This is a genomic window from Chitinophaga niabensis (assembly GCF_900129465.1).
GTDB classification, from domain to species: Bacteria; Bacteroidota; Bacteroidia; order Chitinophagales; family Chitinophagaceae; genus Chitinophaga; species Chitinophaga niabensis.
On record NZ_FSRA01000002.1, the window covers coordinates 807,399 to 922,741 of the forward strand.

General features: G+C 45.8%; 104 protein-coding genes (2 of these 104 cut by a window edge). 62 read left to right on the plus strand and 42 right to left on the minus strand.

All coding sequences use genetic code 11. The features are described 5' to 3' along the window. The 3 genes from carB to BUR42_RS20220 form a co-directional block, all read right to left on the minus strand. Positions 1-251 carry the beginning of a carbamoyl-phosphate synthase large subunit gene (carB, locus tag BUR42_RS20210; RefSeq protein WP_074241418.1) on the minus strand. Its footprint begins 2,566 nt before the window's first position, so the window shows 251 of its 2,817 coding nt (coding positions 1-251); it begins with the start codon at positions 249-251; its stop codon lies beyond the left edge, outside the window. Between the two features lie 164 nt (positions 252-415). Continuing rightward, entirely contained in the window at positions 416-844 is a 429-nt protein-coding gene (locus BUR42_RS20215) for a hypothetical protein (RefSeq protein WP_074241420.1), read from the minus strand. 410 nt (positions 845-1,254) lie between these two features. After that, positions 1,255-1,821 carry a helix-turn-helix transcriptional regulator gene (locus tag BUR42_RS20220; RefSeq protein WP_074241422.1) on the minus strand — a complete coding sequence of 189 codons (567 nt, stop codon included), beginning with the start codon at positions 1,819-1,821 and terminating at the stop codon, positions 1,255-1,257. Positions 1,822-1,945: 124 nt separating this feature from the next. Here BUR42_RS20220 and BUR42_RS20225 point away from each other — a divergent pair, with 124 nt between their 5' ends. The 6 genes from BUR42_RS20225 to BUR42_RS20250 all read left to right on the plus strand — a co-directional run bounded on the left by BUR42_RS20225 (position 1,946) and on the right by BUR42_RS20250 (position 10,735). Then, complete coding sequence (locus BUR42_RS20225) at positions 1,946-2,188, plus strand: hypothetical protein (RefSeq protein WP_074241424.1); 243 nt, start codon at positions 1,946-1,948, stop codon at positions 2,186-2,188. Between the two features lie 83 nt (positions 2,189-2,271). Beyond that, on the plus strand, positions 2,272-2,538 hold the full coding sequence (locus BUR42_RS29605; RefSeq protein WP_143197529.1) for a hypothetical protein: 267 nt from the start codon (positions 2,272-2,274) through the stop codon (positions 2,536-2,538). A 98-nt stretch (positions 2,539-2,636) separates the two neighbouring features. Further along, entirely contained in the window at positions 2,637-4,982 is a 2,346-nt protein-coding gene (locus tag BUR42_RS20235; RefSeq protein WP_143197530.1) for a mechanosensitive ion channel family protein, read from the plus strand. A gap of 47 nt (positions 4,983-5,029) precedes the next feature. Then, positions 5,030-6,175: a tetratricopeptide repeat protein gene (locus BUR42_RS20240; RefSeq protein WP_074241430.1), complete on the plus strand. Its 1,146-nt coding sequence runs from the start codon at positions 5,030-5,032 to the stop codon at positions 6,173-6,175. Positions 6,176-6,395: 220 nt separating this feature from the next. Continuing rightward, positions 6,396-8,309, plus strand: coding sequence for an acetate--CoA ligase (acs, locus tag BUR42_RS20245; protein ID WP_074241431.1), 1,914 nt, complete (start codon positions 6,396-6,398; stop codon positions 8,307-8,309). A gap of 116 nt (positions 8,310-8,425) precedes the next feature. After that, on the plus strand, positions 8,426-10,735 hold the full coding sequence (locus BUR42_RS20250) for a TonB-dependent receptor (RefSeq protein WP_074241433.1): 2,310 nt from the start codon (positions 8,426-8,428) through the stop codon (positions 10,733-10,735). Here the strand turns inward: BUR42_RS20250 and BUR42_RS20255 are convergent. The 7 genes from BUR42_RS20255 to BUR42_RS29610 all read right to left on the minus strand — a co-directional run bounded on the left by BUR42_RS20255 (position 10,732) and on the right by BUR42_RS29610 (position 17,689). After that, a complete protein-coding gene (locus BUR42_RS20255; protein WP_084185729.1) occupies positions 10,732-11,286 on the minus strand; it encodes a L,D-transpeptidase family protein in 555 nt (184 codons plus the stop codon). The genes BUR42_RS20250 and BUR42_RS20255 overlap by 4 nt on opposite strands. Positions 11,287-11,397: 111 nt before the next feature. Next, the gene (locus BUR42_RS20260) at positions 11,398-14,334 is read right to left on the minus strand and encodes a M16 family metallopeptidase (protein WP_074241435.1); all 2,937 of its coding nucleotides are present in this window, start codon (positions 14,332-14,334) and stop codon (positions 11,398-11,400) included. A gap of 117 nt (positions 14,335-14,451) precedes the next feature. Then, entirely contained in the window at positions 14,452-14,778 is a 327-nt protein-coding gene (locus BUR42_RS20265) for a hypothetical protein (protein ID WP_143197531.1), read from the minus strand. 122 nt (positions 14,779-14,900) lie between these two features. Next, complete coding sequence (locus tag BUR42_RS20270; RefSeq protein WP_084185730.1) at positions 14,901-15,824, minus strand: outer membrane beta-barrel protein; 924 nt, start codon at positions 15,822-15,824, stop codon at positions 14,901-14,903. A gap of 25 nt (positions 15,825-15,849) precedes the next feature. Continuing rightward, positions 15,850-16,893 (minus strand): anti-sigma factor, encoded by a 1,044-nt coding sequence (locus tag BUR42_RS20275; protein WP_074241438.1) that lies wholly within the window; start codon positions 16,891-16,893, stop codon positions 15,850-15,852. A gap of 27 nt (positions 16,894-16,920) precedes the next feature. Beyond that, positions 16,921-17,406 carry an RNA polymerase sigma factor gene (locus tag BUR42_RS20280; protein WP_074241439.1) on the minus strand — a complete coding sequence of 162 codons (486 nt, stop codon included), beginning with the start codon at positions 17,404-17,406 and terminating at the stop codon, positions 16,921-16,923. A gap of 85 nt (positions 17,407-17,491) precedes the next feature. Continuing rightward, the gene (locus BUR42_RS29610) at positions 17,492-17,689 is read right to left on the minus strand and encodes a hypothetical protein (RefSeq protein WP_143197532.1); all 198 of its coding nucleotides are present in this window, start codon (positions 17,687-17,689) and stop codon (positions 17,492-17,494) included. Between the two features lie 161 nt (positions 17,690-17,850). Between BUR42_RS29610 and kbl the strand changes: the two genes are divergently transcribed. The 4 genes from kbl to BUR42_RS20305 all read left to right on the plus strand — a co-directional run bounded on the left by kbl (position 17,851) and on the right by BUR42_RS20305 (position 21,817). Next, positions 17,851-19,053, plus strand: coding sequence for a glycine C-acetyltransferase (gene kbl / locus BUR42_RS20290; protein WP_074241441.1), 1,203 nt, complete (start codon positions 17,851-17,853; stop codon positions 19,051-19,053). 92 nt (positions 19,054-19,145) lie between these two features. Further along, positions 19,146-19,922, plus strand: a complete 777-nt coding sequence (locus BUR42_RS20295) for a penicillin-binding transpeptidase domain-containing protein (protein WP_074241442.1) — start codon at positions 19,146-19,148, stop codon at positions 19,920-19,922. A 111-nt stretch (positions 19,923-20,033) separates the two neighbouring features. Next, positions 20,034-21,071: a VWA domain-containing protein gene (locus BUR42_RS20300; protein WP_074241443.1), complete on the plus strand. Its 1,038-nt coding sequence runs from the start codon at positions 20,034-20,036 to the stop codon at positions 21,069-21,071. Beyond that, entirely contained in the window at positions 21,068-21,817 is a 750-nt protein-coding gene (locus BUR42_RS20305; RefSeq protein WP_074241444.1) for a tetratricopeptide repeat protein, read from the plus strand. Before BUR42_RS20300 ends, BUR42_RS20305 begins: the two co-directional genes overlap by 4 nt. Before the next feature lie 208 nt (positions 21,818-22,025). On the opposite strand, the gene BUR42_RS20310 is transcribed toward BUR42_RS20305, so the two are convergent. Beyond that, positions 22,026-22,898, minus strand: coding sequence for a helix-turn-helix domain-containing protein (locus BUR42_RS20310; protein ID WP_159442316.1), 873 nt, complete (start codon positions 22,896-22,898; stop codon positions 22,026-22,028). Positions 22,899-23,101: 203 nt separating this feature from the next. On the opposite strand from BUR42_RS20310, the gene ispG reads away from it, so the two are divergent. Beyond that, positions 23,102-25,084 (plus strand): (E)-4-hydroxy-3-methylbut-2-enyl-diphosphate synthase, encoded by a 1,983-nt coding sequence (gene ispG, locus BUR42_RS20315; protein WP_074241446.1) that lies wholly within the window; start codon positions 23,102-23,104, stop codon positions 25,082-25,084. A gap of 246 nt (positions 25,085-25,330) precedes the next feature. Then, complete coding sequence (locus BUR42_RS20320) at positions 25,331-25,855, plus strand: hypothetical protein (RefSeq protein ID WP_074241447.1); 525 nt, start codon at positions 25,331-25,333, stop codon at positions 25,853-25,855. Between the two features lie 32 nt (positions 25,856-25,887). On the opposite strand, the gene metH is transcribed toward BUR42_RS20320, so the two are convergent. Together metH and BUR42_RS29885 are read right to left on the minus strand one after the other, a co-directional pair. Further along, complete coding sequence (gene metH, locus BUR42_RS20325) at positions 25,888-28,596, minus strand: methionine synthase (protein WP_200798347.1); 2,709 nt, start codon at positions 28,594-28,596, stop codon at positions 25,888-25,890. A gap of 30 nt (positions 28,597-28,626) precedes the next feature. Continuing rightward, entirely contained in the window at positions 28,627-29,640 is a 1,014-nt protein-coding gene (locus tag BUR42_RS29885) for a homocysteine S-methyltransferase family protein (protein ID WP_200798348.1), read from the minus strand. A 452-nt stretch (positions 29,641-30,092) separates the two neighbouring features. Here BUR42_RS29885 and BUR42_RS20330 point away from each other — a divergent pair, with 452 nt between their 5' ends. Beyond that, complete coding sequence (locus BUR42_RS20330) at positions 30,093-30,278, plus strand: hypothetical protein (RefSeq protein WP_074241448.1); 186 nt, start codon at positions 30,093-30,095, stop codon at positions 30,276-30,278. 91 nt (positions 30,279-30,369) lie between these two features. Here BUR42_RS20330 and BUR42_RS20335 read toward each other — a convergent pair whose 3' ends face one another. Both BUR42_RS20335 and radA read right to left on the minus strand, forming a co-directional pair. Next, positions 30,370-31,053, minus strand: a complete 684-nt coding sequence (locus tag BUR42_RS20335; RefSeq protein WP_074241449.1) for a ComF family protein — start codon at positions 31,051-31,053, stop codon at positions 30,370-30,372. Between the two features lie 44 nt (positions 31,054-31,097). Next, positions 31,098-32,465 (minus strand): DNA repair protein RadA, encoded by a 1,368-nt coding sequence (gene radA / locus BUR42_RS20340; RefSeq protein ID WP_074241450.1) that lies wholly within the window; start codon positions 32,463-32,465, stop codon positions 31,098-31,100. Positions 32,466-33,030: 565 nt separating this feature from the next. Between radA and BUR42_RS20345 the strand changes: the two genes are divergently transcribed. From BUR42_RS20345 to pyrH, 6 genes are all read left to right on the plus strand, one after another. Next, positions 33,031-33,729 (plus strand): zinc metallopeptidase, encoded by a 699-nt coding sequence (locus BUR42_RS20345; protein ID WP_234979768.1) that lies wholly within the window; start codon positions 33,031-33,033, stop codon positions 33,727-33,729. A 246-nt stretch (positions 33,730-33,975) separates the two neighbouring features. Next, positions 33,976-34,419: a 50S ribosomal protein L13 gene (rplM, locus tag BUR42_RS20350; RefSeq protein ID WP_074241451.1), complete on the plus strand. Its 444-nt coding sequence runs from the start codon at positions 33,976-33,978 to the stop codon at positions 34,417-34,419. 13 nt (positions 34,420-34,432) lie between these two features. Beyond that, positions 34,433-34,822 carry a 30S ribosomal protein S9 gene (rpsI, locus tag BUR42_RS20355; protein WP_074241452.1) on the plus strand — a complete coding sequence of 130 codons (390 nt, stop codon included), beginning with the start codon at positions 34,433-34,435 and terminating at the stop codon, positions 34,820-34,822. A gap of 45 nt (positions 34,823-34,867) precedes the next feature. Further along, entirely contained in the window at positions 34,868-35,896 is a 1,029-nt protein-coding gene (gene rpsB, locus BUR42_RS20360; RefSeq protein WP_074241453.1) for a 30S ribosomal protein S2, read from the plus strand. 136 nt (positions 35,897-36,032) lie between these two features. Next, positions 36,033-36,857 carry a translation elongation factor Ts gene (gene tsf / locus BUR42_RS20365; RefSeq protein ID WP_074241454.1) on the plus strand — a complete coding sequence of 275 codons (825 nt, stop codon included), beginning with the start codon at positions 36,033-36,035 and terminating at the stop codon, positions 36,855-36,857. Positions 36,858-36,988: 131 nt separating this feature from the next. After that, entirely contained in the window at positions 36,989-37,702 is a 714-nt protein-coding gene (gene pyrH, locus BUR42_RS20370) for a UMP kinase (RefSeq protein WP_074241455.1), read from the plus strand. Positions 37,703-38,206: 504 nt separating this feature from the next. Here the strand turns inward: pyrH and BUR42_RS20375 are convergent. The 3 genes from BUR42_RS20375 to BUR42_RS20385 form a co-directional block, all read right to left on the minus strand. After that, complete coding sequence (locus BUR42_RS20375) at positions 38,207-38,728, minus strand: hypothetical protein (RefSeq protein WP_074241456.1); 522 nt, start codon at positions 38,726-38,728, stop codon at positions 38,207-38,209. A 282-nt stretch (positions 38,729-39,010) separates the two neighbouring features. Then, entirely contained in the window at positions 39,011-39,190 is a 180-nt protein-coding gene (locus tag BUR42_RS20380) for a hypothetical protein (RefSeq protein WP_074241457.1), read from the minus strand. Between the two features lie 185 nt (positions 39,191-39,375). After that, positions 39,376-41,310: an ATP-binding protein gene (locus BUR42_RS20385; protein ID WP_074241458.1), complete on the minus strand. Its 1,935-nt coding sequence runs from the start codon at positions 41,308-41,310 to the stop codon at positions 39,376-39,378. A 352-nt stretch (positions 41,311-41,662) separates the two neighbouring features. Between BUR42_RS20385 and BUR42_RS20390 the strand changes: the two genes are divergently transcribed. From BUR42_RS20390 to BUR42_RS20415, 6 genes are all read left to right on the plus strand, one after another. Next, positions 41,663-41,944 carry a hypothetical protein gene (locus BUR42_RS20390; RefSeq protein WP_074241459.1) on the plus strand — a complete coding sequence of 94 codons (282 nt, stop codon included), beginning with the start codon at positions 41,663-41,665 and terminating at the stop codon, positions 41,942-41,944. A gap of 69 nt (positions 41,945-42,013) precedes the next feature. Continuing rightward, complete coding sequence (locus BUR42_RS20395; protein ID WP_074241460.1) at positions 42,014-42,289, plus strand: hypothetical protein; 276 nt, start codon at positions 42,014-42,016, stop codon at positions 42,287-42,289. A gap of 97 nt (positions 42,290-42,386) precedes the next feature. After that, positions 42,387-43,148 (plus strand): exodeoxyribonuclease III, encoded by a 762-nt coding sequence (locus BUR42_RS20400; RefSeq protein ID WP_074241461.1) that lies wholly within the window; start codon positions 42,387-42,389, stop codon positions 43,146-43,148. Between the two features lie 2 nt (positions 43,149-43,150). After that, entirely contained in the window at positions 43,151-43,453 is a 303-nt protein-coding gene (locus tag BUR42_RS20405) for a DUF4286 family protein (RefSeq protein WP_074241462.1), read from the plus strand. Positions 43,454-43,749: 296 nt separating this feature from the next. Then, on the plus strand, positions 43,750-44,019 hold the full coding sequence (locus BUR42_RS20410) for an HU family DNA-binding protein (protein ID WP_074241463.1): 270 nt from the start codon (positions 43,750-43,752) through the stop codon (positions 44,017-44,019). A gap of 130 nt (positions 44,020-44,149) precedes the next feature. Continuing rightward, on the plus strand, positions 44,150-44,266 hold the full coding sequence (locus tag BUR42_RS20415) for a 30S ribosomal protein THX (RefSeq protein ID WP_074241464.1): 117 nt from the start codon (positions 44,150-44,152) through the stop codon (positions 44,264-44,266). A gap of 44 nt (positions 44,267-44,310) precedes the next feature. Here BUR42_RS20415 and pdxH read toward each other — a convergent pair whose 3' ends face one another. Next, entirely contained in the window at positions 44,311-44,946 is a 636-nt protein-coding gene (pdxH, locus tag BUR42_RS20420; RefSeq protein ID WP_074241465.1) for a pyridoxamine 5'-phosphate oxidase, read from the minus strand. A 96-nt stretch (positions 44,947-45,042) separates the two neighbouring features. On the opposite strand from pdxH, the gene BUR42_RS20425 reads away from it, so the two are divergent. From BUR42_RS20425 to BUR42_RS20465, 9 genes are all read left to right on the plus strand, one after another. Further along, positions 45,043-46,161 (plus strand): DUF3298 and DUF4163 domain-containing protein, encoded by a 1,119-nt coding sequence (locus BUR42_RS20425; RefSeq protein ID WP_074241466.1) that lies wholly within the window; start codon positions 45,043-45,045, stop codon positions 46,159-46,161. Beyond that, a complete protein-coding gene (locus tag BUR42_RS20430) occupies positions 46,142-47,935 on the plus strand; it encodes a RecB family exonuclease (RefSeq protein WP_074241467.1) in 1,794 nt (597 codons plus the stop codon). The genes BUR42_RS20425 and BUR42_RS20430 overlap by 20 nt, the downstream gene beginning before the upstream one ends. Positions 47,936-47,969: 34 nt before the next feature. After that, complete coding sequence (locus BUR42_RS20435) at positions 47,970-49,415, plus strand: Ig-like domain-containing protein (RefSeq protein WP_074241468.1); 1,446 nt, start codon at positions 47,970-47,972, stop codon at positions 49,413-49,415. Positions 49,416-49,443: 28 nt separating this feature from the next. Continuing rightward, complete coding sequence (gene recR / locus BUR42_RS20440; RefSeq protein ID WP_074241469.1) at positions 49,444-50,067, plus strand: recombination mediator RecR; 624 nt, start codon at positions 49,444-49,446, stop codon at positions 50,065-50,067. A gap of 76 nt (positions 50,068-50,143) precedes the next feature. Then, positions 50,144-50,665, plus strand: coding sequence for a glutathione peroxidase (locus tag BUR42_RS20445; RefSeq protein ID WP_074241470.1), 522 nt, complete (start codon positions 50,144-50,146; stop codon positions 50,663-50,665). 6 nt (positions 50,666-50,671) lie between these two features. Further along, entirely contained in the window at positions 50,672-51,214 is a 543-nt protein-coding gene (locus BUR42_RS20450; protein WP_143197533.1) for a hypothetical protein, read from the plus strand. 20 nt (positions 51,215-51,234) lie between these two features. After that, positions 51,235-52,371 carry a DNA polymerase III subunit gene (locus BUR42_RS20455; RefSeq protein ID WP_074241472.1) on the plus strand — a complete coding sequence of 379 codons (1,137 nt, stop codon included), beginning with the start codon at positions 51,235-51,237 and terminating at the stop codon, positions 52,369-52,371. A gap of 127 nt (positions 52,372-52,498) precedes the next feature. Further along, the gene (gene ricT / locus BUR42_RS20460) at positions 52,499-54,163 is read left to right on the plus strand and encodes a regulatory iron-sulfur-containing complex subunit RicT (protein ID WP_084185732.1); all 1,665 of its coding nucleotides are present in this window, start codon (positions 52,499-52,501) and stop codon (positions 54,161-54,163) included. A gap of 65 nt (positions 54,164-54,228) precedes the next feature. Continuing rightward, positions 54,229-55,677: a rhomboid family intramembrane serine protease gene (locus BUR42_RS20465; protein WP_074241474.1), complete on the plus strand. Its 1,449-nt coding sequence runs from the start codon at positions 54,229-54,231 to the stop codon at positions 55,675-55,677. Between the two features lie 6 nt (positions 55,678-55,683). Here BUR42_RS20465 and BUR42_RS20470 read toward each other — a convergent pair whose 3' ends face one another. After that, a complete protein-coding gene (locus BUR42_RS20470) occupies positions 55,684-56,736 on the minus strand; it encodes a nucleoid-associated protein (RefSeq protein WP_074241475.1) in 1,053 nt (350 codons plus the stop codon). Positions 56,737-56,793: 57 nt separating this feature from the next. On the opposite strand from BUR42_RS20470, the gene BUR42_RS20475 reads away from it, so the two are divergent. After that, the gene (locus BUR42_RS20475) at positions 56,794-57,672 is read left to right on the plus strand and encodes an SMP-30/gluconolactonase/LRE family protein (RefSeq protein WP_084185733.1); all 879 of its coding nucleotides are present in this window, start codon (positions 56,794-56,796) and stop codon (positions 57,670-57,672) included. Positions 57,673-57,819: 147 nt separating this feature from the next. Here the strand turns inward: BUR42_RS20475 and fabG are convergent, their stop codons facing one another. The 3 genes from fabG to lptB are packed head-to-tail and all read right to left on the minus strand — an operon-like array spanning position 57,820 to position 60,917. Beyond that, positions 57,820-58,569: a 3-oxoacyl-[acyl-carrier-protein] reductase gene (gene fabG, locus BUR42_RS20480; RefSeq protein ID WP_074241476.1), complete on the minus strand. Its 750-nt coding sequence runs from the start codon at positions 58,567-58,569 to the stop codon at positions 57,820-57,822. 32 nt (positions 58,570-58,601) lie between these two features. Continuing rightward, positions 58,602-60,125 (minus strand): GH3 auxin-responsive promoter family protein, encoded by a 1,524-nt coding sequence (locus tag BUR42_RS20485; protein ID WP_074241477.1) that lies wholly within the window; start codon positions 60,123-60,125, stop codon positions 58,602-58,604. Between the two features lie 30 nt (positions 60,126-60,155). Then, complete coding sequence (gene lptB, locus BUR42_RS20490; RefSeq protein ID WP_074241478.1) at positions 60,156-60,917, minus strand: LPS export ABC transporter ATP-binding protein; 762 nt, start codon at positions 60,915-60,917, stop codon at positions 60,156-60,158. 147 nt (positions 60,918-61,064) lie between these two features. Between lptB and metF the strand changes: the two genes are divergently transcribed. Next, positions 61,065-62,018: a methylenetetrahydrofolate reductase [NAD(P)H] gene (gene metF / locus BUR42_RS20495; RefSeq protein ID WP_074241479.1), complete on the plus strand. Its 954-nt coding sequence runs from the start codon at positions 61,065-61,067 to the stop codon at positions 62,016-62,018. A gap of 202 nt (positions 62,019-62,220) precedes the next feature. On the opposite strand, the gene BUR42_RS20500 is transcribed toward metF, so the two are convergent. From BUR42_RS20500 to BUR42_RS20515, 4 genes are all read right to left on the minus strand, one after another. Then, complete coding sequence (locus tag BUR42_RS20500) at positions 62,221-62,934, minus strand: porin family protein (RefSeq protein ID WP_074241480.1); 714 nt, start codon at positions 62,932-62,934, stop codon at positions 62,221-62,223. A gap of 346 nt (positions 62,935-63,280) precedes the next feature. Continuing rightward, complete coding sequence (locus tag BUR42_RS20505; RefSeq protein WP_074241481.1) at positions 63,281-63,907, minus strand: porin family protein; 627 nt, start codon at positions 63,905-63,907, stop codon at positions 63,281-63,283. A gap of 74 nt (positions 63,908-63,981) precedes the next feature. Continuing rightward, the gene (locus BUR42_RS20510) at positions 63,982-64,689 is read right to left on the minus strand and encodes a porin family protein (RefSeq protein ID WP_074241482.1); all 708 of its coding nucleotides are present in this window, start codon (positions 64,687-64,689) and stop codon (positions 63,982-63,984) included. Between the two features lie 92 nt (positions 64,690-64,781). Then, positions 64,782-66,191, minus strand: coding sequence for a TlpA family protein disulfide reductase (locus tag BUR42_RS20515; RefSeq protein WP_074241483.1), 1,410 nt, complete (start codon positions 66,189-66,191; stop codon positions 64,782-64,784). Positions 66,192-66,255: 64 nt separating this feature from the next. On the opposite strand from BUR42_RS20515, the gene rlmD reads away from it, so the two are divergent. The 8 genes from rlmD to BUR42_RS20555 all read left to right on the plus strand — a co-directional run bounded on the left by rlmD (position 66,256) and on the right by BUR42_RS20555 (position 75,378). Next, a complete protein-coding gene (rlmD, locus tag BUR42_RS20520) occupies positions 66,256-67,665 on the plus strand; it encodes a 23S rRNA (uracil(1939)-C(5))-methyltransferase RlmD (RefSeq protein ID WP_074241484.1) in 1,410 nt (469 codons plus the stop codon). A 28-nt stretch (positions 67,666-67,693) separates the two neighbouring features. Then, positions 67,694-68,548, plus strand: a complete 855-nt coding sequence (locus BUR42_RS20525) for a rhomboid family intramembrane serine protease (protein WP_074241485.1) — start codon at positions 67,694-67,696, stop codon at positions 68,546-68,548. A gap of 37 nt (positions 68,549-68,585) precedes the next feature. Next, positions 68,586-69,530: a rhomboid family intramembrane serine protease gene (locus BUR42_RS20530; protein ID WP_143197534.1), complete on the plus strand. Its 945-nt coding sequence runs from the start codon at positions 68,586-68,588 to the stop codon at positions 69,528-69,530. Between the two features lie 414 nt (positions 69,531-69,944). Continuing rightward, a complete protein-coding gene (locus tag BUR42_RS20535) occupies positions 69,945-71,051 on the plus strand; it encodes an endonuclease/exonuclease/phosphatase family protein (RefSeq protein ID WP_143197535.1) in 1,107 nt (368 codons plus the stop codon). A gap of 50 nt (positions 71,052-71,101) precedes the next feature. Continuing rightward, entirely contained in the window at positions 71,102-72,214 is a 1,113-nt protein-coding gene (locus tag BUR42_RS20540; protein ID WP_074241488.1) for an endonuclease/exonuclease/phosphatase family protein, read from the plus strand. 75 nt (positions 72,215-72,289) lie between these two features. Next, a complete protein-coding gene (gene cysS, locus BUR42_RS20545; protein WP_074243116.1) occupies positions 72,290-73,786 on the plus strand; it encodes a cysteine--tRNA ligase in 1,497 nt (498 codons plus the stop codon). 11 nt (positions 73,787-73,797) lie between these two features. Next, positions 73,798-74,763, plus strand: a complete 966-nt coding sequence (locus BUR42_RS20550) for a M28 family peptidase (protein ID WP_074241489.1) — start codon at positions 73,798-73,800, stop codon at positions 74,761-74,763. A gap of 3 nt (positions 74,764-74,766) precedes the next feature. Beyond that, the gene (locus BUR42_RS20555; protein ID WP_074241490.1) at positions 74,767-75,378 is read left to right on the plus strand and encodes a DNA-3-methyladenine glycosylase family protein; all 612 of its coding nucleotides are present in this window, start codon (positions 74,767-74,769) and stop codon (positions 75,376-75,378) included. On the opposite strand, the gene BUR42_RS20560 is transcribed toward BUR42_RS20555, so the two are convergent. Further along, on the minus strand, positions 75,368-75,976 hold the full coding sequence (locus BUR42_RS20560; protein WP_143197536.1) for a hypothetical protein: 609 nt from the start codon (positions 75,974-75,976) through the stop codon (positions 75,368-75,370). The genes BUR42_RS20555 and BUR42_RS20560 overlap by 11 nt on opposite strands. Positions 75,977-76,564: 588 nt before the next feature. On the opposite strand from BUR42_RS20560, the gene BUR42_RS20565 reads away from it, so the two are divergent. Beyond that, positions 76,565-77,029 (plus strand): hypothetical protein, encoded by a 465-nt coding sequence (locus BUR42_RS20565; protein WP_074241492.1) that lies wholly within the window; start codon positions 76,565-76,567, stop codon positions 77,027-77,029. A gap of 61 nt (positions 77,030-77,090) precedes the next feature. Here the strand turns inward: BUR42_RS20565 and BUR42_RS20570 are convergent, their stop codons facing one another. Then, positions 77,091-80,084, minus strand: a complete 2,994-nt coding sequence (locus BUR42_RS20570; protein WP_234979770.1) for a serine hydrolase domain-containing protein — start codon at positions 80,082-80,084, stop codon at positions 77,091-77,093. A 389-nt stretch (positions 80,085-80,473) separates the two neighbouring features. Here BUR42_RS20570 and BUR42_RS20575 point away from each other — a divergent pair, with 389 nt between their 5' ends. The 4 genes from BUR42_RS20575 (at position 80,474) to BUR42_RS20590 (ending at position 83,996) form a co-directional block, all read left to right on the plus strand. Next, positions 80,474-81,061: an adenylate kinase gene (locus tag BUR42_RS20575; protein WP_074243117.1), complete on the plus strand. Its 588-nt coding sequence runs from the start codon at positions 80,474-80,476 to the stop codon at positions 81,059-81,061. Between the two features lie 122 nt (positions 81,062-81,183). Then, entirely contained in the window at positions 81,184-82,188 is a 1,005-nt protein-coding gene (obgE, locus tag BUR42_RS20580; RefSeq protein WP_074241494.1) for a GTPase ObgE, read from the plus strand. A gap of 263 nt (positions 82,189-82,451) precedes the next feature. Then, on the plus strand, positions 82,452-83,183 hold the full coding sequence (locus BUR42_RS20585) for a hypothetical protein (protein ID WP_074241495.1): 732 nt from the start codon (positions 82,452-82,454) through the stop codon (positions 83,181-83,183). 9 nt (positions 83,184-83,192) lie between these two features. After that, complete coding sequence (locus BUR42_RS20590; protein WP_074241496.1) at positions 83,193-83,996, plus strand: hypothetical protein; 804 nt, start codon at positions 83,193-83,195, stop codon at positions 83,994-83,996. Between the two features lie 204 nt (positions 83,997-84,200). Here BUR42_RS20590 and BUR42_RS20595 read toward each other — a convergent pair whose 3' ends face one another. Next, complete coding sequence (locus BUR42_RS20595; RefSeq protein ID WP_074241497.1) at positions 84,201-84,956, minus strand: ThuA domain-containing protein; 756 nt, start codon at positions 84,954-84,956, stop codon at positions 84,201-84,203. Positions 84,957-85,116: 160 nt separating this feature from the next. On the opposite strand from BUR42_RS20595, the gene BUR42_RS20600 reads away from it, so the two are divergent. After that, positions 85,117-85,899: a DUF72 domain-containing protein gene (locus BUR42_RS20600; protein WP_074241498.1), complete on the plus strand. Its 783-nt coding sequence runs from the start codon at positions 85,117-85,119 to the stop codon at positions 85,897-85,899. Between the two features lie 218 nt (positions 85,900-86,117). On the opposite strand, the gene recA is transcribed toward BUR42_RS20600, so the two are convergent. The 4 genes from recA to BUR42_RS20625 form a co-directional block, all read right to left on the minus strand. After that, positions 86,118-87,128, minus strand: coding sequence for a recombinase RecA (recA, locus tag BUR42_RS20610; RefSeq protein ID WP_074241500.1), 1,011 nt, complete (start codon positions 87,126-87,128; stop codon positions 86,118-86,120). Positions 87,129-87,333: 205 nt separating this feature from the next. Beyond that, positions 87,334-87,999 carry a hypothetical protein gene (locus BUR42_RS20615; RefSeq protein ID WP_074241501.1) on the minus strand — a complete coding sequence of 222 codons (666 nt, stop codon included), beginning with the start codon at positions 87,997-87,999 and terminating at the stop codon, positions 87,334-87,336. A 2-nt stretch (positions 88,000-88,001) separates the two neighbouring features. Next, complete coding sequence (rpoN, locus tag BUR42_RS20620; protein WP_074241502.1) at positions 88,002-89,489, minus strand: RNA polymerase factor sigma-54; 1,488 nt, start codon at positions 89,487-89,489, stop codon at positions 88,002-88,004. Positions 89,490-89,503: 14 nt separating this feature from the next. Continuing rightward, on the minus strand, positions 89,504-90,115 hold the full coding sequence (locus tag BUR42_RS20625) for a ribonuclease HII (RefSeq protein ID WP_074241503.1): 612 nt from the start codon (positions 90,113-90,115) through the stop codon (positions 89,504-89,506). Positions 90,116-90,239: 124 nt separating this feature from the next. Here BUR42_RS20625 and BUR42_RS20630 point away from each other — a divergent pair, with 124 nt between their 5' ends. Together BUR42_RS20630 and BUR42_RS20635 are read left to right on the plus strand one after the other, a co-directional pair. Then, positions 90,240-91,262 carry a COX15/CtaA family protein gene (locus BUR42_RS20630; RefSeq protein ID WP_074243118.1) on the plus strand — a complete coding sequence of 341 codons (1,023 nt, stop codon included), beginning with the start codon at positions 90,240-90,242 and terminating at the stop codon, positions 91,260-91,262. A gap of 110 nt (positions 91,263-91,372) precedes the next feature. Further along, positions 91,373-93,610 carry a patatin-like phospholipase family protein gene (locus tag BUR42_RS20635; protein WP_074241504.1) on the plus strand — a complete coding sequence of 746 codons (2,238 nt, stop codon included), beginning with the start codon at positions 91,373-91,375 and terminating at the stop codon, positions 93,608-93,610. Here the strand turns inward: BUR42_RS20635 and BUR42_RS20640 are convergent. Further along, complete coding sequence (locus tag BUR42_RS20640; RefSeq protein ID WP_234979772.1) at positions 93,593-94,537, minus strand: alpha/beta fold hydrolase; 945 nt, start codon at positions 94,535-94,537, stop codon at positions 93,593-93,595. The two genes, BUR42_RS20635 and BUR42_RS20640, sit on opposite strands and share 18 nt — an antisense overlap. Before the next feature lie 245 nt (positions 94,538-94,782). Between BUR42_RS20640 and typA the strand changes: the two genes are divergently transcribed. Further along, positions 94,783-96,597, plus strand: coding sequence for a translational GTPase TypA (gene typA, locus BUR42_RS20645; protein WP_074241506.1), 1,815 nt, complete (start codon positions 94,783-94,785; stop codon positions 96,595-96,597). Between the two features lie 72 nt (positions 96,598-96,669). On the opposite strand, the gene BUR42_RS20650 is transcribed toward typA, so the two are convergent. Then, positions 96,670-96,984: a YbaB/EbfC family nucleoid-associated protein gene (locus tag BUR42_RS20650; protein ID WP_074241507.1), complete on the minus strand. Its 315-nt coding sequence runs from the start codon at positions 96,982-96,984 to the stop codon at positions 96,670-96,672. 84 nt (positions 96,985-97,068) lie between these two features. Here BUR42_RS20650 and BUR42_RS20655 point away from each other — a divergent pair, with 84 nt between their 5' ends. From BUR42_RS20655 to BUR42_RS20675, 5 genes are read left to right on the plus strand one after another with little or no spacing between them, the layout of a single operon-like run. Continuing rightward, positions 97,069-98,307: an NAD(P)/FAD-dependent oxidoreductase gene (locus tag BUR42_RS20655; protein ID WP_074241508.1), complete on the plus strand. Its 1,239-nt coding sequence runs from the start codon at positions 97,069-97,071 to the stop codon at positions 98,305-98,307. An 11-nt stretch (positions 98,308-98,318) separates the two neighbouring features. Next, positions 98,319-99,410, plus strand: coding sequence for a DUF2891 domain-containing protein (locus tag BUR42_RS20660; protein ID WP_074241509.1), 1,092 nt, complete (start codon positions 98,319-98,321; stop codon positions 99,408-99,410). Positions 99,411-99,440: 30 nt separating this feature from the next. After that, positions 99,441-100,523, plus strand: a complete 1,083-nt coding sequence (locus tag BUR42_RS20665) for a DUF3857 domain-containing transglutaminase family protein (RefSeq protein ID WP_074241510.1) — start codon at positions 99,441-99,443, stop codon at positions 100,521-100,523. Further along, a complete protein-coding gene (locus BUR42_RS29615; RefSeq protein WP_143197537.1) occupies positions 100,463-100,864 on the plus strand; it encodes a hypothetical protein in 402 nt (133 codons plus the stop codon). The genes BUR42_RS20665 and BUR42_RS29615 overlap by 61 nt, the downstream gene beginning before the upstream one ends. Further along, a complete protein-coding gene (locus tag BUR42_RS20675; RefSeq protein WP_159442317.1) occupies positions 100,861-101,976 on the plus strand; it encodes a DUF2569 domain-containing protein in 1,116 nt (371 codons plus the stop codon). The genes BUR42_RS29615 and BUR42_RS20675 overlap by 4 nt, the downstream gene beginning before the upstream one ends. Positions 101,977-102,008: 32 nt before the next feature. On the opposite strand, the gene BUR42_RS20680 is transcribed toward BUR42_RS20675, so the two are convergent. The 5 genes from BUR42_RS20680 to BUR42_RS20700 form a co-directional block, all read right to left on the minus strand. Further along, on the minus strand, positions 102,009-102,332 hold the full coding sequence (locus BUR42_RS20680) for a Dabb family protein (RefSeq protein ID WP_074241513.1): 324 nt from the start codon (positions 102,330-102,332) through the stop codon (positions 102,009-102,011). Between the two features lie 6 nt (positions 102,333-102,338). Next, entirely contained in the window at positions 102,339-103,646 is a 1,308-nt protein-coding gene (locus BUR42_RS20685) for a metal-dependent hydrolase family protein (protein ID WP_074241514.1), read from the minus strand. Positions 103,647-103,657: 11 nt separating this feature from the next. After that, a complete protein-coding gene (locus BUR42_RS20690; RefSeq protein WP_074241515.1) occupies positions 103,658-104,845 on the minus strand; it encodes an FtsX-like permease family protein in 1,188 nt (395 codons plus the stop codon). Position 104,846: 1 nt separating this feature from the next. Then, the gene (locus tag BUR42_RS20695) at positions 104,847-105,497 is read right to left on the minus strand and encodes an ATP-binding cassette domain-containing protein (protein WP_074241516.1); all 651 of its coding nucleotides are present in this window, start codon (positions 105,495-105,497) and stop codon (positions 104,847-104,849) included. Between the two features lie 91 nt (positions 105,498-105,588). Continuing rightward, positions 105,589-107,322: a DUF4836 family protein gene (locus BUR42_RS20700; RefSeq protein WP_084185736.1), complete on the minus strand. Its 1,734-nt coding sequence runs from the start codon at positions 107,320-107,322 to the stop codon at positions 105,589-105,591. A gap of 169 nt (positions 107,323-107,491) precedes the next feature. On the opposite strand from BUR42_RS20700, the gene BUR42_RS20705 reads away from it, so the two are divergent. The 3 genes from BUR42_RS20705 to BUR42_RS20715 all read left to right on the plus strand — a co-directional run bounded on the left by BUR42_RS20705 (position 107,492) and on the right by BUR42_RS20715 (position 113,216). Next, a complete protein-coding gene (locus BUR42_RS20705) occupies positions 107,492-107,776 on the plus strand; it encodes a YciI family protein (RefSeq protein WP_074241518.1) in 285 nt (94 codons plus the stop codon). A 471-nt stretch (positions 107,777-108,247) separates the two neighbouring features. Continuing rightward, positions 108,248-111,487 (plus strand): SusC/RagA family TonB-linked outer membrane protein, encoded by a 3,240-nt coding sequence (locus BUR42_RS20710; protein WP_074241519.1) that lies wholly within the window; start codon positions 108,248-108,250, stop codon positions 111,485-111,487. A gap of 16 nt (positions 111,488-111,503) precedes the next feature. Further along, positions 111,504-113,216: a RagB/SusD family nutrient uptake outer membrane protein gene (locus tag BUR42_RS20715; RefSeq protein WP_074241520.1), complete on the plus strand. Its 1,713-nt coding sequence runs from the start codon at positions 111,504-111,506 to the stop codon at positions 113,214-113,216. 161 nt (positions 113,217-113,377) lie between these two features. Here the strand turns inward: BUR42_RS20715 and msrB are convergent, their stop codons facing one another. Then, a complete protein-coding gene (gene msrB, locus BUR42_RS20720; RefSeq protein ID WP_074241521.1) occupies positions 113,378-113,929 on the minus strand; it encodes a peptide-methionine (R)-S-oxide reductase MsrB in 552 nt (183 codons plus the stop codon). Positions 113,930-114,086: 157 nt separating this feature from the next. Here msrB and mutL point away from each other — a divergent pair, with 157 nt between their 5' ends. Continuing rightward, on the plus strand, positions 114,087-115,343 hold the 5' portion of the coding sequence (gene mutL / locus BUR42_RS20725; RefSeq protein ID WP_234979773.1) for a DNA mismatch repair endonuclease MutL. 603 nt of this gene lie beyond the right edge of the window; the window shows 1,257 of its 1,860 coding nt (coding positions 1-1,257); it begins with the start codon at positions 114,087-114,089; its stop codon lies off the right edge, out of view.

A 115,343-nucleotide genomic window follows, 5' to 3' on the forward strand; every position in this document is an offset into this window, starting at 1 on the left:
TCGATCTGGTTCTCTTCCAGGATCTGTTCAATACTTTCTACCGTCAGTGGCAACAGGTAAACCCTGTCTGCCATCATCGGGTCCGTCATAATAGTAGCCGGATTAGAGTTGATCAGGATCACTTTAATTCCTTCTTCCCGGATAGAACGGGCTGCCTGGGAGCCGGAATAGTCAAATTCACAGGCCTGACCAATAATAATAGGACCGGAGCCGATAATCAGAACAGATTTAATGGAGGTGTCTTTGGGCATCTTTTTTTATTAGCTATTGATAATGAAAAACCATGCGATCTTTTTAGCCCGCGAGCGAACAAAAAAATCGTGCAAAATTACGGGAATAATTGGTTTTTACGGAGATATTATTTGAAATGGATAGCTGAGATGCCCTATATTTTAATTTTATATACTAAATAATGCTATTGCGCCAACATGTAAACGTATACCAGCTTCCACTTTCCGTCTACTTTCTGGAATTCAAAATCTTCAATGGTAGCGGCATCGTCTGATACCATAGATTTATCGTCTTCGCTCAGCAACTTGCGGGCACGCAGCAGGTTGTATTTATTGGCGAACTCTTCTTTTGCAGGCAGTTCCAGGTAATCATTAAAGAAAGTGGCGAACTGGTCTTTATCGATCGTTTGAACAGCTGTATCCGTGAGGCTTTTCTTTACCACCAGGGGAAAGTCTATAAAACCGCTCACACCCTGGATATCTTTCTTTACGAGGGCGGTGTAGAATTTCTTCCAAAAAGCCTCAAACTCTTTGAGTTCAGGCGCTGAAGTACGCTGGGCTTTACCAACCAGCAGGAGAAGGCACATGGCCAGGGATAATAGACTGCTTTTCATAGTACAAGGGATAGCGTTACAAATATAGAAATGCTAATATATGTAATTATAATGAAAAAATCTGTATTTTTATCATAAAGATTGAAGGATCAGTCTTTTGAGACCTAACTATTTTGCAAATATTTCCGCATTCGAGTGCGCTTTCTTAAGCAGGGTAACTAATTTGCAACAGAATTACTACAAGATCATTATTGGAGTTCATATATACATGCATCCTTTCTATGTTAACAACAAATCCCCTAAAATTCCTGACCTATGTGAACCCTGGAGATGCTGTTGCGTAAATGCAATGGCATCTTTTTTTTGTGAAGGGGGTGAGAATGCCTGAACTCTTTTGGGTGAGTTCCTGCTGGTGTATGTAAGGTTTAGTATAACACTTTTGAGGTGAGGTCCTTTTTTTTCCGGCAAGTTTACTGCAACTCTTTAAGGCGGGCTATTTCCACGAGTGCTTTATTATAATCTTCCAGCAGTCTGTAATATTTATCTTTCCAGCTTTCTATTTCCGGGCCATCTGCACCATTTTCTTCCACATGATTACCACCCAGGAATTCCTTGGCACTGATCTCCAGCACCTGGCAGATCTTTTTCATCTGGTCCGGCGTGAACACAGATTTGTCCAGCAGGTTATATAAGGCGCGGCGGCTAAGCCCCATCCTGTCTGCCAGCTTTGTTTTATTCAGGCCCTTTTCTTCGATCAGCTCATCCAGCCTTTGACCCTGGTGAAAGTCTACAGCCGGTTGTGGTTGTGTTCTGCGTGGATGCGTCCAGTTATAAAATTCATCGAGGCTGATGCCGAGTAATGCACAAAACTCCAGTAAGGTGGCGCGTTTGATGGCCTCCTTACGGAAATAATAGTGGGCGATCTGGTTGGAAAACCCCGCCAGATCGGCAAACTCCAGGATCTTCATGCGTTTATCCCGAACGATCTGTTTCAGACGCGCGCCTTCATGAATAATATTTTTCGATACCGTTTCCACTGTAATTAAATTTTATTATTATTGTAATAATTGTCAATGGTTTGTATGATACTCATACTATCAATATAACATTTTTATTGACAAAATGAATGGATTTACCTCAAAATGATTAAACCAGCGTCATATGGAAACAAAGAAACTTTCATCCTTCAACCTCTTGTCGGATACGCACACTGCCTTAACCCGGCTCCCGAAATCCTTCCGGGAAAGCGTTTGCCACGAATGCGGTTGGAGCGAAGCTACTTTTTACCGGAAAGCCAGGGGCAAAAACACCTTCAGTAATGCGGAAAAGGAAAAGATCCTGGCAGTAACTGATGATCTGTTAAAGAGCGTCCTGGAGCAAAATGTCAGTTACAGGCAACGTTAGATGCACAATAGCGTACATCATCTCCACGGAATGAAACATTTTCATTGATGTTAACTTAATTAATCCCATTAAAAACCAAGATCATGCCGGAACCTAATCAGGAAATACGCTCCACCATTTCTCAATTCATTCAACGCTTGTACGAGGTCGGCGATAATGCTATTTCTCATGTAACCGTTACAATACATGGAGGTTTGCAGCACTTCTTTCCAGACAAGCGCATCACTCATTTTTCCGTTACCAAAATGGAAGGTGTCTCGGAGCTTTCTTACCAGGATATGGAACTGGAAGCCCCTATTCCCAATATGGTCACCATTATTGCAACGGAAAAAAAACCAAAGCAGATCTGAAACCATCATTTCGTTCCATAAAAAAAGCAAAAGGGCAGAACCGTTCTTTTGCTTTTTTGTTGATCATCATTGATGCAAATCGTTTAAATTCATGGAATATGAAATTCCTCCCGCTCTGCATACTGTTTACAATGGGGCTTTCGCTCTCCTTATCTGCACAACGCGGTGAAAGGGATACGATCATACCCGATGTAGTGGAACGGGTGGAAAGCATCACCCAGATGCTGAACCAGGTAAACAATACCCTGCGCAGGGGTTTTGACACTACGGAGATAGCGGACGAACTTCCCGCTTCTGAAAACCTGGTCAATGCCCTGAACAGCAGCAACCTGAACGATCACCGTTTAATGAATATCCGCAGCCTCTATGCCTTACAGGTGATCCTGCAGGAAATGGAGGAGGTGCATGCAAAATGGCAGAAGTCTTTATTCGCCTATAGCCGCACCATTACGGATATGAGCAACCAGATCAATAACATCCTGCATGATACCATGCTGGCGCAATTACCGAAAGACCCTTCCCTTCAGGTATTGTATACTTACCAGATCTCACGCTTAAACAAAAAATGGGAACAGGCAGATACCGCTAACCGCAATAGTCTCCAGCGGATCGGGTTATTACAGAACCGGGTGGCGTTGAACTATATCAGCATTACAGACATGCTGAATGAAGTGAACTTCCGGTTAAGGAGTGCAGAGCAGCATATCTGGCAGCGGGAAGGGAAAAATCTCTGGGATACACGGCAGGCAGATTATACCTCTCCCTTTTCCAATACTTTCGCTGTTTCCATGAAAGCAGATCAGCGGGTATTAAGCTATTATTTCCGGCACAACCAGGACATTCACAGCCTGAACACCGTGCTCTTTGTGCTGTTCCTTACCTGGCTGCTGAATAGTATCCGGCGCATCCGTAAACATCATCCTGATAAGAACGGCATCTTTTCCAATACCCGGTATGCCAGCCATAAGCCACTGCTCACGTCCCTTCTTTTCATCTTTACACTGGGGCCATTTTTTTACACCAACGCCCCGATGGTATTTATGGTATTGCTCTGGCTGATACAGGCCACCTGCGTTACCCTGATCATAAAAGATGAATCGCCCGTATGGCTGCGCTGGCAATGGTTCCTGTTGCTTTTCCTGTATACTGCCTATGCATTTTTCAATCTCATGATGCAATCTTCTTTTGAAGAAAGATGGGCACAGGCATTCCTGCAACTAGGCACATTGGCTGTGTGCTGGTGGTTCCTGCATATGAAAAGAAAAAGCCCGCTGGCTTTTCCCGCATACACATGGCTCATTGTATGGGTAACTATATTGATGACTACCGGTGCATTTATCTGCAACCTTACCGGCCGCGTGATGTTATCCAAGTTCCTGGGCATGAGCGCCATTTTCAGCCTTATCTCCGCACAGGCACTCGTTACACTGGTGCAATTACTCCTGGAAACATTTTACCTGCATGTGGAAGCCAGTAAGGCCAACAGCCGTTTTGCCGCATACCTTGATTTTAACCGCATGCAGCAGGGCTTACGCTCTACCTTATATATTATGGCAGGTATCGCATGGCTCGCCATCCTGATCAGGAACCTGAACATTCACAATATTATCAGAGACTACACACTTTCTTTCCTCGAAGCAGAAAGAAAGATCGGCAATACCTCCTTCACTTTCTCCAGCATCTTCATCTTCCTGGTAGTGATCTGGTTTGCTTACCTGATCAGTAAAGTGATGATCTTCCTGTTTGGCCACCAGGACCCTGGCGGCAGTGTAAAAAAACATCGCTGGAGCAGCGCTGTATTACTTTTGCGCTTAGGAGTACTTGCAGGAGGGGTTCTGCTGGCCTTTGCCGCTTCAGGTATTCCCATGGATAAATTAACGATCATCATCGGCGCACTCTCTGTTGGTATTGGCTTTGGCTTGCAGAACATTGTAAACAATCTCGTTTCCGGCGTGATCCTAGCTTTTGAAAAACCAGTGGAAATAGGCGATGTGATTGATATCGGTAATCAGCATGGCACCGTAAGGGAAATAGGGATCAGGGCCAGCAGGATCTCTACTGTAGATGGTTCACAGATCATCGTTCCTAACGGAGACCTCCTCTCCCAGCATATTACCAACTGGACGCTCACCAGCCAGCTGCGCAGGGTAGAACTCATTATCGGCGTGGCCTATGGCTCCGATCTTAAAAAAGCCGCCACCATCCTGAAAGAACTGCTGGAAAAACAGGAAGGTGTGCAAAGTACACCGGCACCACTTGTATTAGTTCATCAACTGAACGACAGCGCTATCGATTTCAGGATACTCTTCTGGGCAGACATCGGCTCCTGGGTGATCCTCAAAAGCTCCCTCCTCCTCGCTATTTATGATACCTTCGGGGAACAGGGCATCGAAATTCCTTTCCCGCAACAGGAGATCCACATCAAACATCCACCATCAAACTAAATTTTTCTTTATAAAACTAAATTGTTAGTTTTATAGAAATCTAAGTTATGATCCGTGCTATTTCTGCTATGCTATGCTTCCTGCTTTTTGCTGCCAGTGCTAAAGCCCAGGATAATATTGATAAGGCTTTGCTGATGGATTATTTCCAGGAGCAGCAATTCGACAAAGCAATTCAATATCTCGAAGGAACAGCGAAAGTACAACAGGCAAATGGCCTGGCTTTACTGGCCAGTGCCTATTACCAAAGCGGGCAACTGGCACAGGCGGAAAAAAATTACAAACTGGTGCTGGCACAAGATTCCAATCATATACCTGCACTCCAGGCCCTTGGAAATATTGCCCGGCAGCAAAAGCAACCGGCTAAGGCATTCATACATTTCGAAAAGCTGGTAGCACTACGCCCCACCAATGCCGGCTATTATAAACAACTTGGCCAGGTATGCGAAAACATTGCAGGTATGCAGGATTCTTCCTTTAAATATATGATGCAATCCTACCAGCTTAACCAAAAGGATGTTACCGTGATCTCTTCTTTATGTGCTGAATTCATTGCCCAAAAAGAATATGGAAAGGCAGACAGCATGCTTAAGTTATATATGCTCTTTGATAGCACGCAGGTGAACATCCTTGCCTACCTCACAAAAACATCTTATCTCCAGAAAGATTTCACTACTGCCACGATGTATGGAGAACGCTTATTAAGCATGGGTGCTGTTGATCCTATGGGTACTATCTACCTGGCCGTTTCCTATTACAACCTTAAAAAATACGACAGCTGTGCTTTGGTGTATGACAAGATGAAGGCACTCGCAGGCGCCTCTCCTGAAACTATTACCTATTATGCCGGTCTTGCTTACGCACGGATGAAGAACTATGAAAGAAGCAACCAACTGATCCAGGAATGTATTGATCAGGCCAAGTCTAAAAGTCTTGATAGCTACTACGCCACGCTGGCAGACAATTATGAGCAGATGCGGCAATTCAGGAAAGCCATTACTTATTACGACACTTCTTATTACCTGTTTAAAGATCCCATGCGGCAATATGGTATCGGCCGGATCTATGAACAGCATCTGCAGGATCCGCTGAATGCCAAAAAGCATTACAAACAATATGTGTTGCAAGCCAAACCGGAAAATAAAGAGGAAGAATCCATCCACACTTACGTGAAAGAACGCATCAAGAATCTATAACAGGAAGAATTCATCCAAACCTGCCTGAAAGAACGCATTCAGAATCTATAAGTAAAAACAAAGATACGTTGTACTGATCCCGGCCCTCACAGCCGGGATCAGTCTTTTTATTGAATTTATTTCAAGGTTATTCCTTCTTAATTTGACAATCTTCAATCATAAATCACTAAATTTAAGGCCCGTTAAAAAAACTGTTTAACTATAAATCCGATTGGGAATCATGTCGTACCCATACCAACTCAAGAATTTCGAAGATTATCAGCAAGCCTGGCAGCACAGTGTAACAGACCCGGAAGGATTTTGGGCCAACGTTGCCGATCATTTTTACTGGCGCCGTAAGTGGGACAATGTACTGGAATGGAACTTTAAACAACCCGATGTAAAATGGTTTTCCGGGGCAAAGCTCAACATTACGGAAAACTGCCTGGACAGGCATTTGGGTACCCTTGGCAATCAGCCTGCCATTATCTGGGAGCCCAATGATCCGGAAGAAAAACACCGTGTGCTCACTTATCGTGAACTGTTCAACAAGGTTTGCCAGTTTGCGAATGTGCTCAAAAATAACGGCGTGAAGAAAGGCGACCGTGTTTGTATCTACATGGGTATGATCCCCGAACTGGCCATTGCTGTATTAGCGTGTGCCCGTATCGGTGCTATCCATTCAGTGGTATTTGGAGGTTTCAGTGCACAATCTATTGCAGACCGTATCCAGGATGCACAGGCCAGCCTGGTGATCACCTGCGACGGAGCTTTCCGCGGCGGAAAGGATATTCCTTTGAAAGCTGTGATAGACGATGCTTTGATGGCCTGCCCTTCCGTTAAGAAAGTAATTGTTTGCACACGTACCCGCACACCGGTTAGTATGCTCAAGGGCAGAGACGTTTGGTGGGAAGATGAGATCAAACAAGTGGAAACCATGGGCAACCCGCCTGTGCCGGCTGAAGAAATGGATGCGGAAGATATGCTCTTTATCCTTTACACTTCCGGCTCTACGGGTAAACCTAAAGGTGTGGTACATACCTGCGCAGGTTACATGGTATATGCCAACTATACTTTTATCAATGCCTTCCAGTATAAACCCGGACAGGTATTTTTCTGTACAGCAGATATCGGCTGGATCACGGGCCACAGTTATATTCTTTATGGTCCTTTAAGCGCAGGCGCTACTACCCTGTTGTTTGAAGGCATCCCTACTTATCCTGATGCCGGACGCTTCTGGGACATTGTAGATAAATTCCGCGTGAATGTACTCTACACTGCTCCTACTGCTATCCGCAGCCTGATGGGTTTTGGCCTCGGCCCGGTGAACCACAAGGACCTCAGCTCACTCACTACATTAGGTACAGTAGGTGAACCTATCAATGAAGAAGCATGGCATTGGTATAAAGATCATATCGGTAAAGGAAAAGCGCCTATCACGGATACCTGGTGGCAAACAGAAACCGGTGGTATCATGATTGCCCCGCTGGCTGGCATTACACCTGAAAAACCAGGTTATGCCACACTTCCGCTGCCGGGCATTCAACCCATCCTGGTGGATGAGAACGGAAAAGAAATTGAAGGCAATGGTGTGAACGGCAATCTCTGCATCAAGTTCCCATGGCCCGGTATGATCCGCACCACCTATGGCGATCATGAACGTTGCCGCACCACTTACTTTGCTACTTACGATAATCTCTATTTCACCGGAGACGGTTGCCTCCGTGATGAAGATGGTTATTACCGTATCACAGGCCGTGTGGATGATGTACTCAATGTAAGCGGCCACCGTATTGGTACCGCAGAAGTGGAGAATGCCATCAACATGCACGCCGGTGTTGTGGAAAGTGCCGTAGTAGGCTATCCGCATGATATTAAAGGACAAGGTATCTATGCATATGTGATCACGGATAAACTGATAAAAGATCCTGAGCTCACAAAGAAAGATATCATGCAGACCGTTTCCCGGATCATTGGGCCTATTGCAAAACCGGATAAGATCCAGTTTGTAGCAGGCCTGCCTAAAACACGTTCCGGTAAGATCATGCGCCGTATCCTGCGCAAGATCGCAGAAGGGGAATTAGACAACCTTGGCGATACTTCCACACTGCTGGACCCGGCTGTTGTAGAAGAGATCAAAAGAGGAAAATTATAACTTACGCAGGGCGGTATCAGTGATACCGCCCTTTTCATTTGCATTTCGTCCTGCATTATTTACACATGATGTAAATAATTTCCTCCTCCCTTATTGCCATGCTTCCTTTGTAGTGTATGGCAATAAAACTCCTGTTCTGTTATTTGCTTTTTGCGGCTTCAGCTACTGCTCAATCCATTCATGGCGTAGTAAGGCATAACAATGAGCCGTTGATTGCGGCTACTGTTGTATTGATGCGTACGGACAGCAGCATTGTGAAAACGGTCAGTACCGGCAAAGGCGGCCAGTTTGCAATAGACGCGGTACCGCAGGGCCGTTATATTCTGAGCGCCCGTTTCCTTGGTTATCAGCCATACTTTACTTCCGTTGTATCTCCTTTCGCCCAATCTATACAGATATCCCTTCTTCCGCTTGCACAACAGTTACAGCGTGTAAGTGTGCAGGCCCAGCGGCCACCAGCTATTGAACAGAGGATAGACGGACTTGTGTATAACCCGCAAGGGGACCTGGTGGCCGCAGGGAGTAATGCACAGGACCTTTTGCAGCGCGTACCCTTTGTAACCATCAGCCAGGAAGGCGCTATCAGCATCCGCGGGAATAGCAGTGTGAAGGTATTCATCAATAACAAACCTGCTGAGTTCTATGCCAATAATGTGGCGGACCTGCTGAAATCATTATCTGCTGATGATATTGCGAAGGTAGAAGTGATCACACACCCTTCTGCCCGCTATGATGCAGAAGGCTCCGCTGGTGTATTAAACATCTGGTTAAAGAAAAACCGCCTGCGGGGCCTTACGGGAACCCTTAGCGCCAATGCAAACGACATTGATCAGAATTACAACCTGAAGTTCAATTACCGGATGGCAAAAGTATACAGCACGTTTGAAGTGTATCAGAACCTTTATAAGAGTTATAATTATGAGGAAACGGAGCGCGTTGGGTATAATGGTTTTACACTCCGGCAGTCCTCCCAAAACAGGCAGCATGGCCGTGGGAATTATTTCACTTTCAATGCAGGCTGGGAGCCGGATAGCACACAGGCATTGGACGTTTCCATGCGCCTGGGCATCTTTCCTGATTTCCGCGAAAGCCAGTTGCAGGCATCGCAGTTCCAGGAAAGTATTCCTGTAAGGGAATACGCCCGCCATACCAACAGAGATGGTTTGTACCGCAGCAGGGGCCTCACTTTTTCTTACAATAAACGCCTGGGAAGTAACCGGGAATTGTTTGTATTAGGTGGTTATTCCGCACGTAACAATGAAAGCGGGTACATTATGCAGGCGAACGCATATAAAGAAAAGAATGAGAACAAAGGGCGTAATTACGATGTTATGCTGCAATCAGATTATGTGCATCCTTTTTCTTCTATGCATAAAATTGAAACGGGGATCAAGTATTCAAAGAGAGAGATCAACACGGATTATGCACTCTTCAATTTTGATTCGCTCGCAGGATACGAAAAAGATCCACAGCGTTCATTACGCTATCATTTCATACAAAACGTGATGGCAGCTTACCTGAGCTATGATCTTACTGTGAAAGAATGGAAGTTCCGGTCAGGTATAAGATATGAATACACCTGGCTCAGTGCACAGGAACTTTCGTTGCCCCCATATCATATCATCGTTCCCAATATTATTATTTCACGGCGTTTCTTTTCCAAACATACTTTCAATCTCAGCTATTCTTACCGGATACAGCGGCCGGAGGCATATCACCTTTCTCCTTCCATGGATTACAGCGACTCGCTTAATATTACCACCGGCAATCCTGATCTTGTTCCTGAAAAGATCAACCGCTTTGAACTGGGTTATTCTACTGTGTTCTCCAATAATAGTTCTGTTAGTGTATCTGTTTATCATTCCTATGCCAATAACAGTATTCAAAGCATAAGGGTCATGAAAGGAAATGGTGTGATCTATAACAGTTACGCGAACATTGCCGGCAATAGTAAAACAGGTTTGTCCTTAAACAATACCCTGAATATCGGGAAACGTTTCAAACTGAATACAAATGCAGACCTGTATTATATAACGTTCCGCAGTGATACAATTATCACTCAGCGGCCCTATGCGCGGATTTCTTCCACAGCCACTTACCAGTTGCCTAAAGGTTTTGCCCTGGAAGGATCAATCTACTGGGAATCACGGTATCCCCTGGTGTATGGATATGTTACGGGCTGGAGGAATTATTTCCTGGGCATCAATAAGAAATTATGGGGAGAAAGAGCGGCTGTAAGCCTTCGTACACAAAGCCTTACCAGCCGTTATTTCCATGGCAAAGGAGAGTTTTTTGGCGATACTTATATAGAACGGTTCAAAAGGAATTTCCAGCGTCCTTTTCTTCGTATAGGCTTCACGTATAAATTCGGGAAAACATTTAATACGCGGCCTGAAAGAACAAGGAGAAGTATTGAAGGGCTTTAAGGTCTTATTACTACAGGGGTGCCTACTTTCACTACATCATATAACTCATTCACATCTCCATTTTTCAGGCTTACACAACCCAGCGTCCAGTTAATACGTTGTTCCACATAATTATCACGAATGCCGGATGCATACTCTACACCATGGATGCCAATACCGCCACCAATGTCCGCCCCTCTTTGAATGAGGCCCTGGGCCTGGCGTTGCAGGAATTTTTCGCGTGATTGAATGTTCGGGTAATCCAGCAACAGAAAGCGGCTCCAGCGATTATCGTAACGTTTGGAAAGGATGCGGAATGTTCCATCCGGTGTACGGCGATCGCCCTGTACATATTTATCCCTTGTATCTTCATTGCCGAATACCACTTTATAGATCTTGATCAAAGTAGCATCTTCATAAAGATACATGCGGTAATCACTTTTGTCTACGAGCAGAAACACTTTGTCTACATCTATCCGCGCGGGGTTGAGCCTAACGCTATAAAGGTCATTATTATTGTGCTCAAAGGCAAACAGGGGCAATAAGAAAAATAAAAAGCAATAACGCCACATTGTAGTTACAGGATTTCAGAATAGATTAACGGCGGGCAGAATGCGAATATTGTGTTAAAAAAATAGAGACGCAATATTTGCGTCTCTATTCATTCTCTTTATGAAACCGGATTAATATCCGAATATTTCTTCCAGCGTTACTTTCTGAACATCACCATACTTTTTCAGATCATCCAGCTTAATGCGTTTCTCAGAGGCCAGGATGCAGTAGGAGTAAGGTTTTCCTGCTATATTTTGATCATGCAGCTGTTTCACGTCATCAAAGCTCAGCTTGTCCACGCTTTCGTATACTGATTTGCGGATATCGGTATTCAGGCCCAGTTTCTGAGCACCCAGGTAGCTGAAGATAATACCGTCCTGCGTGATACGCTCCGTTTCAATATCCTTTTTCATACTGCTGCGGGCCGTTTCAAAAGACTTGTCTGCTTTAGGAATAGTGGTCAGCAATTCATTCATACCGGCAATCGCTTCGTTCACTTTATCTGCCTGGCTGCCTACATAAGCCAATACCGCATAACGGTCTGTTTTCTTGTTAGGTGCCGCATAGAAGGCATAAGTAGAGTAAGCCAGCGCTTTGGATTCGCGGATGGTTTGGAACACAATAGAACCCATACCTCCTCCGAAATAAGAGTTGAAGAGGTTCACTACGGCTGTATTGGCAGGATTAAACACATCGCCGTTACGCACCCAGTTCACTTCTGCCTGCACCATATCATAATCTGCAAACAATACTTTATTGCTGGCCTGTACAGTTTTCTCAAACTGTTTTGCCGGCATGTCTGCCTTAAATGCAGCAGGTTGCTGATGCAGTTTCTGAACAGCAGCAGTAGTTGTTGCCAGGTCGTTTGGACCGTAGTAAATGATGGTGTGTTTATAGCTCGGCAGTTCGTGCAGCAGTGTTGTCAGCTCCTCTGCTGTTAACGCATCCAGTTCTTCTTTGCTCAGCTGATTATTGAACGGATTTTTAGCCCCATATGTTGCGTAAGACCTCAAACCGCTCATGATCTGCCCTTTATTCAGTTTCATGTCTGAACGGGATTTCGCGATCCTGTTCTTGAAACCGGCCAGTGCTTTTTCATCCGGTTTGCAGTTAGTGATCAGGTGATCAAACAATTGCACGGCTTTGTCGAAGTTCTCCTGTAAACCAGTGATGGTAACGGTTGTTTCTTCTGCTCCGGCAGTAAGGTTGAAGGAACAGGCAATATTGTAGAACTGCTTGCTGATCTCTTCGGAGGAATATTTGTCCGTACCCAGGAATTGCAGGTATGATGCAGCTATCGGCAATTTTTTGTTGCTCCAGCTGCCCATGTTGAAACGGTAGTAAAGACGGAATAAACCGTTGTCTTTATTCTGCACATATAACAGGTCTGCATTGCCAACCTTTCCTTTCTGGATGTCTTTATCATAATCCAGCCAGAGCGGCTTCACAGGTGTTTCGGGAAGAGCGGCCACACTCTTCAGGAATTCAGACTGCGCATCGCGGTTCACTTCTACCGGCGTGATCGGTGGTTTCTCTACTTTTTCAATATTCTTGTCTTCTCCTTTACGTTTGTATAGCAGCACATAGCTGTCGCTCATGTATTTATTCGCAAAATCAACGATCTGTTTTTTAGTGACCTTGCCCATATCTTCTACATAAGAAACATCATACAGCCAGTTTTTGCCGGCATGTTTAATGTACCCGTCCATAAGGCTGTTAGCACGGTTGCCATTGCTTTCCAGGCCTTGTATCTCGTAGAGTTTGAAGTTATTTACGATAGCGGTGATGAGAGATTCATCAAATTCACCTTTCCGCAGGATGTCCAGCTGGCCGAGCAGCAGGTCTTTTACTTCATCCAGCGTTTGCCCTTCTTTGGCGCGGCCACTTAAAGAAAATACGGTATAGTCTTTCCAGGGCAGCGTACTTACACTGGCACCCAGTACTTTTTGTTGTTTGTTCAGGTTGAGGTCCATCAGACCAGCTTTACCGTTGGACAGGATCTGTGACAGAACGGTGAGCACAACTGCGGATTTAGTATCCAGCGCACCGGGCATACGATAAGCCAGGTTTACATTTTCCGCATCAGGGCCAAATACTTCCTTCACGATCGGTTTAGTGATCGGTGCTTCAGCAGGAGCTTTGTATTCCTTCACCGGTTTGGTTTTCATATAGCCGAACTGCTGATCGATACGTTTGATCACGTAATCAGGATCAAAGTCGCCCGCGAAAACGATCGCCATGTTATTAGGCACATAGTATTCATTGTAGAACTGGCGAATGGCCTTCAGGGAAGGGTTCTTCAGATGTTCTACCGTTCCGATGGTAGACTGCTGCCCGTAATTGTGGGTAGGGAATAAATTGAAGAGCATGGCCTCATACATTTTGCGGCCATCGTTATCCAGCCCACGGTTCTTTTCTTCATACACAGCTTCCAGCTCTGTATGGAAGATGCGGAAAACAGGATCACGGAAACGTTCTGCCTGCACTGCCAGGAATTTATCTACTGCGGTGGAAGGGATATCCTCCTCATATACAGTTTCCTCTACCCAGGTATGGGCATTGGTTCCCTGCGCGCCCATATTCGTCATCATCTTATCGTACTCATTGGCGATGGCGAATTTGGCGGCAGCGCCGGACATGCTGTCTATCTGTTTGTAGATGGCTTTGCGCTTTTCTACATCCGTGGTTTTGTTGTAAGTGTCGTACAGGCCCTCTACCTTATCGAGCAGGGGCTTTTCTTTAGCCCAGTCCAGGGAGCCGAACTTTGTAGTGCCCTTAAATAACAGGTGTTCAAGGTAGTGTGCAAGGCCGGTATGGTCTTTAGGATCGCTGTTACTACCTGCGCGTACACCAATGAGCGTTTGAATGCGGGGGTCTTTTTTGTTGACACTCAGAATAACGGTAAGGCCATTCTTTAAAGTGTAAAAGCGGGCCTGCATTGGGTCTCCGGTAATGTACCGGTAGGTATAGCCACCAGATGTGGCGTCTTTCCACTGGTGCTTTTCCTGGGCTGACATTTGCAGCGTTGCGGATAGCAGCAGCAATAAAATAAGGGAGGTTACTCTCATACAGTCGGTTTAAAAATTGATCACACCAAATATAAAAAATGCCAGAGGACATTCAACGGCCTGATCGTAATTTTTCTGCCCCCGAAAGGATGAGCGGAAGAATTTGGGGATGGGGTATTACCTTAAGATCATATTCCCTGCATAAACACGGCTGCTATGTACAGGCCCTGGAGTGGTCAGGTACAGGGTGTCTGTTTTTACATATAACACATGGTAATGGTTTGTTACGTATAGATTATGATCGCCGCGGTAAGACTGGAACAGGCTATCCGGGAGATATACCAATGATTCGGAGGCTTCAGGAACAGGAAGTTGTGCTTTGCTGCCAGGAATGGATGCAGCAATGTTTTCCACGGGTGTGGGGGTTTCCGGTAACCTTAGATTAGTGGCATGCATGAACACGATGAAAATCACTACAGCTACAAACGTCAGGATAGATCGCATACTTTTTTGGATTTGGTTGTGTACAGTTTTGATAGGATAAAGGAAATGAGGAGAATGTTACCCCTGCCTTTCAAAATTCATCCAGGTAATTAAATAGAATATGCTCGTTACTTTTTGCTCATTTAAAATCCATTGAACCGGAACCCTACAGAAAAGGGGTATTGTTCCAGCCCATAGTCATGTAAAGGCGTGAGGGCAAAGTTACTATATAGTTTAATAGGACCATATGCTAATTCACCTGTCAGGCCTAAACGCCATTTGTTCAGACTGAAATCGTCTGTGTGCCTCACTTTGCCTCTTTCTTCACTCACTTGTTTGGTGCGTGATTTGAGCAAATATCCGCCGGAAAAGCCCAGGCTCATTTCAAAAGAGCGGCCGGGACGGGCAGGATTAGAGTTAAAGTTTAGCATCACGGGGATGGTCAGGTACTGTGCAAACAGCTTGTTTTTGGAAAACCCTACTGAGTCACGGATGATAGTGGTCGGATAACCAGCTATATACGTGATATTCCGGGCAAACCGATAGTTATTCATTTCTACACCTAAAGCGTAGATAAGGTTCAATTTGTGTTTATGGATATTCAGGCGTTGCATCAACACCCAGATATTAAAATTGATTGATTTGCCTGTGATAAGTTTAAACTCCGAAGGTGTTAATGGCTGACTGGCGTTACGTGGCGCGAATTTATTGAGGGCGGCGCCGGAATAGTCATAGCTGCCGTCTGCGGCAGTAAGGTTGGGATAATATGGCTGTTGGTTCTGTGGGTAGAGAGACATTACCATGGCACCGGGATAATTGCTCCGGTCCCTGTAATTATTAAATCCCACATCGAATACCAGCCATTTGGTATGGAGGTTCTTTTTCAGTTTCTGACGGGCGTATCCTGTATCCTGGTAAGCTTTGAAAATGCTTTTTCCCCTGGCGTCTTTCCCCTTCACAATAACCAAACCCTTGATCTGTATGGTATCTATAGATTCATGCTGAGCAAAAGCGCTGCCCATTGCAAGGATCATTGTAAGAATGGTGAGTAAAAATTTTTGCTTCATATGACTGTGCCGTTTTACCGGTTCGTTATTTATTTCTCTTTTTGGCAAATAACCTCGCTACGTTGGTTACCTTGTCCAGCACTTTACTTTCCAGGCCGTTACCTGTAACGGACATGATCAGCTCGCCGGGCTCAGCAGCCGCCGGTGCAGGAGTTGCCAGGGGGGCGGATGTACCTACTTCTATGGAAGGGCGGTTCACTGCTACCTCATTACCGGGGATCTGTTTCAACTGTTTTGAGATATCCGCTGCAATTACTGCATTATTATTATCGTGTTGTTCGGTTGGAACGTTTGTAAGGTCTATTGTTTTGTTGGTGGCTGTGTTTGCTGCCAGCGCCGTATTTGCTGCCGGGGCAGTGTTTACAGCTACCTTAGCTGTTTTTGCAGTTACCCTGGTTGTGTTTGTAGCTGCCAGAATGGGTGCTTTTGCCGGAGTTGTTTCCGGCGTAGCCACTTGTGGAGCCGCTTTTGGTGTTTCTTTTGGCACAGCGGCCGTAATTGTTTCTACGGTTGCCGGCTGAGCTTTTTCTGTTTCAGTTTGATTAACGGCTATAACCCCTGTATCTGTTGAATCTGATAAGGTAAGGAAGAAGAATGCCCCGGCCATAACAGCAGCTGCTGCTCCCCACCAGTAAGCAGGGCGGATAACTGTGCGGTGGCTGGCTTTACGGTATAGTACTGATTTATTCTCAAAGCGAACTGCCGTATCTGCCTGCAATTTGGTAGCCTGCCATACTTTTAAGTCCTGCGCTACAGCTGGATGCCGGGAAACAAACTGTTCAAAAGCATCTTTTTCCTGCTGATTCAATTCCCCATCTATATAATTTAAGAGATGGCTTTGGTAATTCTGCAGGCTTATTTCCCTACCACGGTAAAGAGAGGCTTTGTTATCGAACACCATGGCTTCCGGCTGAAGGCGGGTGGACAATAAAATGTCCAGCTCTGCCCGGAACTGGGGGTACTTCTCCAGGAAGTTTTCCAGTGCCAGCACCTCTTCGGCCTGCAGTTCACCGTCTACATAACTGTAGAGGTAATCTTCGTAGTTTGATATGTTGATGTCTGTTGACATAAAATGCTGATTTTGAATACCTTTTACCTAAATCACGTTTTCCATCTTAACCAGGTATTCCTTCAGATGCGCCCTTGCGCGGTGCAGATAAACCTTTACCTGTGAAGGGTTTAAGTGCATAATCTCTCCTATCTCCTCGTAGCTGTATCCCTCATAATCTTTTAGCAGTATCAGGGAGCGTTGTACATCACTTAGCCGGTCCAGCGCTTTTTCTATGATACTACGGGCATTGTGTATCTTTTGTTCAGAAACCTTTGCTTCTTCTTTGAATTCCTCCACCAGCGTGATCCGCTTCACTTTCCGCACATGGTCTATCATATTATGGTACGCTACGGTAAACAAATAGCTCTTGGCCTTCTCAAAAGGCACATCAGTGCAATGTTTCCATAATATTTCAAACGCGTTCTGTACTACATCCCGTGCATCTTCCGTGTGCTCAAGATTTTTGACAATGAACCGGAAGAGGTTATCGCTATACAGATCTACGCATTTGTTGTACTCCTTTTCCGTCATCCGGCGCTATGGCTTTTGAGTGCAAATTTCCGACATTTTGTTTAAAGTGCTCCTTTCCGGAGCTCCGGAAAGCAAAAAAGCCCTTTTATAGCCAGCTCCATGACAATATTTCCACTATGTGCAGCCTTCTGATAACCTCCAGGGCAGAGTGGCCTTCGCCATTCTCCCAGGGGGTCCCTAAACCGGGTGAGAATACTGTAATAGCCACCATGGCCATTATCAGCAATCCAAAGCAGGTCAGGGGTATCCAACGGATCAGTGAGCGTACAGTACCTTTCGTCATATTTTACCGTCTATGATAATTGTATGACGCTGGGCGACTCGTAAATGTTACACATCGGTCAAACTTTTTATCATTGCGGAGATTCCCCCTTTTTACCGCTGAATTACTAGATACATTTAAACCCCTAACTTTGTTAGGTACAGCTAAAAACACTCGCTAACATGAACCAAAATTTCATCAAACGATTACAACAGGAGCTGGATGAAATACAAACCGCCGGCCTATTCAAGAACGAGCGGATCATTACTTCCGAGCAGGGCGCCGAAATTAAAGTGGGCGGCAAAACTGTTATTAACCTTTGCGCCAACAACTATCTTGGCCTCTCATCCCATCCCAAAGTAGTGTCTGCTGCCAAAAAAGCGATCGACACGCATGGTTACGGCATGAGCAGTGTACGTTTCATTTGCGGTACCCAGGATATTCACCGGGAATTGGAAGAAAAGATCTCCAAATTCCTGGGCACAGAGGATACAATCCTCTATGTAGCAGCCTTTGATGCAAACGGCGGGGTGTTTGAACCCCTGTTCTCGGAACAGGATGCTATCATTTCCGATGCTTTAAACCATGCTTCCATTATTGACGGCGTACGCCTCTGTAAAGCACAGCGGTTCCGCTATGAACACAATAACATGGCAGACCTGGAAGCAAAACTCCAGGAATCCCAGGGAGCACGCAGCCGTGTAATTGTTACGGATGGCTCTTTCAGCATGGACGGTACCATTGCACAATTGGACAAGATCTGCGACCTCGCTGATAAATATAATGCCATCGTTATGTCAGACGAAAGCCATTCCTCAGGTTTCCTGGGCAAAACAGGCCGCGGCACACATGAATATCGTGGCGTGATGGGCCGTGTGGATATTATTACAGGCACCCTGGGTAAAGCTTTGGGTGGAGCATCCGGAGGTTTCACCAGCGGCAGTAAAGAAATGGTAGACATGCTGCGTCAGCGCAGCCGGCCATATCTCTTCTCCAACTCCGTAGCCCCCAGTATTGTTGGCGCTTCCATTGCTGTATTGGATATGCTCAGCGAAACCACTGAACTGAGGGACAAACTGGAATTCAATACTAAATACTTCCGTGATAAAATGACGGCAGCAGGCTTTGACATCAAACCAGGCGATCACCCGATTGTTCCGGTAATGCTATATGATGCCAAGCTCAGTAAAGAGTTTGCCGACAAACTTTTACAGGAAGGTATTTACGTGATCGGGTTCTTCTATCCCGTTGTGCCCAAAGGCCAGGCCAGGATCCGTGTGCAGCTCAGTGCAGCTCACAGCCAGGAACATCTTGACAAGGCGATTGCCGCCTTTACCAAGATCGGACGGGAACTCGGCGTCATCAAAGAACCTGTAACCATATAATATTTTATTGAACAGAAAAGGCTCCGATCTGATCGGGGCCTTTTTTTATTCCTTTCATCGCTTACTTTTGCAGGACTTAAAAACAGAAACAGATGAAAACGTTCGGCCTGCTATTGCTTTCTGCTACCTTATGGCTCAGTGCCTGCTCCCCTAACAATGTGGAAGATGTCAAAAGCTGGGAGAAATATTTTACACAACATAAGCTGGAAGGCTGCTTTATGCTGTTCGACAATGGCCAGGGCACTTTCAAAGTCTATAATATAGATCGTGCCAAAGAACGATTCCTGCCTGCCTCCACTTTTAAGATCTTCAATTCCCTGGTAGGATTGCAAACCGGCGTGATCAGCGATACCAATATGGTAATACAACTGGATAGTGTTCACCTTACTATGGCAGAGGCTTTCAGAGCTTCTTCCGTTCCTTATTACCAGGAAGTTGCCCGCCGCATCGGAAAAGACACCATGCAGCACTGGCTGGATTCTGTACAATATGGTAATCGTAAGATCAGCCGCATAGATTCCTTCTGGCTGGATAATTCCCTGCAAATATCCCCTGACGAAGAGCTGGGCTTTGTAAAACAACTGTATTTCAATCAACTTCCCTTCCAGCAAAGGGTACAGGAACTGGTGAGTGCAGTGATGCTGCAGGAAGTAACCCCTAAATATAAACTGGCCTATAAAACCGGCTGGGGTATGTCAGGTGCCAAAAATATTGCCTGGATTGCCGGCTGGATCGAGGAAAACAAACACCCCTGCTTCTTTGTGCTGAACTTTGAAACAGAAGATAAGAGCCTGGATATCCGCAAAGTAAGGATGGAAATACTCCGCAACATCCTGAAGGAAGAAGGTTTCTTTGAAGGCAAAAAATAAACGCCCTGTTAAAAAACTCCTAAATCATTTTATAACATCCTTGTAATACGTTATAAAAAATTTATTTTTGACTACTTGCCCCGGCAATGACCGGGGTAAGTCATTTTAACCATGTTAAGATTTCAACATACTGAATACCTCTGGGCATTTGTACTCCTGATAGTACTGGTACTGGCCTTTGCCTGGGTTACCTGGTGGAAACGCAGGTCTGTACGTCGTTTAGGTGATCCCGTAATGGTGGAAAAGCTCTTTAGCGGCTACTCCCGTCGCCTGTTTACCGTCAAATTCCTGTTGCTTTTCATTGCTTTCTTCTTTGGTGTGATCGGCCTGGCCAACCTCCAGAAGGGAAGTCGTGTTGAAAAGATCACCCGTAAAGGCGTGGATGTGATCATTGCACTGGATGTGAGCAAGAGCATGCTGGCAACGGATGCCAAACCAGACAGGCTTACCCGCGCTAAACAGCTGGTGATCAAACTCATGGAGAAACTGGATAACGACCGCGTAGGGATTGTAGTGTTTGCCGGGAATGCATACCTGCAAATGCCGCTCACAATAGATTATTCTGCTGCACGCATGTACCTGGGTAGTATTTCCCCGGACCTCATTCCCAAACAGGGCACTGAAATAAACGAAGCCATCCGTGTAAGCGATGAAGCTTTCAATAAAAAAGAACGCAAACACAAAGCCCTCATTATTATTTCTGATGGGGAAGATCATAATGAAGGCGCCATTGCGGAAGCCAGGAAGGCATTGGAAAATGGCGTGGTGATCAATACCGTGGGTATTGGCTCCCCTACAGGTTCTCCCTTGCCAGACCCGGAAACCGGTGGAATTAAAAAAGATCGTGAAGGTAATACCGTGATCTCCAAACTAAACGAAGATGCGCTTAAGTCCCTTGCTGCTGAAGGAAAAGGGATGTACCTCCACATGATGAACAATACAGACGAAGTGGTGGATGCCCTGGCTACCAAAATAGACCGGATGGAGCAAAAAGAGTTTGGAGAAAATGTGTTCACCGATTATAACAGCTACTTTCAATATTTCCTGGGCATCAGCCTCATCCTGATCCTGCTGGAATTCTTTATACCGGAAGGCAAAAAGAAAAAAGCAGAAGAACTGCCCGGACTTAAAACTGCGCAAGCCAAATGAAACAGAACTTTTTTCATATAGCTGTTGCCGTGCTTTTATTCAGCACAGGGGCAACATTTGCTCAGGAAGGCACCAACAAACTGATCCGTAAAGGGAACGATCAATATAAAAAGCAACAATACGCCGATGCGGAAGCCAGTTATAAAAAGGCGCTGGAGAGAAATAATAAATCGGTTGAAGGGAACTACAATCTCGGCAACTCTTTATACGAACAGAAAAGGTTTGATGCTGCCCGCGCACAATATGCCAATACTTTAAAAGTAGGAGGAAAAAAAGAAGTGAAAGCAGATGCCAATTACAACATCGGCAACACTTTCATGGAAGATAAAAAGTGGGAGGAAAGCATCAAGAGTTATAAAAATGCCCTGAAGGCCAACCCGGCCGATGAACAGGCCCGTTATAACCTTGCTTACGCACAGGCCATGCTAAAAAAGCAACAACAGGAAGGCGGCGGAGACGATAAAAAAGATAATAAGGATAAACAGAAAGACAAGCAGAAGGAGAATAAAGAGAATAAAGAAGACCAAAAGAAAGATCAGGATAAAAAAGAACAGGAAAAGAAGGAGCAGGAGAAAAAGCAACAGGAAAAAGAACAACAGCAGCAACCACAGCCTAAACCCAGCAAATTAACGCCGGAAGAAGCAAAACGTTTGCTGCAGGCCCTGGCACAACAGGAAAAGAAACTGCAGGAAGATAAGATGAAGAAAGTGAAGGCCAGCCCGGGGACGGTGGAAAAGGACTGGTGATAGATCGTATTTATCTGAAAGTTCAGCATTACCCCCATAAAAAAACCGCCCGGTATAAAACAGGGCGGATTCTCTTACTTTCCTTTCCTTTTTAAATAAAAAACGCGTTTGATAAAACGCGCCCTAAAAGCTTGGTTTCCCTTTAACGAGATGTAAAAGTAGTGACCATTTAGGCGCTATGTTTGGACAAACAGACGATTGACTGGTACTATTTGAACATTGTGTCCCTGAATTCATGAGGAGAGGTGGAAGTGTGCTGCCGGAAGAAACGGCTGAAATAAGCCGGATCCTCAAACCCCAATTCATAACAGATCTCTTTTACGCTCCTGTGGCTAAAAGCCAGTTGCCGCTTGGCCTCCAGGATCAACCTCGCACGGATCATATCTGTAATGGTTTTACCTATTGCCTCCCTTGTTATCTCATTTAACCGCTTGGCCGTGAGCGCAAAATGTTGTGCATAAAAAGCCGCCTGATGCTCTTTCCGGAAATGCTTTTCCACCACCCTCCGCAACTCTATGATCCGGGCATCATGGTGTAACAGCGCAGGGGAGTTTGCCACGTTGTGTTTTTTCTCCCGCTCTGCCAGTAAGAGAAAGGCATTCAATAAGTGTTTGATCACACTACTGCTGCTGCCCTCCAGCTGAATGGATAATTCCTGCCGCATCAAAGTGATCAGCATGGAAAAATTGGTTGCCGTAGCATTACTAATGCGTATGGGCGCATACTCCTGTGTATCGTCGAACAAAGTGGTAAAATCGTACAAGGATTCACGGTCATGCTTATTACTGAAGTAGAATTTCTCTGTGAAAGTGATGCTAAAACCAAACATCCCACTTTCCGGCAATTGATGGATCTGGCCGGGACGAAGCAGAAAGATCATCTGGTCCTCCATATCGTATGTTACAAAATCTACTACATGCTCACCTTTTGCTTTGGTCAGCCAGAGGATCTGAAAATCGTGATGCCGGTGCGGCAGGCCTGCCAGGTCACTATGGAAGTGTTCCACTTCAAAGATACTGAACTGGCCTTTTAGTGGTAATTTCTGATAGGGTATGGTATCCACGGTTTTGTTATGGTGCATCATATGCTGTTAAAAAAGCCGGTTACAAACATACTGAGAGGTTAAAACTAGGCATAATAACGACATATCCTTTACCGTTCATATAAAACCTGTTATCCGGGAAGGGGTTATGCCGTAAAAGATTCCGGGAATCTTTCTCAATATATTCCCACTCTGCCGCTGAATCTTTCCTAATTTTGCTTTTACATCTATATTCTATTTTCATGCAATTGTATTGCCATTCGCTGACTCAGTATAAACGTTTAGCCACCCTGGAAGTAAAAGTGGGGGACCTTACCATCGGAAATTTTAATCCTATCCGTATCCAAACCATGACCACCACGGATACCATGGATACCCAGGGAACCGTAGCGCAGGCCATCCGTTGTATTGAAGCAGGAGCAGAACTGGTGCGCATTACGGCTCCCAGCAAAAAAGAAGCAGAAAACCTGCTTCCTATCAAAAATGAATTACGCCGCCTGGGTTATAACACCCCGCTGGTAGCAGATATACACTTTACGCCCAATGCGGCAGAAATCGCTGCCCGCATCGTGGAAAAAGTACGGGTGAACCCGGGTAACTATGTAGATAAGAAGAAATTTGAACTACTGGAATATACCGACGCAGAATACCTGGAGGAAATAGACCGTATCCGCGAACGCTTCACCCCACTGGTGAACATCTGCAAAGAATATGGTACCGCCATGCGGATCGGCACCAACCACGGTTCCCTCAGCGATCGTATTATGAGCCGTTATGGGGATACGCCCATGGGAATGGTGGAAAGTGCTATGGAATTCCTTCGCATTGCGGAAGACCTTCATTACCGGAACATTGTGCTCAGCATGAAATCCAGTAACCCGCAGGTGATGGTGCAGGCCTACCGTTTACTGGTACAGACCATGCAGCAGGAACTGGGTCATTGTTATCCTCTCCACCTCGGTGTAACTGAAGCCGGAGACGGAGAAGACGGACGGATCAAGTCCGCAGCCGGTATCGGCACATTGCTGGAAGACGGTGTTGGAGATACCATCCGGGTTTCCCTCACGGAAGATCCTGAATTTGAACTACCCGTTTGCCGCGACCTGGTAAAACGTTACACACATCGTATTTCCCATACACCCATTCTCCCGCTTAAAGATCCGGAAAAGCTTCCCTACTCCCCCTTTGCCTTCAAACGCAGGAACACCGCGGAAGTAGATAACATCGGAGGAAAGCAGGTACCCGTAGTCGTAGCTGATCTGAGCCACCTGCATCACATTTCTCCCAAAGAACTGCAAAGCATCGGGTATAACTATGATGCAGATACGGATAAATGGAACATTGGCGATGCCGCAGCAGATTATATCTTCACCGGTAACCAGGAGCTGAACTTTGCTTTGCCCGGTACACTGAAAGTGATCGTACAATATCATACCTGGCTCCAGGCCACTGATAAAGAAAAATACTTCCCTTATTTTGATATACAGGGATATCTCTCAGCCCGCCGGGAAAAACGTTTGGCCCAGATCAATTTCGTTCATGCAAATGCAGACGAGCTGGGCACTGCAGACTTTACAGCTTTCCTGGAAAACATCGAAAACAATGTGGTTCCTGTGCTCCATTCCTCCTCAGCCCATGCCATGGCCGCTATCAGAAGGGCAATGGTGGACCTGATGGAAAGAAAGATCACACAACCGGTGATCCTGCTTTGCAACAGTGGGCATAATAATCCGGAGGAGGACCTTATCCATTATGCTACAGAAACCGGTGCGCTCCTGCTCGATGGCTTTGGGGACGGGCTTTGGCTTAAAGCCTTGCCAGACCTTTCCGTTAGCAGGCAGCCTTCTCCTGTAACAGAACCCCTGGGCCTGATCAATAATGTGGCCTTTGGTATTCTACAGGCTACCCGTTCCAGGATCTCTAAAACGGAATATATCTCCTGCCCATCCTGCGGCCGCACCCTGTTTGACCTACAGGAAACTACTGCCCGCATCCGCGCAGTCACCAATCATTTAAAAGGGGTAAAAATTGCCATCATGGGATGTATCGTAAACGGCCCCGGTGAAATGGCTGATGCCGACTTTGGATATGTTGGCAGCGGCGTAGGCAAGATCACCCTTTACCGTGGTAAAGAAGTTGTGAAACGCGGGCTCAGCAGTGATGTGGCTGTAGCTGAACTGATCGATCTTATCAGGGATAACGGCATGTGGGTAGATGTGAAATAATGAAATAAAAAGAAGAGAGGCGCATTGCCATACGCCTCTCTAAAACTGTAACTGGGGTTAACAAAAGCAGTGTACCTTAACTTGATTTCAAATTCTGAACTTTTTTGGGGTTAAATGCGATTCTTAAGCATGTCATAAAGGTACTACCCTCAAGAGGGTAGATCAAGCGTATTTTTACGCAAATTTTAACGTGGTTTCCCTGAACATCAGTTGTTATTATCATTATCTTTAAATTAAACCCGTGTTATGAAAAATATCTTCGTTGTTGGATGTCTGTTGCTCATGGCCTGTGGCAGCGGCAATAAGCAAACCAATACTACGGATACGCTCAAAACAGATAGCACCAACATTCCTCCCGTTACTAATATTCCAATCCATTTCAGGCAGATCAACGGATACTTTGTAAAGAACACGCTGAACCAGAAGGATAGTATTGCCTGTTGGGTGATCCAGTCCCAGCCCATCTTTGATAATATCTTCGGCGCAGCAAAGACCATGAACAATACGGTGGACACGATCAACTTTGATCGGGAAGTACTGCTGGCAGCTACCCTTCCCGCATCTTTTGAGAAAAGAACGCTGGGACTCACCAACTATAAACTGGATGGACCTGTTCTGCATGTGCAGTTATCCGTTAACGGTAGTGGCAGGAAGGAAAGTTATAGTTCTACCGCAGCCTGGTTGGGCGCTGTACAGGATATACCAGGCCTGAAAGAAATTAAATTTTACAATGGGGACCTGCTGATAGCAACCATCCCCCTGCTGAAATAAAAAAACCCTTCACAATGTGAAGGGTTTTTTGTTTACATATCGTATTCAAGGCTCGGACGCAGCCATTTCTCTGCTTCTTCCAGAGGCCAGCCTTTCCTCTCTGCATAATCTTCCACCTGGTCCTTTTCAATCTTACCTAAACCAAAATATTTGGATTCCGGATTGGCAAAGTACCAGCCACTCACACTGGATGCAGGATACATCGCCAGTGATTCCGTAAGGATGATCCCTGTTTCTTCTGTTGCATTCAACAGATCAAAGAGTTTATATTTCTCTGTATGTTCCGGACAGGCGGGATAGCCTGGTGCCGGGCGGATACCCAGGTATTCTTCCTTGATCAGTTGTTCATTACTCAGATGTTCTTCTGTGGCATAACCCCAGAACTCCTTCCGTACCCTTTCATGTATCAGCTCCGTAAATGCTTCTGCAAAGCGGTCTGCCAGTGCTTTCAGCATGATACTGCTATAATCATCGTGTTCTTTTCTGAACTCTTCCAGCTTTTCTTCAATGCCTTCGCCAGTAGTAACTGCAAAACCACCTATATAATCCTGCTTGCCTGTTGATTTAGGTGCTATGTAATCTGCAAGGCTGAAGTTAGGCTGGCCCGGCGCTTTCTTGATCTGCTGACGCAGGAACTCCAATGGAAATTCTGCACCATCAGGAGCGGTTACCATTATAGTATCTGCACCATTTGAATTTGCGGGGAACATACCGATCACCGCTCTTGCACGCAACCATTTTTCATCAATGATCTTCTTCAGCATATCCTGTGCATCCTTATATAAACGGGTAGCTTCCACGCCCACCACACTGTCTTCCAGGATCTGGGGGAATTTACCATGCAGTTCCCATGCAATAAAGAATGGCTGCCAGTCTATATACTTAGCGATCTCTGCAAGATCATAATCCGTAAATGTTTTAGTGCCCAGCAATGCAGGTTTCACCGGGTTGAAATTATTCCAGTCAACCGGCACTTTGTTTTCCCTGGCCTGGGCAACAGAGAGGTATTGTTTAACAGGACGTTTATTGCGGAATGCCTCATTCAGCTTGAGGTATTCTGCATTCACTTCCTGCAGGAAATTCTTATTTAATGCTTTGTTCAGCAGGTTACCGGTAACGGTTACACTCCGGGATGCATCTAATACGTGTACTACTCCATTCTCGTACTCAGGCGCGATCTTCACCGCTGTATGCGTACGGGATGTGGTAGCACCGCCTATCAATAAAGGAATATCGAACTTCTGGCGTTTTAACTCACGGGCAATGTGCACCATTTCATCCAGGCTCGGCGTGATCAAACCACTAAGGCCGATAATGTCTACCTGGTGCTCTTTTGCAGCCTGCAGGATCTTTTCAGCAGGCACCATCACACCAAGGTCTATGATATCGTAACCGTTACAACCCAGTACTACGCCAACAATATTCTTACCGATATCGTGTACATCTCCTTTTACTGTGGCCAGTAATATTTTCCCGGCAGATTTGATCTGCCCGCCATTCAGTCTTACATACTCTGCTTTCTCTTCTTCAATGAATGGTGTTAATACTGCAACAGACTTCTTCATCACCCGTGCACTCTTCACTACCTGTGGCAGGAACATCTTACCACTACCAAAAAGGTCGCCCACAACATTCATCCCATCCATTAACGGGCCTTCGATCACCTGTAAAGGGCGATCGTATTTCTGACGGGCTTCTTCTGTATCTGCTTCAATATAATCTGTAATGCCATTTACCAGCGCATGGCTTAACCTCGCTTCCACAGTACCTTCTCTCCATGCCTGGCTCTTCTCTTCCACCTTTCCTTTCGCCTTTACAGTTTCTGCGAAAGTGATCAGGCGTTCCGTTGCATCCTCTCTGCGGTTGAGGATAGCGTCCTCGCACAATTCGCGGAGCTGAGGTTCTATCTCGTCATAGATCTGGATCATACCGGCATTCACAATACCCATGTCCAGCCCCGCCTTGATAGCATGGAGCAGGAATACGGAGTGCATAGCTTCCCGCACGGCATCATTCCCACGGAAAGAGAAAGAAACATTACTCACACCACCACTGATCTTTGTAAGCGGCATGAGTTTTTTGATCTGGCGGCAGGCTTCGATGAACTCAACTGCATAGTTGTTATGTTCTTCAATACCTGTAGCAATGGCAAAGATATTCGGATCGAAAATGATGTCCTGGGGGTCGAAGCCTACTTTTTCCGTAAGGATCTTGTAAGCGCGGTGACAGAAATCCACCCGTTTCTGTAAGGTATCTGCCTGGCCGTTTTCATCGAAGGCCATTACAACAACAGAAGCACCATAGCTCTGGCAGATGATGGCATGTTCTATGAACTTCTCCTCACCTTCCTTTAAGCTGATGGAGTTAACGATACATTTACCCTGCAGGCATTTTAGTCCGGCCTCGATCACACTGAACTTACTGGAATCGATCATCACGGGTATGCGGGAAATATCAGGTTCAGAAGCCAGCAGGTTAAGGAAAGTGGTCATGGCCTTCTCACCATCCAGCAAGGCATCATCCATGTTCACGTCTAATACCTGGGCACCGTTTTCTACCTGTTGGCGTGCAACAGACAGTGCTTCCTCGAATAATCCTTCCCGGATCAGCCTTGCGAATTTCTTGGAGCCTGTTACGTTGGTACGTTCACCTACGTTAAGAAAGTTAGTTTCCGGTCTTACAACCAGTGGTTCGAGACCACTTAACCGCAAATACGGTTTAATAATATGTGGAGTATTCATGCTAATTTTTCCTCTTATTCAGATGCTATATTACAATGTTGCTTCCAACACTGGCAATGGACGTGGGGCAATGGAGCTTACATTTTGAGCCATATGGCGGATGTGATCAGGTGTGGTACCGCAACAGCCTCCTACAATGTTCACAAAGCCTTCCTTTGCAAAATCTTCAATGATGTGAGCTGTTTCATGTGGCTCTTCATCGTATTCACCAAACGTATTCGGTAAACCGGCGTTAGGGTAACAGCTCACATAACAACCTGCTATCTGAGAAAGCTCCTCTATGTAAGGCCTCATCTGCTCTCCACCCAATGCACAGTTCAAACCGATAGAAAATGGCTTGGCATGCATCACGGAGATGTAGAAAGCCTCAAGTGTTTGACCACTCAGCGTTCTGCCGGAAGCATCTGTGATAGTACCGGAGATCATAATAGGCAATTCCGGTTTACGGCTATCGCGGAAGTATTTCTTAATGGCGAAGATGGCACCTTTACAATTAAGCGTATCGAAGATGGTTTCGATCAGCAGGATATCTGCACCTGCTTCTGACAATGCCTTCACTTGTTGGTAATAAGCATCCACCACTTCATCAAAGGTCACTGAACGGAAGCCCGGGTTGTTCACATCAGGGGAAATAGACAATGTTTTATTCAAAGGGCCTATGGCGCCGGCAACAAAACGGGGTTTATCAGGATTACGACGGGTGTAATCATCCGCTGCACGCCTGGCAATCTGTACTGATGCTACGTTCATTTCATATGCCAGGTCCTGCATATCATAGTCCGCCTGTGCAATTACTGTACTGCTGAATGTATTGGTTTCAATAATGTCTGCTCCCGCTTCCAGGTATTCCCTGTGTATGGCTTCAATAATGCCGGGTTGCGTAATAGACAAAAGATCGCTGTTACCTTTCACATCTGAATGGTAGTCTTTAAATCTTTCCCCTCTGTAATCAGATTCCTGGAGTTTGTAGCGCTGGATCATGGTGCCCATTGCACCATCAATAATGAGGATGCGCTCTGCGGCGCATTGTTGTAATGATTTCATGGCAATAACGTTTATTAGTTACGGTTTACAATACAACCCGGGGGTCGAACAATAAACAAATCTACCTTCGGGCATTTGCAAAGATAGATAACTCCTGAATAATAACAGCATAAGCATTGCCTATGAGCCGATTGCAGGGGCTAATAAGAATCTCAAAGTTACAATATGCTAATTTTCAATCAGTTACAAATAATATGATATAAATCATAAAAAATAATTTTTGTTAGAATGAAAAGTCCACTAAATTTGTAGAGTAATAGCAACAAAACAGAAACCAACCGTTCAATATTTTAAAACTATGCTTTTAAAGGAGCCGTTTGAAGATCATGTTCACCTGCAGGCAGCTGTATCCTACCACCACCGTGCTGCCGCCGGATGTTGTTATATGTGATGCTGATAGCATTGACCCGATCAGTAAGAAAACATATTAATAACCCGGAAAATTATTCGAGATGACGATCAAAGACGATATCGGACAATTGAGCCGCAACCTGGAAAAGCTGGGATTGCAACAGGTGATTGTTGAGAATTCCCTGGCGGATGATTCCTTCAGAGTAGTGTACATCAACAAGAACGTAAAACAGGAATCTAAAGAAATTACTCCAGGAAAAGGAAAAAATAAAAAATCTTCCTCATAAGCTGTAGTTGACATAATGCAACAATTGCGTATTCATAACGTGGAATAGTTACCAGAGACAGGTGTTTTCGAACACCTGTATTTTTTTGCCCCTACCTGCTGGCATAAGCAAGGCTACAGATACTTAGCTGAACATCTCCTGCATCCAGTAATGCATGCCCGCAGGCTTCCAGGGTAGCGCCGGTAGTAAGTACATCATCCACCAGCAGCACATGGCTGTTCTTCACTTTCTCCTGATTATTCAACCGAAAAACTTCGGCTACATTCTCCCATCTTTCCAGCCTGGTTTTATGGGTTTGGGTAATGGCATTCGCTTTACGGGTGAGCCCATCTTCCACTACATTACAACCCAGTGTTTCAGCAATGCCGTTTGCAAGCATCGCCGCCTGGTTGTACCCCCTGTGCCGCAGCTTCATCTTGTTCAGGGGAACAGGTATTACAGACGAAATGTTTTGCCACCAGCTGCTTTGCCTTAATTGTAAACCCAGCTGGCGGCCTAAATAAACAGCAATATCTTTTCTTCCCTTGTATTTAAACTGATGAATGAGCTGCTGCAAACAGCCGTCCCTGGTAAAGTAATAACCAGCCATGGCATGTTGTACCGGCACCCGTCCCCAAAAAACCTGCTCTATAGGATTATTAGCTATCAATTGAAAAGAGGTGACCGGCATTTTCCTCATGCAGCTGATGCATAATACTTCTTCCGTACCGGTAAGATCATGTCCGCAATTTTCGCAGATATGCGGATATAACAAGTGAAGCAATGATCTGATCATAACGCTCCGTTTTAAGGTTAACAAAACAATGCCGGTTCCAATGATCAGAATAAGAAACGATATACTTCTTCCACCCTGCCCAGGGGAACCACTTCTATATTCAATTTACTGAAATCAAGTCCCTTTTTGTGATATTTGGAGATAAATATTTTATCGAATCCCAGCTTCTCTGCTTCTGCTATACGTTGTTCAACCCTGTTAACAGCACGGATCTCACCACTTAATCCAACTTCTCCTGCAAAGCAGTATTTATGCGATACGCCGGTATCTTCATAGGAAGATAACAACGCACATAACACGGCAAGATCAATAGAAGGATCTTCTACCCGGATACCTCCGGCTATGTTCAGGAACACATCTTTTACACCAAAATGAAAGCCCCCTCTTTTCTCCAATACCGCCAGTAACATTTGCAAACGGCGCAGATCAAAACCTGTAGCTGTCCGTTGCGGAGTGCCATACACGGATTGTGTTACCAGGGCCTGTACTTCCACTAACATCGGACGCAACCCTTCAATGGTCGATGCAATGGCTACACCACTTAAAAGATCATCTCTCTGGGATATCAGTATCTCGGATGGATTACTTACCTGCCGGAGTCCTTCACCGGACATTTCATAGATACCCAGTTCTGCGGTTGAACCAAATCTGTTCTTGATGGTACGGAGTATCCTATAGGCATAATGCTGGTCCCCTTCAAACTGTAAAACCGTATCCACCATGTGTTCCAGGATCTTTGGGCCGGCTATGGAGCCATCTTTAGTGATATGGCCAATCAGAAAAACGGGGGTGTTGGTTTCCTTGGCAAAGCGTTGCATCTCTGCAGCAGTTTCCCTTATCTGAGATACACTTCCCGGAGCAGATTCTATCAGGGGAGATTGTAAGGTTTGAATAGAATCGATGATCACTAACTGAGGCTCCAGTTTTTTGATCTCCTGGAAGATAACTTGCGTAGATGTTTCTGTAAGCAGGTAAAATTGATCATTCCTGATCTTCAATCTGTCTGCCCGCATTTTGATCTGTTGCTCACTTTCTTCTCCACTGATATACAGTGTTTTAATTCCTTTCAGCAACAATGCATTCTGCAGGAATAAAGTAGATTTACCAATACCCGGCTCACCACCTACCAATACCAGCGAACCCGCTACTATGCCTCCTCCCAGCACTCTGTTCAACTCTGCATCAGGGGTTAACCATCTTCTCTCTTCAAGCCCTTCCACTGCATCAAGGTTCACTACTTTAGGAGCCTTTGGAGAATCTGTTTTCCATTCCTGCTGACGTAGCGGTACATCCTTCTGAACTTTTTCTTCTACAAAAGTGTTCCATTGATTACAAGAAGGACATTTACCAGTCCACTTTGCTGTTTCATAACCGCAATTCTGACAAAAAAATGCCGTTTTGATTTTACTCATGCAGCAAAGTAAGATGAAAAAAAGGAGAAGAATAAATCAACGATCTTATCATCGCGTTTTGATGCGAAAAATTGAAAATCGATTCTGAAAAAAAGAGAAAACAGGGTACAAGAATGCCTTAAATGAGAAAAGAGCCAACGGAGGATTCCGCTGACTCTTTCTACTTACTAACCCATTAAATTCAGGACTAAATTACTAAATGGCTCGAGAATAAAAAAGTTTATTTAAAGGATGTTAATAACTTTTAAAGTGTTAACTCTTGTGGCAGCCCGTCGGCTGGAAGCCTCTATTGTAGCCCATTTCGCCCGCAAGTAATTTTCAGCAACTACTCGTAAAATATTGATAGAGAAGGGTGGTAATGCAAGCATTCATATATTAATATTCGAACATATTATAAATATATATAACTACACAAAATGACCTTTCGGCTGGCCCTAAAACCCCTCTTTCAGACAAAGTGACAGTGTTAATTTTTTGCTGCTGACAAATCCTTCTGCTTTTTCAAATGGTAGGAGTTTTGATAGTAATTGAGGGTAATAATTAAGACAACACATTAAAAACAATTATGATGCTAACACCTGGAGTCGCTGTCATTTCATTGATCTTCTTTGGCATCAGTATGCTGGTTAGCTACAGATTAAGAAATAAATTCAAGCAATACAGCGCTGTGCCCACCTCCTCAGGCCTTACGGGGCGTGAGATAGCTGAAAAAATGCTGAAAGATAATGGTATCTATGACGTAAAAGTTATATCTGTGGACGGACACCTGAGCGACCACTATAATCCGGTTAATAAAACCGTAAACCTCAGTCCTGATGTATATCAGAACAACAGTGTGGCTGCTGCAGCAGTGGCCGCCCACGAATGCGGGCACGCCGTACAGCATAATAAAGGCTATCAGTGGCTGACCCTGCGGTCCAAGCTGGTGCCGGCAGTACAGTTCAGCTCCACCATTATGCCCTGGATCCTTTTAGGAGGTGTGCTGATGATCAACATTTTCCCGAACCTGCTGCTGGGCGGGATCATCCTCTTTGCCATCACTACCTTATTTTCCCTGATCACCCTGCCGGTAGAGTTTGATGCCTCCAAAAGAGCGCTTCAGTGGCTGGATAGTGCAGGAATTACTTATCAAAAGGAGCATGCTATGGCTAAAGATGCACTTTGGTGGGCTGCCATGACTTATGTGGTGGCCGCGGTATCCTCCCTGGTTATCTTGTTCCAGTATGTATTAATGTACCTGGGGGCGAGGGACCGGAATAGCTAACAGCTATAATAACTCCATATAAAAAGCAGAAAGGGCCGGGTTTTCGGTCCTTTCTGCTGTAAAAGCCCCTGTAAAACCGGGCATTTAATAACCTGTTGATAACTCCTTGTCAAATTTTTTATTGAATATCAATTCATTATGAGCATGCCCTGAAAAAAAGAGGCGCAAACTGATGGTTATTTTATTTTTACAACTTAGCTTTGCACTCCCAAATAGGGCGAGAAATAAATCTTATTTTATTAAGCAATGAATACTTTAAGCTACAGAACGAAATCTGCCAATGACGCTTACGTAAAGCGCGACTGGCATATCGTGGATGCGACCAACCTGACGGTAGGTAGAATGTCCGCGAAAATTGCAGCCATCCTGAGAGGTAAGAATAAGCCTTACTATACTCCTCACACTGACTGTGGTGACAATGTTATTGTGATAAACGCTGATAAAGTTGTTTTCACAGGTAACAAACTGAACGATAAGGAGTACCTGACTTATTCCGGTTACCCCGGTGGTCAAAAAGCAGAGGTTGCTAAAGACCTGCTGCGTCGTCGTCCTGAAGTTGTGATCGAAAGGGCAGTAAAAGGTATGTTACCTAAAAACCGCCTGGGTCGTGCGATGTACAAAAAACTTTTTGTTTACGCCGGTGCAGAACATCCTCATGGCGCACAGAAACCGCAACCTTTAACTTTCTAATCACACCTGAATAATGGAAAAACAAAAAAATACTATCGGTCGTCGTAAGGAAGCAGTTGCCCGCGTATACGTGAGCAAAGGTACCGGCACCATTCTGGTGAACGACAAGGATTATAAAACATATTTCGCGCTGATCTATCTGCAAAATCAGGTAGAAGCGCCTTTTAAAACCATTGACGCGCTGGATAAATTCGATGTTAAGGTGAATGCGCAAGGTGGCGGTATCAAAGGTCAGGCTGAAGCTGTAAAGCTGGGTATTGCTCGTGCGCTGTGCGAGATCAATCCTGAATTCCGTCCTGCACTGAAAGCTGCCGGCTTGTTGAAACGTGATCCGAGATCAGTTGAACGTAAGAAACCAGGTAAAGCTAAAGCTAGAAGAAGCTTCCAGTTCTCTAAACGTTAATGATTGTATCATTCAATTCTTGACCATCAATTTGATTAAAACAACATGGAAAATAATACTTCATTACAGCAGCAGTTACTGGAAGCCGGTGTACACTTCGGTCACCTGAAGAAGAAATGGAACCCGAAGATGCTGCCTTATATTTTCGCAGAAAAGAAAGGTATTCATATCATTGACCTCAACAAAACTGTTGAAGGTTTACAGGAAACAGCAGCAGCGCTGAAATCCATCGCAAAAAGTGGTAAAAAGATCATGTTCGTAGCTACTAAGAAGCAAGCGAAAGAGATCGTTGCCGAAGCTGCAAAACGCGTGAACATGCCTTACGTTACCGAAAGGTGGTTAGGTGGTATGTTGACCAACTTTGCTACCATCCGTAAGAGCGTTAAGAAAATGCAGAGCATTGAAAAAATGCTGGCTGATGGTACCTTTGATAACATTACCAAGAAAGAGCGTCTCACGCTCTCCCGTGATAAGGATAAAATGGAAAAAGTACTGGGTGGTATCTCCCAACTGGCACGTGTTCCGTCTGCCCTGTTCATCGTAGACATCAGCCACGAGCACATTGCACTGGCAGAGGCAAAACGCCTTGGTGTTTCTACCTTCGGTATGGTGGATACTAACTCCGACCCTACCAAAGTTGATTTCGCAATCCCTGCGAACGACGACGCAACTAAATCTATCGCTATCATCGTAAGCTACATTGCTGCTGCAATCGCTGAAGGTCTTGCTGAAAGGGCTGTTGAAAAAACTGACGAAGTTTCTGAAGAAGAAGAAGCAGACAACCGCATCCGCAAATTTGAGCTGGAAGGTGGTGATGAAAAAGGTGAAAGAGGTCGTAAACCTGGTGGTCCCGGACGTGGTCCTGGAGGTCCCGGCGGTCGCGGTCCTGGTGGTCCCGGTCGTGGTCCTGGAGGCCCTGGTGGTAACCGCGGTGGCGGTGGCGGCAGAAGCGGTGGCGGTAATCGTCCCGGTGGTGGTGGTAACCGTCCTGGTGGCGGTGGTGGCAATCGCCCTGGTGGTGGTGGCGGCGGATTCCGTCCTTCCGGTGCAGGCAGACCTGGTCCTTCCAGATAATTTAATGCTAACATAACTTTCGTGAATCGTGAATGGTACCTAATCGTTCACGATTCACTTTATAAAGATTCCCTGAACCATTTGTTCCCGCAAATGCGTCCATTCAAATTTTCAACATATAAACTGATTATATACCATGGCAACAATTACAGCAGCTGATGTAAACAAACTGCGTCAGCAAACAGGAGCTGGCATGATGGATTGCAGAAAGGCACTGGTTGAAACTGACGGTGACTTTGAAAAAGCAGTTGATTATCTCCGTAAAAAAGGTCAAAAAGTAGCTGCGCTGCGTTCTGACCGTGAAACAAAAGAAGGTGTTGTGATCGCTAAAACTACTGCAGACGGTAAAGCTGGTGTGGTAGTACTGCTGAGCTGCGAAACCGACTTCGTAGCCAAGAACGATGATTTTATCAAATTTGCCCAATCAATCGCTGATCTGGCACTGGCTAACAACAGCCAGTCTGCTGAAGAACTGAACGCAGCCCAACTCGATGGCGCTACAGTAGCTGATAAAGTAAACGACCAGGTTGCCAAGATCGGTGAAAAGATCACCCTGAGCAAATTCGAAAGAATAGAAGCTGCTTCCGTGATCGCTTACATCCATGGTAACTACCGTATGGGCGTACTGGTTGGCTTCAGCAAACCAGTATCTGAAGAAGTAGGTAAAGACATCGCTATGCAGATTGCAGCGATGAACCCGATTGCAGTTGATGCAGACGGCGTACCTGCTGAACTGATCGCCAGAGAAAAAGAGATCGCTATCGAACAGATCAAAGCTGAAGGCAAACCTGCTGAAATGGCTGAAAAGATCGCTGCCGGTAAGATCAACAAGTTCTTTAAAGAAAGCACCCTGTTACAGCAGATCTTCGTAAAAGATGATAAAAAATCTGTAGCAGACTACCTGAAATCCGTAGACGGAGAATTGAAGGTGGCTTCCTTTAAGCGCGTTGCATTAGGATAATCTAACCAGATAATACAAAAGGAGAGAATGTAAAAATTCTCTCCTTTTTTTTGCATATAGCATTCCAGGGAATATTTTTGAGGATGGAATTGTATATTTATTAGTAGAATCTTACAATAATCATAGCTGACATGTTGCCAAAGTACAAAAGAATTTTGCTCAAACTGAGTGGAGAATCCCTGATGGGAGCTAGTAATTATGGAATTGATCCGAAGGTGATCACTCAGTATGCGCACGACATCAAAACCGTTACAGACCTGGGTGTGCAAGTGGCCGTAGTAATTGGCGGAGGTAATATTTACCGTGGAATGAATGAAGCAGAAACCGGTATTGAACGGGCCCAGGGAGATTACATGGGTATGCTGGCAACGGTGATCAATGGAATGGCCCTGCAAAGTGGCCTTGAAAAGGCTGGTATGTATACCCGTCTGCAATCAGCCATCAAAATGGAACAGATCGCAGAACCTTATATTCGCCGCCGCGCCATCCGCCACCTCGAAAAAGGCCGTGTGGTGATCTTTGGGGCTGGTACCGGCAATCCTTATTTCACAACGGATACGGCCGCCTCTTTACGTGCTATTGAGATCCAGGCAGATGTGATCCTGAAAGGGACCCGCGTGGACGGTATTTACACCGCCGATCCGGAAAAGGACCCTTCCGCTACCAAATATGAAACCATCACTTTCTCCGAAGTGTATCAGAAGTCACTGAATGTAATGGATATGACTGCCTTTACACTCTGCCAGGAGAATAAACTGCCGATCATCGTATTCGATATGAATAAGACCGGCAACCTGTTACAAGTGATCATGGGCAGGAACGTAGGTACACTCGTTAAAGGATAACAGAACGCATTCCTTATATAATAAGCCGGCCGGATTCCCTTCTTGGGGATGTCCGGCCGGCTCTTTTAATGGAACTAAATATCCGAAGAGGAATCCCCGGATCGTATCATACCCAAAATCAAATTCTAATGAAAAACAAATGTTATCTATTCGCTAAAGGGGAAAAAACACCGGGGAAGAATCCCCGGATCGAAATGAGAGCTATGTTCGCTATATCTATGAGAATTCGTTGCGTTTTTAACTACGGATGTGGTTAGTACCCCTAATAAGAGCTATGTTCCTTTGGAATACGTTGTGTTTTTAATTTAAAAAGGAACAATTTGTACCCCTTGCTACCATTCTGAGTGAAAACATCCGGAGAAGACTCTCCGGACCCTCTTATGGTTATGCTTATGAAACTGTACTTGTGATCTAAGGATACCTGCTTCGAAAACAAAGGATCAGGAAGAAGATATCCGGAGAAGATTCTCCGGACCCTTTGTTTATAAAACCATACCCGTTTACTTAACAGTTTTCAGACAGCTCGGGAAAACAATGGTGATAATGCGTCATAATGCCTTCCGGATCATATCCCTCCTGGTAAAAGGCAGCGGAAGAGAAAGTATAGTCTGTTACACCATTACAAAACCCTGCGGAAACAGGCACTTCGTGTAACTGTGCTAACTTTTCTTCCGCTGCATCCGCATCAGGAATGGCAGCAGAAAAAGCGGTTTTCTCCCAAAATTGGAACTGCCGGTCGTGCAGCTGGCTCCTGTAAAGCTCCAGCTCTTTCCTGTCCCCCGCCCAAAGGCTCCGCTTGATCTGCTGCGCTGTGAATTTCAGCAACATCTGCCGGATGTTTTTGTGTTCCCATGCCGGTTGCTTCTTCCACAACAGATGGAATTCATCTTCCATGATCACATACCCGTATAGCCATATCCGTTTCTCTCTTACCATGAATGCAAGGCTGTTCATTATAATTTCTTTATGTTCATATTTTCTTAATAACAGCCTGTTATTACTACAGCTGGCAGTAAAAAGTTCCATATCGTTCTTTTAAAAACACGGATAGAATGCAGATACCTGAAATGCAGACCGGGCGGCCTCCCCCTGAACATCCACTCCGGATACAACCCTATACTCATCCAGTAATACAGGCCGGCGAAATGTATTTCATCTGAACCCCAAATCCGTAGGGGGAGGTGTTATTGCAGAGATCTAGAATAACCCGGTCTTTAAAGTGCAAAGCTTCGCTATATGCAAATGTTATATCATCTGCATTGTGCCTTTCAGCATATCATTCAATTCCTGTGTTGTGTGTGAATAATCTTATTTGTTTTTATTGAATGGTCGTGAAGGAAGTGGCCAGTCATTTCCTTTAAAATGTACGGCCAACATAAGCAGCAATTTACTTAACCCTTTTTCCGGCAGACTCTCGGCAGGAATATCACCCAGGTAGAAAGCTTCAGATAATCTGCCTGTGATAAAGGTCTTTCCTGGTTTTTTCATGATAGGCGTTTTTTATTTTTGGTTACAGTACAATGGTTACCGGGTAACAAATACAAATCGTTTATGCATGCAATTTAGGATGCACAAATGAGAAAATTGTCGTTCAGTTTATTCATTATTTCAGGTGGTGTTAAGACCTGTTAACGATGAATTATACAGTCATACAGAGGAAATATCGGGGTGTTTTATATTGTGTACTCAAAGGTAGTATAGTGTGTGCCGTCACTTTTAACGCTGATCGTGCCCCCCATCTTTTCTATGAAATCTTTGCAGATGATCAGTGCCAATCCTGCACCACGACCTGTTTCACGGGCTAACTTACCGGGTGTTTTATAATCGAAGATATACGGCTGGTCATTAGCAGAAATACCACTGCCTTCATTTGTAATGGAAACAAATGTATGATCTGCTTCTCTTGCCGCAAAAATGGTGATACGGCTGCCTCTCAAAGAAAACTTCACAGCATTGTGGAGAAGGTTCCGATGTACAAATTGCAGCATTTCATGGTCCGCCTGTATCTTCAGCTCCGGTGGAATATGCATTTCCACTATCAGCTCCTTATCACTGATCTCCTGCGAAAGCGGCTCCCTCACTTCATTCCAGAGATCTTTCAATACATGTACCTGGGGCGCATATTCAAAGCCCGCCAATTGTGATTTTATCCAGCGCAGTACCGTTTCAAATAACGCCAATGTTTCTGTTGCCCTGGAGGCAATATTCACCGCTATCTCGCGGAATTGCTCTGCCTGTATATCTTTCTGCGTGAACAGTTCCGTCACTTTTATGATATGCCCTAAAGGCAGGCGGAAATCATGGGCCAGGATACTCAGCAGCTTATTCTTGAAATCATCATGGCGTTGCAATTCTTTATTCTGCATATGCACCAGCTTTGCCGCTTCCCTGAAGTGTTTCGTCTTTTGCTTGGAATTCCTGAAAGAACGGTAATAAGAGGCAAGCAAACCTCCCAGCAATACACTGCATACTGTCAGGAAGATGATCAGCATGATCCTTTTATTCTTTTCCAGCCTGTCTGTTTCAATGGTTTGTTCCTGTAAAGCATTATTCAACCGCAACGCTTTCAGTTCCTGTTCATGCAGGAACGATTCCGTGTAATCCAATTCTCCCTGTGTGCGCAACTCTTCCTGGTGAGCCGCTATCTCGCTCATAATATCTGCATAGGGAATTGCGGCAGCGGCATTAATGGCTTTATAGTGACGGTAAAGGGCTGTAACGGGACGGGTCATTAATTTCTTATAGCCACCCATTACGGCAGCATCCAGCATTTTTTGTTTATAACTGATACTATCCGGCATACCGGCAGAGGTGGAATAGAGGTCCAGCTGCGCATTGGCATATACCGCCAGGTACATCATACCTTCTTCTATGGCATGGGCAGACAATTTCTTCAGGTCTTCCATGGCCGGCAGCAGCTCCTTATTCCGGAACCTTTCGTTGGCCATAAAAAGACCGGTATAGGTGATCATCCTGTCGTCATGATACCGGATGGCAATGTCCCTTGCTTTGTGTAATGCCCAGCGTGCTGAATCCTGGCGCAGGCTGTCTTCCGCAAACATCCTGTAATAATTGGCCAGCATGGGAGACCATGCAGAATCACTCAAAAGCCGGCTGCCGATGGCCAGTGCTTCTGTTATATAAGGAGTAGCTATCGCCGGACGCCCTTCATAATGATAGTAACTACCGATATTGTAGGTGGCCTGGGAGATACCCGCTGAATCACCCATGCTTTTGAAACGCTGCAGCGCCTCCATGTAAAAACGATGTGCAAGCCGGCTGTTGTTAAGGAAAGTAAAACAGGAACCAAGGTTCATATAAGCATCTGCCAGCCCTTTAGGATAATGTATCCTGTCTGATAACACCTGCGCCTCTTTTGCATATTTATAGCTACTGTCCAGCTGCCCGGCAATATATAATGCACTGATCCGGTTCAGGCCATCCGCGTAACGCATGCTGTCACTCAGCCGGGGAAGTTTTGCTTTGACCGCATTTATCAATCTTGTTTGTGAATAAGCCTGCCGGGGCACACAGAACAGCAGGAACAGGCAAAAGGGAACGGAGCACAGAATTGTGCGCTGCCAGAGGGAGAGGGGTGATTTAGTCATGCTTCAAACGTGTATCAGGCCAATACGATGGAAGTTCTCAATATCAAGGCTAATTTCCAATTATTTTGTTAACCGTTTGCTAATTGCCCCTTGTTCAAGCTCTGTTCAAAAAATGAACAGAAGCCCTCTTATCTGCCTGATAATGAACAAAATGAACAGTTGCTGATCGATTGCACTGCCTTAATTTAGAGGTTGTCATAGAAAAATGATCATGGAAGTCCCCGCCACACGTTTCGCCAAGCGTTTGGTCCTTTTCCTGTAAACTACTGGTGTTAATGAATGGTGGCCATCACTCTCTGGCCAGGAAAGAACGGCGACCCTCAGGAATGTTTTTAACCAAAAATCCTATCATATGGAAAATTTACAAGCACACAACTATGGTTGCCAGGAATTGAACGCAGCCGATGTAAAAGACGTTAACGGTGGTTTCTTTTTACTCAGCCTTACCAACACCAATGGTAAGATCACTGCTGGCGCACAACTGGATACCAACGCCCTCACTTCCGGACTGCCTTTACCAGGCGGTGGTGGTGGATTGCCAGGCCTGGGTGGCTTAGGTAATTTACTGGCTCCCGTTACCAACCTGCTGAACAGTTTGTTAGGTGGCCTCGGTGGCGGTCTTCTGGGACTGTAATCAGAAAACTTCAGTGACGCCCGCTACATGGGCGTCACTGCTTTTTACGTTTCACTCAAACCCTGTTATATGCAAAAATTACAATCAAACAATTATGGCTGCCAGGAACTGGACCTTCAAACTGCCAGTGATGTAAACGGCGGTTTAATTGATCTCGGTTTCCTGAAACTTGATTTTACAAACACCAATGGTAAGATCAACATAGGTATCACAGTAGATCCTAATGGCCTCACCAACCTTCCGGGCGGTGGCGGAACAGGTGGCCTCGGTAACCTGCTTTCACCTGTTACCAATCTCCTGAACAGTTTGCTCGGCGGATTAGGCGGTATTGCTTTACCAATATAATCCCCACAACGAATTTTTAACAGTTAAAGGTTGTCTGTAAAGACAGCCTTTTTTATTTGTGTACACTGAATCCTTACTTTTGCCTAAACTATTAACCATGAGGATCGTCACCTACAATGTTAATGGCCTTCGCTCTGCCATGACAAAAGGATTCACAGAATGGCTCAAAACCGACCCCGCAGATGTTATCTGCCTGCAGGAAGTAAAAGCACACCGGGACAATGTAGACTTCCAGCAGTTTGAGCAGCTTGGCTACCAGGATTACTGGTTTCCCGCACAAAAAAAAGGGTATAGCGGAGTGGCCATACTCACCAAAATAAAACCAGACCATATACAATACGGCAATGGCTATATGCAAAGCGATGCAGAAGGAAGAGTTATAAGGGCCGATTTTGGCGATATTTCCATTATTAACACCTACATCCCCTCCGGTACCACCGGCGACGAAAGACAGACCTATAAATACCAATGGCTGGATGAATTCTATGAATACCTTCAGCAGTTGAGGAAAGAAAGGCCCAACCTGGTTGTGGTGGGCGACTATAATATTGCACACATGCCTATTGATATACACAACCCGGTGGCCAATAAAGACTCCTCAGGATACCTTCCTGAAGAAAGGGCCTGGATGAGCAAACTCTTCGATAATGGCTTTGTGGATACCTTCCGCCACTTCAATCCCCAACCCGATCAATACAGCTGGTGGAGCTTCCGGGCCAATGCACGTAATAATAATAAAGGTTGGCGCATCGACTATATTAATGTAACCACTCCATTACAAGACAGGTTAGCCAGTTCAGCTATCTGGCAAAACGTAAAACATTCTGACCACTGCCCCGTATACCTTCAATTAAAATAAGCATGATCATACATAATGTAACCACTAAGGTTTCTCCTCTTATTAAGGACAGGTGGCTGGAATGGATGAAGCAGGAACATATCCCCGAGATCATGGCCAGCGGTCTTTTTCACGATTACCGTATGGCCCGTTTGCTGGAACAGGACGACTCCGATGGACCTACTTATACCGTTCAGTACTTCACAGATACCCTGGAAAACTATTATACCTACCTCCAGGAATATGCTCCCGCACTTCGTCAAAAAGCTTTTAATGCTTTCGGAGACCAGTTTGTAGGCTTCGGAACGGTAATGCAGGTAGTATAGCTTATCAAACTTATCCACAGGAAATTCACTATTTTCAGGCACTTCAGGCTTTGGTACAATAGTTGAAGTAAGGGGGTGATTTGATGCCGGATGTATTAAAACTCAATGCAGTAGCGCGTTTCGTTCTGAACATACTATATGTTCATCCGGTACGTTGTTATAGGCAATCAGCTGTAAACGTTACCTGTAGGGTTTTTCAGCCTGTAAAAAAAAGTTTTAAAAATTTGGTAATCTTATAAAACGCGCTATATTTGCTCACATCAAACATTTTCTCACTAGTTAAATCTTAACTAACTATGAACAAAGCCGAATTGATCGACAAACTCGCCAAAGATGCTGGCGTTACTAAAACTCAAGCTAACGATGCTTTGGATTCTTTCACTAAAGCTGTTGCTGACACACTGAAAAAAGGTGGTAAAGTAACTTTGGTTGGTTTCGGTACTTTCTCTGTTTCCAAACGTGCTGCACGTAACGGTAGAAACCCCCAAACTGGCCAGATCATCAAGATCAAAGCTAAAAAAGTTGCTAAATTCAAAGCTGGTAAAGCGTTGTCTGACAAACTCTAAGAGTTGGCGACCCAACTTATTTAAGCAAGGAACATTATTTGTTTCTTGCTTTTTTTATTTTTGCTGTGCTGAAGCGCCCAAAAAGACGCACTTTTGCGAAAGATCATTCATCAATTAAATACTTAAAATCATGGGTAGAGGAGATATCAAAACCAAGAAGGGTAAGATTTCCAACGGTTCATTCGGTAAAGTTCGTCCTGCCAGGACCAAGAAGAACGCTGCTCCAAAAGCAGAAAAGAAAGCTTAATTTATTAGCAGCTCCGGGCCTGCAAATAGCCCGGAGCCGTTATTTTAAGGGGCCAGCCGGCTTATTTTCCAGCTGCCATCTGCCCCCTGTGTATATAATATGCGGTCATGCAACCGGCTGCTCCTCCCCTGCCAAAATTCCACCTGTAAAGGTTTTACAAGATATCCACCCCAATGTTCCGGCCGTTTTAATGTTTTTCCCTCCAGCTCTTTCACCCTGTCTTCCAAAAATGACCTCCCCGGGATCTCCTGGCTCTGCGGAGAAACAATAGCCCCGATCTGGCTGCCAACAGGCCTGGAGCTGAAATACTCATCACTGATGGTTCCCGCCGCCTGGCTAACGGTACCTTCTATACGAACCTGCCGCTGCAACTCTTTCCAGAAGAATAATAAGGTCACCCGCGGATTAGCCGCCAATTCATGCCCCTTACGGCTATCGTAATTTGTAAAGAACAGAAAGCCCTCCTCGTCAAAACTCTTCAATAACACTATCCGGGCGGATGGTCTGCCATCCGGTGTACTGGTAGCCAGGGTCATGGCATTGGGCTCTTCCAGTTCACTCTGGACAACTTCCAGCCACCAGCGTTCAAACTGCTGCACGGGCCCTGCCGCCATATCCTGCTCATTAAGTGTGGCCAGTTTATAATCCAGCCGCAGATCTGCTATCTTTTGATTGATCATCTGGTTGCTTTTTTGCAAAATTAAGACATATATGCCCACACCTGCTGACGGGTATCTCTATAAATGGTAATTTACATCAGTTTAAAATCGGCATCCATGATTAAATACCTTTGGTTACTGGTCTCCATAGCATTACTGGGAGCCTGCCGGCAACCTGAAAAGAAACCCGCCGCGCAAAAAGACAGTACTGCTACCGTAACGCCAACTGCCACAGCCACCAATTTCTATAAACAACTCAAAGGCACGCTGGCAGAGCAGCCTGTAACCATGCATCTGATCCGCACCGGAGAACTGGCCTACCAGGGATGGTATGTTTATGATAAAATAGGCGATCCCATTCAACTCCTCAACGAACCAGATTCTGCAGGTAAGATCACCCTCCTGGAATATTCCAGCCAGGACGAAGCCAATACTTTTTATGGACAGCTTTCCCCGGATGGCCATTTCACCGGCACCTGGAAAAGCGCAAAAGGCGAATACAATTTCGACCTGAAAGAAGATTATACACAAGCCGTTCAATTTAACATTTTCACTTTCTCAGATACCGTCACACTTTTTTATAATAACCCCAAGTCTCCCATGGGCATAGCTTCTGCCAGTATCGTATGGCCGGTGAATGGGGCAGATGAAGCTACGCTGAACGTCATAAAACAGGTGATTGCAGCCTCATCCGGCAACTTGAACAATCCTGAAATGCTGGTAAAAGCACCCGTTGATACTTTCCTCCGGTTCTATAAAAGCAGTCGTGATGATGCGGATACCAATGCTTTAGGCGCTTCCTGGGACTGGAGTACGCAAACGGATACACGTGTTGTATGGAACCAGTACCCTTTACTGGTACTTGAAAATGCAGAATATGCCTACACAGGTGGCGCACATGGCAACTGGGGCAGCGGGTTTCATGTAATAGACCTTTCTAAAAAGAAAGAATTGAAGGTAACGGATGTATTCAAGCCAGGTTATAAAACCCGGCTGAGTATTGCATTGGCAAAGGCCTTCCGCAAAAAGTACAATCTCCCGGCCGCTGAGCCGCTGGATAAAAGGTTCCTCTTTTCCAAAACCATTGCTCCGAACGACAATTTTTTCCTGACCAGCAAAGGGGTGGTATTTAATTATACTCCTTACGAAATTGCATCGTATGCTGTGGGGCAGATCACTTTATTCATCCCTTTTGAGGATGTGAAAACAATCGTTAATGAAGCATACCTTCCCTGAAGATGGGCCCATCCTAGTATTTACAGGCGCAACAATTCATACCGTCTATTCCTTTTGTGAGGAAGTAATGCGGAATGAGCCCGCGCTTTTTGACACAAAAGGGCTGGTGCTTATTTCCCCGCTGGAAAAGGTCCGTTTGCTCAAAAGCATCATAGATGACTTTTCAAACGACAATCCCCTCAAAAGGTACCGTGGCGATGTTTACGCAGCCTTGTATCCACTGGCACGTCTTTTTTCACGGATAAAGAGCGGACAGGAAGAAGCCGCAACCGCAGAATTCAATACTTATCAGCAAATGATGCTGGCTGCCGGAAAGTATGATACAGACGAAGTGATCTCCGCATTGGAACAAAACCCGGAGTTTCTTCTAAAATATAAAGAACGGCTGCAATACGCCACAGGCACAGCAAACAGGCTCACGGAACTACTGGGGGCCAGGATGGAACCCGCTAAACAGGAAGATCTTCCGGGGTCTCATCAAACACTCAACATCCTGCGATACATTGCAGCTGAACAGGAAATTCCCACCAGCGGAGAAGACCTGCTTTTTGAGATCATGCATGATGCCCATTTCCAGGTCCCTCCTGCTGAAGCAGCAAAGATCTGCCGGCAGGCAGCAGACCAAAGGACCACCATCCGGGCATACCTGCAACAACCCCGCATTCCTTCTCTGTTCTCAACTGGGCCGCATGAAAATGCCCTGCATCTGAGCAACCTGCTGGAAAAGTGGATGAAGCTCCCATTGCCGGAATTATTAGAGGTTATTCCGCAAAGAGAGCCCCTGGAGGCCTTAAAGGAAGAAGTACGCCGTAACCCGGACCTCTCTTTACCTGCTTTAATGGAAAGTGTAGACCTCGCAGAAAAGCTACCCATAGCCAAACAAACGATAGCGCCGGAAATTGAAAAGATGGACCCGCTCTTCATCGATCCTTTACTAAAGGACTTTACAATGAGCGCCACCATCCTGAATAATTATCTCCGCTGCCCGCTGGCCTTCTTTTATCAGCAGCTGATAAAAGTACCCATGGGCAGGCAGGAAAACCTGGCCTTTGGATCTGCCGCTCACCATGCCCTGGAAAAGCTTTTCCAGAAAATGCAGACGACGGATGTTTTCCCTCCTTTGGAAGTATTCCTCCGGGATTTTGATACTTATATGCTGGATAACCGGGCAGCCTTTACCACGGAAGCTTTTGAAAGAAGAATGGAATATGGCCACCGGATATTGAGCAGTTACTATACGCGCTACATTCATGAATGGAACCCTATTGTAAGCGTAGAGCGTACTTTCAGGAATATTTCAGTGAATGGCGTGCCGGTGAAGGGGAAAATAGATAAACTGGAATTCGACGGCAAAAGGGTGAATATCGTGGATTATAAAACAGGAGATTATGAAAGAACGAAGTTGGATTGGAAGAAGTTTGCCCCTCCGGAAGAAAAGTTACCCATGGGAGGAGACTACTGGCGGCAGGGAGTATTTTATAAAATTTTGTTAGATAATTATAAACAGAAGGATTGGCTGGTAGTTAGCACAGAATTTGATTTCATAGAGCCCGGCCGGAATGGGGAATATTTTAAGGAAAAGATCAATATCACGCCGGCGGACATTACAACCGTTACCCGGCAGATCACGGAAAGCTGGGAGCGCATACAACAAAGGGATTTCTATACCGGGTGCGGGAAACCGTATTGCGAATGGTGCAATTTTGTAAAGAACAATCACCTCCAGGTGGCCTTACACACTTTAGCTGCCTCGGAAGAAGAAGATATAATGTAAGTTTGCAAATATTTTAATTTTCAGGTTAGGAAACATGAATCAGAACTTCCGGGGCTGGATAGGCTCACTGATCGTATTGGCTTTGTGCAGCTTTTTTACGCAATGCGCTAACATTGTGCCTCCGGGCGGTGGTTCCAGAGACACGCTGGCACCCAGGCTCATTTATGTTGATCCGGCGGACTCCACGCTGAACTTTAACAGCCAAAGGGTCGTGTTTCATTTTAATGAATTTGTGGAACTGGATAACGTGATCGAAAAGATGATCGTTTCCCCAACATTGAAACGCACCCCCACTGTTACTGCCAAATTACGGACCATCACACTGCTGGTTAAAGACTCCCTGCAACCCAATACCACCTACACTTTCAATTTCGGTGATGCAGTAAAGGATGTGAACGAGCGCAACCCCATCGAAGATTTTCAGTATGTGGTATCTACCGGTAAATACCTGGATTCCCTGCAGATCACTGGTAAACTTATTGTAGCAGAAACCGGCAGGGTGGATAGCAATGTGGCAGTGATGCTGTATTCCAACCTGGAGGATTCTGCTGTTTCAAAGGAGAAACCGCTTTACCTGGCCAAAACAAAAGGGGATGGCTCCTATCGTTTTAAGAACCTGAAACCCGGTACTTACCGCATCTTTGCCTTAAAAGAAGAAGACCGGGATTTTCAATATACCAACAAAAAGGAAATGATCGCCTTCTCTGATGAGCTGATTGAACTGAAAGAGAATATGGCAAATGTGAACATGGCCCTTTTCAGCGAAATAGATACCGTGAAAGCGGAAGAAGAAGCCCCGCCTGCAGAACCGGCACCAGCTGCTAAACTACCCAAAAAACCCAAGCTGCTGGCGGCGGCGGAATTGAATGGCGGCAAACAGGAACTGGGCGATTCCCTTTCCCTGGTTTTCAGCGCTCCCCTCAAATCATTGGATACAGCCAGGATCCTCCTGCTGGAAGACACCACACACAAGCAGGTAGCTTTTACCCTGCATGCAGCGGACACCACTTCCAAAAAATTCAAAATGGCCTATAACTGGAAACCAGGCAAGCCTTATCAGCTGATCCTCCCCCAGGGCTTTGCCACAGATACAATGGGCATTACCACTTTGAAAGCAGACACCATTGCTTTCGAAGCCAAAAGCATAGACGATTATGGTATCATTAAACTAAGCCTCTCCATCGGAGACAGTGCTCACCTGGTACTGCCTGCTGATACCGGCTACGAGTTTGTGATACAACTGGTTTCTAATAAAGAGATCAAATACCAGGGTGTGATCAATAATGGAAAATGGGAAAGAGGATTGATACAACCCGGTGAATATGAAATAAGGGTACTGGTGGATGAAAACCGGAACGGGATCTGGGACACAGGCGTTTATTACGGTAAGCCAAAAAAACAACCGGAGAAGGTATTTCCTTATAAAGAAAACCTTACCGTCAAAAAGAACTGGACTTTGTCCCCTACGGTCAAACTCTAAGCACCCGTATAATTCGTATTTTTGCAGTATGATCTTCTCCTCCGCACTCATTGAAAATGCTGTTAATGAATTTGCCCGCTTGCCCGGTGTGGGCAAAAAAACAGCTTTGCGGCTGGTACTGCATCTGCTCAAACAGGATACCGCACAGGTAGAGCTGTTTTCCGAAACAATTGCCCGTATGCGCCGGCAGATCAGGTTCTGCCAGCAATGCCATAATGTTTCCGACGATGATACCTGCAGCATTTGCGCCAACCCTTCCCGTCATAACCGTACCGTTTGTGTAGTGGAGAGTATCCGGGATGTGATAGCCATTGAGAATACACAGCAGTTCAATGGCGTATACCATGTATTGGGAGGGATCATTTCTCCTATTGATGGTATCGGCCCTGACCAGTTGAACATCCAAACGCTGGTGGAAAGGGTAAGAACGCAGAACATTGAAGAGGTGATCATGGCACTAAGCCCCACTATTGAGGGAGATACCACCATTTATTACCTGTCCAAAAAACTGAAGGAAAGCCCGGTAAAGATCACTACCATTGCCCGCGGCATCTCCTTTGGAGGAGAACTGGAATATGCAGATGAAATGACGCTGGCCCGTTCCCTCACGAACCGTTTACCCCTTGAAAATTATCTCCAGCAGGGAAAATAGATTAACATGGATTTTTCCTGCAGGTTAACTAACTTTATACAGTAATCATCTGACTGATCCTGAAAACATTATACACATGTTCAAATTAATGCTCCTCTCCGCTTTTTTCTCTGTAGCTTTCGGCAATATCTACGATTTTAAAGTAGACGCCCTGGATGGCGGAAAAATAGATTTCTCCAAATACAAAGGCAAAAAGATCATGGTGGTAAATACTGCTTCCATGTGCGGCAATACTCCGCAATATGCAGAGCTCGAAAAACTCGCTAAAAAATATAAGAACAAACTGGTGATCATCGGTTTCCCCGCAAATAATTTCGGCGGTCAGGAGCCAGGCACCAATGCAGAGATCAAAGCTTTTTGCACTAAAGAGTATGCAGTGACTTTTCCAATGGCAGCAAAAATTTCTGTAAAGGGAGCAGACATTCATCCCCTTTACCAGTATCTGCTGGCTGAAAGCAAAAAGAAACAATTTGAACCAGAAGAAGTAACCTGGAATTTTCAAAAGTACCTGCTGGATGAAAAAGGCGAACTAGTGGCCGTTTTCAAACCGCGGACTTCCCCAACGTCGCCCGAAGTGATCGCGGCGATCGAAAAATAGATGTCAATGACCAAACACCTAGTGAACAGCCTTGCAGTGATCTGCTGCGGATTCTTTTTTATGCCTGCCTGTACAGATTATAACGCTGCAGAGCTCGTCAATTGTGAAAAGGCCGCTATCGATCTCAGGATTGATAACAGAATGATCCCCATGAAGATCCTCAGTTCCACACTGCTCCGCACCACCAACGCAACCGGAAGCTTTAAAGTACTAAGCCTGGAAGCATCTGTGGACACCATGAAGGTAGTGATGAACATAAAGGATGGCATTTACATCAACAACAGTGTTCAATTGCTTTCTGACAGTTTAAAGGTAAAAACCTACTCCTACTCCCGCAAAGCCGGACAGGATACTACCGGACTGGTTTTGGCAGGTGTTAAAGTTGGCCAGGATTATAAATTTTTTACAACAGATTCTGCCGCCTTCACCATTACAGAAATAGACCCCGCCAACAAGAACATTACCGGGATCTATTATCTCCAGACCACCAATCCCGTTTTGAAAATAAGTGGCGCATTTACCAAAGTGTGTTTTCTTTCCATCAAATAATATGAAGTATTTTTACGCCCATGTATTTTTCTCAGATCATCGGGCAGGATGCCGCCCGGCACCAGTTATTGCATGCCGTACAGCATAACCGCCTTAGTCATGCTATGATTATGCTGGCGCCTGAAGGCGCGGGAGGATTACCTGTTGGTTTAGCCTTTGCGCAATACCTCGTTTGTGAGGACCGCCAGGAAGAAGATGCCTGTGGCCAATGCCAGGCCTGCAAAAAAGCCGCACAATATATTCACCCGGATATTCATTTCTCTTATCCCGTGATCCCCCGCAAACCAGGGGATAAACCTATTAGTACAGACTACGCAGCAGAATGGCGGGAATTTATTGCCCAACAGCCATATGGGAATGCATACGACTGGCTGCAATTTATCGGTGCGGAAAACAAACAGGGCAATATCACCGCGCATGAATGCAACGATATTATCCGGAAGCTCAACCTCAAGAGTTTTGAAAGCCAGTACAAGATCCTCTTCATGTGGATGCCGGAATACCTGGGCAATGAAGGGAACAGGCTGTTGAAGCTGATAGAGGAACCTCCGTTGAACACCGTTTTCATCCTTGTAGCAGAAAACCAGGAGCAGATCCTGGCCACCATCCTTTCCCGCACACAGCTGATCAAGATCAATCCGCTGTCCAAAGCAGAGGTGGTGAAAGCTTTAGTGGAAAGGAACCAGGCTCCTGAAGCCCGGGCCCGCCAGATTGCCACCATCGCTTCCGGCAATTACCGGGAAGCCCTGCAATTACTGCAACACAACGATAACGATTACCATGAATTGTTGCGCAACTGGCTGAATTGCATTTTTATGCAAAACCGGGCCGGATTGCAGGAATGGGTAGATCATATTTCCAGTCCCAAAATGGGCCGGGAAAACCAGAAACAATTCCTCCGGTATTTTATCAATGTGCTGGAACACAGCATCCGTGTACAATACATGGATAAAAGCCAGCTGGCCTTTTCAGACGAAGAAGTGGATTTTGCGGAAAAGCTGAAAAAACTGGCCAATCTGGGGCAAATGCAGCAGCTCACAGAAGAGCTGGATAATGCCTGTTACCATATAGAAAGGAATGCCAACGGCAAGATCCTTTTCCATGCACTATCTATCCGGCTTCAATATGTATTTAAAGGAAGGCCCCTGCCGGTATAGCTATCAACAATTTACCTTACCTTTGGGCTTATTCCCTGTACAATCTTCAGATTCTGAAAGGAAATATGTATTTTAGTCACCGGAGAATGCAGGGATAATTATTTCTTAATATTATAAACCGTAATATATGGCTTGTGCCGGATGTGGTACGGGTGTGGATGGGAAGCCGTCGGGATGCAAGAGTAATGGAGGATGCAGTACAGGAGGATGTAACAGATTAAACGTTTTTGACTGGCTGTCCAATATACCCTTGAGTGATAGTTTAGCACCATTTGACATCTTAGAAGTTAGTTTTAATAACGGCAGTCGCAAGGATTTCTTTCGTAATTCCACCAAACAGATCTTCGATAAAGGAGATATGGTAGCTGTGGAAGGAATCAGCGGGTTTGATGTTGGCACGGTAAGCCTTACCGGGGAACTGGTTAGGCTGCAAATGAAAAAACGACGGGTGGAAGATACCCCCGAAGTAAAAAAGCTGCTCCGCCGCGCCTCTACAGATGATATGCACCGCATGTCTGAAAACAAACAACGCGAAGCGGAAGCCCTCATCAAAGCCCGGGTAATTGCCCGCAGCATTGGCCTGGAAATGAAACTGGCCGAAGTGGAAATTCAGGCCGATGGCCGGAAAGCCACCTTCTTCTACACGGCAGACGACCGTGTGGATTTCCGTGAACTCATTAAAATGTATGCCTCCGAATTCCGGGTGAAGGTGGAAATGCGCCAGATAGGTGCCCGCCAGGAAGCTGGAAAAGTAGGTGGTATTGGTAGCTGCGGCCGCGAACTTTGCTGCTCTACCTGGCTCACAGACTTCAAATCAGTAAACACTACTGCAGCCCGTTATCAGAACCTTTCCATCAATCAGGCTAAATTATCCGGTCAGTGCGGCCGCCTCAAATGCTGCCTCAACTATGAGCTGGATACTTACCTGGATGCCCTGAAGGATTTCCCTGATGACTGCGATGTGATAGAAACCGCCAACGGCAACGCCTCCCTCCAAAAGCGGGATATCTTCAAAAGCCTCATGTGGTATTCTTTCGACGGCAGTAACAAACAATACCCGCTCACCATTACCCGCGTGAAAGAGATCCGCCAGATGAACAAACAAGGCATCAAGGCAGAAGAACTGAAACCGGTGGAAGTGGTTAGCACCAAACCAGAATTAGAAGCGGACCTTGGGTTTGCAGATGTGGTAGGCCAGATCAGCTTACGCTCCCTGGAAAAAGCATCACAGAAACGCAAACAAAAGAACCGGGACAATAAACAAAAAGAAGGAAAGGATAACAAATCCAAAGGCGCTCCGCAAGGGCAGGGTCCGCAACAACAGCAAGCCCGTCCGCAAAGAGACCAACGCCCGAAAGGAGGGGAACAAAAACCTGATCAGCAAAAAGGCCCACGCCCGGATCAAAGACCACGCGGCGAAAATCGCGGAGGTGGGGAAAACCGTGGTGCTGAAAACCGCGAAAATCGTGGAGGCGGTGAAAACCGTGGAGGCGAAAATCGCAATCAGGGCCGCAACCAGGGGCCGCAAAGAGGTGGTCCACAGCAGGAAGGCCAACAACAAGGCGGCCAGCAACGCAATCCGCAAGGACCAGGTCAGCCTCGCAGTAACGAAAACCGTCCTCCAAGACCGGATCAGAAACCCCGCCAGGAAAATCAAAACCGCGGCGGTGAACCCGGAAAACCAAAAGATCAACAACCCCGGGAAGGCCAAAAACCACAAAACCCTGGCGGTCAAGGCGGTAACCATCGCCACAAAAATCGTCCCCCCCGTAAACCGGACGATAAACAATAAATAGTATTTACTGCACGTATTATAGAAGAGACGCACATTGCGTCTCTTCGTATATTCGTCCTATAATGATCGGATTCCCTCCCAGATATGGAACCACCTACCGCCTGGAAAACCGCACATCTGCTGAACAGCTGATGATCGCGTGGATGGCTGTTGAAAAAATGGGCTGGGAAGTTAGTACAGTAAGCCCGGATAGCATCACCGCCTTTACCAATTTCAGCCTCCGTTCCTGGAACGAACAGGTAAGCATCCGGATCACCGAAGAAGAAATTGAACTTTTCAGCGTATCTACCGGCGTGCAGGTACTGGACTTTTTCAGGAACCGCCAGAACATCCGCCGCCTGCTCAAAGAAATAGCCATTTTAAACACGGATACACCTGCTGAATTACTCCTCGCACAATACGAAGAAAGGAAAGCGCAATTCAGCCAAACGGGTGATTTCGTTCATCTCACACATAACACACGCATAGTCAGTGGTTTCATGAATGTGTTCAGGCCGGTAAAAGGATACTTCATCACCCCCATCCTGATCACTTTACAGGTACTCCTCTTCCTCCTGCTCACTAATAAATGGCTGTTCCCGCATAGCACCTGGTGGACAATTGACCCACAGGCATTATTGGACGTTGGCGCAAACTACAAGCCCCTCACACTTTTCGGAGAACCCTGGCGTTTGCTGACGGCAAACTTTTTGCATGCAGATGTATTACACCTGTTCTTTAATATGTATGGCCTGATGGTTTGTGGCATCTACCTGGAATCCCTCCTGGGCCGATGGCGCTTCCTGCTTATTTACCTGCTTTGTGGCATCGGAGGAGGCATGGCCAGTTTATGGTGGCACGACAGGCTTGTTTCTGTCGGAGCCTCAGGAGCGGTATTCGGTTTGTTCGGATTCATCCTCATGCTGCTATTGCATCGTTTCCTGCAACCGGGCGAGAGAAAAGCCCTCCTGGTCAGCATTGGCATCTACCTCGTTTTTAGCCTGGCAGCTGTTTTCTTTGTGGATAATTTTGATCATGCCTGGCATATCGGAGGATTGATCACCGGCGCAATCCTGGCCTGGATAATATATCCCGGGTTAAGAACATCCACCTTTACCCGCACAGCATGGGCAGCAGGCATTATAAGTTCATTGTTCATCGGCATTTATTTCCTGCTGCCAAGGGATGTAAATATCTATATCGCAAAATTGGAAAAGATGGACGAGAACTTTGTACTGGCAGCCGTAGTGTATAACAACCAACACTCCGGGGAAGAACGAAAGAAATTACTGAAGGACTTTGGAATTTATTACATGAACGAAAACCTGCGTATCATGGATGAGATCGATCAGTTGTCGCTCAGCATAGATTCACGCAATCATAATAAACTATTACGCAGATTGATCACCACGCAAAAGAGCATGTATAACTATAGTTATAAAACATTGGAAGAAGGAAAAAATCGTTACGACAAGGAGATACTCGAAGCCATTCATGAATTGGGCAAGATGCAAAAGCTGCTGTCTGATTAAGCCAGTCTATTTCTCCTCCTCAAAATACAGCTTGTAAAAATGCATCGTCCTTTCCTCATCATACCCCCTTTCGATCATTTCCCGGTTACCGTGAATGTATACATGGAAGTTCCTGTCGAGCTTTAAAATACTCTTGAACACGCGCTGCTGTTTCTTTACCGCCGCACCGGAAATATCAAACTCATCCGGCACATCCAGTTTAAATTCTTCCCTGAAATGCTCCCTGTAATTCTTAAAGGCATCTACGGCATCCGGATGCCCCAGTACTTCTTCTGCAAATTCATTCAGTTTGAACTCCTCCCTGTCTTTGAAATAAGCAGCAGATTTATTCAGCAGTTCTATCTGGTCCACCCGGTTCATTTCAAATTCTTCAGGTAACTTTTTCTGGATGAATTGCTGGCAGATGCTCACCATGGTTTCCGTCTGGTGATAACTGTCTTCCCTGCGTTGTACCTGCAGAAAAGCGTCTTTCCAGTAAACAGCTTCATTCTGTTTGCTGATGCTGTCTACGATACTTACTTTATATCCTTCCTCCTGTTCCACATTAAAGACCAGGCAACCTTTATCCAGTTTATTGATATTGATCCCATCATCATAGTTCACTTCATAATTATCATTACTGAGATAAACTTTCAGATAGGTATCCCTGTTCTCTGATTTAAAAATACCGATCGCTTCCACTTCTTCTCCATCCACCTGGCATTTGGAAAAATGCACAATGTACAGTTCACCGCCTTTGATCTTTGGATGCGTGGAGTGTTTGTAAAGATGTTTGGCAATGTTCACAGACTGCTCCTGGAAATTCTCCTTGTCTTCAAAGATCAGGCTGCAATATTTGAAAACCTCATTCAAGTGAAGGTCAGCCTCATGCGTGAAACGGAAATATTCCGCATTATTGGTGAAAGGCTGAATGAAATAGCTCAGCAACAGGGTACCGATCGTTTCATCCGTCAGCTCCAGTGGCTGCTGAGACAGTACCAGCGGATCTTCGTTGGTTGCGTTACCCACTTTGTGGATGGTGAGCCTTTCCAGGTCTTTTATATCAGATACATGAATCATACGGGCTGCAAATTAGGCGCATTTGTACTTTTACGCTAAAAAATTTAATTTCAGGGTATGAAATACTCCCTCTACCCCATAAGCCTTCTCTTTAGCATGGCAGCTTTCGCGCAGGAACCACTTTACACAGCCAAAGATCTGACCCCGGAAAATATGTTCTCTTCCAACATTGAAGGGCCCAATTTCGACAAAGCCGGCAATTTATACGTTGTGAACTTTATCAAAGATGGTGTGATCGGAAAGATCAATTCCACCAATGGAAAGGGGGAGATCTTTGTTGTACTGCCGGATAGCAGTATTGCCAACAGTATTCAGTTCACCAGCAAAGGCAGTATGCTCCTGGCTGATTTCAAAGGCCACAATGTATTGCAGGTAAGCATGCCCTCCAAAAAAGTGAGCGTGTATGTACACTCTTCAAAGTTCAACCAGCCCAATGATCTCTGCATCAATAAAAAGGATCAGGTATTTGCCTCAGATCCTAACTGGAAAGAGCAAACAGGTCAGATCTGGCGGATAGATCCGGGAGGAAAAGCTGTGCTGCTGACTGCGGACATGGGTACCACCAATGGAATTGAACTAAGCCCGAACGAAAAAATACTGTACGTGAATGAAAGTGTGCAGCGGAAAATATGGAAGTTTGATGTGGATGCCAAAGGCAATATCTCCAATAAAACCCTCTTCGCAGAATTTCCGGATCATGGATTTGATGGGATGAAATGCGATAAAGCCGGGAACCTTTATGTAACACGTTATGGCAAAGGCACCATTGTTGTGCTCAGCCCTGCCGGAGAACAGCTCCGCGAAATTCAGATGAAAGGAAAATCCACCAGCAACCTCGTGTTCGGCGGTAAAGACGGTAAAACGGTTTTTGTTACCCTGCAGGACAGGAAGTGTATGGAAACCTTCCGTGTGGAGATCCCCGGCAAGCGGTTCTGATACTTTCTTAACACAACCTGCAAATTTCATTTGTATACCACAGGTTCGGTACGTGTTCTCTATTCCTTCACCTGGGGTATAGGTGAATATCATATCATAAAAAAGGCCGGCGCTACAACGCCAGCCTTTTTCAGTTATTTAAAAGGATCAGGTATTCAACCCGCCGCAAACACTCAGCACCTGCCCTGTCACATAAGCACTCATGTCAGAAGCCAGGAAGAGGCATACATTTGCGATGTCTTCCGGTGAACCGAATTTGCCTAAAGGAATTTGGTCCAGGTAGTTTTTTGCACCTTCACCATCTTTCAGGTAATGGGTCATATCCGTTTCCACAAAACCCGGTGCTACTGCATTCACCCGGATGTTGCGGCTGCCTATTTCCTGGGCTATGGATTTGGAGAATCCGATGATGCCGGCTTTGGAAGCAGCATAGCTACTCTGGCCTGCATTACCTTTCATACCAATGATAGAACTCATATTAATGATGCTGCCGCTTTTTGCCTTCATCATCGGGCGCATCACCAGCTTGGTCATATTAAATACACTCTTCAGGTTCACATCCATCACCTCATCCCATTGTTCAGCGCTCATACGCAACAGCAGGTTATCTTTTGAGATTCCGGCATTATTTACACAAATATCCACCGTACCAAATTCTTTCAACACATCCGTTACCAGCGCATCACATTCTTCAAATACACCGGCATTACTTTTATACGCTTTGGCTTTCACTCCTTTTGCGATCAGTTTAGCTTCCAGGGCTTTTGCTTTCTCGTCGGAGCTTACGTACGTAAACGCAACATTGGCTCCTTCATCTGCAAATTTCAACGCGATCGCTTCTCCGATCCCACGGCTTGCTCCAGTTACGATGGCTACTTTGTTGTTGAGTAATTTCATTTTAAACAGATAGGTTTTAGCTTTAGTTTGAATTAGTGTTTTTCTACGAACCGGAGGATCTCCTCCAGTAAATGCCGCTCGTTATTGAGTCGTGGAACTTTATGCTGCCCGCCGAGTTTACCTTTGCTTTTCAGCCATTCTGTGAAACAACCCTGGGTCATTACACGAACAGTAGGGCGCCGCAATGCCATATCCTTATGGCGTTTAGCCTCATAATCGGAATTTATTGTCTTAAGTGTACTGTCTAATACGTCAATAAATGTTTCCAGGTTTGCCGGCATGGTTTCAAATTCAATCAGCCACTCATGCCCGCCGCTGCCACTTTCACTGAAATAGATAGGTGCGGCCGTATAGTCATTCACAATAGCACCGGTTACCTCACAAGCCTTTCCAATGGCTTTATCTGTATTGTCTACGATCAGCTCTTCCCCAAACGCGTTGATAAAAGATTTAGTACGTCCGCTTACCCTAATGCGGTAAGGTGCCAGGGATACAAATTGTACGGTATCGCCTACAAGATAACGCCAGAGGCCGCCGTTAGTACTGATCACAAGCGCATAGTTCTTTCCCGTTTCCACTTCATGTAATTGCAGTGTGCGGGGGAACTCTTTGCCGTATTCTTCCATCGGCATGAATTCATAGAAAATGCCATGGTTCAGGAAAAGCAGCAGGCCTTCTTCTCCCAGTACATCCTGTGCAGCAAAGAAACCTTCGGATGCATTATAGGATTCCAGGTAATTCATGTTCGGTTTGCGGATCAGCTTTTTGAACTGTTCCCGGTAGGGAGTGAAGCTCACACCACCATGCATATACAGTTCCAGGTTAGGCCATACATCCGCAAGATTGTCCGTACCTGTTAGTTCAAATATCCGTTTGATCAATACGATCGTCCAGGTAGGTACCCCTGCAATAGAGGTCACATTTTCATGGATCACCGCATTGGCCATGCGTTCTATTTTTTCTTCCCACTCATCCATTAAAGCAATGGAAAGGTCCGGCGTGCGGATCATGTTTCCATAAAATGGCATGTTCTGCAACATCACGGCACTCAGGTCTCCTGCATAACTATCGCTGTCCGGAGCCAGTTTATTCACCTGGTGGCTGCCACCGATCACTAACGATTTACCCGTGAGCACATCAGAATCCGGCAGGTTATTATAATAAAGGGATAACACATCCCGTCCTGCGCGGTAATGGCAATCGTCCAGGCTTTCTATGGAAACAGGAATGAATTTGCTTTTATCTGCTGTGGTACCGCTTGATTTGGCGAACCATTTTATCGGGGTGTTCCAGATCACATTCTGTTGCCCTTCCATCACACGCTGGATGTAGGGTTTAATGGATTCATAGTTATGAACGGGAACGCGTTGTTTAAATTCGTCTATCTTAAAAATATTGGAGAAGCCATACTGTTTGCCAAATTCCGTGTACTGTGCAGCGCTGAGCAGATTCTGAAATACCTGCTGCTGTACCTGCAGCGGATATTGCATAAAATGCTCAATACGGCCCATACGTATTCTGGCCAATTGTGATAAAGCTGGACTTAAAATCTTCATACCAGGTTTTAACTAGGGTTGTGATAGTAGTTATTGTTTCGCAGCCTCGTCCAGGTAATCTTTCCTGCGGAGTACGAAATTTTGGCCAAGATACACTTTTCTTACCTGTTCATCTTCAGCTAGTTCTTCGGCCGTACCGGCTTTGAGGATCTTACCTTCAAATAATAAATAGGCTCTGTCTGTAATGGAAAGCGTTTCCTGTACGTTGTGGTCCGTGATCAGGATGCCAATGTTCCGGTATTTAAGTTTAGCTACTATGGCTTGGATATCTTCCACGGCAATAGGGTCGATCCCTGCAAAAGGTTCATCCAGCAGGATGAATTTAGGGTCTACTGCCAGGGCCCGGGCTATTTCTGTTCTCCGGCGTTCCCCTCCGCTGAGTACATCTCCGGGGCTTTTTCTCACGTGTTGTAAACGGAATTCCGTCAGCAGCTGTTCCAGTTTTTCTTTCTGGTCTGCCTTGTTCAGCTTCGTCATTTCCAATACAGCAGCAATATTATCTTCCACGCTCAGCTTACGGAAAATGCTGGCTTCCTGGGGCAGGTAACCAATTCCCATCTGCGCTCTTTTGTACATCGGTAGCTTGGTGATATTCTGATCATTGAGGAAAACCTCCCCCTCATCCGGCTTGATAAGCCCTACCACCATATAAAAGGTAGTGGTCTTTCCCGCACCATTAGGCCCCAGCAGGCCCACGATCTCTCCCTGCGTAACTTCCACAGATACATGATTTACCACGGTCCTTGCCCGGTATCTCTTAACCAATTGTTGTGTATGTATTCTTAGCGCCATAAACTGAATCTCAGCAAAAATAGTAAAATAGGGCAATGAACCGCGGTTTAGGGCGATAGATAAACATTTTTAACCATTTATTGGCTATTAGTTAATTAATCTCCTAAATAATATCTTTGCGTGGTTTTATAATTACCGCTTTAAAATATGAAAGTTACTGAACATATTTCCCAGGCAAAAGATACATTGATCTCCTTTGAGATATTGCCGCCCCTGAAAGGGAAAAGTATTGAATCCATCTACGACCATCTGGACCCCCTCATGGAATTCAAGCCTTCTTTTATCAATGTTACTTATCACCGTAGCGAACATATGTTCAAAAAACGCGCGGATGGCTCTTTTGATAAGGTAGAGATCCGCAAACGCCCCGGAACGGTTGGCATCTGCGCCGCCATCATGAACCACTACCAGGTAGATGCGGTTCCGCACCTGATCTGTGGTGGTTTCAGCAAAGAAGAAACAGAAAATGCCCTCATAGACCTGAACTTCCTGGGGATAGACAATGTGCTGGTGCTCCGCGGAGACGCTCCGAAGAATGAAACTTTCTTTGAAGCCCATCCTAATGGTCACCGTTACGCCATCGATCTCCTTCAGCAGGTAGCCCAGATGAACAATGGCATCTACCTGGAAGAAGACCTCATGGGAGGCCTCAAAACCAAATTCTGCATTGGCATCGCAGCCTACCCGGAAAAACATTTCGAGGCGCCTAATATGCAAACGGATATGATGTACCTCCAGCGCAAAGTAGAAGCCGGCGCCGATTACATCGTTACCCAGATGTTCTTCGATAATAAAAAGTATTTCGACTTTGTAGCCAAATGCCGGGACATGGGCATCACCATTCCCATCATCCCCGGGCTGAAACCCCTCAGCACAAAGAAGCAAATGACCATCTTACCCCGTACTTTCCATGTGGATATGCCGGAAGATCTGTACACAGAAGTGAATAAATGCAAAACAGATAAAGAGGTGGAGCTGGTAGGTACTGAATGGCTCATCCAGCAATCAAAAGAACTGAAAGCGGCCGGCGTGCCTGTATTGCATTACTACACCCTGGGTAAACCTCACGTAGTGCGCAAAGTAGTGGAAACGGTTATGTAGGCAAAAAAAATAGCCATTACGTAGATACGCGATGGCCTTTTTTCCCTATAACTGTCACACCTTTGTTTTTGTTAAAAAACTTATTGGTGATGTATTGCTAATATTAAGACGTAGGTAAACAGCTTTACCCCCACGTAAAAAATAAAAAAAGAAGCCGTCCATGCAGGACGGCTTCTTTTATAAAATATAGTTTTATAGGTGATCAGTAATCTTCCCGGTTAAATAAAAAACCAACACTGATCCCCAGGTACTGGTTCTTACTGCTCATTTTATCTATCCGGTCAATATCCGTAAGTCCCATGCTGTAGTTGGCGCCTACCATTAACCCGTTATCAAATTCATACCCCAGTGCAAAATTTGCCCCTGCATCCCAGGGATACATCCGCACCACGGCCAGGTTATTATCTGAGCGGCGGGAAAACTGCACCTGCTTTGAGTTCTGCGTAATGCTCCGGCCATTCTGGGTAATATCAAAATCATACCGACCGCGCAAACCATATCCCACATAAGGCCCAAATCCGGCAGCAATATTCCCGATACCTAACGGAAACTTATATACGAGATTAACAGGTAATTCAAGGTAATTCAGTTTCATCTGGCTGCCATTAGGAATGTACACGCCGTTCAATTCTGCCTTGGGTATCCGTGCTGCATGAAAGCCCGTACCCTTTGTGATGTAACGGATCACGGGCTGAAGGTAAAAACCATTGCTCAGGGGCATATTGATCAACAGATCAAGGTGCCAGCCATGGAATGTTTTCATATTACCGGTCACGTCTCCCAGTTCACTGCGCACATCTCCGGAAATTTTCATGTTCGCCGCCGTGTAGCCGGACCTGATGCCAAGGCTCACCTGCGCCTGTACACCCAATACGAATGAGGTCAAAAAAATGATCAGCAGACCTGATTTTTTCATAAAATATGAATTTAGATAGGGGCTTCTTGCTGCTTAGGGGATAGTAAGTGCTCTAAATAGAATTAATGCTAAATGTATGCTCTCGCTGTTATTGGGATCAAACTTAGTACATTCTTTCTCAAATTTATAACAGCGGGGAGCCCTGATGATCAAAATTGTGGTTAAATAATCGTGAACTGTCAGTTTTAAATAGTGAAATGGTGCCTTTATCTCTCTGCCGGAAAGCAAGAGAGATAACACCAGGGGCTTCTGAATTGTTTAGAAAGAGGCCTAAAAAAACGGCAGGTCAAGCATTTCAATGTTTCGTAATGCTTAACCTGCCTGTTTATGAACAGGAATGAGTTCCTTAACGACGCATCATACTGCCAAACTTGTACCCAACAGAAACACCAAAGGAGGTATTCTTCACCCTGTTGTCGTCATCACCGGCACCATTGATATTCACCAGGCCAAGGTCTGTATGAAGACCAAAGTTCAGTCCCATCGGCAATTCATATCCCACCTGGAAATTGGCACCCGCATCCATTCTTTTGGTCTGCAAAGCGTTGTCGCTTCCAAAGTCGATATCATTGTCTCCCACTTTACCACCTAATGCATAAGAGAAATAGGGGCCAAGGCCAATGAACAGGTTACCTGTTCCTACTTCCGGTTTGTACATAAAGTTCAGCGGGAGTTCCAGGTAATGCAACCTGGTTTTAATGTCTGCTCCCAGGGCATTCTCCTGTTTACCGCCTTTGCCTACATATAAAAGGCTGGGCTGGATAAAGAATTCATCTGCCAGCGGAAGGTCTACGGTCACCCCTGCACGGAGCCCCGTCAACATATCACTGGTCTTTTTGTTCCCGTTGTTCACCAACGGATTCTTGTAAGTTGTACTTGAAAAGCTCGGTCCCGCTGTTATGCCAAACTTAACCTGTGCAAAAGAAGCACCTGCTACCAACATAACCGCAAAGGATAACAATACTTTTTTCATTGTTTTTTATATTTATCGTTAGGATGAAAATGGTGTATTCAGACTAAATAATGCTTTAGCCCCAAAAATGTTTACTATTCTGCTTTGTTTTTACCGCTTCCGCTACCTCCAAAAAGATAACCTACTGAAAAGCTCCATACCCTGTTCTTGCTTTTATCATCACGGGAATCATCCGCACCGGAAAGGATCTTGGCAAAGCCTAAACCATACTGCGCAGAAATAAGGAAGTTACCCACCTCAACGCCGGCCAGCAAATTACCACCGTAGTCAAAACGTTTGTACTTGTCGTACCCCTGGTTAGGATCTGTATTGTCAAACGGGGTATCATCATCCCACTTGATCTTGGATTCACCGCTTACAGGTCCAAGCGCATACTTGTTCTTACCGGCCACGCCGAAAGCTGCATAAGGGCCGGCACCAATAAAGAGCCGGGTATCCTCACCTATAGGGATCTTACCCACAAGGTTTACCGGAATTTCAATGTATTGAGGATTGGTGGAGGTTTTGAAGTAAGTAACATCACCGGGGTTTCCTCTTTCTAATTTGGAACCTTTACCGGTATAGAATACACCGGGTTGAAGTGAAAGGACGGGAGAAAGTGGAAAATCCGCGATAACGCCCACATTAAAAGAGCTCTTGAATTTGTTTTCTTCTACATTCCCGCCGCTTCCGGTAGTAATATTGGCAAGGTTATACCCGCCTTTAATACCTACCCTTGCCTGAGCCATGGCAGCTACAGATAAACCGATAGCCATACATGAGAGAACAATCTTTTTCGTCATAACCTAGTAGTTTAATTATGACCGGTAATTCCAAAGACTGTGCCAAAGGGGCTTCCTGCTGTTATATCTGATTATAAATCAATAACTTATAGCTACTTCTTTACCGCCACCTTCGATTCCCGCTCCAGGAATTCCTCTAATTGTTCCACCCCAAGGCGTTTAGCAAGGATCTTTTTATTTTCGTCCAGCAGGTAAACAAGCGGCGTGCTGTATACATCATAGAACTTGCGGTAATTGCTCTTATAACCGGGGTCCCACACATGCGCCCAGCCAACGAGGTTTTTGTCTTTAATGAATTGGGTCCACTCTGCCTGTGTGCCTTCTGTTTTAACACCATACATGGTTACCCCTTTCTTTTTCCAGCTTGCCTTGTAAGCAGAATCCAGCCGGGGAACTTCTGTGATGCAATGCCCGCAGGTGGGGTCCCAGAAAACCAATACTGTATATTTTGATTTTATATCGTAGAGCGCTTTGGGCCTGCCTGCTGTATCTACCAATGGCAGCGCCGCTGCTTTCTGGCCTATCAGGTTAGGGGCAATGGTAAAAGCCCTGTCGATGATCTTTTGATTTTGTTCTTCTGTTACCCAGTAAGCCTGTTTTGTAACGTAGTATTTTTCCACCAGGTGTACAAAAACCGCGTCCATTCCCATGATCGGAGAACCTTCATAGGTATGTGTAAGCCACCATACCACATACTTAAAGCTCTCTTTGTCTTTCCTGGTTTTAGCGATCAGCCTGTCCCCTTCCAGGATCACGGAATCCGGAACTGGCGCCACTAACTGGTTAAAATACCTGGTAAGCCGGCTTTCGATGATAGGGGTTCGTACCAGCCTTCCGTCACTAAGGTCTACATCATCCCAGTAGTGCGCCTTAAAATACAGGTAGGGATAGGTAGAATCCAGGCTGCCGTCCTTTTTCCTCGGCATAGGAGGTACCTCTGTTTCCCGCATAGCCTTAAAGATGCTGGCCAGGAGGGTTTGCGGATGCTGTTGGATGATATTATTCCTGTATGCCAGCAACTTTTTACCCAACCCTTCCGAAAGGGGGCGAACTTTTGCGGTGTCTTCCGCAGTACGGGCTGCTGCCAGCTTCTGCTGAATATCATTCATAATATCAGACTGGGAAGAAAGGAATTTATTGTACGCGGAAAACATATCGTTATCCGGAGAATTCTTATAGATTGTTTTGCCGGACAGGTCGCTGGTATCTATTGAAACGGAAAAGTTCTGCACCTTGTCCATCAGCATTTCAACATAGCGGGTCTTTCCTGGAAGCACTACCATATAAATGCCCCCGGGCTGCTTTTCAGGGCCTTTTAACACCGCAACCCCCTCATTACTGATCTGTGCGGAATCCATTACATACGTGGTTTTGCCCATGTAGTGCCCCAGGTACACCGTACCCGATTGATATCCTTTCAATTGAACCGTGATATTGTATCCCTGTGCATGGAGGGAAAAAGTGCTGCAAAGGCAGATAAGGAAGTATAGCAGTTTTTGCATAGGTAGGATAAAAGTAAAGAAATTTCTTATAGCCTGATGCGAAAACCATCCTACCTTTGCACCCGTGAGGAAAAAAAATGTAGTTCTGGAAAATGTGCCCGTAACTGCTTATGCCGCAGAAGGTAAAGCGCTCGCACGGGTAGACGGTAAAGTGATCTTTATTGAAGGAGGCGTTGTGCCGGGAGATGTGGTAGATGTAAGGCTCAGTAAAAATAAAAAGGACTGGGCAGAAGGAAAAGCCACGCAGATACACACTTATTCACCGGACCGGGTAACGCCCTTTTGTGACCACTTTGGTCTTTGTGGCGGATGCAAATGGCAGATGCTCCCTTACGAGCGTCAGCTGGCCTATAAACAGCAACAGGTGGAAGATCACCTGCGGCGGATCGGGCACCTGGAATTTCCCGCCCTGCCCCCCATCCTGGGAGCTGTAAAAACAAGGCATTACCGGAATAAACTGGAATTCACTTTCTCCAATAAAGCCTACCTCACAGACGAAGAGATCCGGGAAGCCGGGGAAGATTGGCCCCGCCGCAACGCTTTGGGGTTCCATATCCCCAAACTGTTTGATAAAGTGCTGGATATCCAAACCTGTTATTTGCAGGAAGAACCCGCCAACCTTATCAAGAACACCATCCGCGACTGGGCAGAAAAACACAAATTGTCCTTTTATGATATCCGCCGCCAGGAAGGTTGGCTGCGTAATCTGGTTTTACGCATCTGCACAACAGGAGAAGTAATGGTGAACCTGGTGATCCACCACGAAGCAAAGGAACAGCGGGAAGCATTACTCAATCACCTGCTGGCAACCGTTCCGGGTATTACCACTTTGTTATATACCATCAATCCCAAAAAGAATGATAGTATCTTTGACCTGGAACCGAAAGTATTCTTCGGTAAAGGTTATGTAGAGGAAAAACTGGAAGATTTTAGCTTTAAGATCGGCCCCAAATCTTTCTTTCAAACAAACACTTACCAGGGAGAAGCGTTATATAAGGTTACACGTGATTTTGCAGGATTAACCGGCAGGGAAACCGTGTACGATCTTTATTGCGGCACCGGCAGCATCGGCATATTTGTGTCCCGCAGCGCCGGAAAAGTAGTAGGGATAGAATTGATCAAAGAAGCCATCGACGATGCGCGGGAAAATGCAGCCGCCAACAAAGTAGAAAACGCTACGTTTTTTGCAGGTGATGTGATAGATATTTGTGATGATGCATTTTTTGCCGAACACGGCGCCCCTGATGTGATCATTACAGATCCGCCAAGGGCAGGGATGCACGAAAAACTAACCGCTAAACTGCTGGAAGTAGCGGCACCGCGGATCGTTTACGTGAGTTGTAATCCGGCAACGCAGGCAAGGGACCTGGCGTTGCTCAATGAAAAATACAGTGTGGAAAAAGTGCAGGCCGTAGATATGTTCCCGCATACGCACCACATTGAAAATGTAGTATTACTGCAACGCAGGTATTAATTTAACTTAACGAATAAGCATTAACGCAATGAGTGAGTTCAGACCCGGCAGATTCCAGATGTTGCCCCTGGTAATCAAGAACCTTCTGATCATAAATGGATTGGTATTTCTGGCACAGGTCACCCTGGAAAACATGTATGGCTACCGTATGGAAGACCTCTTTGGTCTGCATTACTGGGGCTCTGAACTCTTCAAACCCCACCAGCTGGTCACCCACCTGTTCATGCATGGCGGGTTCGGCCACGTTTTCTTCAACATGTTTGCATTGTGGATGTTTGGTAGCGCCCTCGAAAACATCTGGGGTCCCAAACGTTTCCTCGTTTTTTATATCATCTGTGGCATTGGTGCCGCACTTTGCCATATGGTTGTTCTCACGTACGACAATATGCAGGTAGTAAAAGCTGTTCAGCATTTTAATGCTGACCCAGCCTTCGATACTTTTAATGCTATCTACGAAAAATACGGATTAGGCAACTATGTGATCAGTGAAGGCAATCAGCAGGTAAGCCTGCAAAGTTTCCGGGATGCCTGGAGCACCATGCCGCCGGAATCGTACGACATGACCTTCCGCGCAAAGCTCTACCTCGCGAAATTCGTAGAAACCTACGCCAATATCCCTACCGTTGGAGCCTCAGGAGCAGTGTTCGGAATATTGTTCGCTTTCGGGTACCTTTTTCCCAACAACTATTTGTTCATTCTACCCATTCCTTTCCCCATCAAGGCAAAATATTTCATCGGCGGATACATCCTCCTGGAGCTGTATATGGGCATTAAAAATTCAGGGGAAGATAATGTGGCACACTGGGCACACCTGGGTGGCGCATTATTTGGTTATCTCTTGCTGAAGTTCTGGAACAAACGGAACCGGCGAACACTTTATTGATCTCAAAAGCTTAAATTTGTATACAAATACCAGCGCCATGCAAGTAGCGGAAAAAGAGAGGATGCCCCGTTTGTCACTCGGGGAAGAGAAGAACATGGTAACGCAGCTGCTGCTCCTGAATATCACTGTTTACATCTTACTGTTGTTCATACGGGTGATCTATATGATGGAGGATTACGGCCTGCCCGCGTTTGACCGGGACATTATGGCTAATACCATGTTGCCCGCAGCCCCCATGACCTTACTCACCAAACCCTGGACCATCATTACTGCCATGTTTGCCCATATTCAGTTCTGGGACATCTTCAGTAATATGGTGTGGTTGTTTTGCTTTGGTACCATTCTTCAGAATATTTCCGGCAATCACCGCCTGGTAGTTCCTTTATATATTTTCGGCAGTATTTGCGGAATGGCGTTCTACGTACTCGGCATGAACCTCATTCCCGCTTTCCGTACACTTGCCCCCACCAGTTCATTGATGGGTGCAGGGGCTGGCGTAATGGCCCTGGCTGTTGGTGCCACAGTACTTGAACCCAAAGGCCGCGTTTTTCCATTGCTCATGCAGGGCGGTGCCCCCATCTGGTTGATCACACTCATCTTCTTAGCCCTTCATGGTACAGCTATTGTTGCCGGAGGAGGAAGTTTGTCCATCCTGCTTTACCTGCTGGGAGGAGCTTTCATGGGTTACATGTTTATGGTGCAATTCAAAAAAGGGCATAATTGGGGCTCATGGGTGAACGACCTGTTCTTCAACATTGGCCATATGTTCCACCCCAAAGAAAAGAAAGAAGCCCTCAAAGCAGAGATCAATACCACCCGCAGTGGTTTCCGCGCCACACCCGTTCCCTTCACCAAAGTAGGAAATGTACCGGAGCATAAAATAAATGAGATCCTTGATAAGATCAACGAACAGGGAATTGATATGCTCACTGCTGAAGAAAAAGAAACCCTCCTGCGCGCAAGCAAAGAAAAAGAGGCCTGATTTTTTTACAGAATAAGATTCCCTTCCCCAATGGGCATAGCTTTTTAAAGCTTTGTTCCTAACAAGTTTAGTTTTTAAAAGAATAAGATTCCTCTCTCAACAGGCATAGCTTTTTAGAGCTTTGTTCCTAACAAGTTTAGTTTTTTATAGAACAAGGTCCTCCCAAACAGGCATAGCTTTTTTAAAGCTTTGTTCCCGCATACTTACTCCTAACAACGACCCTCTCAACATGTATAGCTTTTTTAAGCATTATGCTATCCTTATATTCAATATCTCCAATATGTGTGAAGTCCTCCCGCAGTAACCCTTTCCGGCTATGCAACAAATTTCACCGCTTATGTGAATTCTTTGTTTCCGCTTTCTTTTTATCAGGCCTGCACGCTATTTTTGCCACTCATAAATTTCGCCCCAGCCTTGAAAATTGCTTTTACGGTCATCCGGCGTCTGTTGCTTTGGGGTAACGTGCTCCTCGCCGTCGGACTGATGCTTTCGTACTTTATTCCCTTTACCAATCCCACCAGTTTCTGGCTCGGTGGTTTTGCAGGACTCCCATTTCCATTCTTCTGGTTAGCCTGTATCTTTTTCATTCCCCTCTGGATCGTTTATCGCCGTAAATACTGGCTGATCTCTGTAATAGCCGCCGCTGTTACACTTGGCGGGGTATTCAGCACCTGGGGCATTCACCTCTTTGGCGGAAGCAATGCTAATAGCAATACCTCTTTCACGGTGATGACCTACAATTGCAGCAGCATGGGCATCAAAGGATACAAGGAAGTGCCCGAAGTGCGCAAACGCATGTATGAAGAACTGAAAAAAGCCAGTCCTGATGTGCTTTGCCTCCAGGAATTCTACACCAACACCAACCCGGATAAACCTGATAACTTAGACAGTATCCGGAAAGAACTGAATTATCCTCATCATTATTTTGTCAGGAGCCTTATCCACTGGGATACCTGGCACTATGGCACTGTTATTTTCTCCCGCTTCCCCATCATAGACACCACCAGGGTAAAACTCTTCGAGGTTTCCAAAGGCCCTGGCACAGAAGACCTGATCGCAGCCAGTCTCATCATCAAAGGAGATACCGTAAGGATCATGTCCGCTCACCTGGTTTCCTACAAGCTTCAGCAGGATGATTACCAAACAGTGGCTTCCGCAGAAGTACACAAAGCCCATGGCCTCCTGTATAAGATGCGCCGCACCTTCAAGCTCAGATCGGAACAGGCACATATCATAAGGAACGAGATAGATCGCAGCAAACATCCCCTTATTGTAGTAGGGGATTTCAACGATGTGCCTGTTTCCTACACTTACCGCACCATCCGTGGAGACCTCCAGGATGCTTTCCTGGAGCAAGGTTCCGGCTTTGGCAGAACCTTCTCTGCTATCTCTCCCACACTGCGGATAGATTACATTCTGCCGGACAAATTCTTTACCGTGGAAGAATTTTCCATCTATCGCAGGCGGGGTTTCGAACACTTTCCCATTATGGCCAGGTTATCTATAAACAGAAAAGATTAACACCTTGTCTTTTAATGCGTTAAATTTATAGCGGCCAAACTATCTGCTTGTTGAAATTTTTACGACTTTTTACAAAAGGGTTTTTCCTTATCGTGAACGTGGTAACTGTTCTATTTTTCCTGCTGGCCTGCCTGGCGCCGTTTATTTCGCCGGTCAGGTTCTGGCCGATCAGTTTTATCACGCTGGGTTTCCCGTTCCTGCTGGTAGTGCTGCTGTTATTCCTCATTTTCTGGATCATCTTCCATCCTAAATATGCATTGATACCGCTGGTAGCCCTGGTGATCGGCTGGAAATCCGTTTCTGCCTTTTTCTCGCTGCGCTGGCCAACCAACTGGGAAACATCCAATAAACCGGAAGGCACCATCAATGTAATGAGCTATAATGTAGCCCTGTTTGGTCTCTATGCAAAGAAAAACAGCAAGCCTACCCGCGAAGCAATGTTTGACCTTATACGCCTGCAACAGCCGGATGTACTTTGCCTCCAGGATTTTTACACTTCTGAAAAATCAGATGATTTTAATAACCGGGAAGATCTTTCCCGCGTAATGAAACTCCCCTACCGTTTCTTTTCCAGCGATTTTAACCGCAACGGTACACAACACTGGGGCAGTATCATCTATTCAAAATTCCCCATTATCTTATCAGATAAGGTAAAGCTTTCTCCCGGCCCTATGGGAGAAAGCCTGATCTTTGCAGATATCCTGCGGAATAACGATACCATCCGCATCGTGAATATGCATTTGGAATCCTATCGTTTCAACGCCAAGGACTATCAATCCATCGAAAAAATAAAGAAACAGGAAGATACCGGCCTGGTTGCCGCAAAAGGCATAGTGGTAAAAATGCGCGATGCCTATGTTCGCCGCAGCCGCCAGGCCAATATTGTAGCGGATTTTATCAGAACCAGCCCCCATCCGGTGATCGTTTGCGGAGATTTTAATGATACTCCTGCTTCCTACACCTATTTCACTATTAAAGGGAACCTGCAGGATGCATTCCTCAAAAAAGGCAGTGGCATCGGCAGAACATTTACAGGCCTTTCTCCTACACTGCGAATAGACTACATCTTTATAGACAGAAGCTTTACCATCAACGGTTTCCGCACTGTACATTCTGATCTCAGCGATCATTACCCGGTCATTGCCAATGTGAGCATACCCTAGAATTTCCACTTTTGCTTAAAAAATTCGACATTCGGGTTGAAAAATCCGAAATTCGCCGATCCACAATATCAGATAATGTCAGAACAGCTTAAACTACACAATACCCTAAGCCGACAAAAAGAACTATTCACTCCGTTATATCCCGGTCACGTTGGCATGTACGTATGCGGACCAACAGTTTCCGGAGAGTCGCACCTGGGCCATGCACGCCCTTTCATTACATTCGATGTAGTGTACCGTTACCTGTTACACCTGGGTTATAAAGTACGTTATGTAAGGAATATTACAGACGCCGGCCATTTTGAAGAAGAAGGCCGCGCGGCGGAAGATAAGATCGCCAAATTTGCACAGCTGGAAAAACTGGAGCCGATGGAACTGGTGCAGAAATACACGAATCTCTTCCATTGGGCCATGGAACAGTTCAATACTTTAAAACCAAGTATAGAACCTACCGCTACCGGCCATATCGTAGAGCAGATAGAAATGATCAAAAAGATCATGGATGAAGGATTTGCCTACGAAGCAAACGGCTCTGTTTATTTTGATGTGATGAAATATTCAGAAGGTCACCATTACGGCATCCTTAGTGGTCGCGTATTGGAAGATCAACTGGAAACCACCCGCGAGCTGGATAACCAGGAAGAGAAAAAGAACAAAGTGGATTTTGCCCTCTGGAAAAAAGCGCCGCCGGAACATCTGATGCGCTGGCCAAGCCCATGGGGAGAAGGTTTCCCCGGTTGGCATATTGAATGTTCTGCTATGAGCAGCAAATACCTGGGGCAGCAGTTTGATATCCATGGTGGTGGTATGGACCTTCAATTCCCCCATCACGAATGTGAAATTGCGCAAAGTGAAATTGCACACGGAGAAATGATGGCGCGTTACTGGATACACAATAACATGATCACCATCAACGGTAAAAAGATGGGTAAAAGTTATGGCAATGTGATCCGCCTCACGGATCTGTTTGCCGGCACGCATCCCTTGCTGGAAAAGGGTTACAGCCCTATGACCATCCGTTTCTTCATTTTGCAGACGCATTACCGCAGCACACTGGACTTCTCTAATGAAGCCCTGCAGGCCGCAGAGAAAGGTTTACAGCGTTTGTGGTATGCTTACGAAGTATTACAGAAATTGGTATACACCGCTAACGGTGCAGACATCAATAAAGAGCTGGACGATCAGGTACAAGCCTGGTGTAACGATTGCGCCGTTTCCATGAACGACGATATCAGCACCGCCAAAGTGCTGGCCAATCTTTTCGAACTGTCTCCTGTTATTAATTCATTGAAAGGCGGACAGGTAAAAATGCACGAGATCAGTGAAAGCACTTTCACACTCCTGCAGCAAACCTGGAAAACTTATCTGATCGATGTACTTGGTCTCCAGCCTGAAAAACCGGCAGAAACGGATAAACTGGACGGCGTATTGCAATTGCTGATAGACATCCGCAAGGAAGCAAAAGGCAAAAAGGATTATGCTACTTCAGATAAGATCCGCAACCAGCTGCTCACTATCGGTATTCAACTGAAAGATGAAAAAGACGGTACCGTATCTTATGCTATTGAATAAATGAGTAAACCATGAGGAGGCTGATCCTGCTGGCTGCAATCACTTTCGCAGCCTGTAATAACAGTAATAAAAATACGGAAGAAGAAAAGAACGTTACAGTAGATGCACCCGTATTTTCTGCAGACACTGCTTATGCTGCCGTAGAAAAACAAGTTGCCTTCGGTCCCCGGATCCCTGGCAGCCCTGCCCAGGAAGCCTGCGCAGCCTGGCTGATCGGTTATTTCAAAACCCTGGCAGATACTGTTTATGTGCAACGCACAAAAGTGATCGCACCTAAAAAGAAAGAACTTCCCTGCATTAATATCATCGCTTCTTTCAACCCTGCTGCAAAGAACAGGGTCTTATTATTCTCTCACTGGGATACCCGCCCGTTTGCAGATAAAGATGCCTTCGATAAAAAGAAACAGCTGGATGGTGCAGACGATGGCGCCAGCGGAGTAGGTGTATTAATGGAAGTGGCCCGCCAGTTCCATGCAAAGAAACCTGCCATAGGCGTAGATATCCTGCTCACCGATGTAGAAGATTATGGCGAATCTGATGTGGCAGATAGTTATTGCCTCGGTACACAGTATTGGGCTAAAAATCCTCACATCAATGGCTACACGGCGCAATACGGCATCCTGCTGGATATGGTGGGCGGCCGCAATGCCAGCTTTTACATGGAAGGCCATTCCAAACAATATGCTTACCCGCAGATGAAGATGTTTTGGGATGTTGCCAATACCATCGGTTATTCGGATCTCTTCCGCTATGAGGAATCCCTGGGAGGCCCTGCATTTATTACAGACGATCATGCTTACGTGAACACACTGGCTAAGATCCCTTCCTTCGATATCATTGCCACACAGCCGAAAGGAGATTTCATGCCGCACCACCATACTTCCAACGATAATATGTCTGTGATAGACAAGAAAACATTGCAGGGCGTGGGTCAAACCATCCTCCATGTGATCTATGGCGAACCGTTTAACTATTAAACAATGACCCATCACGATATCTATATCCCGCATCTGCACAAGGACAAAAAGCTGAAACGCATTGTCACAGAGCCGCTGGACATGATGCCTGTAGGGAAGAACATTGCGCTAAAACTTATCGGCTCCATCATGAGCCAGCAATTATCCGTAAGGGTAGCCGAAGTCATCTATGGCCGTTTCCTTAATCTCTATGGCGGCAAAGAACCAAAGGCACAGCAGATCCTGGACACAGACCCAACTGTACTGCGCAGCATCGGGTTATCCAATGCAAAGGTCTCTTACGTACACAACGTAGCCCGCTTTGTGATCGAAGAAAAATTAACAGATGCCAAACTGCATAAGCTCAGCAACGAAGATGTGATCGCTTATCTCACGCAAATTAAAGGTGTCGGCAAATGGACGGTGGAAATGTTGCTGATGTTTTACCTGGGAAGAGAAGATATTTTTGCGATAGATGACCTCGGTATTCAACAGGCCATGATCAAACTATACAAACTGGATGTAACAGATAAGAAAGCATATCGTGCAAAACTATTGGAGCTTTCCCAAAAATGGTCGCCTTACAGAACACATGCCTGCCGCTACCTGTGGTCCTGGAAAGATACTAAGGCTTGATATTATAGGTGCGCAGCCGCGTAGTATCCTCAAACCTGTCCAGCTCTATCAGCCCCACCCCCTTTGCATAATAATTCGTACTTAAGATCTGTGGTGGTATAAATGGCGGAACAGAAACTTCCATCTCTACCCCTATTACATTCGTATAAGCCTTACCCAGTACCGTTTTGTTACTCCCTTTCTGAATAATGGTATAACGGATGTTCAGCATAAAATCCCCCAGCCCCGTAATGGTGATGGGAATATCTTCAGACCAGCCCTGGCCCAAAGGAACGTTCTCTTTCAGATAGGTTGTTTTGACAGGTTGCGTTGGTGCATTGGGAATACCTGTAACAGCCAATAGCTGCACATAATCCCCACCACCACAATCAAAGAGAGAAAACTCTCCTGTAATATCATCTTCCAGCACACGATAGCTTTCACTCCCGATTACAGAATCCCCTTTTACCAGCAATACAAAGTCACCAGACATTGGCGGGTTCACATTCACGAACTCATAATTAAAGCTGGAACCTGTTGTATATGGCGAGTAATTACAAACATGACTTTGAAGCGGGCCTTCCTCACTCTTTTCCTTCTTACACGCGGCCAATACCATTATTGCGAAAACTAAACATAAAAAGGGGCTCAGTTTCATGGTCTAATCAATTCTATCCCTAAGTTACCCGATATTTTTCTAAATAAAAGACAGTAGGTAATTACAATACGTTAACAAATTGGTGGAGATCGGGGAGCTTCCCGAAAAAGCACCATCCCTCCCAATAATGGCTGAGGAAATCCCCCGGAACAGCAAAATGGTTCAAAACCCAAAACACCAGAACGGCCAACAGGATTGCCAGTAGCCGGAATTCAGCTACTGGCCAACTTAGTGTATAGAATACGCATTGTTATTTAAAAAAAATCTAATGGATTTTGTGTATTGTATGTGCATAAGTCGTACATTCGTCTCCCGATTAACAACTAATTAACCACCAAAAGACAACAAGCTTAAGCTATAGTCCACGAATGAAGTAAAAGACAGGTTCATAACATTAAGGCAACGATCTGCTCACATTTACTTAACTACCCCTTAATGTTCCGATAACGCCAGCATCTGAAATTTGTGGTGAAAAAAGAACGGTATCAAAGTATTAGCTAGTACACAAAAACCGAACGTACAAGTTAACTTTTTAAACAATTAACCATCATGAAACACAGTTTTGTTTGCACACCAAAACACATTTTAACCTTAGTTGCCATTGTTTTAGGCCTCAGTATGCAGGCGTCTGCCCAAAGCGAAACATTTGCATATGCCAATAACCCGGGTTCAGGCAGCAAATCAGCAAGAGTTGCTCCTGAAAAGAACGAAATGGTAAGAAAAGGTTGCAAGATCGATATTCAACAGGAAGGCGCTGAGCAGCTCCGTTTCCTGGTGCAGATCGACAACCCTACCGGCGAGAAATTAACCTTGTTCATTAAAGACGCTAATAATAACACCCTGCACAAAGAAGCGCTGGACGTTACTTCACCAAAGTTTGTTGCCCGTTATAATTTGGAAAAGCTGGAAGACGGAGCATACACTTTTGAGATCCGTAACGGCAAGAACAAGCTTGAGAAAGCTGTAGACATTAAAACACAACTCATGGTAAACAGAGTTGTATCTGTTGAGTAAGTAAATATTTTTAACCCCGAAAAAAAAGGCTGTATCTGTTGAGATACAGCCTTTTTATATTTTATAACATGGCCTGGTAGAGCGTTTCCATGATATTCGCCCTTACACTTAGCGAGGAGATCTTGTTATTGGACCCTCCATTCGGGCAAACCCTGTTGCTCAGAAAAACAAACACCAGTTTAGATTGCGGATCTATCCATACGCAGGTGCCGGTAAATCCGGTATGGCCAAAAGTTGCGGGTGACGCGCTTTTGCTGGGATAAGGCTCCTTCCTGGTCGCATTGTCTTTCTCCGGTTTATCAAAACCCAGTCCACGACGGCTGATCGCTGAATGATAGGCAGAAAAGTATTGTATCGTTTCCGGTTTAATATAGGCTTTCCCGTTAAAGCTGCCGCCATTCAGGATCATCTGCAGCAATACTGCCAGGTCTGTAGCATTGGAAAAAAGCCCGGCATGCCCGGCCACACCACCAAACATGGCTGCTCCCGGATCATGTACATCTCCTCTTATCCACTGCACACGAAAAAAATCCTCAAATTCTGTAGGTACCAGCTGCGATAAAGGCAACCGGCTGCGTGGTTCAAACCCTGTGGTCATCAGTCCCAGCGGCTCATAGAATGTTTCCCGTACATAATTATCCAACCGTTTTCCCGTGATCGCTTCCACGATCTTACCGAGGAAAATAAAATCATTATCACTGTAGATATATTGCCTTCCGGCCGGGATCAGCTTGCTGTCCAGGATCCTGCGGTATATCGTATCTATATACTGTGGTGTCATATAAAGCCCTTCCGCTACCCGCAAAGTATGCAGCGAATCCTGGTAAGCTTTATAGATCATGGTATCAGGCCATCCGTTCTCATAAATGGTTTCTTTATAAAAAGGGATATAAGATACAAGCCCTGCCTGGTGCAGCAAAACATCGCGCAGGCGCAGGTGTTCTTTGTTACTGCCCCTTACCCAGGTGAGATAAGTTCCGAGTGTACTGTCTATATTTAATTTTCCTTCATCATACAGGCGCATCACAGATAAAGTGGTGGCACATATTTTTGTAACAGAAGCAAGGTCGTATACTGATTTGGAAGTAACGGCTTCCTTCTGGCTATAGTCGTAATAACCGAAGTTCTTGTTGTACACCATTTTCCCATCCTTCAGGGCCAAAACCTGGCAACCCGGCGCAGCGCCTTTCATGATCATATCCCTGGCCAGTGAATCGATCCTTGCCAGTATTACCCCATTCATACCAACTGTTTCAGGCGCTACTGTTTCCAGCAACGGTGGTGGCGGAGGAGGAGGTATAATGGAAGTGATGCCCGTACCATAATGGAAATTGTTACAAACCGTTACCGGCAGTTTTCCTTTCGGTTCCATTTTGCCAAAGAGTACCTGGGCAGTAGCCCTATGTGTAAGGCTGTCGTCTTCATACGCAGCAACAACAGTAGGTGCATCGCAGAAAAAGCGGATGGCATAAGGGTTACCAAATGCAATGGTCACCGCTGGCATTTCTTCAGAGAGCTGATTGATGAACGCTTTTTCCGCGCGGCTGATCCCAAAATCATTTGCAGGGCGGCGGCTGTAATTCTGCACAGCAATGATCACTGAACTATAATCTGCTTTCAGGCGTTTTACCATAGAAGAGATCTGCTCTTCAGACTGGCGGGAAGAAAACACATATGCATCTGCATCCGGCCGGTATTGTTTTACCGCCTCCACAAATGTATTGTTACCGCCATCCACGCCAACAGCCACTACTGCCAGCTTCTGGGAAGTAGCAGTATCGGAAAGCGGCAACAGGTGATTATCGTTGCGCAATAAAGTGATGGCCTCTTCGGAAACCTTTTTCTTTAAAGGCAGTACCGCTGCATTGAGATCGTTCGTGATATTATTGGCATCAATGGTTTGCAATTGTGCAAGCCCCAGATCGTATTTAGCGCGTAAAACTTTTTTCACGCGGCGGTACACTTCTTCTTTAGATACCTTTCCTTTTTTGATGGATTGTGCAATCGCGGCAATGCTGCCCTTTGAAGTAGAAGGCAATTCCATCAGGTCGTTGCCCGCCAGTAAAGACTGTAAAGACTCCTGCCCGTTAGTGTAGTATTTGGAGATCCCCTTCATTTCCAGTGCATCTGTAACAATCAGACCATCAAAGCCCAGGTCTTTCTGCAACAGGTTGGTCACTGTTTTATAGGAGATGGAAGTTGGTGTGTTCGCTTTATTATCAATTGCCGGAATATACAAATGTGCGATCATGATGGATCCCACACCCGCTTCTATCGCTTTGCGGAAAGGATACAACTCCAGTGAATCCAGTTGTGCAATGGTTTTATTAATAGAAGGAAGGTCGTAGTGAGAATCCACATCTGTATCACCATGCCCGGGGAAATGTTTGGCACAGGCCATGATCCCTGCATCCTGCATGCCCCTGATCATCGCAACGCCGTGCGCTGCCACGCGGTATTTATCTTCTCCGAAAGACCGGTCGTTGATCACCGGGTTGTTGGGATTATTGTTTACATCAAGTACAGGAGCAAAGTTATATTGGATGCCCATGCGTTTACATTGTTCTCCGATCGCTTTACCTACCTGGTAGATCAGGTTGGTATCCTGCACAGCACCTAACATCAGGTTCCGGGGGAAAGAGATCACACTGTCTACAAACCGCATACCCAGCCCCCATTCGCCATCCACTGCAACCAGCAAAGGAACTTTGCTGATCGCCTGGTACCTGTTTACCAGTTCTGCCTGGCGCACCGGGCCTCCCTGGAAAGTAACGAGCCCCCCTATTTTATTATTCCTGATATCAGCTGTTACCGCTGCGATGTGATCAGCACCCAGGTTGGAATGCATCCGTATCATGATGAGTTGGGCGATGCGCTCTTCATGAGAAAGAGAATTAAATACACTATCCACCCATCGGTCTGCGGGTGTTGGTCCCTGTTTAACCTTTTCCGTTTTCTTTGCTTTGTGTTGTTGCTTTTCCTGAGAACCTGTTCCCGGTTGCCCATTAGCGGTTAACAATAACCCGGTGAGCCCCAATACCAAAAAATGCTTCATCATTTTATAAACATACAAAATTTACCCCGCTCTTCTGCGCCCCAACTGCATCTAAAGTCTGGAAAGCCAACACATTACGAGGAAATTGTATATAAATCCAGTTCGGTATTATAGCCGATAGGGCGTTTTTATCATTTGTCTATCGTTTTCCATTATTCCTTGAAATATATTTATTAATTTTCATTATTCTTTTACAGTATTTCAGCAATCTTAATTTTAATTACCAATACATTCAATTGTTTGCTATATTTGCACACTATGCCTTTCGGTAATTCCGTTAAACCTTTTTAGCTTACAACTTGTAAGAGCTTAGGCCAGGATCACTGAAAACTGTAACACGTTTTAAAAAATGGCAGGTGTAAGCCCGCCAAATGAATATTAACAACAACATGGTCAATCTGATTTTATTTGGCCCTCCCGGTAGTGGGAAAGGAACCCAGAGTGCCAACATCATTGAAAAATACGGTCTGATCCACCTGTCAACCGGCGACTTGCTCCGTTCTGAGATCGGCGGCAAAACTCCTTTGGGCCTGGAAGCGCAGAAATTCATGGATCAGGGTTTACTGGTCCCGGATGAAGTAGTGATCGGTATGATCAGTTCCAAACTGGATGCTAACCCGGAAGCTGCCGGTTTTATCTTTGACGGCTTTCCACGCACTACCGCTCAGGCAGAGGCGCTGGATAAACTGCTGGCCCTGAAAAAAACGGCTATTCACACCGTGTTGAGCCTGGAAGTTCCTGAAGATGAGCTGATCCGCCGTCTGCTGGAACGTGGTCTTACCTCCGGCCGCAGTGATGATGCTTCTGAAAGCATTGTGAAGAACCGCATCGTGGAGTATCATAACAAAACGGCTCCCGTGGCTGACCACTATGCCAAATTCGGCAAGTTCAGAAAGATCAAAGGTGATGGCACGGTTGAAGCCACCTTCGAACTCCTGAGCAAAGAAATAGACGAACTGGTGAGCGTAAGGGCGTAATTTCCCTCCTCATTTACAGCGATATTAAAACGCAAAGATCATGTAAGGCCAAACTTTACGATCTTTGCGTTTGTTTTTATAGCCTATCCCCGGTTTAAACGGGATAATGGGAGATCTTGATTATGGAGAATTTTGTTGATTTTATACGGGTATTTTGTAAGTCAGGCCATGGTGGCGCAGGAAGCAGGCACTTCATGCGTACCAAGTTCAAGGCCATGGCAGGCCCGGATGGTGGAGACGGCGGCCGTGGTGGACACCTCATCCTGAGAGGGAATGCCCAGCTCTGGACCCTGCTGCATTTACGCTGGTACAAGAATGTAAAGGCCGAAAATGGCGAAAATGGCAGTGGAGATAACTGTACCGGCGCCATGGGTAAGGATATTGTGATAGAAGTACCCCTGGGTACCATTGTGCGGGACGAAGAAACCGGAAAAGTGGATGCTGAGATCCTGCACGATGGAGAAGAAGTGATCTTTATGCCCGGTGGCCAGGGCGGAAGGGGAAATGCTTATTTCAAAACCGCCACCAACCAGGCCCCTGAACATGCACAACCCGGAGAGCCCGGCCAGGAAGGCTGGAAGATCCTGGAGCTGAAAGTACTGGCAGACGTAGGGCTCGTTGGTTTCCCCAACGCCGGTAAATCCACCCTGCTTTCTTCCATCACGGCAGCAACACCCAAAATTGCCAACTACGCTTTTACCACCCTCACCCCACAACTGGGCATGGTGGAGTATCGTGATGATAAATCTTTCTGTATGGCCGACCTTCCGGGAATCATTGAAGGCGCCCATGAAGGCAAAGGATTAGGGCACCGCTTCCTCCGCCACATTGAACGGAATGCCGTACTGCTCTTTGTGATCCCCGCCGATAGCGAAGATCATGGAAAAGAGTTCCGCATCCTGAAGAACGAACTGGAACAGTTCAACCCCGAGTTGCTGGATAAACAATTCCTCATTGCCATCAGCAAAAGCGATATGCTGGACGATGAACTGAAAACCGCAATATCCGCTGAACTGCCAAAGGATGTACCTCATGTGTTCATCTCCGCCGTTACACAAACTGGTTTGCAGGAATTAAAAGATGTTTTGTGGGAAGCCCTCATCTCAGAAGAGAATAAGATCAGTTAGTACTAAAAAAATAAATCCAAAGAAGCCCTTCACTGGTTACCAAAACCATGGAACGGCTTCTCTCTTTGCAGGGTACCCCAATGCCTCACATAGGCTTCACATAGGCTCAAGATAGGAGATTCCTTTACCTTACCTTTAACAGGAGCAGGCAGTAACATTCGCCCGCTATTGCCCGTTCTATTAACAATACAGGTAATATGCGGCTATCCCAACTACTGTTCTTTTGTTGTTGCATAACAGGCAGCTCCTATGCCCAAAGCTTCATGCGGCTCAAAAATCTGCAACTGGGTCCATCCTTTTCCCTGCAGGCAAAGGGCCAGGATACTTCCCTTGCTCATCTCGGCCCCATAACAAAAGATCCGCTGCATTTTCCGAATTGGGATACTGATACCATGCGATCTATTGAACCGCTAATCCAGCTGAGGCTGGCTAAAGCAGTCGTTATCCATGTTAGCCTGCTCAGCACCTGGGAGTTTTACAACCCGCGAAAAAAAGGATATGATGATCGTAAAGAATTGAAAATAGGTGTGGAGTATTCGTATGTGGAAAACAACAAATGGTCTATGACGGGCAAGCCCAAAAGAGGCCTGGCAACAGAATGGGATGACATTACGTTTCGACGTACGAGTGCGCACTTAGGTCTTTATTCAGACTTTGTATTTAGAAAGAGGCTCAATACTAAAGCATGTTTTTACCTGGGAGCAGGTGCCTCCCTGGCTTACACCATCAGTGGAAGGATAAATGAAACGAAAGGGGACATGGTAAACTACAAGGTTGTATCCACCGAAAAGTATGAACACCTTACGCATTCCCGCCGGGATATTTCCATCCTTCTCCCTATAGGTTTCGATCTCAGGGGATCCGGAAATAATTCCCGCCTGGGCATGAACATTGGAATGAGGCCGGGCGTCGTGTTTATCAAAGAAACAATGTATACCTTATTTACTTCTCCCGTAATGGGATTGACCATTCGCTTTATCTACAACCTCCATTAAACCAGATCTATGCGTTTATTTCTACTCCTGTTCTTTTACCTCGTATCTAACATCGCCAATGCACAAAAGATCCGGCTAAAAAGCCTCCAGTTCGGCCCTTCTATTACTATGCAAATAACCAGGCAGGATACCACGATGGCTGAAGTCCGCATGCTGGTAAAAGACCCTCAAAACTTCCCAAAGAATAACATTGATACCCTTGAAAAAGAATTCAACAGGGGCCTTTTCCAGGGAACTTCCGGGCACGTACAGGTTGCCCTGCTTACTACCTGGGAGATCCCCGGAGATAAAAAAACTTTATGGGGCCTGCAAAAAGAGTGGAGCATAGGTATTGAATATGATTATACATCAAACAACCAGCCGCGTTGGACGAATGTTCCATCTTTCACCGGTACCGGCCCGGACACCATCCGTGATGTTTACTTCCGCCGTAATAACCATGCAATTGGATTATATACGGAATTCGTCTTTAAAAAAGGATTCTCCCGTGATCGCATTTCCATTTATGCCGGCTTAGGTGGTACCCTCTCTTATTCCGTTGGAGGATATGTTCTGGAAACAAACTCCCGCAGGGATAATAGCAGTTATAAAGAAGTAGATATTGAACGGTTCCGTCATTACACGGAACAACGCAGGGATATTTCCGTACTGTTCCCAATGGGTGTAGTTTTCCGGCCCGGAGGTTTACGGCGTCCGCTGGGTATATTACTTGGCCTCCGCCCCGGATTTATGATCGTAAAAGAAAGGAACTTATCTGCATACGTGCCGGGATTAATAGGATATACCGCTCGGCTCATCTATCATTTCCATTAAAAAGGGATGAACTTACGTCCATCCCCTGGCTGTATTTCTGGTAATTATCAAACTAACGTTCAAGCACATTCCCCTTTTTGTCTGTTGCAATCACCTAGCGCAATGCTGAAATGATCAGCCTGTTCTGTGTGGAAATTGCGCTGACAGCAGCGTTGATTGTTATCAGCAGAATAAGCAGACTTAATGATCTCTTCATGTGGTGATTTATTGAGTAGTACCAGCCGCCCATAAAATGGCATTGGCAAACATCTTTTTGAACTCAGCCGATCCCAGCAGATTGGCATGATGCCCCATTAAGAAATACACATTCCTTGCTTTCATCTTTTCATTCATCCAGATAACAGGATGATCGCCCATTTTTATATCAGAAGGAGGCTGGTAGCTGGTTTCATCTACATTCGCCAATACCTTTACATTCGGTCTCGGGTTTTTATCAAACGTATACCATTCATCATCCGGGATAGAAAAAGATTCCGGCAGGCCTTGCATCACAGGATGATCTTTATCCTCCACATGCACAGTAGCCGTAGCCCGTTTCGCGATGTAATTTTTGAACCGGATGCCACCCATGAACTGTGAAAACCAATCCCACATCTTATATCCGTCAAATTCCCCCAGCAAAGTAGCATGGTGAAAACCCACCCATCCGCCACGGCCTTCTTCTATATATTTGACAAAAGCACGCTCTGCTTCTTTACTCCAGGTATAGGGAGGGAAATTCAATTGTATGAATACTTTGTATTGAGACAGATAAGCTTCATTGATAGAATCCGTACGGTTGATCACCCTGATCTCAAATTGCTGCTCTTTCGCATAATTGTTCAGCCACTCCAAAGCGGCTGCTACAAATCCTTCATGCCCGCCACCGCGTTCTGTAAGTACCAGGGCTTTGAACTTCGGCGTTTGTGCAACACTGTTAGCGATGAAAAAAAGGAAAAAAACAACCAGTAGTTTTTTCATTGTTTTTCTGTTTATCTGAAGAAATAGCCGTTAAGGAAGCGAAAACTACAAACCTTCATAGTAAAATCCTATGGCCTAGCGCTGAATTTTGGGGTATGAGAGGTAATGTAGGGGTGCTTTTCCGGGAGTACCGGGTACAATAATTTGACTGGGGTGGGATATGGTACCAATATTGATCTTTTCAGCGGTAAAAGCCATGCGTTTGCACATCGGAACTTCGGGTTGGAGTTATAAAGAATGGAAGGGCCGTTACTATCCGGAAAAGCTGAAGCCGGTGCAATGGCTGTATTTCTATAGCCGGGAGTTCAGATGTGTGGAGATCAATTCCAGCTTTTATCATTTGCCAAAAGCCCAGACGGTTTTAAACTGGGCGCAGGCTGTTCCGGAAGATTTCCGGTTCTGCCCTAAAATGAGCCGTTATGTCAGCCACTATCAAAAACTCCATGATGCTGCGGATAGCCTGCGGTTGTTCTTCACCATTTTCGATCCCATAAAAGATAAGTTAGGCCCGATATTAATCCAGCTCCCGGCACAGGTTCCTTTTAACCGGGAAGTGGCTGCGCCCTTTTTTGATCTGCTGGTTTCCGTTTATGGGGAATACTCGTTTGCGCTGGAGGTGCGTCACGAAAGTTGGTTGCAGCCCCAAAGTGTAGAATTGCTGCAACAGTATGATATCTCACTGGTGATCGCGCAATCTGCTATGCCTTTCCCTTATCATGAGCGCATTACGGCCCATGATGTTTACCTGCGGTTTCATGGCCCCGGGAAATTATATGCTTCGCGTTATGATGATGCAACCATGTTATCTTATGCGAAAAAATGTGCTCAGTGGATGAGCGGGGGGCATTCGATATGGGTGTTCTTTAATAACACTTTTCACGGGGATGCGCTTGAGAATGCCCGGTTGCTGGAACGGTATATCCTGGAATGTTTGCAGGTATAACGGGATTTTTGTTTGGTATACGCAAAAGGATGTTTTTTGTACACAAAAGGGATTTTATGTTTAACTGCTCTCTTCAATACGTTCGCTTCAAATAAAAAAGGTCCGCTAGAAAACGGACCTTTTACTTTACTAACCCAAACAAACGTTTTTAATCTAAAAACGTTTAATAAACTCTTTATACAGATGGCTAAGCCATTAATGATCTTGTTGAATCCTGCCTAAGCTGTTGCTGCCTGCTCTGCCAACTTGGCCTTGATCTTCGTTTCAATTTCAACGGACACTTCAGGATTATCCAGCAGCAACTGCTTCACGGCGTCACGGCCCTGGCCCAGTTTGTTGCCTTCGTAGCTGAACCAGCTACCGCTTTTCTGGATGATGCCAAACTCAACGCCCATGTCTATCAATTCTCCGGCTTTGGAAATACCCTGACCGTAGATAATATCAAACTCAGCCATACGGAAAGGCGGTGCAACTTTATTCTTCACAACTTTCACTTTCACGCGGTTACCCACCGCTTCATCGCCATCTTTGATCTGGCTCATTCTGCGGATATCCAGCCTGATGGAAGCATAGAATTTCAGGGCATTACCACCAGTGGTTGTTTCAGGGTTACCGAACATTACACCGATCTTTTCACGCAACTGGTTGATGAAAATACAGCAGCAGTTGGTTTTTGAGATCGTGGCGGTAAGCTTCCGGAGTGCCTGGGACATCAGGCGGGCTTGCAGCCCCATTTTACTTTCTCCCATTTCTCCTTCCAGCTCCGATTTCGGGACCAGCGCAGCTACGGAGTCAATAACCACCACATCCACGGCGCCGGAAAGGATCAGGCGGTCTGCAATTTCCAGGGCTTGTTCACCATGGTCAGGCTGGGAGATCAGGAGTGAATCCACATCCACACCCAGTCTGCGTGCATAACTGCTGTCAAAGGCATGTTCCGCATCTATGATGGCACAGATGCCGCCTTTCTTTTGCGCTTCTGCAATAGTATGTATAGCGATAGTAGTTTTACCGGAAGACTCTGGCCCGTAGATCTCTACTACACGGCCTTTAGGCAATCCACCAACACCCAGGGCAATATCCAGGCCCAGGGAACCGGTAGAGATAACCTCCATGGGTGCCTCTGCCTTTTCACCCATCATCATTACAGCTCCTTTTCCAAAATCCTTGTCGATTTTGTCCATTGTAAGACGGAGCGCTTTCAGTTTGTCAGTATTGGTGTTTGACATAATTAGTAAGTATTTGTTACAAATTTAATGGTAGTGCAAGTTATAATTTAATTTTCGAATTGTCCTAAAAAATTTAGCATTTTCTTCTCAATACTAAGTTTAATAGCATCCGGTGTTTGTTTCAAATGGGGTAACACGCAATGGACAATACAAAGGTGCTGCCCGCTTGCGCAGAGAATGTGCGTAGTGAAAAAAGATTATTTTTTTATCCCACAATGGAATAGGCGATCACCTGGGAGAGGATGCCTACAATGAACCCTGCATATATTTCAGCAGTTGTATGCGCATGCAGCACCAGCCTGGAAGTAGCTGCGATACCCGCCAGCACAAAAGCCAGTGCCAGTGGCAAAGCCACATTCATCTGCATGCCCCACATCATGCAAAGCATAAAACCCAATACCCCGCCCCAGCCTGTGGTATGCATACTGATCTTGGCGAAGTTGTTCAATACAAAGGAAACGATCACCGCAATGAAAATGCCCAGGAAAAAGGCATTGAGGAATTCAGGGCTCCAGCCCTGGCGGATAAACGTATAAAAGGTCCAGAAGTAAAAAATGATGGTAGATACATAAGGAATGATCCTGTCCCGCTGCACCTCCAGCCTGATGCTGCCCACAAAACCAAGCAGCCTGGCCAGTACCACTACCAGCAGGGGGAATAGTAAAGTAGAAACAGCCACTCTTATATATAAGGTATCAAAAGGGAAAACACGGCTATCGCTTTTAAAGATCGAAAAATACTCCGGCAGCGCAGTTACTGCCGCCAGTGTAATGAGCAGCGGTATGAACAACGGATGCAGCAAATAAGAAAATACTTGTGCTGTAGCCCGCAGGCCGGACGAAAAGGTAATTGGTGCTTTCTGCTCTTCCATAATTATAACTCCTTGCGCAGTCTTGCCACGGGTATGTTTAGTTGCTCTCTGTATTTTGCTACCGTCCGGCGGGCAATATTATAGCCCTTATCCTGCAGCATCTTGGTCAGGTTCTCATCGCTCAGCGGTTTGCGTTTATTCTCTCCCTCTATCATATCCGAAAGGATCTTTTTAACCTCCCTCGTAGATACTTCCTCCCCACTGTCTGTTGATAAGGACTCCGAGAAAAAGAACTTCAGCTTGAATGTGCCGAACTCTGTTTGTACATATTTACTATTAGCTACGCGGCTAACGGTAGAGATATCCAGCTGTGTAATATCCGCTATGTCCTTCAGGATCATAGGGCGCATGGTGGTTTCATCGCCGGTAAGGAAGAAGTCGTATTGATAGTTCATGATCGCCTCCATTGTACTCAGCAATGTATGCTGGCGTTGCTTGATGGCATCTATGAACCATTTGGCGGCATCTATCTTCTGCTTGATGAACAATACTGCTTCTTTCTGCCGTTTATCTTTCTTATCTCCGCGGTCATATTCCTTCAGCATATCCCGGTATCCTTCGGAGATACGAAGGTCTGGTGCGTTCTTGCTGTTGAGGGACAGTTCCAGTTTACCTACATTATTCAGGATGAAAAAATCCGGGATCACATAACTCTCGGCTTTGTTCATCACACTATAATTCCCACCCGGCTTTGGATTCAGGCGAATGATCTGGCCGATGGCTTCCTTCAGGTCATCGTCTGTGAGGTTGAGCGAACGCTGGATCTTTTCGTAGTGTTTCTTGGTAAATTCGTCGAAATAATTATCCAGGATCTGCGTGGCATTAAGTACACCGGGATCTTCAGGGTTCTTACGTTTCAACTGCAATACCAGGCATTCTTTGAGATCAACGCAGCAAACGCCCGGGGGATCAAATTGCTGGATCAGTTTGATCAGGTCCCTTATTTCGTCTTCTTCTGTTTGTACGTTCTGTGAGAAAGAAAGGTCATCTACAATAGCGCTTACTTCCCTGCGCAGGTAACCGTCGTCATCAATACTGCCAATGATCTGTTCCGCAATACGTGTACGGCGTTCATCCAGGCTCAACATCCCCAGCTGGTCCAGCAGGTGATCATGAAAAGTGGTTTCTACGCGAACAGGGATGGTGCGGGATTCATCGGGATCGGGGTAATTATCATCCCGCAGTCTGTAATCGGCAATATCATCATCGCCTTCAGACACATATTCTGAGATATCTATATTGTCGTATTCATTTTCACTGCCATCAGGTTCAAAGTCCTCTTCTCCTTCCTTGGCCTCAAAGTCTTCGGTGGTTTCTTTGAATTCTTCTTCCTGACCATCTTCGCCATATTCTAAAGCAGGGTTCTCTTCCAGTTCTTCTTTGATACGTTCTTCGAGTACGGCCGTAGGCACCTGCAACAGCTTCATTAATTGAATCTGTTGTGGTGATAACTTCTGTAATAACTTCTGTTGTTGCGATTGCTTTAACATGGCTCTATCCTATTTTACCACTTTTCCTCCCCATCCAAACTTAATTGATCCGGTAACAAACGAAACGTCCTGCGGTGATAGGGCGTGTCGCCATGTGTGCGGATGGCATCCCGGTGATACCTGGTTGGATAACCTTTGTTCTCCTTCCAGCCGTATTGCGGGAACTGTTCATGCAGCTGTTGCATATATTCATCCCGGTAGGTTTTTGCCAGGATGGATGCCGCTGCGATCGAAGCATAAATTCCGTCTCCCTGGATTACGCAGGTATGCGGGATATTGCCATAGGGATTGAAACGATTACCATCAATGAGTAACATCTGGGGCTGAATCAATAATCGTGCCAATGCCTCGTGCATCGCTTTGAAAGAGGCTTTCAGGATATTTATCCTGTCTATTTCCTCATTGTCGATACTGGCCACCGCATACGCTATTGCCTTCTGCTCTATCACTACTCTTAATTCATCCCGCTGGCTCTCCTTCAGCTGTTTGGAATCATTCAGCAAAGGATGACGAAAGTCCCGTGGCAATATTACTGCCGCCGCAAATACAGGGCCTGCGAGGCAACCTCTTCCGGCTTCATCACATCCGGCTTCTGTAAGCGTTTCCTGGTAATACGGCAATAACAAGTTAACTTATTTTATGGGCGATAAAATTACAAAATCAGTCGCGCTACTGCAAAATCATTCCAAAATTGATAAAAATCATTCCATGTGGCGGCGGATTAACCCTAATTTTGCTACGTTTATGGATATGCAGCAAAATAAGCAGAATAAAGCTATAATAATCTGGCTTTTCACCGGAGTTTTTATGATCATCGTGCAGGTACTCCTGGGAGGCATTACCCGTTTGACTGGTTCAGGGCTTTCCATCACGGAGTGGAAACCCATACTGGGCGCACTTCCTCCAATGAACGAAGCAGCCTGGCAGGCTGCTTTTGCCAAATACCAGGAGATCGGTCAGGCAAAATATATTAACAGTCATTTTACCTTGTCCGATTTTAAAGGCATTTATTTTTGGGAATGGTTGCATCGCAACTGGGGCCGCCTGATAGGCATCGTGTTTTTTATTCCCTTCATTTATTTTATTATAAAAAAGAAGATCGATAAAAGCATGATCGTTCCCATGATCATTTTATTCCTGCTGGGAGGCCTGCAGGGAGCCATCGGCTGGATCATGGTGCAAAGCGGATTAAATGATGAGGATCTGTACGTTAGTCATATTCGTTTAGCCATTCACTTTATTGCAGCACTGAGCCTGTTGTGGTATACCCTCTGGTTCGCTTTAAAACTCAGCATTCCGCAGAAAAATATTGTTTCAGCCCCCTCCCTCCGGAAATTATCCGGCTGGATCTTAGCATTACTTACGCTGCAATTATTCTACGGAGCCTTCATGGCAGGCCTTCATGCTGCATTATCTGCCAGTACCTGGCCTACCATTAATGGCATGTGGTGGCCAATGGGCATGTTCACACAAGGAGGCTTCCTGGAAGATATCACTCACAATCCTATCACTATCCAGTTCATTCACCGCGGGCTCGCCTACCTGCTCACCATATTGATTGCACTGTGGTATTTCCGCGCCAGGCCTTTTTCACAGCTGGATGCCGTTCGTGCAGTAGCCTTACTGGTAGTACTCCTGCAGGTTTTACTGGGTGTGCTCACTGTTTTAAACAGCCAGGTTAAAATTCCACTCGGTTTTGCACTGGCACATCAGTTCACCGGTATGGCACTACTCATGGTATTGGTTTGGGCAAGGTTCGTCACTAAAAAATAAAGCGTCTTTTCCCGCAACGGTACACTCATTCATTTATTATTTACGGCTTTTCATATTTAAATAATTTGTAAATTTTAAATTTGCTTTTTATTTCTTCGTAATTTATACCTGTGAAAAGACTTTGGCTAAGATTCTTCTATTCTTTCCCTATTCAGCTCCTGCTGCTTCATTTCCGTAAGTACCAGATCCTGCTGATCTTTTGGGCCATTTTATTCAGCACCATCAATGGGGGCTTCGCCAAACTGTTTGGTGGAGACGCCTTATACCTGGCGCCGGAATATATGGGGAAAGTGAATTTTTACAGCACAACGGTGATGGGTGTTGCTACGGCCATCTTTACGATGAGCTGGAACATCACCACTTTTATCCTGCATAGCGGCAGGTTCAAATTTCTCGCCACCACCTCCCAGCCCTTTTTCCGTTACTGCCTGAACAATGCCATTATTCCCGGCGTTTTCCTGTTAAACCTTCTCTGGCGGGGATGGCAATACCAGCGCTGGCAGGAACTGAATTCTATTCCACAGGTATTTTTGCTGGCAGAAGGATTTATTTGCGGATTCCTGGTTGTTATCTTTTTCTCCTTCTTTTATTTCTTCAATGCAGATAAAAATATAGGCAGGCGTTTATATAAGAAGTTCGGTAACCCGCGCAACTTCCTGAAAACAGTTTTAAAACCCACACAGGAAAGAGATGAGAACACGCTGCCCGTTATCAATTATTTCTCCAGCCCCTGGCGCGTGCGCAGAGCCAGGAATGTTGATCACTACAATAAACACTATCTCGATAACATTTTCAAGCAACACCATTTTGCTGCCATGATAACAGTAGGCCTGGCACTGGTGTTCCTCGTGATCATGGCCTACCTGATGGACTACAATGCTTTCCGTATACCCGCAGGTGCCAGCGTAATGATCTTCTTTGCTTTCCTGATCGGAGTTGCCGGAGCTTACGCCTATCTGCTGGAAACATGGGCCATTCCCATACTGATAGGGCTTATCCTGGGCATGAACTGGATGGTGAAAAATCAATGGATCGATAACCGGAACAAAGCATACGGACTGGATTACATCGAGAAAGATAAACGCCCGCTGTATAGTGTGCAAAGCCTCCAGGACTTTTTCACGGCTTCCCGCAGTGAAGCAGATAAAAAACAAACTTTACAGATACTCGAAAACTGGAAGGCCAAATTCCCCGCCGGCTCTAAACCTCCGTTCATCGTAATCAATACCAGCGGCGGCGGCAGCCGTTCTGCCGCATGGACCATGAACGTACTGCAGCGGTACGACAGTCTTACGAAAGGAAAATTACTTAAGCACACCATGCTCATGACCGGGGCCTCCGGCGGAATGATGGGCGCTACTTATTTCCGGGAATTATATCTCAGGGAACAAATGGGCAAACTAAACGGCCCTGATCTATATGACAGCCTTTATTGCGACAGGATCTCCCGCGACCTGCTGAACTCTGTATTCAGCTCTTTTGCGGTGAATGATTTTATCACGCCTTTCAGGCATTTCTACATCGGCAAGAACCGTTATGCAAAAGACCGTGGTTATGCATTCGAAATGCAGCTGAACATTAATACGGACAATGTGTTGAATAAAACGGTTTCCGATTACCGGGAAGCAGAGTTCACCGCAAAGATCCCTATGATGATCTGGTGCGCTACCATCAATGCAGACGGGCGCCGCCTCTTTATTTCTCCCCAGCCGGTAAGTTATCTCTGCGCTGCAGATTATCAATATCCCACCCGCAGCATCCGTGATATTGACGGGGTTGATTTCGGGCAATTCTTTAACCTGCAGCATGCGGAACACCTCAGGGTAACCAGCGCCATCCGCATGAGCGCTACGTTCCCATATGTATTACCCAATGTTTTCCTGCCCAGCAACCCCATTGTGGATGTAATGGATGCCGGCATCAGGGATAATTTCGGGCAGGAAACCAGTCTTCGTTTCCTCTACACTTTCCGTGAATGGATCAATGAAAATACAAGCGGGGTTATATTCATGCAGATCAGGGACACACGTAAAAACGATGTAAGCCCCATCAAACAAAAGAAAGACCTGGGAGACCTGATCTTTGAACCACTGTTTTCTATGCAGGCCCACTGGATGAGCATGCAGGATTTTCACCAGGACCACCTGATCAATTACATGGAAGGTTATTTCCCCGGCAAGTTCAAACGCCTCATTTTTCAGTATGTTCCGCAACAGGCTGAAAAAGCCGCTGCGCTTAGCTTACACCTCACTCCACGGGAAAAGCAGGATATTGCCCGCGGCCTGGAAAACCCCGGTAACATACAGGCGTTCCAGTTATTGCAGGAGGCTTTAGAGGAATTCAAGTAACGCTTTCCTGAATTGCCCAAAACTTTCAATATGCGGCAAATGCCCTATCCCATCTAACTCCACGAGTTTAGCTGAAGGGATCCTCGCTGCCGCTCTTTTTCCAAGAACGGGATAGTTCCCCAATGTATCCTTTGCTGCAGCGGGCGCATTTGCTTTACCCAATGCAGTCCTGTCCCGCTGCCCGATGATCAGCAAGGTGGGTACTTTGATCTGCTCAAACTCATAATACACGGGTTGTGTAAAGATCATATCGTATGTAAGTGCTGCATTCCAGGCCACTTTAGGATAGTCCGGATGTACCGTCCAGCCGGCCAGCAGCCGTGCCCATTTATCATAAGCAGCCGTCCACTGCCCTGCGTAGTAATTATCCAGCTGGTACTTTTTGATCTTCTCATAATCCTGCGCCAGCTCTCCTTTATACCATTGATCGATGGACTGATAAGGTACTGCTGTTTTCCAGTCTTCCAGCCCGATGGGATTTTCCAGGATTAGTTTTTCCGTCGTCTCCGGATACATCAGCGTGAACCTCACGGCCAACATGCCTCCCATAGAATGGCCGAGTACGGCCACTTTCGTGATCTTCAGCGAATCCAGCAGGGCTTTGGTGTTCTGTGCGAGTAGCTGAAAAGAATATTGCAGGGCTGCCGGTTTTGAAGATTTCCCAAACCCGATCTGATCCGGCATGATCACCCGAAACCCTTTCTGGGTAAGGGCCGCAGCTGTGCTATCCCAATAAGCCCCACAGAAGTTTTTGCCGTGCAGCAATACTACTGTTCTGCCGTTTGCTTTGGATGGCTTCACATCCATATAGGCCATTTTCAGCCGCTGGCCCTGATTTGCGAGGGAAAAAAAGTGAACAGGATAAGGATAGATGTATGTGCTGAGTTCAGCATCGTACGCTTTTACTTCCTGCGCATTTATATTCAATGTTGTAAAAAACAGTATTAAGGAACAGCTAATTATCCGCATAAATTGTTGATTATGAATGTAAAGCAAGCAGTGCAAATATGATGCCCGGGCAGAATGTCTGCATTCTGTTATTTCACAGTTATTTAAGAGTAGCCTACACTAAATACCACGTATTATTCGTACCTTTGCGCCTTCATTTAGGAGTTGCCTGTGAAAAAAGGAAGTTCGGAAGAACTTTTTAGGCAGCTAAATAATTCATTCTCATGCAATTAAGAAACATCGCCATTATCGCGCACGTAGACCACGGTAAAACTACCCTGGTGGATAAAATCCTCCACTCTACGAACGTATTCCGTTCCAACCAGGAAACGGGAGAATTGATCATGGATAATAACGACCTGGAAAAGGAACGTGGTATCACGATCTTAGCCAAGAACGTATCCGTAATGTACAAGGACGTGAAGATCAACGTGATCGATACCCCAGGCCACGCCGACTTTGGTGGAGAGGTTGAGCGGGTACTGAAAATGGCAGATGGTGTGATCCTGCTGGTGGATGCATTTGAAGGTCCGATGCCACAAACACGTTTTGTGCTGCAAAAAGCCCTCAATCTGAATTTGAAACCTATCGTTGTAATCAATAAGGTAGATAAACCTAACTGCCGTCCGGACGAAGTACATGATGCAGTATTTGAACTGTTCTTTAACCTGGACGCAACGGAAGAGCAACTGAACTTCCCTACTTACTACGGTTCAGGTAAAAACGGCTGGTTCAATGATTCATTAACGCCGCGTGAAGATATCCTGCCCCTGCTGGATGGTATCCTGGAACATGTTCCACAACCTAAGATAGCAGAAGGCACCCTGCAAATGCAGATCACTTCCCTGGATTACTCTACTTTCCTTGGCCGTATCGCCATCGGAAAAGTAACCCGTGGCAAACTGGTGGAAAACCAACCTATCTCCCTGGTACAGGCAGATGGTACTATAAAAAAATCCCGCGTTCGCGAATTATATATTTTCGAAGCCCTTGGTAAAAAGAAGGTAACTGAAGTTTACCCTGGCGATATCTGTGCATTGGTTGGCCTGGAAGATTTTGGTATTGGTGATACTGTAGCTGATTTCGAAAATCCGGAAGCGCTGCCTATCACTTATGTGGATGAGCCTACCATGAACATGACGTTCAGCATCAACAACTCTCCTTTCTTTGGTAAAGATGGTAAGTTCGTGACCTCCCGTCACCTGCGCGACCGCCTGATGAAAGAAACGGAGAAGAACCTGGCGCTGCGTGTAATGGACACAGATGCTGCTGATAGCTTCCTCGTTTATGGCCGTGGTATCCTGCACTTAGGTGTACTGGTTGAAACCATGCGTCGTGAAGGTTATGAATTAACCGTGGGTCAGCCACAGGTAATTGTGAAGATGATCGACGGTAAACGTTCTGAACCATTTGAAACCCTGGTGGTAGACGTTCCGCAGGAATTTGCTTCTAAAGTAATTGACCTCGTTACCCGCCGTAAAGGTGAAATGCTGATCATGGAAACCAAAGGTGATATGCAGCATCTGGAATTCGAGATCCCTTCCCGCGGTTTGATCGGTTTGCGTACGCAAATGCTGACCAACACTGCTGGTGAAGCTGTAATGGCTCACCGTTTCAATGAATACAAACCATGGAAAGGGCCAATTCCCGGTCGTAACAATGGCGTTCTGGTAGCTAAAGAAGCGGGTACTACTACCGGTTACTCTTTGGATAAACTGCAGGACAGAGGTTCATTCTTCGTTGATCCGGGAGAAGAGGTTTACAAAGGCATGATCATCGGTGAAACCAACAAACCTGGTGACCTGGTGGTAAACCCTAATGAAGGAAAGAAATTGACGAATATGCGTGCAAGTGGTACGGATGGTGCTGCTAACATTGCTCCGAAGATATTGATGACCCTGGAAGAATGTATGGAATACATTCAACAGGACGAGTGCATTGAAGTTACGCCCAATCATATCCGTATGCGTAAAACGATCCTCGACGAAGAAGAAAGGAAGAAGTATCAAAAAATGCTGAAGACTGAAGAGGTAGGATAAGTCAAATAGCTAAAGACAAAAAGGATATATAGCCGGGCAGGATCTGCCCGGTTTTTTTTATTAAAAGTTCTGCTACATCCCCGGTAATCCCATTCCACCCAGCATTCCACCGGCCACCCCTTTCATTTCCGTTTCCCATGCGTTCTCTGCATTCTTCAAAGCACGATTCAATGCCGTGATCAACAGATCTTCCAACTCTTCCTTCCGCTCCGCCACCAGAAGTCCTGGTTCAATTTCCAGGCTTTGCACTTCCCGGTTGCCGGACACAACCACCTTTATAGCACCATTACCTGCTTCGCCTTCCACTGAAATGTGTTTAAGGCGTTCTTTACTGTCAGCCATTTTCTGCTGCGCTTCCTGCAGCTTTCCGAACAGATCTCCGAACATATTTTCCTGTTTTAGGGCAAAGATATATATTTCCTCCGCGGAGCCAGAATACGTATCTTGGCGATCTATTCGGAATAATAGCTTATGATTACCACTTCAGTATGTATTATAGGTGCAGGCCCCGGCGGGGCAACTGCTGCGCTACAATTAGACAGGTTAGGTATTTCCTGCGTTGTTGTTGATAAAGCCGTTTTCCCCCGCGACAAGGTTTGCGGCGACGGGCTTAGCGGAAAAGTATTATCCTGGCTTGAAAAGGTCGATAAAGGCATTGCGCAAAGATTGCAGCAGCTGGTGGAAAAAGAGAACAGCTGGGGCGTTAAGTTTGTTTCCCCCAGCCGCCAAAGCATGGACGTTCCTTACAAACCTAATTATAATAAAGCCGCAGAATCTCCCATCGGCTTCGTTTGCAAGCGGATCCACTTTGATAATTTTATGGTGGATGAATTGAAACGCAGCCCGAACGTTCAGTTATTTGAAGGCACCGCAGTAGATAAATATACCCTGGAAGAAGACGGCTATCTTATCTCTGATGCCTCCGGCCAGTTCCAGGTGAAAGCAAAGCTCCTGATCATCGCCAACGGCGCGCATTCCTCTTTCACCAGAGAGGTGGCGCAGATCAAAATGGAACCAAAGTATTATGCCGCGGGCATCCGTGCATACTACAAAGGCGTAAAAGGCATGCACGAGGATAGCTTTATAGAGCTGCACTTCCTGAAGAATCTCCTGCCCGGTTACCTCTGGATCTTCCCCTTACCAAACGGAGAGGCCAATGTAGGGATGGACATGTTGAGCGATGCCGTGCGGGACAGGAAAGTGAACCTTAAAACACTGCTCACCGATACACTGAAACAGGACCCCATATTTGCAGAACGTTTCCGCGATGCAGAAATGACAAGCAGCCTTGATGGATATGGCCTTCCCCTGGGTTCTAAAAAACGCGTGATCTCCGGCAACCGTTATATGCTGGTTGGCGACGCGGCTTTTATTATAGATCCGTTTACAGGAGAAGGGATCGGCAATGCTATCTGTACAGGCGTGATGGCCGCCCAACAGGCTGCTGCCTGCCTGGAAGCAGATAACTATACCGCGGAAACAATGGCGGCCTATGATGAACGTGTATATCGTGTGCTGTGGCCGGAACTGAGCCTTAGCTACAAATTACAGCGCCTGGTGAAATACCCCAGGCTGTTCAATTGGGTGTTTAAAATGGGGGTAAAGAACAAACAATTAAGGGATGTGATCTCCAGCATGTTCTATGAGGTAGACTTAAGAAAAAAGCTTACCAGACCATCTTTTTATTTTAAATTGTTGTTGAACCGGTAGAGATATACACTATGAAAGTAATTACGCTGTTGCTGGGCCTCCTGGGTACCGTGAATGTTTTCGCACAATCTCCCTTATACGATGTAAAGGATGGACAGTTGAGATTAACAACTGAAGGCGCCCTGCATTTTGCGCAATTACCACTGAAGTGCATGCAGCATGAGTTCCCCTATAAAACAGGTATTGTATTTTCAGACGCTTCCCTCATCAAAGCACCAAAGGATTATCATCCTGCATTTTATGGCTGCTACGACTGGCATAGCAGTGTTCATGGTCACTGGATGCTGGTGCGGTTATTGAAAACATTCCCGGATCTGCCCAATGCTGCATTGATCAGGAAAAAACTCGCAGAAAATTTATCACAGGAACATATCAATACGGAACTGCTCATTTTCCGGGGTAAAGAGAACAAGGGCTTTGAACGGATCTATGGTTGGAGCTGGCTGATGCAATTGCAAACAGAACTACTCACCTGGGATGATCCGCTGGCCCGTCAACTGAGCCGTAACATTGCGCCGCTCGCGGGTTTATTCAATAACGCCTACCGCGATTTCCTGAAAAAGATCGCTTATCCCATCCGCGTGGGTGAGCATACCAATCTCGCTTTCGGATTAAGGCTGGCCTGGGATTATGCCCTGGTGACCAATGCCACCAATCTCCAGGCCTCTATCAAAGAAACCGCCATGCGTTTCTATGGAAATGACAGGGATTGCCCCGCCAGCTGGGAACCCGGCGGATATGATTTTCTCTCCCCCTGCCTGGAAGAAGCAGACCTGATGTGGCGGATACTCCCTGCCGGAGATTACCAGAAATGGATACAGGCCTTCCTTCCCGGCTTATTTCAACCAGATATTCAACTCTTTCATATCGCTACCGTGAACGACAGAACAGATGGAAAACTGGTACATCTCGATGGTTTAAACCTGAGCCGTGCCTGGTGCCTTTACGGAATTGCCAAACATGCCGGCCAGAACAGCGCCGCCATCCGGGACCTTGCCACCAAACATTTACAGGCAGCCCTGCCGCATGTGGCCAGTGGCGATTATGCAGGAGAACACTGGCTTGCTACTTTTGCCGTATATGCGATGACGGTAGAATACTAGCCCGCAGAGAATTTTCAAATATTTATTCCCATGTACCGCTATTCCTTCCTGTTATTTCTGCTACTCTTGCCCGCGCCTGGTTGGGCGCAGGGAAAGAATTTTTCCACGGCCGCAAAGCCGGGATGGCTCGTTCCTTATAAGCCGGATGCTTCTTTGAACACTGACACAAAAGATGTCAGCGATGGATATTACCAGTTATTGTTTGAAGAACAATACCACGTTGAGCAAAAAACCATCTACCGGCATATCATCCGCCATATTGTTTCTGAAACCGGTATACAGAATGGTTCACAGATCAATGTTCCCTATAACCCGGAATATGAAAAGCTACTGTTCCATGAAGTGCTGATCCGCCGGAACGGAACGGTTATTAATCGTCTTAGTCCCGGTAAGTTCAAGATCATTCAGAAAGAGGAAGAACTCTCCCTGCATATCTACAGCGGCACCTACAATGCTTTTTACCTGGTAGAAGATGTGCGGAAAGGAGATCAGATCGAATATGCCTATTCTGTTACCGGGGAGAATCCCATCTTCGCCAATAAGTTTTCTGAAATATTATACCTCACCTCATACGAACCAGTCACCAATTTTTATAAGGCCCTGATCGTAAGCCCGGCCCGGAAGTTATATTTCAAGGCCTTCAATAATGCACCCGAACCGGCAAAGCGGTCCATGAATGGTCTTGACCTGTATGAGTGGAACCTGGGAAACAAAGTGCATATCCTGGACCCGGAAGATTACCAGCCTTCCTGGTATACAGGTTACCCGCATTATGAGATCAGCGAGTACAACAGCTGGAAAGAAGTGGTGGATTGGGCAGCAAAAGTGAATGATGTTCCTTTAGCCGGCACAGAATTACAATCCCGTATTGCTCAGATCAAAAAATTGGCAGGAGATGATAAGGAGAAATATCTGCTGGAAGCCATCCGTTTTGTGCAGGACGATATCCGTTACATGGGCATAGAAATGGGGGAATATTCTCATCGCCCTAATATGCCGGAAAAGGTCTGCAGGCAACGGTTTGGTGATTGCAAGGATAAATCCCTGCTGCTGTGCGCCCTCCTTCGTGCAAATGGCATCACAGCCTATATGGCTTATGTGAACACAGCCTGAAAGGAAAGATCGAAGAAGAGCAACCCAGCCCGGGCCGCTTCAATCACGTTATTACCAAAGTACTCTTAAATGATCAGACCTATTGGGTAGACGCCACTTTTTCCTTACAGCGCGGAAGCCTGAAAAACCGCTACAACCCTGATTTCAGGAAAGCATTGGTATTAGGTGACGGCTCCACTGCTTTAACAGATATTCCACTGAAAAACTTCGGCAAACTGGTGGTGAACGAAGATATCACGCTCGCTGACTTTGATAATGATTCTGCGAAGCTCACCGTGCTTTCAGAATATACCGGTTGTATGCAGACAATCTTCGTTCCATGGTGGCAAACACCAGTATGAAGAACCTTAAGACCAGTTATGAGGACTTCTACAAGAAGATCTATGGGAAAGTAGAATTGCTGGATTCCATCCTTATCACTGATCTTACTGAAGAGAACAAGATCAAAGTAGAAGAAAAGTACAGGATTGAAGAACCATGGAAGATAGACAGCGCCAATAATAACAGGCTTTCTTTCACCAGCAGCGCACATATCCTCAAGGATAAAATAATCATTGTGAATGAAAGCCGGAAAAAGCCGGTAACACTGCTTTTTCCGAATGAGCTGAAGTATACCATCTCCTTAAAGTTCCCTGAACCCTGGGCGCTGGATGCGAAAGCCTATACCCTGGATAGTAAGTACTACACATTTACATTCACGCCGGTATTGAATAATAAGATCGTTTCCCTGAAATATGATTTCGAGGCCAAGAGTGATCATATTCCTGCAGAGGGGATGAAAAAATACATCAAAGACATGGATGAACTGGTGAATTCCACCGGGTATGTTTTTAGTTATGATCCCTCCAGGGCAGCAAAGGGAAATGCCGGTCCTTCCGGGATCAACTGGCTGGTATTATTCCTGGCATTTGCCAGCGGGGCCTTCTTCATTTACCTGGCAGCGAAATATTATAAACGTTCTGTTCCGCAGTTACATTCTACAGACGAAGCCTGGGCAATAGGTGGCTGGTTAGCATTGTTGGGTATTGGCGTGGTGATCAGACCTGTGCTCGTTATAATAGGTCTGTTCCAAATGGAAACATTTCGGAATTCAGTATGGGCCGGATTGAGCGCGGCCTATCCGGATAAAAATCTCTCCCTGATGCAATTGTTCTTATTGCTGGAAGTAATTGGCAATGTGTTCCTGCTCGTACTTTCCTGCTTAATGCCATTCCTGTATTTCAGAAGGAGAGACCTTTTTCCCCGTACCATGGTTTTTTTGCTGGCATTCAATATACTGTTCGTACTGGCAGATTATCTTTTGGCAGATGCCCTTTTCAATGTGCATACATTCACAGATAATCTAAAAGATATTATCCAGACTGCGCTGGTTGCCATTATATGGATCCCCTATTTACGGATCTCACACCGGGTTAAACATACTTTCGTTATTCCTTACGATGAGGAAGCATAAAAAACGGGGCTTTAAAGGCCCCGTTTTCAATTTTATAACTGGATGGTTTCCGAATCAAAGATCACTACTTTCTCCCAGAGGTGATTGCAGTTCTCAATGAACTTCAGATGCACCGGGTGTTCCTGGTAAACATCGTGGCCGGCCTCATCGTTAAAAACGGTGAGCAGGCAATAGCTGTAACTCCTGTCTATTACCGGACGGTCTGTATTGGCGGGTTTGCCTACATTGAACACCAGCAGGCTCTCTATTTTTCCCAGCGTGCTTACTCCTTCTTCAAATGCCCTTACATCTGCGGCAGACAGGTCAGGTTTGAGATAGAAGTTTACAACGTGCACAAATTTTCTTGTGTAAGGCATGGCTCTTTATTTTTGAACAGTGGACAAGTTACTGGTTCCCTGCTTAAAAATCAAGCCGTCTTTCATTACAAAGCTCACCTGCCCCATCGCCTGGATGTCTTTCAGCGGATCTCCGTTCACGGCTGTGAAGTCTGCAATCTTTCCTGCCTCTATACTTCCCAGCTGATCTTCCATGCCCAGTAATTCTGCCGCTTTAATGGTAGCGGATTTAATGGCATCCATGGCAGGCATCCCACTTTCAACCATATAGGTGAATTCAAGCCAGTTGCGGCCATGCATATATACCCCTGCATCTGTACCAAAAGCAATCTTCACCCCTTTCTTCCAGGCTTTGGCGAAAGTTTGCTGGATCAAAGGGCCAATGGATTCCGCTTTGGGTTTTACGATATCCGGATAATAACCGGGGATCTTTGCAGAATCTGCTACAGAACGGCCTGCAGTGATGGTGGGTACATACCAGGTGCCATGTTTAATAGCCAGGGCCATCCCCTCATCGTCCATTTTGGTGCCATGTTCTATCGAAGTAACGCCTGCGCGGATGGCTCTTTTAATTCCTTCCGCACCATGTGCATGGGCAGCCACTTTCATATTGTAGTCCTTTGCAGTACTTACAATTGCCTGCAGTTCTTCTTCTGTGAACTGAGGGCTGCTGCCATCTTTTGCCACACTCAACACACCACCTGTTGCGGTGATCTTAATGAGGTCCGATCCGTTTTTGTATGCCTGCCTTACAGCTTTACGGCATTCGTCCGGGCCATTTACAACGCCGGCTTCAGGTCCCGGATCTCCCATCAGGTCTTTACGGTATCCATTGGTAGGATCAGCATGGCCACCGGTAGTGGCAATAGATTTACCTGCCGTAAATACACGCGGGCCAATGATCAGGCCTTTGTTGATAGCATTGCGGAGCGCAATGTTTACACCGGAACCGCCAAGGTCCCTTACGGTTGTAAAACCGGTAAGCAAAGTACGTTCTGCATATCGGACACTCACGTAAGCAAGGTCCGCAGGGTTTTGTGTAAATTGGTCCGAATACGCGGTTTTACTGGTTTGCGACTCCAGATGCACATGCATGTCCATCCAACCTGGCATAACGGTTTGCGTTTTCAGGTCTATCACTTTATCTCCTGCGGCAGGTGTTATATACCCCGGTTTTATCTCCAGGATCTTTTTGCCTTCAATGATCACAGACATCTGCTGGCGGGGTTTGTCAGACACGCCATCTATGAGGGTGCCGCAATGCAGGATAGTTTTCTGCGCAATGGCAGCGCTCATGCATGCAAGAGAAATAAGTAGGAACAGGGTCTTTTTCATAAATGAAAGATTTACATACCTGCAATATGCTTTTTTACGGATCTAAGGTTCACGATATATACCAGCAAGAGAATAACGGCTGTAGCAATAACGGCTGCAATACCCGGCATGGCAGACACAAACATCTTATGTTTTGCAAGGACCCCGGAAACCCACCATTGCAATCCAGCCACAAGTGCCAGGGCCAGTAAGCCGATCACAACATACAAAGGCACAAACTGTTTCAGCAGATATCGCTGTAACTGGCGGGGGGCAGCCCCTAATGTGATCAATAACCGGATCTCCTTCCGGCAGGATTCTATCACTAACTGGATGAACATACTGAACACCAGCAGGGCAAAGATCAGCAATACCAATCCAAAGAAACCTACTACACTAACAATGGTTTGTACAATAACCCGGGTCTTGCTGAAACGCGTCTTTTCTCTATTGGTGGAGTAATTATGTGTATCCAGGTATTTACTGAGTATAGGGTCGCTCGGATCTTTGGATTTGATGATCACTCTTGAAGGGGCTTTGGATTTGCCGGTCCCGAAAGCCACATTCCCCCATTCCATTAAAGACATGGGCACCAGTACGGTGGAAATACGATCTGAGAATCCTACGATTCTGGCTGCAAAACGGCCACTGCGCATACCCTGGCTGATCACAACGGTGGGGGATAATGTTTTGATGGTTTCTTCAGAGAATTGCGGCATGCCATTACCCATGGCAAATCCAAAGTTGAACATATCCAGGAAACTACTGGGTATGATCACCGGGATCTCCTGCTGGCCCTCGGTCCATTTCCAGTCCGTGGACTTTACGTCAATAAAACTATCCGGCACCGCTTCAAAGAAGAGTTCTGAGGTGATGCCCAGTTTATCCATTTCCAGCTTTACGCTGAAATCTGCTGCTGTAACAATGCCGAAGCCGTTCACGAATGGTTGTGCGGCCAGGTCTTTAATTTCTTCAGGAGTGAAGGTGCTCATTTCCGGCCTGCCCATCATATCGTTCGTGATCTTTTTATTGATCACCAGGAAGTCTGCCGTTTCATTCTCATTCTTCTCACTGTGCAATAGTTCGTTAAAGTTCTGATGCACCTGCAGGGCCACGAGTATCAGCAACATGGCTATTCCCAGGCCAATGGCGGCCATCCAGAAACGCCCCTTGCCAACGCCGGTGCGGATGATCTTTTTGAGTATCTGATAAAACTGCATGTTATAAATGATAGGTCACGTGATAGTCGAAATGTTGATCATGGTCGAGGTCTGTAAGAACGAAGCCGGCCTTGCGGGCACTGCACTCTTCTGCGATCAGCCTGGCTGCTTTGGTAGCATTGGCTTCATCCAGGTGGCTGAAAGGTTCGTCCATCATCAGCCATTCGAACGGTTGCATGAGTGCCCGGATAATGGCAATACGTTGCCTTTCCCCGTAAGACAAAGTAGCGCCGCTCTGGTTGAGCACATGGCTTACACCCAGGCGGTCTGCCATTTCCTTTATCTTTTCTGCCGGGTAGTACGGCTCCGGCTGCATCACTCTTTTCAGTTCTATGTTCTCCAATGCGGAAAGCTGATCAAACAGGCGGAGGTCCTGGAATATTACACTGATCTGCTGCTGGCGCATAACGGCCAGCTGGTCTTTGGAATAAGAGGGCCAGGGCTTATCGTTGATACGGATGGTTCCGGTATAGTCGTACCGGATATTGTACAGGTAATGTACCAGCGTGGTTTTACCGGTACCGGAAGGTGCCTTGATCTTAATGAACTGTGCGGGCGAAAACGTAATGTCGCGGTTCCATATGTCCGACTGCTGCTGCAATACTTTATCACGCAGCGGAACGGGCACTACCGCAGATAACTGGATCTGCATGTCCTTTCTGTTTGAAAGAATAAATATAACGATAAATAAAAAGCTGCCCCGTTATGGAGCAGCTTTTTAAAGAAGGATAATATTTTCCTTATTAATTAGTTGCCGGTGCCGCTACCGCGCTGTCAACAGCTACAGCAACGGTATCAGCTGCCATGGCATCACCATTGCCCCAGGCAGCTTCCTGCTCTTTCTTATGTGCGCTGTAGTAAGCGAACATTTTCTTAGAGAAGTTAACGATCTGCACCAGGGTATTCTGATTTTCATTCTTGAAGTTCAGTTCCATGGTAGAGCGCTGTGATTTGCCATTGCTGGGTTCTGTAGATACGGTAAAGTCTTTCAGCAGACCTTTCACATCATTCAGTACGCTGTCCGGAAGTTTCATTTCTTCAGCAGGAAGGTTGTTTACCAGTTTCTCTACGCTCAGGTACATGCTCATTACATTACCTTTTGCTTTACTCAGCACACCTTCATCCAGCTTCACTTTGGATTTACCTGCTGAATAAGAGGTCAGCAGACCATTATCAGAGGCTGCGAGGATGCGTTTATCGTTGATAGATACTGCAACTTCGCCCATGGGTTGATTAGGTACATATTCTGTGCCTTGTTTGGTGAACATCTGGCCAACCATCGGCGTGTTCATTACTTTTTCGAAAGCAGCTTTATCGCCTACTTTCATGCTGAACACCCATTTAACTTCAGGTTTGGTTACTTTATAAGTACTGTCCCATTCAGAAGGTTTGCTTACTACGCTGAAATCAGAAGCTACCAGTGCAATTTCACCGGTGAAGGCTTTCAGGATATCATCCAGGGTAAGACCGGTTTCGGCCAGGCCCATGTTAGCAAAGCCATCCATCCCCATCAGTTTGATGATATCGCCCAGCATGCGCAGGTCAAAGTTCATCAGGGCAAAACCCAGTACATTTTCAGAAGGATAATTTTCCAGTGCGCTGATGTTCACTTTCTCCATTGGATATTTCTTCATAATATCCTGGATCTCTTTACCTGCATAAGCCAGGCTGTTCACCCTGATCTTACCGTTCTCGAAATGCGCTGCTGCTGTTTGGTAAGAACCTGCTGTGAGTTTCTTGATATTGGTAGTAACCAGTGCGGCTACACCAGATGGAGTGCCCGGATTGAAAGCATAGATCTGCTCGCTGCTCATCCAGAAGAATACATCTCCTTTTTCTTTTTGTACTTCTTTGAAAGATTCGATAGTACCTACAGACTCATCAGCTTTCAGGTGGAAGAGGCCATTCAGTACTTCTACCCAGGCTTTTTCGTCTGCTTCAGTACCAGTGGCATTAGCAACGCCTACATCTCCGGTAAAGTCATATTTATTAGGATCTATCACAAATACGCCGATAATAGTTTCTTTGTTGAAACCTACCAGGCCTTCTTTGTCAGCAATGTATTTAAAGTCTGTTCCTGCTTTAACCTCTTTCTTGGATTTCTCTTTGATGAAAGCTTCAAACTTAGCGGCATCGTCCAGCTTTGCAACAACAGAAGCATAGCTTTTGCCTTTTTCGCCTGGAATCAGTGCGATATATACATCACCTTTCAGATCAACGCCGGAGTTTTCTGCTTCTTTCAAAGCTTTGGACAGTTCGTTGGAAGTATCCTTGTCCTGCACGGCCTCGAATATTTTATCAACGGAAAGGCCTTCTTTTACCAGCTTGTCCTGAATTTGTTTAGAGTTGATCCCGAAAACGAGCGCAGCTGTTTTAGGAATGTGTTTGCCTCCTTCCGGAGCCTTGGAACAGGCGGTTAACAACAAGACCGCTGCACCGAAAATCATGAGGAGTGCACTTGTAGTCGTTCTTTTCATAAAGAGAAAGATGTTAAATGGATTTGAAAATTACCGTCAAAAATACAATGTTTTTTGCTAATACGTTTAAAAATTGTTAGGAAGGCAGTACGGGTAGCAGGTATCAACAATTTGTCTACCTTTGTAAATATTCTGATTTTTAACCATTTACTGAAAGACCGACAAAACTATGTATCTGATCCTGGTTCAATACATCCGCCCCTTAGCGGCCATAGACCACTATATCGAGGCGCACAATACTTTCCTGGAAAAACAGTACAGGGAAGGTAAGTTCATTCTTTCGGGAAGGCGGAAGCCCCGTACCGGAGGTATTATCCTCTGCAAAGCGACCAGCCGCCGCGAGGTGGAAGCCATCCTGGCAGAAGACCCTTTTGATAAGTTTCAACTGGCTGTTTACGATATCATAGAGTTTGAGCCAAATATCTATGCCGAACTGGCGAACCTCAACTCCTGAACTTTTCCCTTCCCTACGTTCTTTTCCCGGTTCAATCTTAACTGACTGCAATTTACATTGCCGGTTAAAATTTAATTGCAAAACTTCCCCGGAAAAGCTTCCTATTTCAAAATTTAGTTTGTAATTTCAATTACCGCCCATCCGTGATAAACGCCATTACCCTGTTTTATTAACCATTTAAACCCGAGCACGTTTACAAAGAAAAACTATCTTTTCATTATTAACCTAACACGCGTTTATGAAAAAAGGACCAGTCTGTATCACGCCCTCCGGGCACAATTAGCCAATTCTATTTCCATATCTAGATCAGAGATGCTGACCAGCGGTAGTTCATTCTTTCACGTTTAAACCCATTCCCGCATGAAGAAAAAACCCGTACGAACTGCGGTGTAAAAACTGCGCACATTCGCTATGCTAAATCGATTTTGTTAACCAGGAGGAACCCGATTTTCCATCCTAAACTAAACATGTATGTACTTCCACGTAAACTGCAGTGCCCGCAGGCACTTAGCCGTATGGCTACTCCTATTCCTGTGCTCAACCGCATGGGCACAATCTGTGAGCATTACCGGCAAAGTAACCGGTAGTCTTGATAAAACACCCCTGCCCGGCGTAACGGTTGTTATCAAAGGCACCAGCCAGGGCACCGTAACTGATGCTACCGGCACTTACAAGATCACAGCCCCCTCCGGCAGTACGCTTCTTTTCTCTTTTATCGGCTTTATGCCTAAAGAAGTAAAGGTAAGTGGCGCAACACAACTGGATGTTGAACTGGCAGAAAATGCCGGTACGCTCAACGAAGTAGTGGTAACAGGCTATGGCAGCCAATCTAAAAAGGATATCACAGGTGCTGTTGCCACCGTTAATGTAAAACAACTGCTCTCTGCTCCTGCCACCAATGTGGGCCAGGCTTTGCAGGGACGCGTTGCCGGAGTTACGGTTGGAAATGAAAATGCACCGGGCGGAAATGTGATGGTACGGATCCGTGGATACGGAACCATCAATGATAACTCGCCACTTTATGTAATTGACGGTGTTCCCACCAAAGGCAATCTGAACACGCTCAACCTGAATGATATTGAAACCATGCAGGTATTGAAGGATGCCTCTGCATCCTCCATCTATGGCTCCCGCGCAGGGAATGGAGTAGTGATCATTACCACAAAAAAAGGAAAGATCGGAAGACCCCGGCTCACGTATGATATGTATTATGGTACACAAAGACCCGGAGAATTCCTTGATCTGCTGAATACCTCAGAATACGCAAGCCTGCTCTGGGAATCACGGATCAATGCAGGAAATGTTGACCCCGTTACGGGTTTCCCCAAACATGCACAGTTTGGCAGTGGCGCCAATCCTGTTACGCCTGATTATATTTTCCCGGACGGGGCTTCTGCAAACGATCCGCGTGTAAATCCCGCCAACTACAGTACGGATATAGATGGCGCTGATTTCAAAAAAACAAGATGGCTGATCACTAAAGCCAATAAAACTGGGACCAACTGGATGGATGAAATATTTGACCCTGCACCCATTCAATCCCACCAGGTAGGTGTTTCCGGGGGAACAGACGGTGGCCGGTATGCCATGAGCCTCGGTTATTATGATCAGAAAGGGATCATGATCTATACTGGTTTCAAACGTTATTCCCTCCGCGCCAACACAGAATTTAATATCAACAAAAGATTCCGCGCGGGAGAGAACTTGCAGGTTTCTTACAGTGAAAGAGTAGGCCAGCCTGCCGGTAATCAGAATGAAGGGAACCCTGTTTCCTTCGCCTACCGCATGCAACCCATTATTCCGGTATACGATATCATGGGCAATTTTGCAGGAACAAAAGGGGGCGACCTCGATAATGCCAAAAACCCCGTAGCGGCATTGTACCGTAACAAGGACAATATCGGAAAAGAGATCAGGCTGTTCGGTAACGCCTACCTGGAAGCGGATATATTACCTAACCTTACCGCACGTACGAGCATTGGTGTAGACTATAGCAATTTCAATATCCGTACGTATACTATCCGGGATATTGAATCTTCTGAATCCGCATCCAACAGTAACCTTAGCACGAATAACAACTACGAGGCCACCTGGACATGGTATAACACCCTTACGTATAAGTTCCAGCTGGGCGCCTTACACCGCTTCAACCTGATCGTAGGTACGGAGTCTATTGGTAATTATGCGGAAGCTTTCGCAGCAGGCCGGGCTGGTTTCTTTGTGGATGACCTGGACAATCGTTACCTGGATGCAGGCAACGGCGGAACTTCCACCAACAGCGGCAGTGCTTCCAATTGGCGGCTGGCTTCTGAATTCAGTAAACTGAACTATGTGTATAACGACAGGTACCTGCTGGACCTTACTCTCCGCCGCGACCGTTCTTCCCGTTTTGCCGAACAGTTCAGGGTAGCCTATTTCCCTGCCGCCAGTGTGGGATGGCGTATCTCTGAAGAGGATTTTATGAAAAGCATTTCCTTTGTGAACGATCTGAAATTAAGGGCTGCATATGGCCAAACGGGTAACCAGGAAATAGGTAACTATAATGCATATACGTTCTTCGGCACAAACCCCACCACTTCTTTCTATGATCTGAACGGTTCCCGCACTTCTGCATTGCAGGGTTATGATCTCACACAGTTCGGAAATCTCCGCGCGAAGTGGGAAACCACCAGCTCGCTGGACATCGGCGTAGATGCCAGTATGATGAAAGGCAGGCTGGGCTTTAATTTCGACTGGTTCCGCCGTAAAACCACAGACATGTTATTCCCTGTTGAATTACAGTTCACACAAGGCATTGCCACCAATCCATTCCGGAACATCGGCACCATGGTGAACAAGGGGATCGAACTGGGCATCAGTTTTCTCAGTGATGCCGCAGGAGGAGATTTCACATATGATATCAACGTGAACTTCTCGAGCTACCGTAATAATGTTGAAGTAACAGATGGCAATCCCAAGACCCGTTACTTTGGCTTCACGACCCGCCTTCCATCCATGACAGTTACCCAGGCCGGCTACCCCATTTCTTCTTTTTTTGGTTACGTGATAGACGGCATCTTTCAGACAGATGCTGATGGGGCTAAACATGCCGCACAGTTTGGCGGCGGCGCCAATAATAAAGCCGGCCAATTCATTTTCCGCGACCTGGACTCCAATAATGTGATCAATGCGGACGACCGCACGATCATTGGCAGCCCGCATCCTGATTTCAGTTATGGCGTTAACGTACAGCTTGGCTATAAGAATTTTGGGTTAACGCTTTTTGCGCAAGGTGTGCAGGGTAATAAAATCTTCAACTATGTGCGCTACTGGACGGACTTCCCCACTTTTGCCGGGAACCGCAGCCGCCGTATGCTGGAAGACTCCTGGCGGCCAGGAAAAACAAATGCCCTGCTGCCTCAGTTACGGTCGAATGATGTGATCAGCAGTAACCCATCTACCTATTACCTTGAAAATGGTTCTTACCTGCGGATGAAGAATGTACAGCTATCTTATAAGCTCCCGGCCAGCCTGATCAAACGGGTAGGCATTGAGCAGTTGCAGGTTTATCTGCAGGCCCAAAACCTTTTCACGATCACAAAGTACACAGGCCTGGACCCCGAGATCAACCTGCGTGCTTACAGTCCTAATAACGACAGGCACATGGGTGTGGATGAAGGAGCTTATCCTACCTCCAAAGTATACCTGGTCGGCGCAAACCTTACTTTCTAAACTCAAACTTACTGTTATGCACATACGTAAAATAATAATGGCCATGATGCTGTTGCTGATTGCCGTTTCCTGCGGGGATGGTTTCCTGGATGTAAAACCGAAAGGTGTATTACTCCCCGAGCAGCTCAATAACCGGAAAGGTGTGAACGCTTTGTTGATTGCGGCTTATTCTCTGGTAGACGGGGTTGGTTCCGGCGGTACCTCCTGGCATGGTTCTGCGGATAACTGGATCTATGGCAGCGTGGCATCTGATGATGCCTACAAAGGTTCTACCTCTGGCGACCAGCCGGAAATATCTTTTATTGAAACGCGCAAAATATTGCCGGATAATGGGCATTTCCGTGGAAAATGGCGTGCGGTATATGATGGAGTAGCCAGGTGTAATGATGTACTGATTGCACTTTCGAAAGCTACGGACATCCCTGATGCTGAAAAACCGCTGATCGCTGCGGAGGCTCGTTTCCTGAGGGGGCACTTTCATTTTGAAGCAAAAAAGATGTTCAAAAATGTGCCTTATGTAGATGAAAAAACCTACAACCCGGAAGATCCGAACAGCACGAAACTCCCCAATACAGAAGATATCTGGCCAAAGATCGGGGAAGACCTCCTTTTTGCTTACCAGCAATTGCCGCCCAGGCAAACTCAAAAAGGGCGTGCTACAAAGTGGGCAGCATCTGCCCTGCTGGCAAAGGCTTACCTGTTCCAGCAAAAGTATACAGAGGCCAAACCTTTGCTGAATGAGATCATGGCCCAGGGTGGATATATTTTAACAGAACGGTATGCGGATAATTTCCGGGCTGCCACAAATAATAATACCGAATCTATTTTTGAAGTAGAACATTCCGTGAACGATGGCGCGGGAGGAGGTGAAAATGGCAACCAGGGCGCTACTTTAAATTATCCCTATGGCGGGCCCACTACCTGCTGCGGGTTCTTTCAACCTTCGCAGAACCTGGTGAATGCTTTTAAAACAGATGTTAATGGTTTGCCGCTGCTGGATAATTTCAATGATGCAGATGTTACAAACGACCAGGGAATTGAATCCACTTCACCCTTCACCCCTTATGCCGGTACTTTGGATGCAAGGCTGGACTGGACAGTTGGGCGGAGAGGTATTCCTTTCCTCGACCATGGAGATCATCCGGGTAAAGCTTACATCAGGGACCAGGCTTATGCAGGACCTTATTCTCCTAAGAAACACCTGTTCTATAAATCAGATATCGGCAGCGCCACCTTTAATAGTAATCCGCGGCTGAATGCTAACAATTACAGGATGATCCGTTATTCTCACGTGATCCTCTGGCTGGCGGAATGTGAAGTGGAACTGGGCGGGCTGGAAAGAGCAAGGGAATTGGTGAATATGATCCGCACCCGTGCATTAAATCCTGTAGGATTTGTAAAAAAAGCGGATGGCAGTAATGCCGCAAACTATAAGATGGGGTTATACACAGCTGCCTGGGCTGATCCTGTGATGGCAAGGAAAGCGGTACGCTTTGAAGAGCGTTTGGAATTTGGCATGGAAGGCCACCGCTTCTTTGACCTGGTGCGCTGGGGCATTGCAGACCTTGTGTTGAATGCATACTATGATAAAGAAAAATTGAAACGGACCTATTTAAATGGTGTGTCTTTCGAGAAAGGCAAACATGAGTATTATCCTATACCTGCACAGGAGATCCTTAACAGTACGAAGGATGGGCAGGCTACGCTGAAGCAGAACCCTAATTATTAATGCAGTAAGAAACCGTTTGTGTAAGCACAAGCGGTTTCTTCTCTTATGGAAATAGTATCCTGTAAGGCAATCGCTTATCTATGAAATTGAGAACTTAAACCGGTACAGGGGTTTGTTCCGGAGGCATTCACAGGGGAGGTATCGGTTTTCCAATAAACGTTTTACTCCTTCTCCTTAAATTTCTTTTCCGCGTCCTGCGCCTTTTCAAAATCCAGGATTACGGAATTGATGCAATAACGCAAACCAGTTGGTGGTGGTCCGTCATCAAAAACGTGTCCAAGATGTGCTTTACATCTGCCGCACTGCACTTCGGTACGTGTCATACCGTGAGTATTGTCCGGCGTGTAGATCACACTCGTTTTACTGATGGGCTGGTAAAAGCTCGGCCAGCCACAACCGCTTTCAAACTTAGTGTCTGACACAAAAAGCGGGTTGCCGCAAGCGGCGCAATAGTAAGTACCTTTTTCTTTGGAGTTCCAGTATTTACCTGTGAACGCCCACTCAGTTCCTTTTTGTCTCGCTATTTCATAAACGTCTTTTGGCAAGGTTTTTTTCCACTCATCGTCGGTTAGGTTTACTTTAGTAGTATCCGTACGGGAGTACGCCGGATTCTTTTTTTCTTCCATTGGTTTCGTTTTAGCTCCGTTTTGAGAGTAAGTACAGTGGCTGATCATTAAACTCAGGCATAAAAATAGCAGATTACTTGTCTTCATGTTAACTATTGATTATGTGTTAACTACGTCTTAACACCAGTATTAATACTAAAGGCATGGTTCCGGGAAAGCAGGTTAATATTAAAGTTACGAAATGCCGGGCCGATTGGTTTGCCACCTGAATGTATTTAACAATATTTTTTTTAATCCTACCTTTATGCCAAAAGGCAGGCAAGTGGCGGATATCATCAATTTGTTACCGGATAATATAGCGAACCAGATAGCAGCAGGAGAGGTTATTCAGCGGCCGGCTTCGGCAGTGAAGGAACTGCTGGAAAACGCTGTGGACGCGGGCGCAACGGAAATTCAACTCTTCATCAAAGACGCCGGCAAAGAGCTGGTGCAAGTCATAGATAACGGCAGTGGTATGAGTGATACCGATGCCCGCATGTGTTTTGAACGGCACGCCACTTCCAAGATCCAAACCATCGACGATCTTTTTCATATCCGTACTATGGGATTCCGGGGTGAGGCCCTGGCTTCAATTGCAGCCGTGGCCCAGGTAGAACTTAAATCACGCAAACATAACGAAGAACTCGGCACTTTCATTGAAATAGACAACAGTGTGGTGAAAAGGCAGGAACCCTGCCAAACTGCACCTGGCACCAGTATCGCCATGAAAAACCTCTTTTTCAATGTACCTGCCAGGAGAAATTTCCTCAAAAGCAATGCGGCAGAGATGCGGCATATCGTGGATGAATTTATTCGTGTAGCGCTCGCTTTCCCTCATTTGCAGTTCTCTCTTAACTCAAATGGGCAGGAAATGTTCCATCTTGAAAAAGGCTCTCTCAAGCAACGTATCGTAAATATCCTGGGGCAGCACTATAATTCCAAATTAGTTACCGTAAAAGAGAGTACGGACTACATGAATGTGTCCGGATTTGTAGGTAAACCGGATACCGCTAAGAAAACAAGGGGCGATCAGTTCTTTTTTGTTAATAACCGGTTTATAAAGAGCGGTTATTTGAATCATGCGGTGATGTCTGCTTTCTCAGAAATGATCCCTTCGGAGAATTTTCCGCTATATGTACTCTTCATTGATCTCGATCCTGCACATGTGGATATTAACGTGCATCCCACCAAACAGGAGATCAAGTTCGATGATGAAAAGATCCTCTATGCTTTTGTGCAGGCTGCGGTTAAACATGCGCTGGCACAATTCAATGTTACGCCGGCCCTGGATTTTGAACTGGACCCGGGCATTCAATCCCTGGATGCGTTAACACAGCCCTTCACTGATCAGAAGAAAGTACAATCTGCCAATACTTCCATCTACCGCTCTTTCACACAAGCCAACCAGGCTCATATGATCGACCATAGCGGCAGCAACAGCAATCTTCGTAACTGGAAAGACCTGTACGGGCCGGTGGAAAAACCATTGGAGATGGAAGCCCCTTCCTCTACTGCTTCCGTA

Excerpts from the sequence above, each read along its gene's own strand:
- BUR42_RS20215 (WP_074241420.1), bottom strand. The coding sequence starts at position 844 with ATGAAAAGCAGTCTATTATCCCTGGCCATGTGCCTTCTCCTGCTGGTT.
- BUR42_RS20225 (WP_074241424.1), top strand. The coding sequence starts at position 1,946 with ATGGAAACAAAGAAACTTTCATCCTTCAACCTCTTGTCGGATACGCAC.
- BUR42_RS29605 (WP_143197529.1), top strand. The coding sequence starts at position 2,272 with ATGCCGGAACCTAATCAGGAAATACGCTCCACCATTTCTCAATTCATT.
- BUR42_RS20235 (WP_143197530.1), top strand. The coding sequence starts at position 2,637 with ATGAAATTCCTCCCGCTCTGCATACTGTTTACAATGGGGCTTTCGCTC.
- BUR42_RS20240 (WP_074241430.1), top strand. The coding sequence starts at position 5,030 with ATGATCCGTGCTATTTCTGCTATGCTATGCTTCCTGCTTTTTGCTGCC.
- acs (WP_074241431.1), top strand. The coding sequence starts at position 6,396 with ATGTCGTACCCATACCAACTCAAGAATTTCGAAGATTATCAGCAAGCC.
- BUR42_RS20250 (WP_074241433.1), top strand. The coding sequence starts at position 8,426 with ATGGCAATAAAACTCCTGTTCTGTTATTTGCTTTTTGCGGCTTCAGCT.
- BUR42_RS20255 (WP_084185729.1), bottom strand. The coding sequence starts at position 11,286 with ATGTGGCGTTATTGCTTTTTATTTTTCTTATTGCCCCTGTTTGCCTTT.
- BUR42_RS20260 (WP_074241435.1), bottom strand. The coding sequence starts at position 14,334 with ATGAGAGTAACCTCCCTTATTTTATTGCTGCTGCTATCCGCAACGCTG.
- BUR42_RS20265 (WP_143197531.1), bottom strand. The coding sequence starts at position 14,778 with ATGCGATCTATCCTGACGTTTGTAGCTGTAGTGATTTTCATCGTGTTC.
- BUR42_RS20270 (WP_084185730.1), bottom strand. The coding sequence starts at position 15,824 with ATGAAGCAAAAATTTTTACTCACCATTCTTACAATGATCCTTGCAATG.
- BUR42_RS20275 (WP_074241438.1), bottom strand. The coding sequence starts at position 16,893 with ATGTCAACAGACATCAACATATCAAACTACGAAGATTACCTCTACAGT.
- BUR42_RS20280 (WP_074241439.1), bottom strand. The coding sequence starts at position 17,406 with ATGACGGAAAAGGAGTACAACAAATGCGTAGATCTGTATAGCGATAAC.
- BUR42_RS29610 (WP_143197532.1), bottom strand. The coding sequence starts at position 17,689 with ATGACGAAAGGTACTGTACGCTCACTGATCCGTTGGATACCCCTGACC.
- kbl (WP_074241441.1), top strand. The coding sequence starts at position 17,851 with ATGAACCAAAATTTCATCAAACGATTACAACAGGAGCTGGATGAAATA.
- BUR42_RS20295 (WP_074241442.1), top strand. The coding sequence starts at position 19,146 with ATGAAAACGTTCGGCCTGCTATTGCTTTCTGCTACCTTATGGCTCAGT.
- BUR42_RS20300 (WP_074241443.1), top strand. The coding sequence starts at position 20,034 with ATGTTAAGATTTCAACATACTGAATACCTCTGGGCATTTGTACTCCTG.
- BUR42_RS20305 (WP_074241444.1), top strand. The coding sequence starts at position 21,068 with ATGAAACAGAACTTTTTTCATATAGCTGTTGCCGTGCTTTTATTCAGC.
- BUR42_RS20310 (WP_159442316.1), bottom strand. The coding sequence starts at position 22,898 with ATGCACCATAACAAAACCGTGGATACCATACCCTATCAGAAATTACCA.
- ispG (WP_074241446.1), top strand. The coding sequence starts at position 23,102 with ATGCAATTGTATTGCCATTCGCTGACTCAGTATAAACGTTTAGCCACC.
- BUR42_RS20320 (WP_074241447.1), top strand. The coding sequence starts at position 25,331 with ATGAAAAATATCTTCGTTGTTGGATGTCTGTTGCTCATGGCCTGTGGC.
- metH (WP_200798347.1), bottom strand. The coding sequence starts at position 28,596 with ATGAATACTCCACATATTATTAAACCGTATTTGCGGTTAAGTGGTCTC.
- BUR42_RS29885 (WP_200798348.1), bottom strand. The coding sequence starts at position 29,640 with ATGAAATCATTACAACAATGCGCCGCAGAGCGCATCCTCATTATTGAT.
- BUR42_RS20330 (WP_074241448.1), top strand. The coding sequence starts at position 30,093 with ATGACGATCAAAGACGATATCGGACAATTGAGCCGCAACCTGGAAAAG.
- BUR42_RS20335 (WP_074241449.1), bottom strand. The coding sequence starts at position 31,053 with ATGATCAGATCATTGCTTCACTTGTTATATCCGCATATCTGCGAAAAT.
- radA (WP_074241450.1), bottom strand. The coding sequence starts at position 32,465 with ATGAGTAAAATCAAAACGGCATTTTTTTGTCAGAATTGCGGTTATGAA.
- BUR42_RS20345 (WP_234979768.1), top strand. The coding sequence starts at position 33,031 with ATGATGCTAACACCTGGAGTCGCTGTCATTTCATTGATCTTCTTTGGC.
- rplM (WP_074241451.1), top strand. The coding sequence starts at position 33,976 with ATGAATACTTTAAGCTACAGAACGAAATCTGCCAATGACGCTTACGTA.
- rpsI (WP_074241452.1), top strand. The coding sequence starts at position 34,433 with ATGGAAAAACAAAAAAATACTATCGGTCGTCGTAAGGAAGCAGTTGCC.
- rpsB (WP_074241453.1), top strand. The coding sequence starts at position 34,868 with ATGGAAAATAATACTTCATTACAGCAGCAGTTACTGGAAGCCGGTGTA.
- tsf (WP_074241454.1), top strand. The coding sequence starts at position 36,033 with ATGGCAACAATTACAGCAGCTGATGTAAACAAACTGCGTCAGCAAACA.
- pyrH (WP_074241455.1), top strand. The coding sequence starts at position 36,989 with ATGTTGCCAAAGTACAAAAGAATTTTGCTCAAACTGAGTGGAGAATCC.
- BUR42_RS20375 (WP_074241456.1), bottom strand. The coding sequence starts at position 38,728 with ATGGAACTTTTTACTGCCAGCTGTAGTAATAACAGGCTGTTATTAAGA.
- BUR42_RS20380 (WP_074241457.1), bottom strand. The coding sequence starts at position 39,190 with ATGAAAAAACCAGGAAAGACCTTTATCACAGGCAGATTATCTGAAGCT.
- BUR42_RS20385 (WP_074241458.1), bottom strand. The coding sequence starts at position 41,310 with ATGACTAAATCACCCCTCTCCCTCTGGCAGCGCACAATTCTGTGCTCC.
- BUR42_RS20390 (WP_074241459.1), top strand. The coding sequence starts at position 41,663 with ATGGAAAATTTACAAGCACACAACTATGGTTGCCAGGAATTGAACGCA.
- BUR42_RS20395 (WP_074241460.1), top strand. The coding sequence starts at position 42,014 with ATGCAAAAATTACAATCAAACAATTATGGCTGCCAGGAACTGGACCTT.
- BUR42_RS20400 (WP_074241461.1), top strand. The coding sequence starts at position 42,387 with ATGAGGATCGTCACCTACAATGTTAATGGCCTTCGCTCTGCCATGACA.
- BUR42_RS20405 (WP_074241462.1), top strand. The coding sequence starts at position 43,151 with ATGATCATACATAATGTAACCACTAAGGTTTCTCCTCTTATTAAGGAC.
- BUR42_RS20410 (WP_074241463.1), top strand. The coding sequence starts at position 43,750 with ATGAACAAAGCCGAATTGATCGACAAACTCGCCAAAGATGCTGGCGTT.
- BUR42_RS20415 (WP_074241464.1), top strand. The coding sequence starts at position 44,150 with ATGGGTAGAGGAGATATCAAAACCAAGAAGGGTAAGATTTCCAACGGT.
- pdxH (WP_074241465.1), bottom strand. The coding sequence starts at position 44,946 with ATGATCAATCAAAAGATAGCAGATCTGCGGCTGGATTATAAACTGGCC.
- BUR42_RS20425 (WP_074241466.1), top strand. The coding sequence starts at position 45,043 with ATGATTAAATACCTTTGGTTACTGGTCTCCATAGCATTACTGGGAGCC.
- BUR42_RS20430 (WP_074241467.1), top strand. The coding sequence starts at position 46,142 with ATGAAGCATACCTTCCCTGAAGATGGGCCCATCCTAGTATTTACAGGC.
- BUR42_RS20435 (WP_074241468.1), top strand. The coding sequence starts at position 47,970 with ATGAATCAGAACTTCCGGGGCTGGATAGGCTCACTGATCGTATTGGCT.
- recR (WP_074241469.1), top strand. The coding sequence starts at position 49,444 with ATGATCTTCTCCTCCGCACTCATTGAAAATGCTGTTAATGAATTTGCC.
- BUR42_RS20445 (WP_074241470.1), top strand. The coding sequence starts at position 50,144 with ATGTTCAAATTAATGCTCCTCTCCGCTTTTTTCTCTGTAGCTTTCGGC.
- BUR42_RS20450 (WP_143197533.1), top strand. The coding sequence starts at position 50,672 with ATGACCAAACACCTAGTGAACAGCCTTGCAGTGATCTGCTGCGGATTC.
- BUR42_RS20455 (WP_074241472.1), top strand. The coding sequence starts at position 51,235 with ATGTATTTTTCTCAGATCATCGGGCAGGATGCCGCCCGGCACCAGTTA.
- ricT (WP_084185732.1), top strand. The coding sequence starts at position 52,499 with ATGGCTTGTGCCGGATGTGGTACGGGTGTGGATGGGAAGCCGTCGGGA.
- BUR42_RS20465 (WP_074241474.1), top strand. The coding sequence starts at position 54,229 with ATGATCGGATTCCCTCCCAGATATGGAACCACCTACCGCCTGGAAAAC.
- BUR42_RS20470 (WP_074241475.1), bottom strand. The coding sequence starts at position 56,736 with ATGATTCATGTATCTGATATAAAAGACCTGGAAAGGCTCACCATCCAC.
- BUR42_RS20475 (WP_084185733.1), top strand. The coding sequence starts at position 56,794 with ATGAAATACTCCCTCTACCCCATAAGCCTTCTCTTTAGCATGGCAGCT.
- fabG (WP_074241476.1), bottom strand. The coding sequence starts at position 58,569 with ATGAAATTACTCAACAACAAAGTAGCCATCGTAACTGGAGCAAGCCGT.
- BUR42_RS20485 (WP_074241477.1), bottom strand. The coding sequence starts at position 60,125 with ATGAAGATTTTAAGTCCAGCTTTATCACAATTGGCCAGAATACGTATG.
- lptB (WP_074241478.1), bottom strand. The coding sequence starts at position 60,917 with ATGGCGCTAAGAATACATACACAACAATTGGTTAAGAGATACCGGGCA.
- metF (WP_074241479.1), top strand. The coding sequence starts at position 61,065 with ATGAAAGTTACTGAACATATTTCCCAGGCAAAAGATACATTGATCTCC.
- BUR42_RS20500 (WP_074241480.1), bottom strand. The coding sequence starts at position 62,934 with ATGAAAAAATCAGGTCTGCTGATCATTTTTTTGACCTCATTCGTATTG.
- BUR42_RS20505 (WP_074241481.1), bottom strand. The coding sequence starts at position 63,907 with ATGAAAAAAGTATTGTTATCCTTTGCGGTTATGTTGGTAGCAGGTGCT.
- BUR42_RS20510 (WP_074241482.1), bottom strand. The coding sequence starts at position 64,689 with ATGACGAAAAAGATTGTTCTCTCATGTATGGCTATCGGTTTATCTGTA.
- BUR42_RS20515 (WP_074241483.1), bottom strand. The coding sequence starts at position 66,191 with ATGCAAAAACTGCTATACTTCCTTATCTGCCTTTGCAGCACTTTTTCC.
- BUR42_RS20525 (WP_074241485.1), top strand. The coding sequence starts at position 67,694 with ATGAGTGAGTTCAGACCCGGCAGATTCCAGATGTTGCCCCTGGTAATC.
- BUR42_RS20530 (WP_143197534.1), top strand. The coding sequence starts at position 68,586 with ATGCAAGTAGCGGAAAAAGAGAGGATGCCCCGTTTGTCACTCGGGGAA.
- cysS (WP_074243116.1), top strand. The coding sequence starts at position 72,290 with ATGTCAGAACAGCTTAAACTACACAATACCCTAAGCCGACAAAAAGAA.
- BUR42_RS20550 (WP_074241489.1), top strand. The coding sequence starts at position 73,798 with ATGAGGAGGCTGATCCTGCTGGCTGCAATCACTTTCGCAGCCTGTAAT.
- BUR42_RS20555 (WP_074241490.1), top strand. The coding sequence starts at position 74,767 with ATGACCCATCACGATATCTATATCCCGCATCTGCACAAGGACAAAAAG.
- BUR42_RS20560 (WP_143197536.1), bottom strand. The coding sequence starts at position 75,976 with ATGGTATTGGCCGCGTGTAAGAAGGAAAAGAGTGAGGAAGGCCCGCTT.
- BUR42_RS20565 (WP_074241492.1), top strand. The coding sequence starts at position 76,565 with ATGAAACACAGTTTTGTTTGCACACCAAAACACATTTTAACCTTAGTT.
- BUR42_RS20570 (WP_234979770.1), bottom strand. The coding sequence starts at position 80,084 with ATGAAGCATTTTTTGGTATTGGGGCTCACCGGGTTATTGTTAACCGCT.
- BUR42_RS20575 (WP_074243117.1), top strand. The coding sequence starts at position 80,474 with ATGGTCAATCTGATTTTATTTGGCCCTCCCGGTAGTGGGAAAGGAACC.
- obgE (WP_074241494.1), top strand. The coding sequence starts at position 81,184 with ATGGAGAATTTTGTTGATTTTATACGGGTATTTTGTAAGTCAGGCCAT.
- BUR42_RS20585 (WP_074241495.1), top strand. The coding sequence starts at position 82,452 with ATGCGGCTCAAAAATCTGCAACTGGGTCCATCCTTTTCCCTGCAGGCA.
- BUR42_RS20590 (WP_074241496.1), top strand. The coding sequence starts at position 83,193 with ATGCGTTTATTTCTACTCCTGTTCTTTTACCTCGTATCTAACATCGCC.
- BUR42_RS20595 (WP_074241497.1), bottom strand. The coding sequence starts at position 84,956 with ATGAAAAAACTACTGGTTGTTTTTTTCCTTTTTTTCATCGCTAACAGT.
- BUR42_RS20600 (WP_074241498.1), top strand. The coding sequence starts at position 85,117 with ATGGTACCAATATTGATCTTTTCAGCGGTAAAAGCCATGCGTTTGCAC.
- recA (WP_074241500.1), bottom strand. The coding sequence starts at position 87,128 with ATGTCAAACACCAATACTGACAAACTGAAAGCGCTCCGTCTTACAATG.
- BUR42_RS20615 (WP_074241501.1), bottom strand. The coding sequence starts at position 87,999 with ATGGAAGAGCAGAAAGCACCAATTACCTTTTCGTCCGGCCTGCGGGCT.
- rpoN (WP_074241502.1), bottom strand. The coding sequence starts at position 89,489 with ATGTTAAAGCAATCGCAACAACAGAAGTTATTACAGAAGTTATCACCA.
- BUR42_RS20630 (WP_074243118.1), top strand. The coding sequence starts at position 90,240 with ATGCAGCAAAATAAGCAGAATAAAGCTATAATAATCTGGCTTTTCACC.
- typA (WP_074241506.1), top strand. The coding sequence starts at position 94,783 with ATGCAATTAAGAAACATCGCCATTATCGCGCACGTAGACCACGGTAAA.
- BUR42_RS20650 (WP_074241507.1), bottom strand. The coding sequence starts at position 96,984 with ATGTTCGGAGATCTGTTCGGAAAGCTGCAGGAAGCGCAGCAGAAAATG.
- BUR42_RS20655 (WP_074241508.1), top strand. The coding sequence starts at position 97,069 with ATGATTACCACTTCAGTATGTATTATAGGTGCAGGCCCCGGCGGGGCA.
- BUR42_RS20660 (WP_074241509.1), top strand. The coding sequence starts at position 98,319 with ATGAAAGTAATTACGCTGTTGCTGGGCCTCCTGGGTACCGTGAATGTT.
- BUR42_RS20665 (WP_074241510.1), top strand. The coding sequence starts at position 99,441 with ATGTACCGCTATTCCTTCCTGTTATTTCTGCTACTCTTGCCCGCGCCT.
- BUR42_RS20675 (WP_159442317.1), top strand. The coding sequence starts at position 100,861 with ATGAAGAACCTTAAGACCAGTTATGAGGACTTCTACAAGAAGATCTAT.
- BUR42_RS20680 (WP_074241513.1), bottom strand. The coding sequence starts at position 102,332 with ATGCCTTACACAAGAAAATTTGTGCACGTTGTAAACTTCTATCTCAAA.
- BUR42_RS20685 (WP_074241514.1), bottom strand. The coding sequence starts at position 103,646 with ATGAAAAAGACCCTGTTCCTACTTATTTCTCTTGCATGCATGAGCGCT.
- BUR42_RS20690 (WP_074241515.1), bottom strand. The coding sequence starts at position 104,845 with ATGCAGTTTTATCAGATACTCAAAAAGATCATCCGCACCGGCGTTGGC.
- BUR42_RS20695 (WP_074241516.1), bottom strand. The coding sequence starts at position 105,497 with ATGCAGATCCAGTTATCTGCGGTAGTGCCCGTTCCGCTGCGTGATAAA.
- BUR42_RS20700 (WP_084185736.1), bottom strand. The coding sequence starts at position 107,322 with ATGAAAAGAACGACTACAAGTGCACTCCTCATGATTTTCGGTGCAGCG.
- BUR42_RS20705 (WP_074241518.1), top strand. The coding sequence starts at position 107,492 with ATGTATCTGATCCTGGTTCAATACATCCGCCCCTTAGCGGCCATAGAC.
- BUR42_RS20710 (WP_074241519.1), top strand. The coding sequence starts at position 108,248 with ATGTACTTCCACGTAAACTGCAGTGCCCGCAGGCACTTAGCCGTATGG.
- BUR42_RS20715 (WP_074241520.1), top strand. The coding sequence starts at position 111,504 with ATGCACATACGTAAAATAATAATGGCCATGATGCTGTTGCTGATTGCC.
- msrB (WP_074241521.1), bottom strand. The coding sequence starts at position 113,929 with ATGAAGACAAGTAATCTGCTATTTTTATGCCTGAGTTTAATGATCAGC.